The 98,009-nt window shown below is 62.8% G+C and carries 88 protein-coding genes (1 of these 88 only partly in view); 49 read left to right on the forward strand and 39 right to left on the reverse strand.

Going from position 1 to position 98,009, the window contains the following annotated elements:
- On the reverse strand, window positions 1-613 hold the 5' end (the start) of the coding sequence (locus ASD94_RS01265) for an ABC transporter ATP-binding protein (RefSeq protein WP_056637439.1). It extends 1,694 nt beyond the left edge of the window; 613 of the gene's 2,307 nt are visible here — the first part of the coding sequence; the start codon lies at window positions 611-613; its stop codon lies beyond the left edge, outside the window.
- 237 nt (window positions 614-850) lie between these two features.
- On the opposite strand from ASD94_RS01265, the gene cphA (ASD94_RS01270) reads away from it, so the two are divergent.
- The 3 genes from cphA (ASD94_RS01270) to ASD94_RS01280 all read left to right on the forward strand — a co-directional run bounded on the left by cphA (ASD94_RS01270) (window position 851) and on the right by ASD94_RS01280 (window position 6,230).
- Complete coding sequence (gene cphA, locus ASD94_RS01270) at window positions 851-3,058, forward strand: cyanophycin synthetase (protein WP_056637441.1); 2,208 nt, start codon at window positions 851-853, stop codon at window positions 3,056-3,058.
- A 98-nt stretch (window positions 3,059-3,156) separates the two neighbouring features.
- Window positions 3,157-5,736 (forward strand): cyanophycin synthetase, encoded by a 2,580-nt coding sequence (gene cphA / locus ASD94_RS01275; protein ID WP_056637442.1) that lies wholly within the window; start codon window positions 3,157-3,159, stop codon window positions 5,734-5,736.
- The gene (locus ASD94_RS01280) at window positions 5,733-6,230 is read left to right on the forward strand and encodes a CreA family protein (protein ID WP_056637444.1); all 498 of its coding nucleotides are present in this window, start codon (window positions 5,733-5,735) and stop codon (window positions 6,228-6,230) included. The genes cphA (ASD94_RS01275) and ASD94_RS01280 overlap by 4 nt, the downstream gene beginning before the upstream one ends.
- A 124-nt stretch (window positions 6,231-6,354) precedes the next feature.
- Here the strand turns inward: ASD94_RS01280 and ASD94_RS01285 are convergent, their stop codons facing one another.
- From ASD94_RS01285 to ASD94_RS01300, 4 genes are all read right to left on the reverse strand, one after another.
- A complete protein-coding gene (locus ASD94_RS01285; RefSeq protein WP_056637446.1) occupies window positions 6,355-7,002 on the reverse strand; it encodes a DsbA family oxidoreductase in 648 nt (215 codons plus the stop codon).
- Between the two features lie 124 nt (window positions 7,003-7,126).
- A complete protein-coding gene (locus ASD94_RS01290) occupies window positions 7,127-7,462 on the reverse strand; it encodes a hypothetical protein (protein WP_156391307.1) in 336 nt (111 codons plus the stop codon).
- Between the two features lie 91 nt (window positions 7,463-7,553).
- Complete coding sequence (locus ASD94_RS01295; RefSeq protein WP_056637448.1) at window positions 7,554-9,062, reverse strand: AMP-binding protein; 1,509 nt, start codon at window positions 9,060-9,062, stop codon at window positions 7,554-7,556.
- Complete coding sequence (locus ASD94_RS01300) at window positions 9,059-10,225, reverse strand: acetyl-CoA acetyltransferase (protein ID WP_056637668.1); 1,167 nt, start codon at window positions 10,223-10,225, stop codon at window positions 9,059-9,061. The genes ASD94_RS01295 and ASD94_RS01300 overlap by 4 nt, the downstream gene beginning before the upstream one ends.
- Before the next feature lie 233 nt (window positions 10,226-10,458).
- Here ASD94_RS01300 and ASD94_RS01305 point away from each other — a divergent pair, with 233 nt between their 5' ends.
- The 3 genes from ASD94_RS01305 to ASD94_RS01315 all read left to right on the forward strand — a co-directional run bounded on the left by ASD94_RS01305 (window position 10,459) and on the right by ASD94_RS01315 (window position 13,833).
- Window positions 10,459-11,439 (forward strand): YcjF family protein, encoded by a 981-nt coding sequence (locus tag ASD94_RS01305; protein ID WP_056637449.1) that lies wholly within the window; start codon window positions 10,459-10,461, stop codon window positions 11,437-11,439.
- Window positions 11,440-11,642: 203 nt separating this feature from the next.
- Window positions 11,643-12,965: an SPOR domain-containing protein gene (locus ASD94_RS01310; protein ID WP_056637450.1), complete on the forward strand. Its 1,323-nt coding sequence runs from the start codon at window positions 11,643-11,645 to the stop codon at window positions 12,963-12,965.
- 115 nt (window positions 12,966-13,080) lie between these two features.
- A complete protein-coding gene (locus ASD94_RS01315) occupies window positions 13,081-13,833 on the forward strand; it encodes an SGNH/GDSL hydrolase family protein (RefSeq protein ID WP_056637453.1) in 753 nt (250 codons plus the stop codon).
- A gap of 6 nt (window positions 13,834-13,839) precedes the next feature.
- Here ASD94_RS01315 and ASD94_RS01320 read toward each other — a convergent pair whose 3' ends face one another.
- Window positions 13,840-14,625, reverse strand: a complete 786-nt coding sequence (locus ASD94_RS01320; RefSeq protein ID WP_056637456.1) for an alpha/beta fold hydrolase — start codon at window positions 14,623-14,625, stop codon at window positions 13,840-13,842.
- A 1-nt stretch (window position 14,626) separates the two neighbouring features.
- The gene (locus ASD94_RS01325; protein WP_056637462.1) at window positions 14,627-15,631 is read right to left on the reverse strand and encodes a M14 family zinc carboxypeptidase; all 1,005 of its coding nucleotides are present in this window, start codon (window positions 15,629-15,631) and stop codon (window positions 14,627-14,629) included.
- Window positions 15,632-15,816: 185 nt separating this feature from the next.
- Between ASD94_RS01325 and ASD94_RS24165 the strand changes: the two genes are divergently transcribed.
- The 4 genes from ASD94_RS24165 to ASD94_RS01335 all read left to right on the forward strand — a co-directional run bounded on the left by ASD94_RS24165 (window position 15,817) and on the right by ASD94_RS01335 (window position 17,415).
- Window positions 15,817-15,948, forward strand: coding sequence for a hypothetical protein (locus ASD94_RS24165; protein WP_255357408.1), 132 nt, complete (start codon window positions 15,817-15,819; stop codon window positions 15,946-15,948).
- On the forward strand, window positions 15,923-16,081 hold the full coding sequence (locus tag ASD94_RS23815) for a hypothetical protein (protein ID WP_200954170.1): 159 nt from the start codon (window positions 15,923-15,925) through the stop codon (window positions 16,079-16,081). Before ASD94_RS24165 ends, ASD94_RS23815 begins: the two co-directional genes overlap by 26 nt.
- A 10-nt stretch (window positions 16,082-16,091) precedes the next feature.
- Complete coding sequence (locus ASD94_RS01330) at window positions 16,092-16,733, forward strand: hemolysin III family protein (RefSeq protein ID WP_056637465.1); 642 nt, start codon at window positions 16,092-16,094, stop codon at window positions 16,731-16,733.
- Window positions 16,734-16,938: 205 nt separating this feature from the next.
- Window positions 16,939-17,415 carry an HU family DNA-binding protein gene (locus ASD94_RS01335; protein WP_056637466.1) on the forward strand — a complete coding sequence of 159 codons (477 nt, stop codon included), beginning with the start codon at window positions 16,939-16,941 and terminating at the stop codon, window positions 17,413-17,415.
- Window positions 17,416-17,536: 121 nt separating this feature from the next.
- Here the strand turns inward: ASD94_RS01335 and ASD94_RS01340 are convergent, their stop codons facing one another.
- Genes ASD94_RS01340 through ASD94_RS01350 form a run of 3 tightly spaced genes read right to left on the reverse strand, consistent with a single transcriptional unit; the run spans window position 17,537 to window position 21,353 of the window.
- Window positions 17,537-19,336, reverse strand: a complete 1,800-nt coding sequence (locus ASD94_RS01340) for a feruloyl-CoA synthase (RefSeq protein ID WP_056637467.1) — start codon at window positions 19,334-19,336, stop codon at window positions 17,537-17,539.
- 48 nt (window positions 19,337-19,384) lie between these two features.
- Entirely contained in the window at window positions 19,385-20,350 is a 966-nt protein-coding gene (locus ASD94_RS01345; protein WP_056637468.1) for a 3-hydroxyacyl-CoA dehydrogenase NAD-binding domain-containing protein, read from the reverse strand.
- A 10-nt stretch (window positions 20,351-20,360) separates the two neighbouring features.
- A complete protein-coding gene (locus ASD94_RS01350) occupies window positions 20,361-21,353 on the reverse strand; it encodes a Bug family tripartite tricarboxylate transporter substrate binding protein (RefSeq protein WP_056637671.1) in 993 nt (330 codons plus the stop codon).
- A gap of 138 nt (window positions 21,354-21,491) precedes the next feature.
- Here ASD94_RS01350 and ASD94_RS01355 point away from each other — a divergent pair, with 138 nt between their 5' ends.
- Window positions 21,492-22,184, forward strand: coding sequence for a Crp/Fnr family transcriptional regulator (locus tag ASD94_RS01355; RefSeq protein WP_056637469.1), 693 nt, complete (start codon window positions 21,492-21,494; stop codon window positions 22,182-22,184).
- Between the two features lie 60 nt (window positions 22,185-22,244).
- On the opposite strand, the gene ASD94_RS01360 is transcribed toward ASD94_RS01355, so the two are convergent.
- The 4 genes from ASD94_RS01360 to ASD94_RS01375 form a co-directional block, all read right to left on the reverse strand.
- Window positions 22,245-22,994 (reverse strand): alpha/beta fold hydrolase, encoded by a 750-nt coding sequence (locus tag ASD94_RS01360; RefSeq protein ID WP_235510541.1) that lies wholly within the window; start codon window positions 22,992-22,994, stop codon window positions 22,245-22,247.
- A gap of 77 nt (window positions 22,995-23,071) precedes the next feature.
- Window positions 23,072-24,625, reverse strand: coding sequence for a benzoate-CoA ligase family protein (locus ASD94_RS01365; RefSeq protein ID WP_056637471.1), 1,554 nt, complete (start codon window positions 24,623-24,625; stop codon window positions 23,072-23,074).
- 47 nt (window positions 24,626-24,672) lie between these two features.
- A complete protein-coding gene (locus tag ASD94_RS01370; protein ID WP_056637473.1) occupies window positions 24,673-26,223 on the reverse strand; it encodes a 3,4-dehydroadipyl-CoA semialdehyde dehydrogenase in 1,551 nt (516 codons plus the stop codon).
- Window positions 26,224-26,278: 55 nt separating this feature from the next.
- Entirely contained in the window at window positions 26,279-26,746 is a 468-nt protein-coding gene (locus tag ASD94_RS01375) for a DUF4863 family protein (protein ID WP_056637476.1), read from the reverse strand.
- A 191-nt stretch (window positions 26,747-26,937) separates the two neighbouring features.
- Here ASD94_RS01375 and ASD94_RS01380 point away from each other — a divergent pair, with 191 nt between their 5' ends.
- The 9 genes from ASD94_RS01380 (at window position 26,938) to ASD94_RS01420 (ending at window position 38,260) form a co-directional block, all read left to right on the forward strand.
- The gene (locus ASD94_RS01380; RefSeq protein ID WP_056637477.1) at window positions 26,938-27,879 is read left to right on the forward strand and encodes a helix-turn-helix transcriptional regulator; all 942 of its coding nucleotides are present in this window, start codon (window positions 26,938-26,940) and stop codon (window positions 27,877-27,879) included.
- Window positions 27,880-28,150: 271 nt separating this feature from the next.
- Window positions 28,151-29,821, forward strand: coding sequence for a 2,3-epoxybenzoyl-CoA dihydrolase (gene boxC, locus ASD94_RS01385; protein WP_056637480.1), 1,671 nt, complete (start codon window positions 28,151-28,153; stop codon window positions 29,819-29,821).
- A gap of 41 nt (window positions 29,822-29,862) precedes the next feature.
- A complete protein-coding gene (gene boxB, locus ASD94_RS01390; RefSeq protein ID WP_056637484.1) occupies window positions 29,863-31,290 on the forward strand; it encodes a benzoyl-CoA 2,3-epoxidase subunit BoxB in 1,428 nt (475 codons plus the stop codon).
- Between the two features lie 148 nt (window positions 31,291-31,438).
- Window positions 31,439-32,716 (forward strand): benzoyl-CoA 2,3-epoxidase subunit BoxA, encoded by a 1,278-nt coding sequence (boxA, locus tag ASD94_RS01395; protein ID WP_056637487.1) that lies wholly within the window; start codon window positions 31,439-31,441, stop codon window positions 32,714-32,716.
- A 258-nt stretch (window positions 32,717-32,974) separates the two neighbouring features.
- Window positions 32,975-33,775 carry a DUF3348 family protein gene (locus ASD94_RS01400; protein ID WP_056637490.1) on the forward strand — a complete coding sequence of 267 codons (801 nt, stop codon included), beginning with the start codon at window positions 32,975-32,977 and terminating at the stop codon, window positions 33,773-33,775.
- The gene (locus ASD94_RS01405) at window positions 33,772-36,441 is read left to right on the forward strand and encodes a DUF802 domain-containing protein (protein WP_056637493.1); all 2,670 of its coding nucleotides are present in this window, start codon (window positions 33,772-33,774) and stop codon (window positions 36,439-36,441) included. Before ASD94_RS01400 ends, ASD94_RS01405 begins: the two co-directional genes overlap by 4 nt.
- Window positions 36,438-37,106, forward strand: coding sequence for an OmpA family protein (locus ASD94_RS01410; RefSeq protein ID WP_056637497.1), 669 nt, complete (start codon window positions 36,438-36,440; stop codon window positions 37,104-37,106). Before ASD94_RS01405 ends, ASD94_RS01410 begins: the two co-directional genes overlap by 4 nt.
- A complete protein-coding gene (locus ASD94_RS01415) occupies window positions 37,103-37,693 on the forward strand; it encodes a DUF2894 domain-containing protein (protein ID WP_056637500.1) in 591 nt (196 codons plus the stop codon). Before ASD94_RS01410 ends, ASD94_RS01415 begins: the two co-directional genes overlap by 4 nt.
- A gap of 270 nt (window positions 37,694-37,963) precedes the next feature.
- Window positions 37,964-38,260: a DUF4148 domain-containing protein gene (locus ASD94_RS01420; protein ID WP_056637503.1), complete on the forward strand. Its 297-nt coding sequence runs from the start codon at window positions 37,964-37,966 to the stop codon at window positions 38,258-38,260.
- Window positions 38,261-38,619: 359 nt separating this feature from the next.
- Here ASD94_RS01420 and ASD94_RS01425 read toward each other — a convergent pair whose 3' ends face one another.
- The 4 genes from ASD94_RS01425 to ASD94_RS01440 form a co-directional block, all read right to left on the reverse strand.
- A complete protein-coding gene (locus tag ASD94_RS01425; RefSeq protein ID WP_056637506.1) occupies window positions 38,620-38,964 on the reverse strand; it encodes a non-heme iron oxygenase ferredoxin subunit in 345 nt (114 codons plus the stop codon).
- 11 nt (window positions 38,965-38,975) lie between these two features.
- On the reverse strand, window positions 38,976-39,467 hold the full coding sequence (locus ASD94_RS01430; RefSeq protein ID WP_056637508.1) for an aromatic-ring-hydroxylating dioxygenase subunit beta: 492 nt from the start codon (window positions 39,465-39,467) through the stop codon (window positions 38,976-38,978).
- A 4-nt stretch (window positions 39,468-39,471) separates the two neighbouring features.
- Window positions 39,472-40,737, reverse strand: a complete 1,266-nt coding sequence (locus ASD94_RS01435) for an aromatic ring-hydroxylating dioxygenase subunit alpha (RefSeq protein WP_056637510.1) — start codon at window positions 40,735-40,737, stop codon at window positions 39,472-39,474.
- Between the two features lie 84 nt (window positions 40,738-40,821).
- Window positions 40,822-41,808: a 2Fe-2S iron-sulfur cluster-binding protein gene (locus ASD94_RS01440; protein WP_056637513.1), complete on the reverse strand. Its 987-nt coding sequence runs from the start codon at window positions 41,806-41,808 to the stop codon at window positions 40,822-40,824.
- 113 nt (window positions 41,809-41,921) lie between these two features.
- On the opposite strand from ASD94_RS01440, the gene ASD94_RS01445 reads away from it, so the two are divergent.
- The 3 genes from ASD94_RS01445 (at window position 41,922) to ASD94_RS01450 (ending at window position 44,002) form a co-directional block, all read left to right on the forward strand.
- The gene (locus ASD94_RS01445) at window positions 41,922-42,830 is read left to right on the forward strand and encodes a LysR family transcriptional regulator (protein WP_056637516.1); all 909 of its coding nucleotides are present in this window, start codon (window positions 41,922-41,924) and stop codon (window positions 42,828-42,830) included.
- A gap of 311 nt (window positions 42,831-43,141) precedes the next feature.
- On the forward strand, window positions 43,142-43,465 hold the full coding sequence (locus ASD94_RS24235) for a heavy-metal-associated domain-containing protein (protein ID WP_082576700.1): 324 nt from the start codon (window positions 43,142-43,144) through the stop codon (window positions 43,463-43,465).
- Window positions 43,466-43,483: 18 nt separating this feature from the next.
- Complete coding sequence (locus tag ASD94_RS01450; RefSeq protein ID WP_056637520.1) at window positions 43,484-44,002, forward strand: hypothetical protein; 519 nt, start codon at window positions 43,484-43,486, stop codon at window positions 44,000-44,002.
- Window positions 44,003-44,548: 546 nt separating this feature from the next.
- Here the strand turns inward: ASD94_RS01450 and ASD94_RS01455 are convergent.
- From ASD94_RS01455 to ASD94_RS01465, 3 genes are all read right to left on the reverse strand, one after another.
- On the reverse strand, window positions 44,549-45,301 hold the full coding sequence (locus ASD94_RS01455; RefSeq protein ID WP_056637523.1) for a S9 family peptidase: 753 nt from the start codon (window positions 45,299-45,301) through the stop codon (window positions 44,549-44,551).
- Entirely contained in the window at window positions 45,298-46,452 is a 1,155-nt protein-coding gene (locus ASD94_RS01460; RefSeq protein ID WP_056637526.1) for a DUF3182 family protein, read from the reverse strand. Before ASD94_RS01460 ends, ASD94_RS01455 begins: the two co-directional genes overlap by 4 nt.
- Window positions 46,453-46,646: 194 nt before the next feature.
- Window positions 46,647-47,186: a DUF1003 domain-containing protein gene (locus ASD94_RS01465; RefSeq protein ID WP_056637529.1), complete on the reverse strand. Its 540-nt coding sequence runs from the start codon at window positions 47,184-47,186 to the stop codon at window positions 46,647-46,649.
- 559 nt (window positions 47,187-47,745) lie between these two features.
- Here ASD94_RS01465 and ASD94_RS01470 point away from each other — a divergent pair.
- Window positions 47,746-48,042 carry a hypothetical protein gene (locus ASD94_RS01470; protein WP_235510532.1) on the forward strand — a complete coding sequence of 99 codons (297 nt, stop codon included), beginning with the start codon at window positions 47,746-47,748 and terminating at the stop codon, window positions 48,040-48,042.
- A 722-nt stretch (window positions 48,043-48,764) separates the two neighbouring features.
- Here the strand turns inward: ASD94_RS01470 and ASD94_RS01475 are convergent.
- The 4 genes from ASD94_RS01475 to ASD94_RS24240 all read right to left on the reverse strand — a co-directional run bounded on the left by ASD94_RS01475 (window position 48,765) and on the right by ASD94_RS24240 (window position 53,726).
- Window positions 48,765-50,030 carry a hypothetical protein gene (locus ASD94_RS01475; protein ID WP_147455637.1) on the reverse strand — a complete coding sequence of 422 codons (1,266 nt, stop codon included), beginning with the start codon at window positions 50,028-50,030 and terminating at the stop codon, window positions 48,765-48,767.
- A 104-nt stretch (window positions 50,031-50,134) separates the two neighbouring features.
- On the reverse strand, window positions 50,135-52,258 hold the full coding sequence (locus ASD94_RS01480; protein ID WP_147455636.1) for a hypothetical protein: 2,124 nt from the start codon (window positions 52,256-52,258) through the stop codon (window positions 50,135-50,137).
- Window positions 52,255-52,983 (reverse strand): hypothetical protein, encoded by a 729-nt coding sequence (locus tag ASD94_RS01485; RefSeq protein ID WP_147455635.1) that lies wholly within the window; start codon window positions 52,981-52,983, stop codon window positions 52,255-52,257. Before ASD94_RS01485 ends, ASD94_RS01480 begins: the two co-directional genes overlap by 4 nt.
- A 476-nt stretch (window positions 52,984-53,459) precedes the next feature.
- Entirely contained in the window at window positions 53,460-53,726 is a 267-nt protein-coding gene (locus ASD94_RS24240) for a DNA-binding protein (protein WP_082576702.1), read from the reverse strand.
- A 111-nt stretch (window positions 53,727-53,837) separates the two neighbouring features.
- Between ASD94_RS24240 and ASD94_RS01490 the strand changes: the two genes are divergently transcribed.
- Together ASD94_RS01490 and ASD94_RS01500 are read left to right on the forward strand one after the other, a co-directional pair.
- A complete protein-coding gene (locus tag ASD94_RS01490; RefSeq protein ID WP_056637541.1) occupies window positions 53,838-54,233 on the forward strand; it encodes a helix-turn-helix domain-containing protein in 396 nt (131 codons plus the stop codon).
- 647 nt (window positions 54,234-54,880) lie between these two features.
- Window positions 54,881-56,584, forward strand: a complete 1,704-nt coding sequence (locus ASD94_RS01500) for a TnsD family Tn7-like transposition protein (RefSeq protein WP_082576703.1) — start codon at window positions 54,881-54,883, stop codon at window positions 56,582-56,584.
- Between the two features lie 307 nt (window positions 56,585-56,891).
- On the opposite strand, the gene ASD94_RS24245 is transcribed toward ASD94_RS01500, so the two are convergent.
- Window positions 56,892-57,893, reverse strand: a complete 1,002-nt coding sequence (locus ASD94_RS24245) for a TniQ family protein (protein WP_369818014.1) — start codon at window positions 57,891-57,893, stop codon at window positions 56,892-56,894.
- A 362-nt stretch (window positions 57,894-58,255) separates the two neighbouring features.
- Between ASD94_RS24245 and ASD94_RS23435 the strand changes: the two genes are divergently transcribed.
- Both ASD94_RS23435 and ASD94_RS01505 read left to right on the forward strand, forming a co-directional pair.
- On the forward strand, window positions 58,256-58,588 hold the full coding sequence (locus ASD94_RS23435; RefSeq protein WP_156391309.1) for a hypothetical protein: 333 nt from the start codon (window positions 58,256-58,258) through the stop codon (window positions 58,586-58,588).
- 64 nt (window positions 58,589-58,652) lie between these two features.
- Complete coding sequence (locus ASD94_RS01505; protein ID WP_056637549.1) at window positions 58,653-59,708, forward strand: DMT family transporter; 1,056 nt, start codon at window positions 58,653-58,655, stop codon at window positions 59,706-59,708.
- 11 nt (window positions 59,709-59,719) lie between these two features.
- On the opposite strand, the gene ASD94_RS01510 is transcribed toward ASD94_RS01505, so the two are convergent.
- Entirely contained in the window at window positions 59,720-62,041 is a 2,322-nt protein-coding gene (locus ASD94_RS01510; RefSeq protein WP_235510533.1) for a cation-translocating P-type ATPase, read from the reverse strand.
- Window positions 62,042-62,119: 78 nt separating this feature from the next.
- Between ASD94_RS01510 and ASD94_RS01515 the strand changes: the two genes are divergently transcribed.
- Together ASD94_RS01515 and ASD94_RS01520 are read left to right on the forward strand one after the other, a co-directional pair.
- The gene (locus tag ASD94_RS01515) at window positions 62,120-62,554 is read left to right on the forward strand and encodes a Cd(II)/Pb(II)-responsive transcriptional regulator (RefSeq protein ID WP_056637555.1); all 435 of its coding nucleotides are present in this window, start codon (window positions 62,120-62,122) and stop codon (window positions 62,552-62,554) included.
- Between the two features lie 60 nt (window positions 62,555-62,614).
- The gene (locus ASD94_RS01520; RefSeq protein ID WP_056637557.1) at window positions 62,615-62,806 is read left to right on the forward strand and encodes a heavy-metal-associated domain-containing protein; all 192 of its coding nucleotides are present in this window, start codon (window positions 62,615-62,617) and stop codon (window positions 62,804-62,806) included.
- A gap of 157 nt (window positions 62,807-62,963) precedes the next feature.
- Here the strand turns inward: ASD94_RS01520 and ASD94_RS01525 are convergent, their stop codons facing one another.
- The 6 genes from ASD94_RS01525 to ASD94_RS01550 all read right to left on the reverse strand — a co-directional run bounded on the left by ASD94_RS01525 (window position 62,964) and on the right by ASD94_RS01550 (window position 67,349).
- Complete coding sequence (locus tag ASD94_RS01525) at window positions 62,964-63,257, reverse strand: hypothetical protein (RefSeq protein ID WP_131798401.1); 294 nt, start codon at window positions 63,255-63,257, stop codon at window positions 62,964-62,966.
- A gap of 78 nt (window positions 63,258-63,335) precedes the next feature.
- A complete protein-coding gene (locus tag ASD94_RS01530) occupies window positions 63,336-63,677 on the reverse strand; it encodes a copper-binding protein (RefSeq protein WP_056419633.1) in 342 nt (113 codons plus the stop codon).
- A 38-nt stretch (window positions 63,678-63,715) separates the two neighbouring features.
- Window positions 63,716-64,201: a plastocyanin/azurin family copper-binding protein gene (locus tag ASD94_RS01535; RefSeq protein ID WP_056419630.1), complete on the reverse strand. Its 486-nt coding sequence runs from the start codon at window positions 64,199-64,201 to the stop codon at window positions 63,716-63,718.
- 35 nt (window positions 64,202-64,236) lie between these two features.
- Window positions 64,237-65,649: a multicopper oxidase family protein gene (locus tag ASD94_RS01540; protein WP_056637559.1), complete on the reverse strand. Its 1,413-nt coding sequence runs from the start codon at window positions 65,647-65,649 to the stop codon at window positions 64,237-64,239.
- An 18-nt stretch (window positions 65,650-65,667) separates the two neighbouring features.
- Complete coding sequence (locus tag ASD94_RS01545) at window positions 65,668-67,104, reverse strand: TolC family protein (RefSeq protein ID WP_056637563.1); 1,437 nt, start codon at window positions 67,102-67,104, stop codon at window positions 65,668-65,670.
- On the reverse strand, window positions 67,101-67,349 hold the full coding sequence (locus ASD94_RS01550; protein ID WP_235510534.1) for a hypothetical protein: 249 nt from the start codon (window positions 67,347-67,349) through the stop codon (window positions 67,101-67,103). Before ASD94_RS01550 ends, ASD94_RS01545 begins: the two co-directional genes overlap by 4 nt.
- A 215-nt stretch (window positions 67,350-67,564) precedes the next feature.
- Between ASD94_RS01550 and ASD94_RS01555 the strand changes: the two genes are divergently transcribed.
- The 4 genes from ASD94_RS01555 to fliE all read left to right on the forward strand — a co-directional run bounded on the left by ASD94_RS01555 (window position 67,565) and on the right by fliE (window position 71,459).
- On the forward strand, window positions 67,565-68,251 hold the full coding sequence (locus tag ASD94_RS01555) for a heavy metal response regulator transcription factor (protein ID WP_056637568.1): 687 nt from the start codon (window positions 67,565-67,567) through the stop codon (window positions 68,249-68,251).
- Window positions 68,248-69,654, forward strand: coding sequence for a heavy metal sensor histidine kinase (locus ASD94_RS01560; RefSeq protein WP_056637569.1), 1,407 nt, complete (start codon window positions 68,248-68,250; stop codon window positions 69,652-69,654). The genes ASD94_RS01555 and ASD94_RS01560 overlap by 4 nt, the downstream gene beginning before the upstream one ends.
- Window positions 69,647-70,909, forward strand: a complete 1,263-nt coding sequence (locus ASD94_RS01565; RefSeq protein WP_056637572.1) for a hypothetical protein — start codon at window positions 69,647-69,649, stop codon at window positions 70,907-70,909. The genes ASD94_RS01560 and ASD94_RS01565 overlap by 8 nt, the downstream gene beginning before the upstream one ends.
- 241 nt (window positions 70,910-71,150) lie before the next feature.
- Window positions 71,151-71,459, forward strand: a complete 309-nt coding sequence (gene fliE, locus ASD94_RS01570; RefSeq protein WP_015012923.1) for a flagellar hook-basal body complex protein FliE — start codon at window positions 71,151-71,153, stop codon at window positions 71,457-71,459.
- Window positions 71,460-71,601: 142 nt separating this feature from the next.
- Here the strand turns inward: fliE and ASD94_RS01575 are convergent, their stop codons facing one another.
- Window positions 71,602-72,126 carry a DUF4148 domain-containing protein gene (locus ASD94_RS01575; RefSeq protein ID WP_056637575.1) on the reverse strand — a complete coding sequence of 175 codons (525 nt, stop codon included), beginning with the start codon at window positions 72,124-72,126 and terminating at the stop codon, window positions 71,602-71,604.
- Window positions 72,127-72,221: 95 nt separating this feature from the next.
- Window positions 72,222-72,593 carry a hypothetical protein gene (locus ASD94_RS01580; RefSeq protein WP_082493285.1) on the reverse strand — a complete coding sequence of 124 codons (372 nt, stop codon included), beginning with the start codon at window positions 72,591-72,593 and terminating at the stop codon, window positions 72,222-72,224.
- Between the two features lie 1,007 nt (window positions 72,594-73,600).
- Here ASD94_RS01580 and ASD94_RS01585 point away from each other — a divergent pair.
- The 6 genes from ASD94_RS01585 to ASD94_RS01610 all read left to right on the forward strand — a co-directional run bounded on the left by ASD94_RS01585 (window position 73,601) and on the right by ASD94_RS01610 (window position 82,841).
- Window positions 73,601-73,840 carry a DUF2933 domain-containing protein gene (locus tag ASD94_RS01585; RefSeq protein ID WP_056637577.1) on the forward strand — a complete coding sequence of 80 codons (240 nt, stop codon included), beginning with the start codon at window positions 73,601-73,603 and terminating at the stop codon, window positions 73,838-73,840.
- 119 nt (window positions 73,841-73,959) lie between these two features.
- A complete protein-coding gene (locus tag ASD94_RS01590; RefSeq protein ID WP_082576705.1) occupies window positions 73,960-76,248 on the forward strand; it encodes a heavy metal translocating P-type ATPase in 2,289 nt (762 codons plus the stop codon).
- Window positions 76,249-76,317: 69 nt separating this feature from the next.
- Complete coding sequence (locus ASD94_RS01595; RefSeq protein ID WP_056637579.1) at window positions 76,318-76,773, forward strand: hypothetical protein; 456 nt, start codon at window positions 76,318-76,320, stop codon at window positions 76,771-76,773.
- Window positions 76,774-76,848: 75 nt separating this feature from the next.
- A complete protein-coding gene (locus tag ASD94_RS01600) occupies window positions 76,849-78,174 on the forward strand; it encodes a TolC family protein (protein ID WP_056637581.1) in 1,326 nt (441 codons plus the stop codon).
- Between the two features lie 12 nt (window positions 78,175-78,186).
- Complete coding sequence (locus ASD94_RS01605) at window positions 78,187-79,704, forward strand: efflux RND transporter periplasmic adaptor subunit (RefSeq protein ID WP_056419591.1); 1,518 nt, start codon at window positions 78,187-78,189, stop codon at window positions 79,702-79,704.
- Complete coding sequence (locus ASD94_RS01610; protein WP_056637585.1) at window positions 79,701-82,841, forward strand: efflux RND transporter permease subunit; 3,141 nt, start codon at window positions 79,701-79,703, stop codon at window positions 82,839-82,841. Before ASD94_RS01605 ends, ASD94_RS01610 begins: the two co-directional genes overlap by 4 nt.
- 394 nt (window positions 82,842-83,235) lie before the next feature.
- Here the strand turns inward: ASD94_RS01610 and ASD94_RS01615 are convergent, their stop codons facing one another.
- The 3 genes from ASD94_RS01615 to ASD94_RS23440 are packed head-to-tail and all read right to left on the reverse strand — an operon-like array spanning window position 83,236 to window position 84,242.
- Window positions 83,236-83,742: a hypothetical protein gene (locus ASD94_RS01615; protein WP_056637589.1), complete on the reverse strand. Its 507-nt coding sequence runs from the start codon at window positions 83,740-83,742 to the stop codon at window positions 83,236-83,238.
- 18 nt (window positions 83,743-83,760) lie between these two features.
- Window positions 83,761-84,108 (reverse strand): heavy metal-associated domain-containing protein, encoded by a 348-nt coding sequence (locus tag ASD94_RS22980; RefSeq protein WP_310219107.1) that lies wholly within the window; start codon window positions 84,106-84,108, stop codon window positions 83,761-83,763.
- Window positions 84,105-84,242 (reverse strand): hypothetical protein, encoded by a 138-nt coding sequence (locus tag ASD94_RS23440; protein WP_156391310.1) that lies wholly within the window; start codon window positions 84,240-84,242, stop codon window positions 84,105-84,107. The genes ASD94_RS22980 and ASD94_RS23440 overlap by 4 nt, the downstream gene beginning before the upstream one ends.
- Window positions 84,243-84,893: 651 nt before the next feature.
- Here ASD94_RS23440 and ASD94_RS01620 point away from each other — a divergent pair.
- From ASD94_RS01620 to ASD94_RS01645, 7 genes are all read left to right on the forward strand, one after another.
- A complete protein-coding gene (locus ASD94_RS01620; RefSeq protein ID WP_056637592.1) occupies window positions 84,894-85,265 on the forward strand; it encodes a hypothetical protein in 372 nt (123 codons plus the stop codon).
- Window positions 85,266-85,310: 45 nt separating this feature from the next.
- Window positions 85,311-85,841 carry a DUF4148 domain-containing protein gene (locus ASD94_RS01625; protein WP_056637596.1) on the forward strand — a complete coding sequence of 177 codons (531 nt, stop codon included), beginning with the start codon at window positions 85,311-85,313 and terminating at the stop codon, window positions 85,839-85,841.
- Between the two features lie 64 nt (window positions 85,842-85,905).
- Entirely contained in the window at window positions 85,906-86,271 is a 366-nt protein-coding gene (gene czcI / locus ASD94_RS24250; RefSeq protein ID WP_343736098.1) for a cation efflux protein, CzcI family, read from the forward strand.
- A gap of 154 nt (window positions 86,272-86,425) precedes the next feature.
- Complete coding sequence (locus tag ASD94_RS01630; protein ID WP_056637599.1) at window positions 86,426-87,784, forward strand: TolC family protein; 1,359 nt, start codon at window positions 86,426-86,428, stop codon at window positions 87,782-87,784.
- 8 nt (window positions 87,785-87,792) lie between these two features.
- On the forward strand, window positions 87,793-89,394 hold the full coding sequence (locus tag ASD94_RS01635) for an efflux RND transporter periplasmic adaptor subunit (protein WP_056637601.1): 1,602 nt from the start codon (window positions 87,793-87,795) through the stop codon (window positions 89,392-89,394).
- A gap of 16 nt (window positions 89,395-89,410) precedes the next feature.
- The gene (locus tag ASD94_RS01640) at window positions 89,411-92,593 is read left to right on the forward strand and encodes a CusA/CzcA family heavy metal efflux RND transporter (protein ID WP_056637604.1); all 3,183 of its coding nucleotides are present in this window, start codon (window positions 89,411-89,413) and stop codon (window positions 92,591-92,593) included.
- Window positions 92,594-92,656: 63 nt separating this feature from the next.
- Window positions 92,657-93,031, forward strand: coding sequence for a hypothetical protein (locus tag ASD94_RS01645; RefSeq protein ID WP_056637607.1), 375 nt, complete (start codon window positions 92,657-92,659; stop codon window positions 93,029-93,031).
- A 348-nt stretch (window positions 93,032-93,379) separates the two neighbouring features.
- Here ASD94_RS01645 and ASD94_RS01650 read toward each other — a convergent pair whose 3' ends face one another.
- A complete protein-coding gene (locus ASD94_RS01650) occupies window positions 93,380-94,963 on the reverse strand; it encodes a phosphoethanolamine transferase (RefSeq protein WP_235510538.1) in 1,584 nt (527 codons plus the stop codon).
- 543 nt (window positions 94,964-95,506) lie between these two features.
- Here ASD94_RS01650 and istA point away from each other — a divergent pair.
- Together istA and istB are read left to right on the forward strand one after the other, a co-directional pair.
- Window positions 95,507-97,033, forward strand: coding sequence for an IS21 family transposase (istA, locus tag ASD94_RS01655; protein WP_056637686.1), 1,527 nt, complete (start codon window positions 95,507-95,509; stop codon window positions 97,031-97,033).
- Window positions 97,026-97,811 (forward strand): IS21-like element helper ATPase IstB, encoded by a 786-nt coding sequence (gene istB / locus ASD94_RS01660; RefSeq protein WP_024815605.1) that lies wholly within the window; start codon window positions 97,026-97,028, stop codon window positions 97,809-97,811. Before istA ends, istB begins: the two co-directional genes overlap by 8 nt.
- The last annotated feature ends 198 nt before the right edge of the window (window positions 97,812-98,009 follow it).

Below are 98,009 nucleotides of genomic sequence, written 5' to 3' on the forward strand. Positions count from 1 at the left end.
GGATGGTGAGGTAGGGTGGCACCAGCGTGGCGGCGGTGGAGGCCAGCGTCAGCGCAAAACCGGCCGCCAGCTGTTTGCGGTAGGGCCGCGCAAAACGCCACAGACGCAGCAGCACCCAGGTGGACGTCTGGGGGGGCTGGGCGCGGGCACAGGCGGGGCACTCCTCGGTGTCCGGCGGCAGCGGCGTGTGGCAGGTGGGGCAGACAGGCTCTTCTGCCTCGTCCTCGGCACCGCTGTCGCCCCGGGCGCTTTGCTGCTCAAACCGCTGCACCAAGCGCAGCGCCTGCGCATGGTGCGCCAGGGTAAAGCGCCACTGGGCCAGGCGCTCGTCGGGGTTGTGCAACTCCAGCGAGCCCACTCCGCCGTGGTCATGCAGCTTGAGAGCCAACCCCTCACCCAGAGGCCAGCTGCGCCAGACCGTGGTGCCGGGCTCGCAGGCCAGCAGCCGCTCGGACGTCACCACCACCCAACCCGCCGCAAAGCGCAGCGTGGCGCTCAGGTCAACCGGCAAAGCCGCCAACACGTTCTCTTTGGAAGCGAGCATGGCCCGCAAATCGGCTCCCACGGGGCCAGAAAAGACACCTGAGGCGTCCACAGAATGGTGATGTTGCATTTTTGGTTGGGTTTTCCGCCACCGGCTGCCTGCGGTGGCTGCTCTCGCGAAAGCAGGAATTCTCACCGATACTGCACGCCACGGTGCGACGGCATCCTCCTGTAACGTCTGTGGCAGCTATTTGGCTGACACTGCGCACAGGCCCCGGACTGGCGCACAATCATCGTCCACAAAATTCCCTTTCGTCCCCCTACCGCACAGCCCTCACCAAGGCCGGAACCACAACCGCTGCAATCCATGGCGAAACTCAACGACATCCAACTGCTTCGCATCAACTATCTGCGGGGCCCCAATATCTGGACCTACCGGCCGGTCCTGGAAGTCTGGCTGGACCTGGGCGAACTGGAGGACTATCCCTCCAACACCATCCCAGGCTTCAATGACCGCCTAACGGCCTGGCTGCCCGCGCTGATCGAACACCACTGCGGCGTGGGCGAGCGCGGTGGCTTCCTGCAGCGCCTGCAAGAGGGCACCTGGTGCGGCCATGTGCTGGAGCACATCGTGATCGAGCTGCTCAACCTGTCGGGCATGCCCACGGGTTTCGGCCAGACGCGCAGCACCAGCCAGCGCGGCGTGTACCGCATGGTGTTTCGCGCCCGTGACGAAAGCGTGGCGCGCGTGGCGCTGGCCCAGGGCCACGCGCTCATCATGGCGGCCGTCAACGACGAGCCCTTTGACGTACAGGCCGCCGTGGCGCGCGTGCGCACCGAGGTGGACGACCAGTACCTCGGCCCCAGCACCGCCTGCATCGTCACCGCCGCCACCGACCGGGGCATCCCGCACATCCGCCTGAACGACGGCAATCTGGTGCAGCTGGGCTATGGCGCCCGCCAGCGCCGCATCTGGACGGCCGAGACCGAATACACCAGCGCGATTGCCGAAGGCATCGCCAGCGACAAGGACCTGACCAAGGGCCTGCTCAAGTCCTGCGGCGTGCCCATCCCCGAAGGTCAGGTGGTCAACAGCCCGGCAGAAGCCTGGGAAGCAGCACAGGACATCGGCCTGCCCGTGGTCGTCAAGCCCTCGGACGGCAACCATGGCCGGGGCGTGACGCTGGACCTGCGCAAGCAGGAAGACATCGAGGCGGCCTACCACGTGGCCTACCCCGAGGGCAGCGACGTGATGGTCGAGCGATTCATCCCCGGCGACGAACACCGCGTGCTGGTGGTGGGCGGCAAGGTGGTGGCTGCCGCACGCGGCGAGCTGGTCACCATCACCGGCAACGGCCGCTCCACCGTCAAGGAACTCATCGACGCCCAGCTCAACTCCGACCCCCGCCGGGGCTACGAAGAAGAGTACCCGCTCGAAATCATCGACCTGGCCACAGACACCAAGGTGCAGCTGGAGCTCAAGCGACAGGACCTCGAAGCCGACTCGGTGCCCGCAGCCGGTCGGCAGGTGGTGGTGCAGCGCAACGGCAACGTGGCCGTGGACTGCACCGACGATGTGCACCCCGAAGTGGCCTACATCGCCCAGCTCGCCGCCAAGGTGGTCGGCCTGGACATCGCCGGCATCGACATGGTGGCGCGCGACATCTCCAAGCCCCTGCATGCACAGGGCGGCGCCATTGTCGAAGTCAACGCAGGGCCTGGCCTCTTGATGCACCTGAAGCCCGCCGTGGGCGCGCCGCGCCCTGTGGGCCAGGCGATTGCAGAGCACCTGTTCCCCTCTGACGCCGACGACGAAGGCCCCGCAGGCCGCATCCCCCTGGTGGGCGTGGCAGGCACGCGTAACACCGCCACCATCTCGCGCGTGGTGGCCTGGCTGCTGCACCTGAGCGGCCACCACACCGGACTGGCCTGCCGTGATGGACTCTTTTTGGACCGCCGCCTTGTGGAAGCCACCGACTGCGCCCACTGGGAAGCCGCACACCGCCTGCTGATGAACAAGATGGTGCAGGCCGCCGTGATCGAAAGCGACGCCCGCACCATCCTGCGCGATGGTCTGGCCTACGACCGCTGCCAGGTGGGCGTGGTCACCGACATGGATGGCGTGGAAACGCTGGCCGAGTTTGACGTGCACGAGCAGGACCAGATGACCAAGGTGATGCGCACCCAGGTGGATGTGGTGCTGGCCGAAGGCGCTGCCGTGCTCAACGCCGCCATCCCGCAGGTGGCCGACCTCGCCCCGCTGTCTGATGGCGATGTAGTGCTGTATGCGCAGGACGGCACGCTGCCCGTGATCGTCGAGCACCGCGCCAAGGACAACGGCCGCGCTGTCTTCATCAAGAACGGCCGCGTGGTGCTGGCCACGGGGAGTGCCGAGCACGTGCTGGGTGCCCTGTCCGACCTGACCTTTGGCCGCAATGCCGTGGTGCCCGACACCGACGCCCTGCTGGCCGCCATCGGCACGGCCTGGGCGTTGGACATCGCGCCCGACCTGATCGGCGCGGGCATCAAGACCTTCGAGCCCGAGCTGGTCCCCACCGCCGCCTTGCGGTCGTGATGGCTCCTCGCGCATCTGCCCTTGTTTGTTGTTTCACCCCACATCCCACGACCTGAACAGGGCCCCTGTGCCCTGATGGACCACTGAAAGAGACTTCCATGGATGTATCCCGCACCCGGGCCCTGCGCGGCCCCAACCTCTGGAGCCGCCACATGGCCATCGAGGCCGTGGTGACCTGCGCCGAGAACGAACGCGCTGTGGGCCAGATGGCCGGATTCGAAGCCCGCCTGCGGGCGTTGTTCCCCGCCATCGGCGCGCTGCACCCCGAAACCGGTGGCGGCGATGTGTCGCTGGCCCACGTGCTGCAGACCGCAGCGCTGGCCCTGCAGGCGCAGGCAGGCTGCCCCGTGACCTTTGCGCGCACCACCGCCACCACCGATGCAGGCGTTTACCAGGTGGTCGTCGAGTACAGCGAAGAAGCCGTGGGCCGCAAGGCGTTTGAAGACGCGCAGCAGCTCATCCAGGCCGCGCTGGGCAACGGCACGTTCGATGCCGAGAAGGCCGTCGCCGACCTGCGCGAGCTGGACGAAGACGAGCGCCTGGGCCCCAGCACCGGCTCCATCGTCGAAGCCGCCGTGGCCCGTGGCATTCCTTACCGCCGCCTCACACGCGGCAGCCTCGTGCAGTTTGGCTGGGGTTCCAAGCAACGTCGCATTCAGGCGGCCGAGGTCGATTCGACCAGCGCCGTGGCCGAATCCATCGGCCAGGACAAGGACCTGACCAAGCGCCTGCTGCACGCCGCTGGCGTGCCCGTGCCACTGGGCAAGCCGGTGGATACCGTGGACGAAGCCTGGGAAGTCGCCCTCAAGGTCGGCCTGCCCGTGGTGGTCAAGCCCCAGGACGGCAACCAGGGCAAGGGCGTCACCGTCAACATCACCGATCGCGCCCAGCTTGAAGAGGCCTACAAGAACGCTGCCGACTACGGCACCGTGATGGTCGAGCGCTTCTTGCCTGGCCACGACTTCCGCCTGCTGGTGGTGGGCGACCAGCTGGTGGCCGCCGCGCGCCGCGAGCCGCCCCAGGTGCTGGGCGATGGCGAACACACCGTGCGCCAGCTGGTGGACGTGGTCAACCAGGACCCGCGCCGCGGCGAAGGCCACGCCACCTCGCTGACCAAGATTCGCCTGGATGACATCGCGGTGGCCCGTCTGACCATGCAGGGCCTGACGCCCGACTCGGTGCCCGAGAAAGGCCAGCGCGTCATCCTGCGCAACAACGCCAACCTGTCCACCGGCGGCACCGCCACCGACGTGACCGACGACGTGCACCCCGAGGTCGCCGCCCGTGCCGTGGCAGCCGCCCAGATGGTGGGTCTGCACATCTGCGGCGTGGACATGGTGGCCGAAACCGTGTTGCGCCCGCTCGAAGAACAAGGCGGCGGCTTTGTCGAAGTGAACGCCGCCCCCGGCCTGCGCATGCACCTGGCCCCCAGCTACGGCAAGCCCCGCAACGTGGGCCAGGCCATGGTGGACAAGCTGTTCGCCTACGGCGATGACGGCCGCATCCCCACCGTGGCCGTCACCGGCACCAACGGCAAGACCACCACCGCCCGCCTGATTGCGCACCTGTTCACCGCGCAGGGCCTGCGCGTGGGCATGACCAACACCGACGGCGTGTACGTGAATGGCCGCCAGATCGACAGCGGCGACTGCAGCGGCCCCAAGAGCGCCCGCAATGTGCTGCTGCACCCCGAGGTGGACGCCGCCGTGTTCGAGACCGCGCGGGGCGGCATCCTGCGCGAAGGCCTGGGCTTTGACCGCTGCCAGGTAGCCGTGGTCACCAACATCGGCGCGGGCGACCACCTGGGCTTGAACTACATCACCACGGTGGAAGACTTGGCCGTACTTAAACGCGTGATCGTGCAGAACGTGGCGCCCACGGGCTACGCCGTGCTCAACGCCGCCGACCCCATCGTGGCGGCCATGGCATCTTCGTGCCCCGGCAAGGTGATCTACTTTGCCAGTGACCGCCACCACCCCGTGATGGTCACGCACCGCGCCCAGGGCCACCGCACCGTGTATGTGGATGGCGACTCCATCGTGGCCTCCGAAGGCTCGTGGCGCGAGACCATCCACCTGCGCGACGTGCCCATCACGCGCAACGGCAAGATCGGCTTCCAGGTCGAAAACGTCATGGCCTCTGTGGCCGCCGCCTGGGGCGTGGGCATGCCCTGGCAGACCATCCGCCGGGGCCTGTCGGGCTTTGTGAACGACAGCGACAACGCCCCTGGCCGCTTCAACATCATGGACTACCGCGGTGCCACTGTGATCGCCGACTACGGCCACAACCCCGACGCCATGCGCGCCCTCGTGCAGGCCGTGGACGCCCTGCCCGGCAAGCGCCGCAGCGTGGTCATCAGCGGTGCGGGCGACCGACGCGACGAAGACATCCGCGAGCAGACCGTCATCCTGGGCGCCGCGTTTGACGACGTGATCCTGTACCAGGACGCCGCCCAGCGTGGCCGCGCTGACGGCGAAGTGATGACCCTGCTGCGCGAAGGCCTGGCCGGTGCGCCGCGCACCACGCATGTGGAAGAGATCCGTGGCGAGTTCATCGCCATCGACGCCGCGCTGGCGCGCCTGCAACCCGGCGACCTGTGCCTGGTGCTGGTGGACCAGGTCGAAGAAGCCCTGGCCCACCTGGCTCAGCGCTGCACCGAAGGCGAGACCACGGCATGACCGCCGCGCGCACGCTGGCCGCTACAGCTGTGGTGATGCTTGCCGCCCTCACGGGTGGCGCAGCGCAGGCCGCATCGGGCGAAAAGATCGGCACGGTGGACACGGCCTTCCAGTGGATCGGCCGCGACCACGACATCATCGTCGAGGCCTACGACGACCCCGGCGTGCAGGGTGTGACCTGCTACGTATCGCGCGCCCGGGTGGGCGGCATCAAGGGCACGCTGGGCCTGGCCGAAGACCGCGCCGAGGCCTCCATTGCCTGCCGCCAGGTCGGCCCCATCAGCTTTCCCGAGCCGCTGAAGAAGCAGGAGGAAGTGTTCAGCGAACGCATGTCCATCCTGTTCAAGCGCCTGCGCATCGTGCGCATGGTGGACCCAACCCGCAACACGCTGGTGTACCTGACCTACTCAGAGAAGCTCATCGACGGCTCCCCCCAGAACAGCGTGACCGCTGTTCCCGTGGACCGCGCCATCGCCATTCCGCTGCGCAAGTGACGGTAGCCCGGTGTGGCCGGGGCATCGGTCAGACATCAAAAAAGGGGCCTCAGGCCCCTTTTTTGATCGTAGATGCCAGTAGCGCTAGTGCAATATGCCTGATCAGCTATCAAATAGATAGCATTTAGCCCTGCGCGGCAATCTGCCGCAGCGCCTGCTCAAACACCTCCACCGGCTGCCCGCCTTGTATCAGATGGCGCTCGTTGACGATGATCGCGGGCACCGAATGGATGCCGTTTTGCAGATAGAACTGCTCGCGCTCGCGCACCTCGTCGGTGTAGCGGTCTGAAGCCAGCAGCGCACGCGCCTCGGCCCCATCCAGCCCCACTTCGCCCGCCACGCGCACCAGCACTTCGTGGTTGCTCGGGTCTTGCCCGTCGGTGAAATAGGCCTTGAACAGCGCCTTCTTCAGCGCAGACTGCACGCCCTTCTCTTCGGCCCAGTGCAGCAGGCGGTGTGCATCAAAGGTGTTGTAGATGCGGCTGCGCTTGTCCATGCTGAAGGTGAACCCCAGCGCCGCCCCGCGCGCCGCAATGGCCTCACGGTTCTTCTGGCTCTGCTCGGGCGTGGCGCCGTATTTTTCTTGCAGATGCTCGCCAATGTCCTGGCCCTCGGGCGCCATCTGCGGGTTCAGCTCGAACGGCTGAAAGTGCAGGTCCAGCGCGACCTCACCCTGCAGCCGGTCCGCCGCCTGCTCCAGCGCCTTGAGGCCGATGATGCACCAGGGGCAGGAAACATCGGAGACGAAATCGATTTTGAGGGTGGTTGACATAGGAGCTACGGATAAAAGAGGGAGTCGGGAATGGTAGGCGGGGTTTGAAAACCGAGAGGGTGACGGGTGTACTGGTAGATGAAGCCGGTATTGAGCCCTCACCTGCCCCGCTTTTCTGCGAGCACTACGGCTTTTTGCGCACGAATTGAAAAGGCAGCCCAGGCGTTTCAAAGAAGATCGTTCTATGCGTTCCCTCCATGGTCAACGTCTTGATAACGTGGAGAGCGCGATCATCCGCCAGATATTGAAAACCGCGCACCGTGATGGTGTCTTGCGGGTAGCGCTGTTCAACCCAGGCAGTCACGGACCGGGACAGATCCTCTTCAGATTCCGCTGAAAGAACTTTCACTGCGGATGCGGGTGAAAGTCCACTGCCTTCCGAAAGTTCAGCTGCTTGCCCCGAGTTGCAGAAGACCACCATGGTTGCAGCGACAAGACAATTCAAGATGAGGTGTTTCATACGCGCAGTGACCTATTTATCCTGCAGCCCATGTGTTGCATCGACCGGTTCAATCACCGCCGCAGGGGCCAGCCAAAGAAGACTCACGAGCTTACATCCCCCGCAACTCCGTCTTCAACACCTTCCCATAACTGTTCTTCGGCAGCGCCTCCACCCACCGGTATTCCTTGGGCCGCTTGAACCGCGCAATGTGCTCCAGGCACAGCGCATCCAGCTCCGCACCGGGGACTGCACCGCCCTCTCCTGCGACCAGGAAGGCCACCACCACCTCGCCCCATTCCGCATCGCGCTGGCCCACCACGGCCACCTCGCACACCTGGGGGTGGAGCAGCAGCACCTCTTCCACTTCGCGCGGGTAGATGTTGCTGCCGCCGGAGATGATCACGTCCTTGGACCGGTCCTTGAGCGTGAGGAAGCCATCGGCATCCAGCGCGCCCATATCGCCGGTGTAGAGCCAGCCGTCGCGCAGCGTCTGCGCCGTGGCAGTGGGGTTGTTCCAGTAGCCGGGCATCACGGTATCGCCGCGCACCACCACCTCGCCGGTCTCGCCGGTGGGCACGGGGTGGCCTGTGGCATCGACCACGCGCACTTCCACCAGCGACTGCGCAACGCCGACGGACACCATGCGCTCGGCCCAGTGCGGGTGGTCGCGGTCGGCCAGCTGGGCGCGCGACAGGGCGGTGATGGTCATGGGGCTTTCGCCCTGGCCGTAGATCTGTGCAAAGCGGTTGCCTATCACGGCCAGGGCGTTGCGCAGGTCGTCGGCGTACATGGGGCCGCCGCCGTAGACGATGGTCTTGAAGCCCGACACGTCGGCACCCGTAGCGCGCACATGGTCCACCAGGCGGTGCACCATGGTGGGTGCGGCAAACAGCGTGAGCTGGCCCACGCTGGCCGCCAACTGCACCAGCTCGGCGGGCTCGAACCCGCCCGACAGCGGCACCACATGCCGTTCGCCGCGCAGCACCTGGGCGTAGTTGTAGAGCCCCGCGCCGTGCGACATGGGCGCGGCGTAGACCATGGCGTCGCCGGGCAGGATGTCGTCCACATCGGTGAAGTAGCAGGTCGTCATGGCCAGCAGATTGCGGTGGGTCTGCATCACACCCTTGGGGCGGCCAGTGGTGCCCGAGGTGTAGAACAGCGAGGCCACGTCGTGCGGCGCGCAGTCGCACACGTCCATGGGCGTGTGGGCGACTGCAGCGCGGTATGCGTCGGAGCCAAAGACCAGCACCGCGTCCTGCGGCGCCCCGGCCTCGCGCACGGCGGGGGCCAGCGCTTCCGAGGTCAGCACCATGCGCGCGCCCGAGTCGGCCAGCACGTAGGCGAGTTCTTTGGCATGCAGCTTGTAGTTGACCGGCACCGACACGGCCCCAGCCCACAGGATGGCGTGCAATGCCTCCAGGTATTCGGGCGCATTGGCGGCGTAGATGGCCACGCGGTCGCCGGGGGCCACGCCACAGCGCGTGCGCAGATGGGCGGCCAGCGCAGCGGTGCGGGCGGCCAGCGTGCCGTAGCTCCACAGCACCTGGTCGCCATGCAGCAGCGCGGGCCGGTGGGCGTGCAGCAGGGCGCTGCGGCGCAGCAGGTGGGCAATATTCATCGGGCGCGCTCCAGAATGCTCACGTAGTTGGCCACGGCAGAGCCGCCCATGTTGAACACGCCCGCCAGCGTGGCACCGGGCACCTGCAGGTCGCCGGCCTCGCCCATGAGCTGCATGGCCGACACCACATGCATCGACACGCCCGTGGCGCCAATCGGGTGGCCTTTGGCCTTGAGCCCGCCCGAGGCGTTGACGGGCAGGCGGCCACTGCGCAGCACGGTGCCGTCTTCGAGCAGGCGGTGGCCCTGGCCTGCGGGCGCCAGGCCCATGGCCTCGTACGTGAGCAGCTCGGCGATGGTGAAGCAGTCGTGCACCTCGGCCAGCGACAGGTCATGCACCGCACACCCGGCCTGTTGCAGCGCCTGCTGCCAGGCGCGCCGGGGGCCTTCAAAGTCCACCACGCGGCGGCGCGCCATGGGCAGGTAGTCGTTCACCTGCACCCGCGCCCGCAGGCGCACGGCGCGGGGGAAGTCGGCCAACGCATCATCGGCCGCCAGGATGAGCGCCGCCCCACCGTCAGACACCAGCGAGCAGTCCGTCTTGCGCAGGGGCGCAGCAATCATCGGATTGCGGTCGGACACGGTGTTGCAGAACTCAAAGCCCAGGTCCTTGCGCATGTGGGCCCAGGGGTTGAGCGCGCCGTTGGCGTGGTTCTTGGCGGCGATGCGCGCCAGGGTGGCCGAATGGTCGCCATGCGCGGCAAAGTAGTCCTGCGCGATGGACGCAAAAATGCCCGGAAAGCCACCGGGCGGATGGCCCGCCTCGCCGGAGTAGCCGCAGTCGCCCAGGATGCGCGTGGTCTCGGCGCCAGAAACAGCAGTCATCTTTTCGGCGCCGATGACGAGGGCGACGCGGGCGCGGCCGGCTTCGATGGCGTCACACGCGGCATACAGGGCGGCTGAGCCCGACGCGCAGGCGTTCTCCAGCCGCGTGGCGGGCTTCCAGCGCAGGGCGTCGTCGCACTGCAGGGCCAGCGACGAGGCAAACACATCGGGCGTGAAGCCGCCATTGAGGTTGCCCAGCCACACGCCGTCCACCACTGTGCCGTCAATGCCCGCGTGCTGCAGGGCCTCGCGGCCCGCGCGGGTGATGAGGTCTTCCAGGCCCATGCCGTCCAGCCGTCCAAACGGCAAATGTGCCCAACCCACCATCGCTGCACCCATGTTCATCCTCCATTGATGTGCGCCACGACGGCGCGATGGCAGCACTGTAGGCAAGCCCCGGCCGTCCGCACAGTCGCCGAACTACCCAAGGGAAAACCCGAAGTGCTGGCGCCATGTGGGGCCACGCCGTCAATCCCCCACACGCTGTGGCGTTGAAACCGCATTGCCTAGACTGCACCTGACCCAGACACCACAGCGCGCCGCGCGCTGCCTTCTTTGCCCACACCAACACCATGACCCTGGACCAGCAAAAATCCATCCTCACCATCGCCCTTCTGGCCGCGTTTGCCGATGGCAACAAGGACGATGCCGAACGCGAAGAGATCCGCCGTATTGCCCAGTCGCTCGCGGGCGACGGGGGCGTGGCCGACCTGCCGCGCATCTACCAGGACGTGCTGCTGCAGCGCACCAGCGTGCAGGCCGCCGTGCAAGGCCTGAGCGAGCCCATGCACCGCCAGCTGGCCTACGAAATGGCCGTGTGCGTGTGCGATGTGGATGGCCGCCAGACCGCAGCGGAGCGCGAGTTTCTGACCCGCCTCAAGGCGGCCCTGCAGCTGGGCGACCCGCAGACGGCGGCATTTGACCAGCAAGCCGACGCGCTGGTGGACGTGGCCGAAAAGGCCGTGCCGATGGCGGTTCCCGTGGGCAGCGCTGCGGCAGCGCCCCTGGCGGCAGCCGCCACTGTCCACTCCAATGCCTCGGATGCAGAGCTGGACCAATCCATCCTGAACTACGCGCTGCTCAACGGCGCGCTGGAGCTGCTGCCGCAGTCGTGGGCGTCGATGGCTATCATCCCGCTACAGGTGAAGATGGTCTACGGCATTGGCAAGGCGCATGGGGTGGAGCTGGACCAGGGCCACATCAAGGAGTTCATCGCCGCCGCTGGCGTGGGCATGACGTCGCAGTACCTGGAGCAGTTTGGCCGCAAGCTGATGGGCGGCCTGCTGGGCAAGGTGGCGGGCCGCACCATCGGCGGGCTGGGCGGCGCTGCCACAGGCATGGCGTTTTCGTTTGCCACCACCTACTCACTGGGGCAGGTAGCCAAGCGCTATTACGCCGGTGGCCGGGTCATGAGCACGGCCATGCTGCGCGAGACCTTTCAGGGCCTGCTCACGCCCGCCAAGCAGCTGCAAACGCAGTACTTGCCACAAATTCAGCAGAAGGCAGCGACGCTGGACGCGGGCCAGATCATGGCCCTGGTACGGGGCAAATAGCGAACGCTATTTAATTGATAGCTGCTTGCGAATATTCGACTAGCGCTTGCAGCCGATTTGACTCAAAACCCGTCCCACAGGCACGTAGTGGCCTGCTCGGACGCCCCGCAGCGCACCACCACGCTGCGCGCACCCGTTGCCGCCGCGCAGCACCTTGCGATTGGGCAGGTAACACACCGCCCGGTGCATGACAGAATCCGACCATGCTCGACCACACGGATCCTGTCGCCTCCATCATCCCGGCCATGTCGCTCGATTCGCCGTCCGACAACGCCATGGCCGCCATGTCGCGCCTGGCCCTGGGGCCCGTGAACACGGACTACTACCTGAAGGTGTTCGAGCGCTTTGACGACACGGGCCGCACGACCACCACCTGGAACTGGGCCGCCTGCCTGTGCACCCTGAACTGGATGCTGTTTCGCCAGCTGTGGGGCGCTGCGCTGGTCTATGTGGCGGCGGCCGAGGGTCTGGCTCTGATCGTGTTTGGCGTGGGCCGCTCGTTCCTGCACTGGCCCGTGGGCATCGAACTGGGCGTGCTGGGCGCCTTTGCGGTGCTGGCCTTTGCCGTGCCGGGGCTGTACGGCAACGCCATCCTGTACGCCGACATCCGCAAGCGCATTGCGCGCGCGCTGGCCGCATCGCGCACCGTGCCCGAAGCCTGTGCGCTGCTCGAAAAGCAGGCCAGCTCGCGCAAGCGGTTGCAGGTGCTGGTGCTGGCGAATGTGGTGCTGGGCCTGGCCGCACTGATCGCCTACCTGGCACTGTCTCCGTCGGACGTGAAACCGCTGGCATTGGAGCCCGCCGTCACGGTGGCGCAGGCCACGGCAGCGGCCCAGGCGGCATCAGCCACCAAGCCCGTAGGGGTCTTGCCAGCGCCCGAGGCCGAAGACGCGCCCACAACGCCACCGGCGCCCGCCGCCAAGGTAACCCCAGAGTCAGCTGCTCCCGCCACCCCTGCTGCCGCTGCAACCCCCGCGCCTGTGGCACCAGCGCCTGCGGCAGTCACACCACCACCCGTTGCCGCTGCCGCTGCCACTGCCACTGCCGTCCAAAAATCGGCCGAGCCTCCAGCGCCTGCACAGCCCACATCGCCCACGGCATCCACCCCGGCCGCCAAAGCGTCCACACCCAAGCCAGCCACGCCAGCAGCATCGACCCGCGCACCCGCGCCTGCGGCCAGTGTCACCGCCCCCGCACGCCGCGATGCTGCCAGCCGCGCCGCAGCCACTACAAAGCCCAAGGCGCCAGCTGCAGCAGCGCCCACCGCCGATACCGCGCTGCCCACGGTGGGCACTGCCCCGGGCTATTACATCAACGTGGGCCTGTTTGCCGAGGAAGCCAACGCACGCAAGACCCAGGCGCGCCTGCTCAACGAAGGCCTGCCCGCGTTTCGTCAGGAGCTGAACAACACCAAGAGCCGCCGTATCCGCGTCCGCGTGGGCCCGTACGCCACACGCGCCGAGGCCGACACTGCGGCCGAAGCCATCCGTGCCATGGCGCTGGAAGCCGTCGTTTTCAAACAGTGACGGCCCATGGCCGCCCGGCGTAGCGCAGTCCTACGCCCGCCCATGCCCGGCGCCGACGCTGGTTCGCCTTGTCTGTCGGTACGCTGAGCCCAAAGCAACTTTGAGCGACCGCACGATGACGCGACAGACTCCCCCACGCCAAAGCGCCACCCGCCAATGGACCACCCTGGCTGCGGTGGCTGCGGGCGCACTGCTGCTGACCGGCTGCGCCCCCTGGCGCATGTGGACGGCCGCCGACCTGGCCCGCGACGCTCGCCCCTACACCGCGCAGCCCCCGCAACCCACGCGGCGCGTGCTGGTGGTGGGCGACAGTACCGCTGTGGGCACCGGGGCCAGCACTGCAGCAGACAGCCTGCCCGGGCGCATGGACCAGGACCATCCTCAATGGCGCATCGACAACCTGGCGGCCAACGGCGCCAAGTTTGGCGACGTGGTGCAGCAGCTGGAGCGCGCAGACGGCGGCTATGACCTGGTGCTGGTGCTGGCGGGCGGCAATGACGTTATCCGCTTCACCCCCGCGGACACACTGCGCGATCAGGTGCAGCAGGCGGTGACGCTGGCACGCCAGAAGGGGCAGCAGGTGGTGCTGATGCCTTGTGGCAACGTGGGCCACGCGCCCTTTTTTGTGCCGCCCCTGTCATGGGCCATGTCACGCCGGTCGGAGGCGCTACACGCGCTGGCGCGCGAGGTGACCAGCGCGCAGCAGGTGCACTACGTGCGCTTGCTCAAGCCGCGTGACCGGGACCCGTTCGTGACCCGCAGCCAGGAATTGAACGCCGCCGACGGCCTGCACCCCAGCAGCGCGGGCTATGCAGAGTGGTACCGCGAGCTGGTGGCACAAGGCGGGTTGAACGGCCTCGCGCAGTAGCCTCCACTACCCGTTCGTTTCCTCGTTACGGGACAGCCACTGCAGCACGGCATCGACGACCCACTGCGGGTCATCCAGCGGCAGATCGTGCCCCGCCCACGGATGCGACTGCAGCGGCAACCCCCAAGCCTGCGCAATGGCCTGCGAGCATTGGCGGGACACCAGCTGGTCTTCCTGACTGCCCAGCAGCAACACGCGGTCCACGGGCGCCGCTGCAGACGCGCGGTACCGCGCGGCCGCCACCAGCTGGCGCATGGCATTGCGGGCCGACACCGGCCGCTGCCTGCGCAGCGCGGCCCACTGCGCCACCACACCAGCGGCAGCGGATGGTGCGCTGCGGCTGGTGATCTGCCACACCACCTGTTCGGCGGCCTCCGCAGAGCGCCACCGCCACGCCAGCCGCAGCAGCGGCGCGATGTTGTGCAGCTGCAGGCGGTGCCAGAACGGGCTGAACGGCCGCAAGCTGGTGTTGATGAGCACGCAGCCTGCCACCTCGTGCGGCGCCACGCGTGCCCATTCGGTGGCCACCATCGCACCCAGCGACATGGCCAGCAGGTGGTAGGGTGGCGCCACGGCGCGCCGCGCCAGCTCTGCGCGGCAGGCCTGCACCATGCCTTGTACAGACCAAGGTGACGCCAGATGGTGGAACTCGCCGTTGCCCGGCAGGTCCAGCGCCAGCACGTCATCGCCCGGCACCGCTTGCGCAAAGCTATCGGCAAACGCGCCCCAGTGCGCGGCCTCACGCGTCAGCCCGCGCAGCAAGATCCATTGGCGTGGCGGGCGCACTGGCATCTCAGTACCACGCCGCCAGGGCATCGGCACGGCGCTGTGCACGCTGATCGGGTGCTGGCACCCAACGCGCATGGCTGCAGGCCGCGCGCGACAGAAAGTCGAGCAGAGACAGGTGCCGCCGCAACACCCGCTGCTGGCGGTGGTTGATGAGCGGGTTGAAGATGCCGTTGCGCGAGAACAGCTGGCGCGGGTTCTTCTTGATCCACAGCCAAGAGCCCATCTCCAGCGTGAGCGGCAAGAAGGTGTGCGCGGGCACATCGCGACAGGCCTGCAGGTACAGGTGGTCCCACAGGTCGCCATGGGCGAGGTACTGCGCGCTCTGCGGCTCGATGATGTACTGGTGGTTGCTGTGCGCCTGCAGAAAGATGTCCTGCAGCGCATGCAGCTCGGCCAGGTGCGGAATGGGTCGGCGGGTGTGGGCAAAAGGGAACCACAGCCGGTCCTTCACGCCAAAGCCCGAGTGGCAGTCCAGCGCAATGCTGAACGGCCGCGCCAGCAGCTGCTGCGCCACCACGTCACACAACGCCTGGCTTTCTGCCTCCATGGACTCACCAGCCCGCCCCCGGTACCAGGGCAGCCCCGCGCTCACGCGCTGCCCGCCAATACCCCAGGGCACCGGGTCCACCGCATCGACGGGCGCGTTGCGCATCAGGTCCACCCCGCGCGGGTTGGCGCGCGTGGCAGACCACATGCCACCGGGGTTGACGATGGGCATGAAGACCAGGCGCACCCGCTCCAGCTGCTGGTGCAAGGTGGTGTCCCACTGCAGCCGCATGACCACGTTTTGTAAGTAGGCAATCACCACCTCGGCACCAATGCGCTCCAGCCCATGCACGCCGCCAAAAAACCCGACGGCAGGCACGTCCAGCGCCGGGTTGCCCAGCCCGATGGCATAGATGGGAAATTGCGGGCCCGATGCCACAGACACCTGTTGGACGACCTGCACCTGCAGATGGGGCGCCCCCAGCTCCAGGATTTTTTCCAGCGCCGCAAGCTCGGGCAGCATGTTGAATGGGGAAGGATTCGGTGGGTGGAGCACGCCAGGGCGCGTGCCAAGCGGCGAGGATAGCGCCCGCCGGACGGCTCGGATAGCTGCATGCCCCGCCTGTGGCGTTTGTGCGAACCGACGCGAAACCGTCACACAAGGGCGCTAACTTGCCTGCAGTTACCACCCTTTGAAAGAGGCGCACCATGCTCTGGAAACTGTTCGGACTGCAGCGGCTGCTCGATGAGCTGTTCGATGAACGCGGGTGGCTGAGCCTGGACCTGCCCCGCACTGCTGGCTGGGACCACGACGATGTACCCGCCACCGCGCAAGACTGAGGCCCACCGCTGGGCCATGGGCTGGGCGATGCTGTGCTGCGCGCTGGCCTGGGGCGCTGTGGAGCTGCTGGCCCTGCAACGCGCGCGCTGGCAGTTGTGGCGCGAGCGGCTGCACATGCCTGCCCACCATTAGCGAGACTGCCGTGAGCGACCGGCCGCAGGACCTGCACGAAGAGGTGGCCAACAGTGCGCTGCACGGCGCTGCGCTGGTGGGCGCCTGCCTCGCCGTGCCGCAGCTGCTGCAATCAGCCCCCGCCGCGCATCCTGCCGCCATCTGGGGGGTGCTGGTGTTCGGGGCCACCATGGCGCTGCTGTATGGCGCGTCCACCCTGTACCACGCACTTCCGCCGGGGCGGTCCAAGCAATGGGCGCTGCGGCTGGACCATGCGGCGATCCACCTGTTCATTGCGGGCAGCTTCACCCCGTTTGCGTTGAGTGCTCCGGGCCACAGGCACCACATCACGGCCCTGGTGCTGATGTGGCTTGCGGCGCTGGCGGGCTGCTGGCTGCAGTTGCGCATGCGGCGCGCAGCACCTTGGCTCTCCACCGTCTTGTATGTGGCGATGGGCTGGGTGGCGCTGCTGGCGGCCTTGCCCCTGATGGCCCATGTGCCCGCCGTGAGTGCGGCCTGGCTCGTGATCGGCGGGGCTGCGTATACAGCTGGCGTGGTGTTTTTTGCGATGGACGCCGTGGTGCGCTATGCCCACGCTGTGTGGCACGGCTGCGTCATCGCAGGCACGGGCTGCCACGTGATCGCGGTGCTGGGCCTGCAGACGGCGACCTAGCAGCGCGGACAAAACGGTCGCAGTGCACGCGCCTGCGACCGCCTCGCGGGCCCTGCACCAGCAGGCAATGCCGCTTCGATGCAACGGCTGCAAACACCTGCAGCATGCAGGCCCTATCGCGCCCGGCGTTATCGCACCTAAAATCACGCAGGTCCTCGCTCGCAGAGGCAGGGCCCATCGTCATTCCAATCAACGAAAAAACATCATGGCAACTGCAAAGAAAACTCCCGCTCCCGCAAAGAAAGTGGCCGTCAAGGCCGCAGCACCCGCCGCCAAGAAGGCAGCCCCTGCAGCCAAAAAAGCTGCGCCAGCCGCCAAGAAAGCTGCGGCCCCCGCTGCCAAGCCCGTGGCCGCTGCTGCCGCCCTGAAGCCCATCAAGACCGCGTTCAACAAGACCACGCTGGTCGCCCACCTGGCTGAACAGTCGGGCGTGGAACCCAAGGCCACCAAGGCCGTGCTGGCTGCGCTGGAAGCCGCCATCCTGGGCTCGGTGCACAAGAAGGGCTCTGGCGAGTTCACGCTGCCTGGCGTGCTCAAGATCGGCCTGCAGCAAGTACCCGCCAAGAAGAAGCGCTTTGGCAAGGACCCTTTCACGGGTGAAGAGCGCTGGTTCCCCGCCAAGCCTGCTTCGGTCAAGATCAAGACCCGCGCACTGAAGAAGCTGAAGGACGCAACTGTCTGATGCACCCGGCGCCGCAAGGCGCTTGCGTTAGCACCAGGGGCCGCAAGGCCCCTTTTTCGCTAGTGGAGCTTGCACAACGGCTGCGCGACGAAGCACCCATGCAGGCCATGGGCCCACGCAATCAGACCCTGATGACCCCTGGCGCTGCAGGATGGGCATACAACGCCTGCACCGCCGCAGCGCGGCGCGAGAGCACCGCCCCCTGGTTGATGTAGCCCTTGTCGGTGATCTCCCCGGTATCTGCATCGGGCGCGGTGTCCATCACCATGGCCCGCGTGGGGCACTGCGAAGACCCCGCACCGGCATCGCGGCGCGCACGCATCACGGCCTGCAACGCTTGCTCCAGCCGCGCAGCATCGGCAGCACCAGCCGCAGACGGGAACACCAGCATGCCCACCTCGTCGCGGTCATGCCCGGTGAGCACGATGTCCTGCACCAGTGGCGCCAGTTGCGACACCAGGTCCACCCGCAAGGTGCCCACCGACACCCAGCTGCCGCTGGACAGCTTGAAATCCTCGGCCACACGGCCGTTGAAAACCACGCCTTTGTCTGGCTGCTCCGCGTCCACCAGATAGCCCGCATCTCCGATGCGGTAGAACCCTTCGTGATCGAACGCAGCGGCTGTCTCGCGCGGCGCATTGCGGTAGCCCGCAAACACCGACACGCCCCGCACGCGCATCTCCAGCTTGCTGCCGTTGGGCACCAGCTTCAGCTCCAGCCCCGGCAAGGGTGCGCCAATGCAGCCCGCCCCCTCCAGGTGCCAGTGCGCGGTGGTGACAGCGGGCGCGGTCTCTGTGGAACCCCACGAAGTGGTGAGCCACAGCGGCTGCGCGGGGCGCACGCGCCGGGCAACGGCCTGCAGGCGCTGCCAGGTCGATGGAGCCAGCGCCGCCGCCGCATAGAAGGCCAGCCGCATGCGCGCCAGCACATCGGCGGCCAGACCGTCGTCGGCCTCCAGGAACGGCAGCAGCATGTCAAAGCCCCGGGGCACATTGAACAGCATGGTGGGCTGCACCTCGCGCAGGTTGCGCACCGTCTTGTCGATGAGCCCCGGCATGGGCCGCCCCTCGTCGATGTAGAGCGTACCGCCGTGGCACAGCACCATGTTGAGGTTGTGGTTGCCGCCAAAGGTATGGCTCCAGGGCAGCCAGTCCACCAACACCGGCTTCTCATGCTGCAGGAAGCGCCATGCCTGGGCCATCATCTGCTGGTTGGCGCAGAGCATGCGGTGGGTGTTGATGACCACCTTGGGCCGCCCGGTAGAGCCGGAGGTGAGCAGGTATTTGGCATGGTCATCGGGCAGCAACGCCTGCATGGCCTGCTGCACCTGGGGTGTCTCTTGCCCGGCAAGCAGATTCTCCCAAGGCAACGCCCCCGGACACGCGGACGCGTTGCGGCTGAACACCCGCACGGCGGCGCTGTCCCAGCCTTGCAGGGCTGGCGCATAGATGCTGGCATCGGACGCATAGACCAGGCTGGGCTCCAGCACCGACAGCATGCTGTGCAGGCGGCTGTAGTCCTGGGATCGTGCGTATGCGCTCGACAGTGAACAGGGGGTGATGCCCACGTGCATGGCCGCCAGCATCAGCACCGCATGGTCCACCGCGTTGTCGGACAGGATGGCGATGGGCCTCCCGGCGGGCAATCGCAGGTCCAGCAGCGACTGCGCCACGGCGCCCACCTGGCGGCGCAGCTGGGCATAGGTCAGGCTGCGCCAGCCCTCTGTGCTGTCGCTCCGCTCGGCCAGTGCCAGAGCATCTGGAGTCTCTTTTGCCCAGCGCTCCAGCCATTCCCCTACGCAGCGGGCGTAGGGTTGCAGCGCCATGGGAGAGCGCAGCGTGAAAGAACCGTCGTCAAACTGGGTGCGCACAGCGCGCGCCGGGGCAATCTGGCGCTCGTCATCAAGAAAGGCTGGGTACATGGTGGGTTCTCGGGAGCGATGGAGGTTCAAAAACTGAGGGGCTATGCCTCAGGCGTCGAGATCAGGGTCTGGTTGACTCAGCAGCCCAGACGCCTGCTTGGCGCGCAGCAGCTCGATGAGCAAGGCATCTCGCGCACGGGCCAGATCGCTGGCCGGCCTGTCACCCAGCGCCTGTGCCACACCTTCGGTCACCTGGTGCTGCAAGGCTTCGGTCATGGACGGGGTGCCCAGGTCCTGCCACCAGCTCTCGATGGGGCCACCCAGGTGGGCCAGCAGGTGGGCAATGCCACCGTTGCCGCCCGACAGGTGCAGGTTCATGAACGGCCCCATCAGCGCCCACCGCAAGCCAGGGCCCTGCGAGATGGCGGTGTCGATGTCTTCCACGGTGGCCACGCCCTGGTCCACCAGGTGGAAGGCCTCGCGCCACAGAGCGGCCTGCAAGCGGTTGGCAATGTGCCCTTTGATCTCGCGCCGCACCTGAATGGGACGCTTGCCGATGTGGGCATAGAACGCCATCGCATCAGCCATCGACTGGGGCGCGGTGCGCTCGCCGCCGCCCACTTCGACCAGCGGGATCATGTGCGGCGGGTTGAACGGGTGGCCCAGCACCACGCGCCCGGGGTGCGTGCAATCCTTCTGCATGTCGGTCACCGCCAGCCCCGAGGAACTGGAGGCCAGCACCACATGCGCCGGGGTCGCTGCATCCATGCGGCGGAACAGGTCTACCTTGAAGTCGAGCCGCTCGGGTCCGTTCTCTTGCACAAAGTCGGCCTGTGCCAGAGCGTCTTCCAGCCGTGTGTGAAAGCGCAAGCGCTGCGGGCTGGCGCCGGGCGCCAGCCCTTGCTGCGCCAGCGCCACCCAATGCGCAGCGACGGCGTCCCGCAGTCGCTGCTCGGCCCCGGGCGATGGGTCGGTGGCATCCACGTCCAGGCCCCGCGCCAGAAAGTACGCAGCCCAGCTTGCGCCAATGGTGCCGGTTGCCACTACGGCCACGCGCTTCACAGTGTGTGCCATGCGAGACCTTTCAGGACTCGGCCGTGAAGCCGACCTTCCTCACCAACGGACCCCAACGCTCGTACTCGGCCTGTTGCGAGGCCAACATCTCTGCGGGCGTAGAGCCTTTGGCGATGAGCCCCACCACGGCCAGGCTGTCCACGACGGCCTTGTCCTTGATCGCGGTGTTGATGGCAGCGTTGGCGGCGGCCACCACGGCCGCTGGCGTGCGCGCCGGTGCGTAAAAGCCAAACCATTCCTCGGTCGTGAGTTCTGGAAAGCCCTGCTCTGCAAACGTGGCGCCCTCGGGCGAAAACGGCGACCGTGCCTGGCCCGAGGTGGCGATCAGCCGCAGCTTTCCCGCCTTGTGGTTGGGGATGAAGTCTCCGCTGGGCGTGACCATCGACGCGATCTGCCCGCCCACCACATCGGTCACCCCCGGGATGGAACCGCGGTACGGCACATGCTTGAGGTCCACGCCGTTGTTCAAGCCCAGCAGCGCACCGATGAAGTGCGGCGTGGAGCCCGCTGCGGGTGAGCCGTAGTTCGCCTGCCCGGGGTTGGCCTTGGCCCAGGCCAGAAAGTCCTTCACCGTCTTGACGGAGGCGGGCACCAGCGGCCCCACAGCTAGACCGTGGTGCATGACGGCACCGATGGACACCGGCACAAAGTCCTTGGCCGGGTCGTAGCTCAGGCGGCTGTAAATGTGCGGGTAGATGGACGTGCACGAGAACGGCGACAGCGTGAGCACGGTGCCATCGGCAGGCGCGCCCTTGAGCGACTCCAGCGCAATGCGGCCTCCCGCGCCGGGCTTGTTTTCCACCACAGCGGGGTTGCGGGTGTAGGGCGATGCGGCTAGCTTCTCGCCCACCCTGCGCGCCACGCTGTCGCCCGCGCTGCCTGCAGGAAAGCCGTAGAAGATCTTGACCTGGTCGATGGTCTGCGCCCAAGCGGCCAGCGGCGACAAGGCCCCCAGCGCAGAGGCGCAACCGACGTGGTGCATGAACTGGCGGCGCGTGTGCATCATCATGTGTCTCCTGTGGATGGAGCGGTCATTATTTTTTGTAGCCCCGCGCCACTCAGTCATCGCGATGACATTTGGACTCAGGGAATACGCGCACGCGCCTGTACAGCCCCCGGGGGCGCAGGAGACACTCTCACCATGTTGGTCAAACTGGCTCCCCCTACCCTCACCGATCTGCTGCGGCACTCCGCCTGGTTCCCGGCCCTGAACAGCGCCGCGCAGCAGCGGGTGATGGACGATGCGCGAGAGGTCGAAGTGCCCCAGGGCGGCGCGCTGTGCAGGCGCGGCCACACCCCGGTGCATTGGTATGGCGCCATCGAGGGGCTGCTGAAGTGGACGGTGACCTCCGGCGATGGCCGCTCGGTCACGCTGGGTGGGCTGTCGGCAGGGAGCTGGTTTGGCGAGGGCACCCTGCTGCGCGGCACGCCGCGCACGGCCGACGTGATCGCACTGCGCCCCAGCCGCGTGGCGCTAGTGCCGATGGAGACCTTTGAATGGCTGCACGCCACGCAGCGCAGCTTTGACCACTTTCTGCTGCAGCAGATCAACGAGCGCATGCACTGGTTTCTGGGCAACTTCACGGCCCACCATCTGCTCGATACCGACAGCCAGGTGGCCCGTGCGCTCGCCGGCCTGTTCCACCCCTGGTTGCACCCGGGCAGCGACACGCACCTGCAGGTGTCACAGGAAGAAATAGCCAACCTCTCGGGCGTGTCGCGCCAACGCTGCAACGCGGCGCTGAAGCGGCTGCAGGCTGCGGGCCTGCTGGAGATTGAATACGGCGGCATCACCGTCACCGACCTGGAAGGGCTTCGGCGCCAGGTGGAATAGCGCTTTCTCTTGGACTCACTGGGGGCACGGGCCATTGCCCTGCCACCGCCCCATCGGCCGCTATGCCGGGGAGTTGTGCGCTTGGATGAAGGCAACCGCAGCAGCCACCACCGCGTCAGGCTGGTCGCGGTGTGGAGAGTGCGCACAGTCCGGCAGCTCCAGCAGCCTGGTGCCCGGCACCCGCTGGGCAATGCCCCGGATCTGTGCCAGGGTGCCGTACTCGTCGTCGCAGCCCTGGATAGCCAGTACGGGTGCGCGGATCTGGACCACCTCGGGCTCGATGTTCCACGCGCGAAAGGCAGGGTCCAGCCAGATACGGTTCCAGCCCCAGAAGGCGGAATCCACATCGTCGTGGTAGCGCCCCAGCTTGTGGCGCAGGTCGGTCTGTTCGTAGGCGTCCCGCGCGCGTTCGATGTCCTGCACCGTCACGTCTTCCACAAAGAGATGTGGCGCCATCACCACCAGCCCTTGCACGCGCTGCGGCCAGCGCGCAGCCATCAACAGGGCAATCGATGCGCCATCGCTGTGGCCAAAGAGCCAGGCAGCCTCCTGCACTCCCAGTGCATCGAGGAACGCGGGCACCACCTCGTGTGCCTGCTGGTGCATGAAGTCCACGCCCCATACCTCGTCCGCGCCCCGGGGGGTGGAGCGGCCATAGGCGGGACGGGAGAACACCAGCCCCCGCAACCCGCCCGCATCGCACAGCTGGCGCGGGAAATCTTTCCACATCGCCACTGAACCCAGGCCTTCGTGCAGGAACACCACCAAGGGGGCGTCGCTGCGCTCGGGGGCTATCCACTGGTACTCCATTTGGACTGTGCGGTTGCGCCAGACCACGGGCACGCGCTCTGTGGCCCCCACGGGGCCGGGTGCAGCGACGTTGGTATTCACGCCCACTGCTCCCGTTCGCGCAGCCGAAAGCGCTGGATCTTGCCGGTGGCTGTCTTGGGCAGCTCGGGCAGGAACTCGATCAGACGCGGGTACTTGTAGGGTGCCAGGCGTTCCTTCACAAAGGCCTTGAGTTCATCCGGTGTGACCGCCTGCCCATCTTTGAGCACCACAAACGCCTTGGTCTTGGTCAGGCCGTCGGCATCCTGCGTGCCGATCACGGCCGCCTCCAGCACGGAGGTGTGCTGCATCAGTGTGGCCTCCACCTCGAAGGGGGACACATAAATGCCGCTGACCTTGAGCATGTCGTCGCTGCGCCCGGCGTAGGTGTAGTAGCCCTCGGCATCGCGCACGTACTTGTCGCCGCTTTTGGTCCACGCGCCCTGGAAGGTCTCACGGGTCTTGGCGCGGTTGTTCCAGTACATCAGCGCAGCGCTGGGGCCCTGGATGTACAGGTCACCGATCTCGCCCTGCGGCACCTCGCTGCCGTCTTCGCCGCGCAGGGATATCTCGTAGCCTGGCACCGGTTTGCCAGTAGTGCCGTAGCGCACGTCGCCCGGGCGGTTGGACAGGAAGATGTGCAGCATCTCGGTCGAGCCAATGCCATCAATGATGTCGCAACCGAAATGGTCTTTGAAGCGCTGCGCGATCTCGGCCGGCAGCGCCTCGCCGGCCGACGAGCACATGCGCAGCGCCACCGCACTGCGGGCAGGCAGGCGGGGCGAGGCGAGCATGCCGGCGAACCCGGTGGGCGCTCCAAAGAACACCGTGGGCTGGTGGCGCGTCCAGCGCTCGAACGTGGCGTCTGGCGTGGGGCGCTCGGCCATCAGCACCACTGTGGCGCCCACCGACAACGGGAAGGTCAGGCTGTTGCCCAGCCCATAGGCAAAGTAGAGCTTGGCGGCCGAAAAGCACACGTCTTTGTCGGTCAGGCCCAGCACCGCCTTGCCATACAGCTCGGCCGTCCACCACAGGCTGCCCTGGGTGTGCACCGTGCCCTTGGGCTTGCCCGTGGAGCCGGAAGAATAGAGCCAGAACCCTGGCTCGTTAGGCCCCGTGCGCGCGGGTGCAGTCAGCGCGGGGGTGCTGGCAATGGCGGCCTGCATATCCACCGCCCCTGCAGCCAACGAGCCCTGCGGCTGCGACACCACACACGCACGCACTTCGTGGTGGGGCGCCAGGGCCAGAGCCTCGTTCAGCACCGGCAGCAATGCGCCAGAGACCAGCGCCGCCTGTGCGCGGCAGTGCGTCAGCATGTAGGCATAGTCATCGGGCTTGAGCAGGGTGTTGACCGCCACCGGCACCACACCGGCGTAAAGACAACCCAGAAACGCCACCGGCCAGTCGCTGGTGTCCAGCATCAGCAGCAGCACACGTTCCTCGCGCCGCACACCGGCGTTGGCCAGCACCGCCGCCAGCCGCCGTGCACGGTCTTCCAGCGCGCTGTAGCTCAGGCTTCCCTGGTCGTCGATGTAGGCGATGCGGTCACCCCGCGCACGGTTGATGGCAAACAGATGCTCTGCAAAATTGAACTGTTCCGGAAGGCTGTTCATGGCGTGTCTCCGTCGCGATGGCGTTGTTTTTGTGTGTGGGTTCGGGGTCAGCAGCCCAGCGCCGCGAGCACTTCGGGGCTGGCCTGCACCGCACTGCGCTGGTGGTAGAAGTCCAGCGCCCGCAAGCCGCCCAGCTCAGCACCACCTCCAGCCCGGCCGGGCCCGCCATGCAGCGACATGGGCATGACATTGCCGTGGCCGGTGTGCGCAGTGGCCACGGCCGGCGTCACCACATGCACCCGGCCGTTGCTCGCCGCCAGCGCAATGGCGGCCTGTGCCAGGGCCTTGTCGTCGGCGCCGTAGAGCGAGGTCACCAGCGAGCCCTGGCCACGCTGCGCCAGAGCCAGCGCATGGGGCAGGTCGTTGTAGGGCAGCAAGGTGGCCACCGGGCCAAACACCTCCACGTCATGGACGATGGAGGCCCGGCCGGCATCGCGCGCACCGAGCAGCACCGGGCCGACGCAGGCCGCCACGGCGGGGTCGGCATCCACTAGAGGGCGGGTTCGACCGTCGTGCAGGATGTCGGTATGGGAGGCCAGGGCGGCAATGCCTGCCTGCACGCCATCAAACTGCGCGCGGCTCACCAGCGAGCCCATTCGCACTTCCGGGCTACGGGGGTTGCCCACCACCACGCTGGCCAGTTGGGCGCTGACAGCCTCGGCCACCGCAGCGTACAGCGCGGCGGGAACCAGGATGCGGCGGATTGCGGTGCACTTCTGGCCGGCCTTGACGGTCATCTCGCGGACGACTTCGCGCACCAGCAAGTCAAAGGGGGCGCTGCCGGGCGCCGCATCAGGCATCAGCAGCGCGGCATTGAGGCTGTCCGCCTCAATGTTGGCGCGCACCGAACGCTGCGCCACCGCCGGGTGCGCCCGCACAACGCCCGCCGTCTCTGCAGAACCGGTGAACGAGACCACATCAAACGGTTGCAGAGCGTCCATCAAGCCCGCCGAGCTTCCCGCGACGACCGACAGGGCGCCGGCGGGCAGCACCCCGGCGTTCACCACGTCCTGCACCATGCGCTGGGTCAGCCACGCCGTGGATGTGCCGGGCTTGACGATGACCGGTATGCCTGACAGCAAGGCAGGCGCGGCTTTTTCCCACAGCCCCCAGGCGGGAAAGTTGAACGCGTTGATGCACAGCGCCACCCCAGGCCGGGGCACCTGCAGGTGTTGCGACTGAAAGACCGGTTCTTTGCCCAGCCTGATGGCGTCCCCGTCGCGCAGCACGCGCACATCGCCCAGCGCATCACCCCATCTGGCGTATTGGCCGAGGGTGAAGATTCCGCCGTCGATGTCCACCGCGGAGTCCGTCTTGACGGTGCCGGAGTTGGCAGTGGCAATGTCGTAGTAACTGTCGCGGTGCGCCTGCAACACCTTGGCGACCGCGCCGAGCATGGCAGCCCGCTCACGGTAGGTGGCGGCGCGCAGCGCAGCCCCGGCCTGTTCGCGGGCAAATGCAAAGGCCTCGGGCAGGTTCAACCCCGTGGCGTCCACCCGCACCAGGGCGGTGCCCAGCACAGGGTCGCGCAATTCGGTGCCGGGCCCTGTTCCGTGTTGCCAGCGGCCGGCAACGTGGTTGGCGAGCAATTCAGTCATGCAGTCGGTCTTTCAGAGCGAGAAGGTCCATGTGGAAGCAGCGCAGGCGCCAGCACTAGCGGGTGAACTGGATCTGCCCCTCGGGCAGCAGGTACAGCACCAGCGCTCTGCCGTTAGCCACCGTGGGGTGGTGGGCACTGCCGGGCGGGTAAACGCACCATCCGGCAGGGTGGCCGTCAAACACCGCCTCGCCCTCCAGCGGCATGATCAAATCGATTTCGCCCTGCGGATGGGTGTGGTGGGGGCCTGCAATGTTTTGCACGTCCACCACGTCCACAGAAAACCGGTGCAAGGCATCTTCGGGCTTGAACACGCGGCCGTAGCGAATGCCAGCGCCCTCGCGTTCACACAACCACCCCTCGCGCACGCCCTGAAGACACGCCTCCCGCAAGCGCTGGTAGCTCGCACTGGTGGGGCCGTGTGCAGTGTTAAGCCATTGCGCCAGAGCGGCATCCAGCGGTTTGCCAGCGAGCTGGGCGGTCAGATCAGCCAGGGCTTGGTGAAATGCAGTTTTGTCGGACATGGGCAGTGGGTGCAGCTAGAGTCGGGGCCCAATCTGCACCGTTTTTGATCCACCGCCTTGCGCGCATCCAAAACATGCAGTATTTTGCCAATTGATGAACCATAGTTACCTCAAAGATTCATGTCAAGCACTATAGTGCATGCATGGCGTTTTCCCTGAGAAGGCCAGGGTGCTCCATGAAAAGGATGGGTATGAACGAAACAGAAACGGCGGGGCTGCTGGCACCCGCCTCCGCGCAGGAGGGTGCGCCGCCATCGGCCGAGGAGCCCAAGAACCCCCTTCTGGTGGCTCTGGGCGAGCGCGTTCGCAACCTGCGAGCGCAGCGGGGCCTGACCCGCAAGGCGGTGGCCGTGGCCGCCGACGTGTCTGAACGCCACCTGGCCAACCTGGAGTACGGCACCGGCAACGCCTCCATCCTGGTGCTGCAGCAGGTGGCCCATGCACTGCACTGCTCGCTGGCGGAGCTGGTGGGCGACTTCACGACGCAATCGCCCGAATGGCTGCTGATCCGCGAATTGCTGGAACACCGCAGCGAGCCCGAACTGCGCCGCGCCCGCCTGGCGCTGCACGAGCTGCTGAGCGGTGGACACAACGACGTCGCAAGGCACCGCCGCATTGCGCTGGTGGGTCTGCGGGGGGCTGGCAAATCCACGCTGGGGCCGTTGCTGGCGCGCGAGCTGGACGTACCGTTCATTGAACTGAGCCGCGCCATCGAGGCCCTTGCCGGGTGCAGCGTGCGCGAAATCCATGATCTGTACGGCACCACCGCCTACCGCCGCTACGAGCGCAGGGCGCTGGAAGAAACGATACAGATCCACAGCGAGGTGGTCATTGCCACGCCGGGCGGCATTGTGTCGGACCCCGCCACTTTCAACGAGCTGCTGGCCCACTGCACCACGGTGTGGTTACGGGCTGCGCCCGAAGAACACATGGGGCGCGTGGTGGCCCAGGGCGACATGCGCCCGATGGCCGCCAGCAAAGAGGCCATGGACGACCTCAAGCGCATCCTGGACGGACGCGCTGCTTTTTATTCCAAGGCCGAAATCACGGTGGACACCTCCGGCCAGACCCCCGAGCAAAGCCTGCAAGCCCTGAGTGCCAGTGTGCGCAAGGCCATGGCCCGCGCAGCGTAAAACCCTGCACTCCCTCTGAACGGCTGCAGCCCGGACACCGGCGCCGCAGCACTCACTGTCATCCCGGCACGGCACAGAGCCGCCATCACGGCGGCCTGTGCAGTTCGCGCTCACCCCCCTCCCGCCCCGCGCGCAGCTCTCAGCGGCGCTGCACATCAGCGCGACTTCCATCGGCAAAAAAATGCATTGACACACCGCAAAACATGCATGATGATGCACATCAACAGCAGATCACAAGCACTATATTGCATTAATTCTCCACGGAGATCCCATGGCAGACCTTACCCACGCTCCCGAACGCGTTGACTACCGCACTGACCCCACGCAGTACCGCCACTGGACCTTGTCGGTCGAGGGCGCCACTGCGCGGCTGTCCCTCGACATTGCGGAGGACGGCGGGATTCGTCCTGGCTACAAGCTCAAGCTCAACAGCTACGACCTGGGGGTGGACATTGAGCTGCATGACGCGCTCAACCGCATCCGCTTTGAGCACCCCCACGTGCGCAGCGTCGTCGTCACCAGCGGCAAGGACCGCATCTTTTGCTCGGGCGCCAACATCTTCATGCTGGGGGTATCCAGCCACGCCTGGAAGGTCAACTTCTGCAAGTTCACCAACGAAACGCGCAACGGCATTGAAGACTCCTCCAAACACTCAGGCCTCAAGTTCATTGCGGCCGTGAATGGCGCCTGTGCAGGCGGCGGCTACGAGCTGGCACTGGCGTGCGATGAAATCATCCTGGTCGATGACCGGTCGTCTGCCGTATCGCTGCCCGAAGTGCCTTTGCTGGGCGTGTTGCCCGGCACCGGTGGACTGACACGCGTCACGGACAAGCGCCGCGTGCGGCACGACTTGGCCGACATCTTCTGTACCAGCGTGGAGGGCGTGCGTGGCCAGCGCGCGGTGGACTGGCGCCTGGTGGACCGTATCGCCAAGCCCGCGCAATTTGCCGCCACGGTGCAAGAGCGCGCTGCCGCCCATGCACAGACCAGCACCCGCCCCAGCGGCGCACAAGGCATTGCCCTGCCCCGCGTGGAGCGGCAGGACCATGCCGACGGCATGCGCTACCAGCACGTGACGGTGGACATCGACCGCGCACGGCGCACGGCCACGCTGTACATCAAGGCACCCCAAGGGGCGCAACCCGCAGACACGACTGCCATTGAAGCAGCCGGCGCCACCTGGTGGCCGCTGGCAATGGCCCGCGAGCTGGACGACGCCATCCTGAACCTGCGCACCAACGAGCTGGACATTGGCACCTGGCTGCTGAAGACCGAGGGGGACGCACAAGCCGTGCTGGCCAGCGATGCCGTCCTGCTCGCACATCAGGACCATTGGCTGGTGCGCGAGACCATCGGCGCACTGCGGCGCACCTTTGCCCGTCTGGATGTGTCCTCGCGCAGCCTCTTCGCGCTGATCGAGACGGGCTCGGCGTTTGCCGGCTCGCTCGCGGAACTGGCCCTGGCGGCAGACCGCACCTACATGCTGGCCCTGCCCGACGCGCCCGACCAGGCACCAACGCTCACCCTGAACGCATTCAACTTTGGCTTGCTGCCCATGGTGAATGACCAAAGCCGCCTGCAGCGCCGCTTCTATGAAGAGGCAGGCCCGCTGGAAGCCGTCCGCGCAACCGCCGGCCGATCGCTGGATGCAGATGCGGCGCTCGCACTGGGCCTGGTCACGGCCGCCCCCGACGACATCGACTGGGCCGACGAAATCCGCATCGCCATCGAAGAACGCGCCGCCATGTCGCCCGACGCGCTGACCGGCCTGGAGGCCAACCTGCGCTTTGCCAGCAAGGAGAACATGAACACCCGCATCTTCGGGCGCCTGACCGCGTGGCAGAACTGGATCTTCAACCGCCCCAACGCCGTGGGCGAGAAGGGCGCGCTCAAGGTTTACGGCACCGGCCAGAAGGCCGGGTTTGACCAGACGCGCGTCTGACCCCCTGCCCTGCATTCGTTTTCCATCCAGAGGAGCACCCCATGAGCAGCATCAACTACAGCGAGAAGATTCCCAACAACGTGAACCTGGGCGAAGACCGCACGCTGCAGCGCGCGCTCGAAGGCTGGCAGCCCAACTTCATCCACTGGTGGGACGACGTGGGCCCCGAGGGATCGACCAACCATGAGGTTTATCTGCGTACCGCCGTGAGCGTGGACCCGAATGGCTGGGCACAGTTTGGCCACGTGAAGATGCGCGACTACCGCTGGGGCATCTTTCTGAACCCCGGCGATACGAACCGCGAAATCCACTTTGGCGACCACAAGGGCGAAAAGGCCTGGCAAGACGTGCCCGGCGAACACCGCGCCAACCTGCGCCGCATTATCGTGACCCAGGGCGACACCGAACCCGCCTCGGTCGAGCAGCAGCGCCACCTGGGCCTGACGGCGCCCAGCATGTACGACCTGCGCAACCTGTTCCAGATCAACGTGGAAGAGGGCCGCCACCTGTGGGCCATGGTGTACCTGCTGCACAAGCACTTTGGCCGCGACGGCCGCGAAGAGGCCGAAGCGCTGCTGCAACGCCAGTCCGGCGACGAGAACAACCCGCGCATCCTGGGCGCGTTCAATGAAAAGACGCCGGATTGGCTGGCGTTTTTCATGTTCACCTACTTCACCGACCGCGACGGCAAGTTCCAGCTCTCGGCCCTGGCAGAGAGCGCTTTTGACCCGCTGGCGCGCACCACCAAGTTCATGCTGACCGAAGAAGCCCACCACATGTTTGTGGGCGAGAGCGGCATCTCGCGCGTGCTCTCGCGCACTGCGCAGGTGATGAACGACCTCAAGACCGATGACCCTGCCCAGGTGCGTGCAGCGGGCGCCATCGACCTGCCCACCATCCAGCGCTACCTCAACTTCCACTACAGCGTGACCATCGACCTGTTCGGCGCAGACCAGTCGAGCAACGCCGCCACGTTCTACAGTTCGGGCCTCAAGGGCCGCTACGAAGAAGGCAAACGCACCGACGACCACGTTCTCAAGAGTCAGACGTACAAGGTGCTGGAGGTCAAGGACGGCCAGTTGCTGGAAAAAGAAGTGCCCATGCTCAACGCGCTGAACGAAGTGCTGCGCGACGACTTCATCAAGGACTCCATGGCGGGCGTGGGCCGGTGGAACAAGGTGCTGGAGAAGGCGGGGGTCCCCACCCGCCTGGTGGTCCCCCACAAGGCCTTCAATCGCCAGATCGGCGCGCTGGCCGGCATCAAGATGTCGCCCGACGGCCGCGTGGTGAGCGAGGCGGAATGGACCGCACGCAAAGCCGAATGGCTGCCCACGCCCGAAGACTTCGCGTTCGTGGCGTCGTTGATGGGCCGCGTGGTAGATCCGGGCAAATTTGCCGGCTGGATCGCCCCCCCGGTCATGGGCATCAACCGCCAGCCGGTTGATTTCGAGTACGTGCGTTTCAATTGACCCCTGATGAGCCGCCAAGCGCCAGCCTCTCCCAGAGGTATCTCGGCGCCTGCGGCCAGGCACAGCAGTTTTGCTCTGCATCGACTGAAGCCAGCCCACGCATGCAAGGTCACCGCACCCGTCGACAGACATTGCACGAAGAACGACTATGGAAACCCACACGCTGATCGACAACGGCATCCTGAAGCAGCACTTGATCGACCCGGAGATCTGCATACGCTGCAACACCTGCGAGGCCACCTGCCCAGTCAACGCGATCACGCACGACGACAACAACTACGTGGTGCGGGCGGATGTGTGCAATGGCTGCATGGCCTGCATATCGCCCTGCCCCACAGGTTCCATCGACAACTGGCGCGCGGTGCCGGTGGGCAGGGCCTACAGCATTGAAGAGCAGTTCAGCTGGGAAGAACTGCCCGGCGAGCTTGCGCCCCACGAACTGGTTGCAGCAGGCGCAGAACCCGCCACAGCGGCGGCAGCACCACAACAAGCCGTTGAGGCCCCTGCAGAGCCGGGCACGCAGGTGTTTCGGTCTGCCCAGTACGGAGCCACGGTGCCGCCTTGGTCCGCAGCCCATCCGTACACCAATCTTTTCCCGCCCAAAAACCCAACCACGGCCACCGTGGTCGGCAACTTCAATTGCACCGAGGCAGGTTTTGAGAGCGAAACCCACCATGTGGTGCTCGATTTCGGCAGCATGCCGTTCCCTGTGCTGGAAGGGCAATCGATTGGCATCATCCCGCCCGGCACCGATGCGCTGGGCAAACCGCACCACGCGCGCCAATACTCGGTGGCCAGCCCACGCAATGGTGAACGCCCCGGCTACAACAACCTAGCGCTGACCGTGAAGCGCGTGACCGTGGACCACGATGGCAACCCCGTGCGCGGCGTGGCCTCCAACTACGTATGCGACCTGAAGGTGGGCGACAAGGTGCAGGTGGTGGGGCCGTTCGGCAGCAGCTTCCTCATGCCCAACCACCCGCGATCGCACATCGTGATGATCTGCACCGGCACCGGCAGCGCTCCCATGCGCGCTATGACCGAGTGGCGGCGCAGGCTGCGCAACAGCGGCAAGTTTGAAGGCGGCAAGCTTCTGCTGTTCTTCGGTGCACGCACGCAGCAGGAACTGCCCTACTTCGGCCCCCTGCAAAGCCTTCCCAAAGACTTCATCGACATCAACCTGGCCTTTTCCCGCACGCCCGGGCAACCCAAGCGCTACGTGCAAGACCTGATGCGCGAACGCGCCGCCGACCTGCTGGCCCTGCTGCGCGACGACAACAGCCACTTCTACGTCTGCGGCCTCAAGGGCATGGAAGAAGGCGTGGTGATGGCACTGCGTGACATTGCACAAGAGGCAGGGCTGAGCTGGGAGGTCCTGGGCGCGACGCTGCAGCGCGAAGGCCGACTGCACCTGGAAACGTATTGAGGCCGCAAAGGCCTTGGCCTGAGGCCTCTCTCTAATTCAAGCCCTGGAGCCTCCAAAAGGCCCACCGGCCGGGCCTCTGGGCGCTACATCGCGCCCTTTCCCTCATGTAACAGCTGCAACGCCGGACGCTGACCGGCCGATCAGCCTTGCGTTCCTGCGAAAATAGCGGGCTTTGCCTATGGGGACCCGTTCCCCCCTGCACGTGCCGCCGGACCATCCCTCTCGGCCGTGCCCACCCAGTGCACAGCCTTTCGCGGGATGACCCAACACCACCGACTCAACAGCTCACCCCTCGTGGTCCTGCTCCAGCAATGGACGCGGGAAGCCAGCGAGCGGGCCGCGCCTCCGCTACCAGCAGCCAAGCCCCCCGATGTGGCTGAGCAGCTGAGCCAATGGCTCGGAACCGTGGACGCCGTCCAGCTCAGCCGGGCGCTGCACGCGATCGAGACCCTGCCATCGCAGGCAGCCAGTGCACAACGCCCACCCGTGGTGCTGAACATGACGGCACTCACCGGCCTGGTAGCGAAGGTTAAGGCCGACCTCGAAGTGCAGCTGACCACCAGGCCCACTGCACCCAAACCGCTGCGGGCCCGGGCGGACAACACGCCCGTGGAACTGCCGGACCCGATGGTGGAGACGGATTTCGCCACCCATGCGCCACGCTATCTGGACCTGCAAAAGCAGATGGAGCTGCGGCTGCAGCCCCTGCGGGCACAGTTGCGCCAGGCGATCACACAAGGCCCCCCCAGGTTGCGCCAGGTGGCAGCGCTGGACGCTGTCATGGAGCACATGCTGGCGCCGCGCGAGCAACGCCTGTGGGCCTTGCTCCCCGCGCACCTGGAGCGCCGCCTGGCGCACCGCCATCGGCAACACCAGCACCGGCTGACCGCCCAGGGACTGACCGATGAGCCTGCGCGCTGGCGGCAGGCAGGAGGCTGGCTGTGGGCCTTCGAACGCGACATGCAGGCCCTGCTCACCGCAGAGCTGCAAACGCGCATGGAACCGATCACGGGACTGCTGGAAGCGGCCCAGAACGACACAACAGGACAACAGGAATGAACAAGAGTGTGATGACAGCCATCTTTGCCACAGGCCTTGCGGCCGCTGGCTGGGTGGGCTGGGGTTTTATAGGCCACAGCCCGCTGGCACTGGCAATGACGGTGATGATCGCCGCCACCTACCTGCTGGGAGCCTGGGAGCTGATGCGCTATCGGGCGGCCACCGCCTCGCTGACGCGCGCGCTAGAGGCCCATCAAGAGCCCCCAGCGCTGGATACCTGGCTCGAAAGCCTGGACCCAGCACTGCGCCACCCGGTTCGGCAACGCATCGAAGGCGAGCGGGTGGCCTTGCCGGGCCCCGCGCTCACGCCCTATCTGGTGGGACTGCTGGTGATGCTGGGCATGCTGGGCACCTTTGTGGGCATGGTGGTGACGTTCCACGGTGCGGTGTTCGCCCTGGAGGCCTCTGGCAACCTGGAATCCATCCGCAACGCACTGGCTGCGCCCATCAAGGGACTGGGCCTGTCGTTTGGGACGTCCGTCGCGGGGGTGGCTACGTCGGCCGCGCTGGGCCTGTTGTCCGCCCTGAGCCGCCGTGAACGGCTGCAGGCGGTCCGCCAGCTGGATGCGCACATCCCCACGCTGTTCCGCTCCTTCTCTTCCGCTCAACGGCGGGAGGACACACTGCAGGCCCTGCAAGCGCAGGCCCAGGCCCTGCCGCTGATTGCCGACCGCCTGCAAGCCATGATGGAGGGGCTGGAGCGCCGCCACAGCCAGCTCAACGACCAGCTGCGGGCGCAACAGCAGGGGTTTCACAAAGAGGCCTCTGCCGCCTACACCCAATTGGCGCAGGCCGTGGGCGCATCGCTGCAAGACAGCCTGAGCACCAGTGCCCAGCAGGCCACTGCCGCCATGCGCCCGGTGGTGGAACAGGCCATGGCGACGCTGGCACAAGAGTCCCAGCGCACCCACGAGCGGTTGCGAGAACACACCAGTCAGCAGCTGCAAAACCTCAGCGCGCAATGGGAGGGCACCGCACGCAAGGTGGCCGACACCTGGGCCCAGGCGCTCGACCAGCAGACGAGCACGCAGGGCGCGCTGGCAACCCAGTTCGAGAGCGCATTGCAAACACTCACGCGGGCTTTTGACGACCGCTCGAAATCCCTGGTGGATGCCCTGCACGCAACAGCCGCACAGCAACAGGCCGCCCAGGTGGAGTTGGACCACCAGCGACTGCAAGGCTGGGAGCACTCCATGCAGGACATGGCCCGCAATCTGGCCGCTGAATGGCAGCGTGCAGGCACCCACACGCTGACCCAACAGCAGGAGGTGGGCAAGGCCTTGGAGCGCACAGCACAGCAGATGGACCGGCAATTGCAGGCCACCACCCAGGCCTTTGCACAGCAGGCCCAAGCACTGGTCACCACGCTGCAAGCCACAGTGGCCGAAGCCCACGGTGCACAGCGGTCTGCGGATGCGCAGCGGCTTGCCGACTGGACCCAATCTATGCACCAGATGGCCCAGAAAATCAGCGGCGAATGGCAGAGCGCCGGTGCACAGACGGCCGAACAGCACCAGGCCACCAGCACGGCACTCGCCCAAGCAGCCCAGCAGATCGAACACCGCCTGCAGTCCTCCAACAGCGCCTTCGAAAAACGCTCAGAGGCCTTGCTGGCTGCGTTGCAAAGCACCGTCGCCGACGCTCAGCAGGCACAGCGCGACGCCGATGCGCAACGGCTGGCGGACTGGGGTCAGTCCCTGGAGGGCCTGGCGCACACGCTCAGCGCCGAATGGCAGCGCGCTGCCACCCAGGCAGTGGAACAACAGCGCGCCCTGGTGCAGACGCTGGAGGACACCGCCACACAGGTGAGCCAGCGACTGAACACCCAGGTGGAACGCACCTTGGGCAGCACCACTGCGCTGATGGAGCAATCCGACGCGCTGCTGCGCACACGCATCGATACCGAAGCCCAGTGGGTGCAAGCCCAGGGCCAGCGCATGGAGGCACTGACCCAAGTGTGGCGCGATGAACTTGTCGCACTGCGCGATGCCGAAGCGACGCGCGGGCAGGCGGCCGTGGACCGCCTGGAGACCCTGCAAGCCGCCGTGTCAGAGCACCTGGCCACCCTGGGCTCCGCGCTGGAAGCCCCGCTCACGCGCCTGCTGCAAACCGCCTCCGACGTGCCACAGGCGGCAGCCGAAGTCATCACCCAGTTGCGACAGGAAATGACACGCCTGGGCGAACGCGACAACCTCGCACTGGCCGAGCGTACGGCCATGACGCAGCAACTGGGCACCCTGCTGCAATCCGTGAACGAAGCCGCTGTGCAGCAGCGCGCGGCCATTGACGCCCTGGTCGGTTCGGCCGCCCAGGTGCTGGAGCAAGCGGGCCAGCAGTTTGCACAGGCCCTGGGCGCACAGGCGGGCAAGGTGGATGAGGTGGCTGCGCAAGTGGCGGCCAGCGCCATCGAGTTGTCCAGCCTGGGGGAATCCTTCCAGCACGGCGTGGGCCTGTTCAGCGCCAGCAATGACAAGCTCATGCTGAGCCTGCAAGACATGGAGGGCGCCATCCGCGAGTCCATGGGCCGCAGCGACGAGCAACTGGCCTATTACGTGGCACAGGCGCGGGAGGTGATTGACCTGAGCATCAGCGCACAACAAGGCATCGTGGAAGACCTGCGCCGACTCCATGGCCGGGCCACGGCAGAACAAGGGGTGCCTGCGTGACCGGCGTGGACGATACCCTGGACGATGCCACCGACCAGACCGCCCCGGTCTGGGCTGTCTTCGGCGACCTGATGGCCGGACTGCTGGGTGCGTTCGTGCTGATTTTGGTGGGTGTCCTGGTGGTACAGATTGATCTGGTGGCCAGCCTCCAGCAGGAAGTGCAAAAGCGCCAGATGGAAGAGCAGAGGCGCATGGCGCTCGAAAAAGCGTTGGCCATTCCGCTGGCCAGCGGACGTGTGACGGTGAACAATGGACGCATTGGCATCAGTGGCAGCGTGCTGTTTGCCACGGGATCAGACGAACTGCGCCCAGAAGGCCGCCAGTTGCTCAAGACCCTGGTGCAGCCGCTGGGGATTTATCTGCGCGAACGCAACGAAATGCTGATGGTCAGCGGCTTCACAGACAACACCGCGCTGCTGCGCGGCAGCCAGAAACGTTTTGCGGACAACCTGGAGCTGTCGGCCCAGCGTGCGCTCACAGTGACCCGGGCCCTGATTGACGAGGGCATGCCATCGTCTCAGGTGTTCGCGGCCGCCTTTGGCGCTGAACAACCCGTGGCCGACAACAGCGACGAAAAAGGCCGAGCACAGAACCGCCGGGTAGAGATGGCGCCAGTCCCCAAGACAGCCAACACCCAGCCCATCGAGTCACCCCGCGCACCATGAGCGATCCCCGCGTAGAGGCCTTGCGTGCAGTGGGCGCGCACCACAACGACCCCGCGCGCTTTCACTACTTGGAGGTGCTGGCGCGCCGCCTGCCTGGCCAGTCCGGGGCCGTACAACGGCTGTTGGAGCACAAGCTCGATGCCGCGCTGGCGAGCTACCCCCAGAGCCCGCCGCCCACAGTTTCATCACAGAGTCACCCACGCCCCACCCCCGCGGGCTCTGCGCTGGCACAGCTGAACCAAACCTTGACATCCCCCCGGTACAACGCCTCCAAGGACGACCCCTTTGCGGCGGAGAATGCTCCATTGCCCGCCCTCAAAAGCGTGCGCCAGTTCAGCAGGGTCTGGTCTGACATCGCTGCCGAGCAACAGGTGGTCCAGGCCCTGCACCGGGGGCCAGAGAACGCCGGGCCGCTCAATGCGCACAAGCTCGTGCTGCGTTCACTCAACCTGATGCGCAATTTGTCTCCGGGCTATCTGCGCCACTTCATGGCGCAGATGGACACCTTGTTATGGCTGGACCAGGCGAGCCACAGGGCTCCGAGCCCCACCCCTCGTTCGACGCGCAAGACGCGCAGTAGGCCCTAGCGACCCACAGGCCTATCGGTGCGTGGGGGCCCCGAGCCAACGATCACAGCGCCAGGGCAGAGCGCACTTCGAATCATTCCCAATACCAAAACAGTCAATTTGCGACCATATGGTTTTTTGTTAGACAACGTCGGCGTACAGTTCACCCCATCGATGAGCCGAACCCGCAAGGCGACTCACCGAACCCGGTGTGAAGCAGTTTCCAGCCTGTGTTGTGGGCTCTTCGCTCCGGCTTTTTTGAGACGCATTTTTCATTCAAGGATTTTCATCATGAACAAGACCACACGCTTCCTCTCTATCGCCGCTGTTGCCGCTTTCGCCTCGTTTGGCGCACACGCAGATGAAGCCGATGCTTCGCAATTCGCCACCCAGTTTGAAACCCAACGCACCCGCGCCGAAGTGCGTGCTGAGGCGGTAGTGGAAGCCAAAACGCACAATATGGAGCCCGCCGGCTCACGTGTTGCTACCTACCAATCCACCGCCGACCGCTCGGCCATCCGCGCCCAAGCAGCAGAAGCAGTGCGTACGGGCCAGATCTCCCACGGCGAAATCGGCAACGCCATGTAATTCAAGCAGATGCGGACCGGTCCCGCGGTGGCGGCACCTGGCGAGTGCCGCGATCCTGTGGAAGTGTTTTCACTGTGCCGCATCGCCAGCATCCGAGCTCCCCTTCCGGGAGCTTTTTTTTTCCATCCCTGGCAACCTCAGACACGGGAGGTCAGTCGAAATCCAGTGCATCAAGCAACTGGAGCGTGATGGCACGCTTGCACTGTCGCTTTCATGTTGAGCAAGACTCGCAATGCGCCTGAATCCGATGCACAGACCGGACCGCGGAAGCAGCTCACGCGCAGTCGAAACATAGAGGGGGCCGCCTGACGCGACCCAACCCGCCTCAGCGAACTCCGGGGGCGATTCTGCCCAGTGGCTTAGGTAACGCCGCGTGGCGCCGCTTCAAGATTCAAGTACACCTTGCCCTGATCGATCCTGACCGGGTAGGTGCGCAATGCTTGCGTAAGCGGAGCGCACAGCGCACGGCCGTCGCGCACATCAAAACGGCCCTGGTGCAGCGGGCATTCGATCTCGTGCCCTTCCAGGAAGCCGTCGCACAGCCGCGCATTGCCGTGGGTGCAGAGATTGTCGGTGGCAAAAACATCGCCAGCTACGGCGTAGAGGGCCACGTCACGGCCATCCACGGACACACCAATCACGTCATCCTCGGGCAAGTCGCCCAACGCGGTGGCTTCGGTCCAATGCGTATCGAGAGGGGTCATGGAGCGCTTTCTCAGATAGGGTAGATGATGGAGTTCGGAATCATTTCGCTGTCATAGATGCATTCCTTGCGAGCAAAGCGCAGACCCTCAGGCGTGCGCTGCACTACATCCAGATAGCGCCCCACGTTGAACACCGTGGACGGTTCCGAGAGCTTGGTGCGGAAAACCGCGTAGTTGGCCTCGCACGCCCACCGGCCCTCGCCAGCCGCACGCACGATGGGCGCACCGATCACATGGCGCTGGTAATACGGGTCATGGAACAGCGTCTCGCGGATGCCGTAGACGCGGTCCTTGAGCATGCCCTGGCTGTCGAACGACAGCGTGGCCAGCGGCAGGCCGCGCTCGTGGTTCTCGCGCGGCTGCAGGCGGTAGACGCAATCGTCGGTAAAGAAGCCCGGCCAGCGGTCCCACCGTGCGGCATCGAGCGCAGCGGCGTATTCGGCATAGAGCTGCTGCACCGCGAAGTAGTCGGCGAATGCGATGGGGGTGTCGTGGGTATCCATGGCGTCAGTCCTCCTTCTCCATCACGCCGCGCCAGTACTCGTACATGCCACGGATCAGCGTCTCGGTGACCATGTGGTCGGTATCACCCACCTCGTGGCCGCCCAGCTCCACCAGCGCGCGGTGGAAGGGCTTTTGCTCGAAGCCTTGCTGCGAGAACTCGATCACCTCGCCATCGTCGGCCGAGACGAAGCCAGCGGGGCCAAACAGGTTGGCCTGGCGCAGACGGCGCTCGGTCATCTCGTCGGTGTCGCCCTCGTAGCCGAAATGCGTCCACACGAAGTCGAAGGCATCGTGGCCCACGGGCTGGATGTGGCGGGTGGAGACGCTGTTGACCTGCTGCTGCAGGATCACGCTGGGGAACAGCGTGGTCATCACCGCCGTGGGGCCGCCCCACCAGGGCTCGGGCACGATGTCGAGGAAGCGCGGGTCTTCCAGCTGCATGCCGGCCTTGAAGCTGGAGACATTGGATACGTCAGACTGTTTTTTCGCCTCGCCGCGCGTGGAGACCATGGCCGCATGACGATGCCGCGCATCCATCTTCAGCTCGGACTTGTTGTCGGCCCGCCAGAGGCCGAAGGTGACAAACCAGGTGTGCAGCAGGCCAGGGTGGTACGGGTCCTTGATGTTCTCCTGCATCAGCTTCCAGTTGCCCGGGATGCGCTGGCGGTTGTAGCCCAGGATCTTGAGCTGGCGGCCGTTGAACATCCGGTCGAAATAGCCCAGGATCACCGGGCCCATGAAGTCCTCCAGCGACTCGACATCGTGGTCGAACGAGGCAAACACCACACCGCCGCGCGTAGCCACCTTGAGCCGCGTGAGGCTGTGCTCCTCCAGCTGGAAGTCCGCCGGCATGCCGCCGTGCACCTTGCCGTCCTGCTTGACGCCTCGCCGAAAGGGCACGCCCTGCAGTGCGCCGTCCAGTCGGTAGTTCCACTGGTGGTAGGGGCAGACGAACTCCTTGCGGTTGCCATGGCGCTCGCGGCAAAAGCGCATGCCGCGGTGCGCGCACACGTTCTCCACCACATGCAGTTGCATGTCCTCGCCGCGCACCAGGATCACCGAGCGCTCGCCGATCGCCGTGCGCTTGAAGTCGCCGGGATTCGGCACCTCGGCCTCCAGGCCCACATAGCACCAGTGGCTGCGGTAGAAAAACCGCTCGAGCTCGCGGCGGTACAGCTCTTCATTGGTATAAGCCGCGAACGGTACGCGGTGGGTGCCGGGGCCCTCCCAGACGGGGCGCAACGGAAAGATGGGATGGGGTGCACTCATGTCATTGTCTCCTTGGGCTGGTTGTTCGTTGCACGCGTGTGGGCGTCAAGAGGCCGCAGCAATGCCGCTCCACCGCGCAGTCGCTCAGGGGGTGCTCGCATAGAACGCGTCTGCGTACAGGTGCTCCGGCGCGATGCCGCGCTGGCGCGCCAGCAGCGAAGCCGCCTCCACCATGGGCGGGGATCCGCACAGGTAGGCGCGCCAGCCGTCCAGGCGCGGCCAGTCGCGCGCGATGGCATCGGTGACCAAGCCCGTGCGCTGACCGGGGGGCGCGTCGGCCGCAGCCACCACCACATGCACCTGCAGGTGCGGATGGCGCTGCTGCAGCTGTGCCAGCCACTGCAGGCCGTACACGTCGCGCGCCGAGCGCGCGCCAGCATAGACGTGGATGGAGTTGTCCATGCCCGATTCCAGCGCGCCGCGCACGATGGACAGGATGGGCGCCAGGCCCGTTCCTCCCGCCACGCAGAGCATGGGCCCCTCGTACTTGCGGCGCAGGTAGGCCGAGCCCAGCGGGCCGCTCACGCGGACCGCGTCGCCTACGGCCAGCACATGGGCCACATGGCCGGAGACCTGCCCGCCCTCGACCAGGCGCACGTGAAACTCCAGCTCGTCGTCATGTGGCAAGCCAGCCATCGAATAGGGTCGTGCAAGGCCCGGGCCGAACTGTAGTTGTGCGTACTGCCCGGGTGAAAAATCCAGCGGCTTGGCCGAGCGCAAGCGCACACGGCGGATGTCGTGTGTGAGTGCTTCGACCGCCGTGACCGTGGCCTTCAAGGTGCGCGCAGTGTGCACCACCACCTCGTCGGGCTCGGGGATCTCGATGGTGCAGGACCCGCTGAGCACCGTCTGGCAGGCCATCACATACGAATCCTGGCCGCCCAGGGGTCTGCCCAAGGCCGGGCCGGAGTCCAGCACATCGCCCGACAGCACCTTGCAGCGGCAGGTGCCGCAGCGCCCGGCCATGCAGCTGTAGGACACGGGAATCTGGTGCGAGCGCAGCACTTCCAGCAGGTTGGCTCCCGGCGCCACCGGCAGCACGCGGCCCAGCGGCTCGATACGCAGTTCCATCAGGGTTGTCTCGCTCTTGTCGTTGTGATGGCAGCGATCATTCCCGTGATTACAAAATCAGCCAATAGAATGGCGTGAATACAGTCCATCACCCAGATCAATAAAGGTATTGCGTGGAACTCGAGGACATCGACCTCAACCTGCTGGTAGTGTTCCAGCAGCTGCTGGTCACGCGCAAGGTGTCGCAGGCCGCGGAGAACCTGGGCCTCACGCAGCCGGCGGTGAGCAACGCCCTGGCCCGCCTGCGGCGCCTGCTGGGCGACGAGCTCCTTTTGCGCACCGCCCAGGGCATGCAGCCCACGCCCTATGCGGACCAGCTTGCGGAGTCGGTCTCATACGCGCTGGCCATGATCCATGGCGCGCTCAACCACAAGCTGGGGTTCGACCCCGGCACCAGCCGGCGCGTGTTCAAGGTGGCGATGACGGACATCGGCGAGATCTACTTCTTGCCGCGCCTGCTGGAGCGCCTGGCGCTGGTGGCGCCGGGCGTGCGCCTGACCACGGTGCGCAACACCGCCACCGACCTGAAGGACGCCATGGAAGCCGGCAAGGTGGACCTGGCCGTGGGCCTGCTGCCGCAGCTTAAGGCGGGGTTCTTTCAGCGCAGGCTGTTCCGCCAGCCTTACGTTTGCCTGTTCCGCCAGGGGCACCCGCTGCACAAGCGCCGCATCAGCCTGGCGGAGTTCTCACGCGCGGAGCACGTGGTCGTGGTCTCGGAAGGAACGGGCCACGGGAAGGTGGACGAACTGCTGGAGCGCATGGGCGTGGCCCGCGATGTGCGGCTGACGGTGCCACATTTCGTGGCCATCGGCCACATCCTGCAGGCCACGCAGATGGTGGCCACCGTGCCCGAGAAGATGGCGCAGAGCATGGCCGAGCCCTTCGGGCTGGCCTCGGCGCCCCACCCGGCGAAGCTGCCGCAGGTGGCGATCAACCTGTTCTGGCACACGAAGTACCACCGCGACCCGGGCAACCAGTGGCTGCGGAGTCTGCTGGTGGAGATGTTTGCGGAAAGCGAATGACGGGTGAGTCATTGAGAGGATGCATGAGCAACAAGGCGCCTGCACCCGGGCCACTGCGATAGACACTGCTCATGAGCGGTTCGAAACACACGGGCGCGACACCACCGCCCTGCGCCTTTTCTGGCTTCTGATCGATATCGATGTACTGAAGCGAAAGGCCCGACGGACTGTGCGGCCACGGCCTGCACGTTATATGCACTGCGTAAGGCGGCTGCGCAGCCCAGCCACTCCACTGTTTTTCCCAAGGCCGCTTGACTCTCTCATCGTGACAAGGTCAATACTTGAAAGCGAATCAACCGAAGGAGGCTCAAATGGTCGAGTTCAATGTCCCTGATATGACGTGTAGCAGCTGCGCCCAACGCATCCGTCGCGCAATAGCGGAGGCTCGATTGCCGGAGGGCTTCGAAGCAGACATCGATGTGGCTGCACGGCAGATACGCATTGCGGGGCACGTCAAAGACGAGACAGCGGAGCTTGTCCGCTCCGCGATTGAGCGTGCCGGATACAGAGCCGACGCAGCGGTGGCGCCTTCGTCGCGACAAGCAACCAGTGGCTGCTGCTGCGCGTCTCGGTCCGCAACCCCTGCTGACATGAATCAAGACGGTGCGGGACGACCATCGTCATGCTGCAGTTGAAATCACAAGGAGACCATCATGCGTTTGAACATCGTCGCTGGGCTGTTGACAACCCTGCTCGTGGCGGGCTGTGCCGTCGCGCAATCTCCAAAGCCTGCGGACGAACACGCAGGCCACCACCCCGCCGGTAGCACGCAGAGCGCCGGCGCGGTCACCCAGACCGCGCCAGCTGCCACTGCCGCGCCCACTCCAGATGCCTTCGATCATCAAATGAAGGCGATGCAGGACATGCACAGAAAAATGCAGGCGGCCAAGACTCCGGCCGAACGCGCCGCGCTGATGGATGAGCACATGAAGCTCATGCAATCTGGCATGGCCATGATGGGCTCGGGTGACTCGGGGGGCATGGGCATGGGCATGGGCATGGGCATGATGCAACAAGGGGCTCAGGCTAAACCCGCCGTGCCGGCTGCCGCTGGAAGCTCGGGCATGGGCGGCATGATGGGCATGCACGCCCACATGGAACGCCGTATGGCCATGATGGAACAGATGATGCAGATGATGGTGGACCGCCAGGCAGCCATGCCATCCAAGTAGTCCCTCTCGCAAGCGCCCTCGGGGGCGCTTGCCACTCAACCCCATCAGTGTGGGCGGCCCAAGCTTGGGATATTGCGGTGCCAGAGCATCGCGTGGAGCCGTTCAGAGACCTAAGGCTTGCCTCCGGTCTTGACGATTTCCTCGCGCCGCGCGGGTTTGCGGCGCGGTCAAAAATTTGACTGAGCTTCAGCGACCCAAGCAAGGGCCTCGTGGTCCATGGCTTGGCCATTTACCCAGGTCGCAGGGGTGCAATGAGTACCTCTTGAATGTCGCCTCACGCCATCCGTCACAGATAACGCAAAAAGGCCGCAATGAGCCCTGTCAATGTCAGGACAGCAGCCTGAAGCCCTACCAACAGGATCCAAAGGGGCATCTTGCATTCTCCAGTCAAGAGCAACAGAGTAGGCCCGCTCCATCGTGCTTTGTGCAATCGCCATCCGCAAGTTCACGTAGGATCGTTCTGACACTGGCTGCTTTGTTCCATGCGCAGAGTTCATCATGGAAGTACCTATACGGCCGCAGGCACTCCGCCCGCAGCCGCAGACATCAGGAGGCAGCCGCGCCCTCTCTCGCATGACCCAGCATTTCCGACATCCAATTCACCAGCATGGCGGTGTACGCATCGCTCCACTCCGCCTTTGACAGACTATGGTCCGCTTCACGGATCACCCGGTGCGTCATGGAGTGGGCCTTGAGGAACGCGGCTCGGTAGTTCTCGATCACCGTGTGGGGGACTATGTGATCAAGCTCAGACTCCACAAGCAAGATATCGCCTTTGAAAGCCGCGCTGGCCGCAAGAGCCTTGTTGCTGTCGGCTGAAAGTTCTTGCGTGCGGTATCGGGCGATTTCCTGCCGGTCAAGATGCTGCTTTGATGTCAGCCAGTCGTCGTCTTTGTACAGAGCCGGAGCGCGCAAAGCCATCCAACGCACGGGCCGAAGAGCGCTGAGGACGGCCGCCAAGTAGCCGCCGTAACTGCTACCAACGAGCACAACAGATTCTTCATCCACTGCGGGATGGCCCACAAGCATGTCGTACGCCGCCAGCATGTCGTGGAGATTGTCCTCACGCGTCACGGTGTCCCGATGCGCCCTGTCATTTGCATGGCCACGCAAGTCAATGGTCAGGCAAATGCACCCCAGCGTGGCAATGGCATGGGCCCGAGCCAAATACTGCTCCTGGCTGCCGTCCCATCCGTGCACCAGCAAAACGCCAGGAACGATCGTATCCGGCGCCACCAAGGTTCCAGCGATAGTCCGGTCGCCAGTGGGAATCTGGACGGTTCGATGTCGTGTAGTCATCGACTCTCCACTAGTGCATATTTAGTCAACAGTCCAACGTCGGGATCGTCTCCGCGGAAGTACGTCACTGCGCCGTAGGGCAACGGCACCAGTGGGCCAAATATTTCAACGCATTTGGAGTGAACCAGCGTGAGGCTTGGATTCTCATGAAAAGCCTCTAACGCAGCGATCTCGGCGGCGGTCGCGCCCCCCATTCGCCAAGACTGCTCCAGGACGCCAGAGCACCATTGGCCAGCAGCATTCGTTCCTTGCGCGACGTCGTAGTTGATACGCGAGGCAAAGAACGCTGGAAAACAAACCCTCACTGCCTTGTCGTAGGTGAGGGCCTGTTCCACCGCAGTGCGTTCCGCTCCTGGAGCGAGTACACGCAATAGCGCATCGAAGTCCCCGCGAACGACTGTCAAGTCGGACCCGCGATAACTCACGGCACCTTCGTTGTTCTCAGTCAGGTGCTGTCTTCCGTAATAGCTCGCCACTATGCTGGCAACGCGTACTTGCCCGACGCTGAGCGTATCGACTGCAGACAAATTGTGTTCGAGCACCAAACCATGCCTGCGCAACGCTTGATCCGTCAATTTCGAAAGGCAGGCATTCAACTCTTCTACGTTCTTCACCACGACTTGTCCATGGCCGCCGGTTTCTGTCACTGGCTTCACTCGAACCGGCCCCAGCGCCAACAAAGCGAGCACGGCCTGGATCACATCGGAACGACAGAATGCCGTGTAACCGGGCAGGACGGCCTCGCGTACCCGTTGGTGGAAATCGAAGCGCCATCCCTCAGGACGTTCAGAAGTAGCTGAAAACAATGGATGGGTAATTGCCTTGGAGGCGATGAAAGCGTGAGGCACCACCCCGCCAAACAAATCGTCCGCCCCGTGAAGCCCCAAACTAGCGACCCACTCCATTCCCACCAATGTTTCACAGGGAATCAGATAAGGGCGCATCTTCCACTCCGATTGGGGAAGCTCCTCACTGACCGGACATCCTTTTATTCGCGCTATACGACGCGCCACCTCGGCCCGGGTCGCGGTTTCATGAAGACTGGTATGTCCTGTCAACCCACTGGTGAAAGGCATAACGATTTGCTGCGCCTCGTGACTGCTTGGTGCCCGAGCGCTCGAAAAATGAGGTTGGGCAGTTTCGTCGGTCATGGGAAGCCTCCGCAGATGACAGTCAAGAGCGACAAGGGACTGCAAGGAGTTTCGTCGTCACGGTGTCATCTTATTTTTGGAATGAAATCGTCCATGTAGGACGAACGATCAAACCGAGTCCGACAAGCTATCGGCGAGAACGCATGGAATCTGCTGAAACGCCTTGACGTCCAGCGGACAACTGTCGCGCAGTTCTAGCGCCTGCTCTCCCCTGCGACGACCACTCGATGACGATGTTCCGCACGAATGATCTGGTTGAGCACCCCCGAGGGGTCTGTCTCGTGAGCGAAAGCGCGTACTTCCTCCGTTTTTTCATCAGGGACGCCAACCTTCTCTGATATGTCCAGCGCAAGCCGCATGAGTGCGGTGATTTCTCTTTCCGAGAGAAGATTCATTTGCAGGTCCAAATGGTGCCTGCGCTCGCTCTCAGCTGCAGCCATGTTCTGACTGATGAGAATGAACACGGACAGAAAAATGGCTTCGAGCGACACCCAAAACAGAAGCAAGGTGTACGGAAAAGGGTCGAACCTGACGATGAATTCGTTGACTACGATCCAGCCAATGAAGAGGACGGCATTGAGGACCAGAAACCCGACGGTGCCGCATGCCTGCGTGACCTTTGCTATCGCCCCGTAAGGACGCTGAGTTTGCTTCCTTCGATCATCCTCCGCGCAAAGAATGTTCTCGATGTTCTGATGGGTAACTTGCGTGATGTGATCGTTGACGTTGCCCACAAATGCTCCTTGAGGATTGACCGGATCGGAGCGCCAGCACTGTGTAGTCGAGAGTATGTGGAGACTCCATGGATTCCGAGGTGTTGGTCGCACATCCTCGCCAAGCGCCGTTGAACCGGTTGTAGGTGCAAGCCGGTAATCCATGTCTGCATTCCGGGGCGCGGGTATCGCTCGTTCTTCACCTTGCAAAGCAGTCCTCCGGTCTCGGATCTACGGTGTCGAAGCCAACGCGCCGCTAGGGCGCTGCGGCCACGGGCGCAAGCCGCGGGCGTCGAAGAACTTCGCGACAGCGTTTGAATACCCATCGCAGGTGCTCCCAGGTAGACGCCGACCAGAGATATTTGCCCCATCCGGCCACTGGGCGTCCCGACACATCAGCGTCAAGGAGTACGAGACGGCGGACCTGGGCGTAGATTGCCCAATCGGTGAAAAGTCAGCTGTGCAGCGACGAGCACCGGGTGTGCGTTTAACAGAAGTGCCCCATGCGAATTCGTAGTTACGACGAAGACCGAACAGTTCGGTTGGCCATGAGAGCTACAGGGCCAACCAATTAATACATTTGAAAGCAGACAACTCCTTAAAAATCTCACCCTCCGTGACATTTTCTGAGGAGATGCCTGTGCCTTTTGAATACCTGCGGGAGATCGCCCAAGCTTCTCTGCCCATTACGGTGGAAGAAGAAGCGAGCATCGACAAACTGCGCGTATTGCGCGCAGCCGGTCTGGTGGCCGTGATGCTTCCACACCCTCTCTCGGGAATCCTCCACGCACGCGTGCTGGCGATCACGCCGAGGGGGCGCGATCTGCTGACCACCCAATGCGAAGCACCAGGCCCTCAGTCTCGAGCAGAGGCCTGAGTGCAGACTCCTGTCGGTATCTGTGTGCACAGGCCGGGATATGCCTTGTGCGTCTTGCAACCTTACCTGGCTACTGAGATACGCTGAGTGCTATCACCATCACGCTGACCCGACCGGGTGAAGCGAGGCCGCGCTGGCTTTCCTCAGAGACAACATTGAACGCGGCGTTGAACCGCGCGAAGCCGACGCCGGTGCGGCCGGGGACAGGCGAGGGGCGCCGCAAGCGTCCCTATGGCTAAGCCATGTCATGCAAATAGGCTGTCTCAGAGGTGAAACCCACGTTCCAGAGCTTGCGCAACTCACTGTATTCAGCCTCTCTACTCACGTTCACTTTTGGCTCCGCAGAATTGACTCGGACAAATAAAGTGCGTCGAGATCACCGCTCATAAGCTGTTGATTTTTCGACACTTGCGCATTGCGCGAAAGTTCGTCGGAGATTGCCAAACAGAAGGGAGACCTTGCGCCATCGTAAATATAGTCCGTCGGAAGTCCAAGTCAGATCCGAGACGCCGTGCATGCGAAGCGGCTCAGTACAAATTCACGACTGACCGCCGCGCCAAATGTTTCCCGAGCTGAAGAACGCTAACGGTTCCGACGCCGACCCTACACAGAACTGCGCCGTTTCAGTTGCCGCCTACCGACGATACCCACACGAAGCGACTGAGCTGGCCTTTCGAGAAGGGCTCCTAGGCTGCCCAGCAAAGTGCTCAGGAAATGCGAGGCTAGGTCTTTGCAGACGGATCTTTTGCCAGCGATGCCAAGAAATCTTGAGCCGCCTCCTGCATGCCCTCGAGCGTACGAGGTTTACGACTCTTTGGCATCTTGATGACTTGCGCCGGCGATGCTCGCGAGGGCTCGGCGGCTTTTTCAATGTTCTCGATAGCCTCTCGTTCTTGCCGGTTCATAGACGCTTTCACAGTGGCGATTGCCACCTTTTCAGCACGTGCCTCGCGGAGCTTTTCTGAATACGTGCTGATGGCGGCCTGGATCTCGGGACCATCGAATGGGCACCGTAAACCCTTCTTGAGTTTGCCTCCCTGCCCAGCATTTGAGATCAAGGCGTTTATGTCGGCACGCGCAACACTAAAAGATGCAGAGGCGAAAGCTCGGCGTACGTGTGACCAGGAAATCTGCGAGTCTCCCCCATGCCGAGATATGCGGTAGCTGGTCACGAGAAGGCTGACGAGCTCGCGCTTTAGGCCAGCGCTGAGATTCCAGAGTTCAACTTGATAGGTCAACAACTCAAAGTCCAGCACCTCCGCTAACACGACCTGGTACTCAGCCAAAAGATTTACCCAATCTGAGGACTCGGGCGGATCGGGCATCATGATCACAGGGTCATGGATAAGACGTTGCGTCGCCTCGGGATCGCGTTCACACAGCTTCCACCCCAAAGAGTAGTTTCCGATCACGAACCAAGGAACCTGGAGATTCGCGAGACTCAGCAAGGTGCGAGTTATCAGTGTTGCTGCAGAGGCTGACTGCGCCATGAACTGCGTTTCATCCGCACCGAGGAGACACGCACCGCTGAGGCGGATGACACGGGCGCACTCTTCAACCGCCCCTCCCTTACCGTCCATGTCACCGATGCCCAAGACTTCTTCAATCAAGCTCTTCACGACGGCAGAGGGGCCGGTCTTCCTACCGATATTGCCGTCGATGAAATCGATCAGGGGCACAGCAGGATGTGCCGCATCTATCTGAACCATTCTGCGTCCTGAAAGCACCCTTCGGAGCACGATTCGAAGGCTTGACTTGCCGACCCCAGCCAGTCCCGTCAGGAACATCGGTGTAACAAAGTCCTCAATCGTTGTTCCGTGGTACGCAAATTTCAGTACAGCATGTGGATCCTTATAGATATCCACGGCATGAGCCCTTGCTCTTTGGATCAGGGTTGTCGCGATTGCCTCCACCTGAGCAGTTACCAGAACTACCTCTTCCATCCCTTCCCGAATTGCCTTACATGCTGCTTCAACGTCCAACGTCATATGGGACTGCAAAGGCCTGCCTCGGCTCTCGCCTCGAGATTTGATAACTCCAGGCTTGAGGGCGTCTTCGTACCGCCCAGCCCAGATTGATGGATCAATCTTGGTCACGCTACCTTGCGCCCCACAGCGCTATTTTTCGCCTCCTTGGCCTCCCGTTGGGCTACAGCACCGCCACGCTTGGGTCGCCCGACAACGCGACTGCCGGACACCAGTTCTTCTCCGGTCTGCTCCTTGTAGTCTTGTTCGAAAAAGACCCTTGCGCCGCGCTTATGTTCCGTGTGCTCCTTGATGCGGCCTTGCATGTGCGCGTCGAACTCGACGGCTTCGTCGAGCGACATATCCATCACTTCCTTAGAAACGGGCGTCGGATACCGAACGTCTAGCTGAACGAGCCTGCCTTTCCACTCGAACCAAACATGCCGAATGCAGCAGTTCAAGACGTAGACTTTCACATCTATCTGGCGGCCTCCGCCCTTCACGGCGGAAAGAGCTTCCATAAAAGCTTCCGACTTTGAGTAGTACCTGCGTCCTGCTATCTCCAGGTAGCCGTCTTTCAGTTTCGCTGGCACAAGGTCCAGGTAGCCGCGGACTGCAGACTCGAAGTTCACCTGGACGGCGTCATTGCGCCCTACCGAGTCCATCGCGTCCCAGACCCCATTGGGGCTAAGGCGGCTTACGCGATGTTCCAGCTCCGGATCTACCCGGTTAGCGACCTGCGTCAATTCGTTGTAGGCCAGCAGGTTGCCGACCTCACGCCGTGCGAGTGCTACGGTCGTCTGGTTGGATCGGCGAAATGAAGGAGCTTCGTCGTCGGACGGTGTCTTTGGATTGGATGTCTCCACAATGGCCTTTGACTTGCCTGAATAGGACGGCGTGAGCTGCCGAACCACGGGCAGCAGTTCCGCATCGCGCGGGAGCCCTCCAGCCGTCGCACCAGGTCCTCGATCGGTGACCATGTGCGGAGAAACGCCCTTTGCACTGTCTTTGATTTTCAGACCGAGAAGCGCCCCGAAGGCTTCCAGACCAATTGCTGCGCAGAACTGCGCCATGCGGTAAGCAGCAGCGGTTTCGCTGCCCTGGGAGAACCCGATGCCAACCTTTTTTCCGCTGGCGACGTCTCGTATAGTGACTACAACTAACGCCGGAAGGTCGCTGCCTTCAATGTAGCCTTTGGGTAAGTCGAAAACACGATACCCATCTGCTTCGACACGTTGCATCAAATTCCAGGCCGATTCGGTAAAACTACCGAGAGCGGGTTTGAACTTGGACTGCGCCCGTTTCTTTCCTAGCCGCGTTTCACGCACTAGGTGTGGCCTGAAGTGCTGATTGACGTAGTAGAAGTACGCTCCAATCTGCGGAAACGCCTTTCCTTCAGGGTGATACAACTCAAACTGTTTTACATGGCCTCGGCACACGATTCGTGACTTACACCCGAAGTCCTTTGTCATCGCGTCCGTGTAGACCTGATCGTCGCTGACACCAATTCCTGCGCGACGCGGATATGACTCGATGATCATCTGCCGCATTTCCGTTGTGGTGTTGTAGCCGCCTTTGCGGCCCGGAGCGCCACGTTTCTCGTCTTGCGCATGCTCAGGCGCCATTCGGTCCCAGTGCCCAATGCGATGGATCGGATAGTGAAGCGCGTCCCTGTTTCGACCGAAGACTAGGTACACGTAAAACCACAATCTGACGCGCGTCTCATTCTGGACGGGCATCAAGCTGCGCGCATGAGCATTGATGTATTTGTCGAGGTTCTCATGGTCCAAAATCTCGGGCGCCTCAGCCACCAGCTTCGAGATGCAAAAGAGCTTGTCATCGACCCTGTCCCGATGTAGCTTCGCGGCGTCGGTGCGGTGTAGGTCGATTTCCGCCAAGTCCAATCCTTCGAGAGCATCAAGCCAAGGCGGCATTGTCTTGGCCTCTCCAGCGACGACCATCCCCCGTAGCAAGCCACTCTCCCATACGTCGCGGGGCAGATGGATCGGAATTGGCAATGGCAACGGCAACCGAGTGACCGTCCGTCTCCGCCTCTTCTTTCTCATTCCATCTTCTCCGCCCTCATCTTTCTTACTTTCGCCGACAACTACCTTTGCAGGGCGTTCCACAAACTCCAGCAGCGTGACAATCTTCGTTTGCGGACTGCTACGCAGAAAGAAGTAAGTTGCTCCGGTTGCTAGTTCATGGAACCCCTTTGGCGCGTGGATGACAGTTCCAGAAGTGATGCTCATGTCGGCCGCCTGAACCAGTCAGCAAACACTTTTAGTACATCCTGCTGCTCGGGGAGCATCGGCTTGTCTATGAAGAAGTGACATTCAAATAGATCAAGGCGGACCTTTCGAGCCATGACACCGTGCGCTAGAACAATTTTTTGCCGATACAGGTCAATGCCATGGGAGACTTCCACACCGTTCATCACGTCCAACGCCGACTCATACCTATCTAGGCCATCGTTGAGCGCGTCAAGGACGATTTGCTGCTGCGCAGTCGAGAGGCCGTGTTTTCGCCGCTGCCAGCTCTGTGCCCATCGCAGATTGGCAACCAAGATGCTCGGGAGCTCATCGGCAGCCACTTCAACGGTACGAATGCCAACTTCTGCGTAGACCTGCTTCTCTACTTCATGCCTTCCAGTCTCTCTTACCGTAGCGCGCCTCATGTTGGTCTTTACTGTCACACCCACCGCCGGAACGGTGAATTCGCCCCGCGATTGCTTGACATTGAAGTTGACGCAGTAGAGTCCTTGCGCGTCCTTCAGGAACACGAGGAAATCGCCGATCCAGCAGCCGGGTGTCTCGCGCTTTTCCTTGCCCTCGGTGGTCCACGTGACGACGGGATGAAAGTGCATGTGGTGCAGATCGGCGGCTACTGCCAGAGTGCCTCGAAACCGCTTCAGTTCCATAGGGCCAGCAAGTGGGTGCCCTTCCAGCGGGTGGGCAGCCGGAACGTTTGGCAACATGCGCTGCTCCTGCAGGTCCACGAGCCAGGGGCAGTAGAGCAGGACCGCAAGGACGTATCGCTCGGGCTCCGACAATGTGTGTATTTCTCGCTGCAATAGGTCAGACCATACGGTCGCGGGACTGCTCTTAGCGGGCGCCTCTTCACGGCATGCCTTGATCGAGGGTTCATAACCTGGCCCAAAGGTCGGTGTCAGTTGGCGCCTCAGGATCGTTCGATAGCGGGACTCCGTAAGCCTGTGCTTTTCCATCTCCGTCTCCAAGCATCGGCCGCAGCCGAAAGGTCGAGTTCGGGACAAGCAACGCGATGCAATCCGGTTCCTCGAAACGGATTGACAGGAGACGCGATTTGATGGAAAGTCGAACCAAGCCGCTTTGTCAAGAACTGGCTCGCACATTCCAAACACGCCCGGTGACCTTTGGCGAGGTCTCCGGGCGTGGTGCTTTTATCCCACGATTGTTGAGGTTGTGGGTCAGGTCATGAAGGAACTCCTCCGTGATTTAGCTGCGCAGCCTGCGGCTGGGCTGAAGCCAGCGGATGCTCCTCATCGGGTGCCGGTGGCGATCTCAGCCCCAGCGCGATTGCCGCTTGATGCGCTTCCCCCCAGTTACCCTGCGACCGTCCGGCCAAGAGCGAGGCCACGACTGACGGTTTAAACCCATGAACATGGGCCCACTCCGTAATGGTTACACCGTGGCGTAGCAGCCAGGCGCGGGCCTCGGTCGGCGTTCTGAGAGATGGCATGCTGAATCGTCTCTCTTATTCCAACATTTGTCAAAATTTTGTGCATATGATCGAAATTGCGACATGTGCTCAAAATTTTGATAGCATCCGTACATTCAAGGAGTACTCACAATGTTTGGCTCTCGTCTCGCTTCCGAGCGAAAACGATTGAAGCTCAGCCAAGAAGCGGTGGCCACGGTGCTCGGCACCAGCAGATCAGTCGTCGGCATGATCGAAACGGACCAGACCTCTCTCGGCGCAGAGCGACTCTTGAAGCTCGGTGCGGCCGGCTTTGACGTACTCAAGGTTCTTACCGACGAACCAGGTAAGACAGCGGCTGGTCGATTGCTGAACTGGGATTTGGCCATGAAGATTTCAGAATCAGTAGACGACTGGGCAAGAATGCGGGGCGTCAAGCTGCATCCCGAGAAGAAGGCACTGCTCGTCAAGCACTTGTACCTGCAGTTCGCGTCACGAGAGCAGATCGACGCACACCTGCTGAACGAAACTCTGCAGATGGCGGCCTGAGTTGTGAATCGCCCTCCTCCCCCTGATGTTGCGAGCGAAACTGCCATATTGCTGGATGAGGCACTGCAGGATCTGCTGCTGCATCAGCCAGATCCTCGCACTCTAGGGCTGCGTCGCCGTCAGCGTCTTGCCGGTACCACGCTGCTTATCCTTGCTAGCGGGTGCATGGTTGCGATTACAGCGCTATCTCCGCTTTCTACATCGTTACCATTTTGGAGACTAGCGCTCGGCGTCCTGGCCATCGTGCTGATGTTCCTTGGCGCTTGGTTGATAGATCACGCGGGCAAACGGGAGATGAGTGAGCGCCTTGAGGGACTCGCGGGAGAAGTTGGCGAGTCACTGAACGAACCATCTCAGGCCCTCGCCAACAGGCAGCGGCATTTTGGGATCAGTATGCTGGCTCTGGCTGCGTTCTGCGTGTGCGTCTCCGTCGCACCGCTTCCAGGCAAGGACCATCTTGACGTACTGATGTGGTCGGGTTACTCGATCATCCTACTTGCCACCGGCGCTTGGCAGATCAAAAGGGCCTCCAAAGCAGCGCTGCGTGCGCAGGAACTTGTCGCAATCGAACGCCGCAGGAAAACGTCCCAGGCCGGTAGACACCTCCGTAGGATGTCGTAGTCCTGCCAACTGATGGCGCGAGAACGATGCTGGCCACAATCGAGCTAGGGCTACCTCAGTCCTGGTTGCCAGACGAAACGCTATTCAGCCTGTGTAGCCGGTATCACCGCGCCAGTGGACAACGACTGGCATCAACGACATGTCGATTGCTTTTTGGACATCCAAACCAGGGATGCGCCCACGACTTTCCTGCGCGGCTCAATCACTTCCTAGCAGTTTCTGGAAACACACTCGGTAGCGTTGAGCACATCGTAGAGCACCGAACAGTCCTGCCGCTGTACCTTCGGTTCGCCAGCACAAACCAAGTCAATGCAACCCTCAATGCGGCCGCCCTGAATTCTTCAGGCAGGCTGAAGTTCCAACTCGGGCTCCTCACGAGCAGGTTCCGGGCAAACCACCCGCTCAAGGCCTGCCCCTATTGCATGGACGAGGACATGAAGGCGCACAGCACGCCGTACTGGCATCGCGAGCATCAGTTGCCAGGGGTCTGGGTGTGTCTTCGCCACGGGCGCAAGCTAGAGACATCAAACCTCAAGGCCACGGGTGTGTCAAGGTTTCACTGGGTATTGCCTTCGCCCTCCCAGTTCACTGACCCAGCGGAGCCAACCGCTATAGCCGACAGCACCGTGCGGCTTGCGCGGATGGTGGCTGATCTCGTTGGCAGATCCGACGTACGCCTCTCTACACCGATGCTGGGAGCAGCATTTCGGACCGCGCTCGCTCAAAAAGGCTTTCTCACAGGTCCAAAGCAGCGTCTAAAACATGCCGCCGCAGGCGATGCCTACGTAGCATTCCTTGCGCCGCTGCTTAACCTCGAGCAAATGGATGGACTTCCGTCATCCGCAGATGAAGCCTGTGCCGAAATCGCCCGGCAGATCGCCTCAGAGCGATCCGGCGTCCATCCGTTGAGACGTCTTACTCTTGCTGCGTGGCTGTTCGATAACCTCGACCAGTTGCTTGCATGCGTTGATCAGGCGACTGCGCCGAAGGCACTTGAGGTCACTAAAGACGCGAGGGAGGCACCGAGTCCCGTAGATCCGCGACGTGCGCAATTCTTCAAAGTGCTGGCCTCCGGTCTGTCGACCTCGGCAGCCTCAAGAGAGGCCGGTATCGACACGACAACAGGCATGGTCTGGGCTGCATCTGCCGGGTTATCCACGCCTCGACGCCCAAAGACGCTTAAGGGCAATGATCGGACGCAGCTTATCAAGCTGCTGCGCCAGGGATTGCCCAAGGCTGACGCGGCCACCTACAGCAAGGTCTCCATCCAGACCGTCACCACATTGCTCAGAACGGAAGTGGGTCTGCATGAGGCCTGGCGGCTTGCAGGGTTCGAGAACGCACGACTGCGTTATCGACGTACCTGGCAGCGATTCATCGCGATAAACCCGCTCTCTGGTGTCAAGGCTGCACGGATGGCTGAGCCAGCCACTTACGCTTGGCTCTACCGCAACGACCGCGACTGGCTTAGCGAAAGGACTGGCGATATGGCCAAGGAAGCCCGACGCCCTCAGTCTCGCGTCGACTGGGATACCCGAGATCGAGAACTTGCCGATCTGGTCCGCGTGACTGCGCTGAGCTTGGTCGAAGTAGAGCGTGTGCGGCGCATCAAACTCCACCATCTCTATCAGCGAATCCCCGAGTTGAAGGCCAAGCTGAATACGCTGGATCGCCTTCCGCTCACGCGCGCTGTAATCTTCGATGTTGTTGGGCCCAGGACCGGCCTCTGAGAGCATCGTCAGAATCCTTGAACAGGTCGCCCAAGCCAAGCGACTGACACTCGGTCCAACTCTAGATGCAAGGTAAATCACACAGCCAAGCGACACTAGACGAGGCAGTGACGCAAAGAGCCCAACAGTATCAGCCGAGCTAGCAGTTGCTTGCTTTCCAACACGAACACTCTCGTACCAATTCACCTAAACGGTGGGGCGAGGCGTTGCCCTTTTGGGCCGGCGCTACGAGACTTCTTGCTCTCCTTGCAACACAGCGCCTGCCAAGGTCAAGTTGCTTCAAGGTTGCGATTCGCTGCCGCCCAATTCACGCACACCCATGGAACATCCACTCTCCAGAACTACGTCGTTTCTGAGTTTCCATCCCAGAGTTTTCATAATCTCGCTTACGTCGTACAACTGATCTAGAAATCGATCGAGCCACGTCTTCCGCTGAATCGAAGAGCGTCGCAAACGCTATGGCATATGCGAAACCGCTACCTGGCAGGGCATAGGGTCTGGGAAGCCGATCGAAAGTTGAAAAACGCACTCCTGGTTCTTTCTCGCAAAGCTGTGGACAATGGCGACGGAGCCATGCGCGTGGCGTGGAGTTCAAAACATAGTCGCTAAGCAATGGCTTCTTCCCATTGGAGCTCCCCGTCAGCCCAAGCTCATGCAACCTCAAGGCCAACGGACCATCGATCGAAGGCGAGGCAAATGGCCTATCTCTATCGAGAAATAGCTCATAGATTTCATGCAAGCGCGTTTGAAACTGGCGCTCTGCTTGGCTAGCATGGTCGTATTCAACACGCTCGATATCGCCCAGTTTCACCCAGTGCTGTGGAAGACGTGAAAACGGATCTGGATCCGTCACCCAGTTCAAAGCCTCGCCATGTAAGGGGCAGACCTCGACACCCACAAGGTTGTGAGTACGTCGAAACCAGCTATAGCCCCAATGCGAAATATCTTCGTCAACGCACCTGCAGCACAGGTGCACCTTCGCTGTGTGCAGTCGTGCCCCAAAGTTCCTTGTAATACTCGGCCTCTTTGCAGATCCGTGATGAACTGGGTCGGTATCGCTATCTGCAACTCGTATCGTGGGCAAGAGGCTGTGGTGTCTTGCATAGTCGGTAACGCTCATTCCCGCGATCGTGGCCAACTGCTCCAGTAGGGAGAAACCTGCCGCACCTTCACAGTGCTCCTCCGCCACTCTCTGAACTAGCCGCAGCCTTCGATTCATATCGATCAGGCCACAGCAAAAGAGCCCAATTCGCCCTGCATGTGCAAGAACGAACTCATGGGGCATTGGAGCCAATCGCGGCAAAGTCATTTGTCCTCCAACCTCTCCAGTTCAGCGACAACACGACGCGCTTGCACAAGCGCACGTTCATACGGCCGAGGCGTCTCCCCGCTGATCCTCATCGACTTCGCAACGATGTCTAAACACCGACCAATCACCATGGGCGAAGCGCCGAGCTGCTCCCTCTCATAGCGCGAGAGACACGAGCGATCGCAACCTAGCAACTTCGCAAATTCTGCCTGCGTGCGTGTACCGCGCGCGGCTCGAAATAGCTCTCCTTGAGATGTGGGATATACGAACATTGTTCCACTATTACACATTACTAGGTAACGCGCAAATCGACGTGAAGAGCACGCAATACTTCTTCCAGGAAAGGCTGGAGGTGCCCACTTGTGTCGCTGAAGCAACCACTTCAGGAGTGCAGGCCTTGGGTACGTGCCAATGATCGCGTTGTGTTTCCATGGTTGGCTATTGACGACCGCTCATGGCTGTACCGTCCGTTCAATCGCTCATTGTTCCTCGTGGATGGCAAGACAGGTATGACCGCGGCCAATGCCGAGGCGCTGGTTGAACGGCTACGCAGCCTGCAGCACTGCCAAACCGAGATCCGAGGATTGAGGACTGCTCCAGGCTGGTTGCCGTCGCTCAGTCTGACAATGTCGTTGGCCGCTTTCTTCGAAAGCAGACCTTCCACTTCTCGTCGAGTCAGCTATTTCCGTCTTTGAACCCCTTGCCTTGTCCAGTTCTGGGGATTACCAGACTCCGATGTCGTGCTCAAATCCCTCACCTATGAAGCGTGACCCTTTGCATCTTCCCGCCTTGCGCGGTGGCTTTCTCGCCCTGCTGGCGGCGGTACTCTTCGGCATCAGCACGCCCGCGGTACAGAGGCTGGGCGCAGGGCTCGGGGCCTTCACGACCGCAGCGCTGCTGTACTTAGGAGCGGCCCTGATCGGGGCACTGTCGCTGCGGACTGCTGCGCATGAAGCGCGAGTGCAGAGGTCCGACATTCCGCGCCTTCTGGCGATGGCTGGCTTTGGCGCCGCGCTGGGGCCGGTGGCCCTGGCCTGGGGCCTGCAGCACACGAGCGGAGCCAGCGCGTCGCTCATGCTCACTCTGGAAGCGCTGTTCACCGCCACGCTGGCATGGTGGCTGTACAGCGAAACCATGGACCGCCGCGTGTGGGCCGCCATGCTGTTGCTGCTCGCAGGAGGAATGGCGCTCGTTCTGGACCAAGGCCTGCAAGGAGGCGTGCAGTTGCTGGGGCTGCTTGCCGTGCTGCTGGCCACGGTCGCCTGGGGGGTGGACAACACCTTGTCCCGTGGGCTGGCTGAGCGCGACCCCAGCCAGGTGGTGATGGCCAAGGCCACCCTGGGGGCCGCAGCGACGGCTGCATTGGCTGTTTCGACTGGGGAGCCTTTGCCTTCCCTGTCCGCAGCACTGGGACTTCTCGCCGTTGGAGCCACTGGTTACGGCCTGAGTCTGCGCTGTTACCTCCTGGCCCAGCGGGCATTTGGTGCGGCGCGGACGGGCTCGGTGTTCGCCTTCGCGCCCTTCATTGGTGCTGCCGTGGCCTTCGGTTTCGGGGAACGCTCTGCGGGGTGGTTTATGCTCTTGGGTGGAGTGTTCATGTTGGCGGGAGTAATGCTCCATCTGGCGGAAAGCCATGGACACGAGCACACGCACGAAGTGCTGGAGCATGAGCATGCTCACCGGCACGACGATGGGCACCATGCACATGTGCACGTAGTAATGCCAACTGGCAGCCACAGCCACAAGCACACCCATGAGCCTGTGACCCACGCCCATCCCCATGCTCCTGACGTGCACCATCAGCACGTTCACTGAACCCGCTAGATCTAACCAACAGCGCGGACCGCGTGAGCGCGCGTGCCGCGCAGCAGCCTCAGCCCATTGCCAACCACCAGGAGGCTGGCCCCCATGTCCGCAAAAACCGCCATCCACATCGACGCGTTCCCAAAGACCGCAAGCACCAAGAACACCGTCTTGATACCCAGCGCCAGCACGATGTTCTGAAGAAGGATGCCCCGCGTGCGCCTGGAGAGCTGGATGACTTCGGGGATGCGGCGCAGATCGTCATTCATGATGACGATGTCCGCAGCCTCCATGGCCGTGTCGGTTCCTGCTGCACCCATGGCAAGGCCGATGTCGGCGCGTGCCAGCGCAGGTGCGTCATTGATGCCATCCCCCGTCATCGCCGTGACACCGTACTGGGCCTGCATCTGCTCAATGGCCGACAGCTTGTCTTCTGGCAGCAGGTTTCCATGCGCCTGGTCGATGCCCGCCTGTTTGGCGATGGTCTCTGCCGTGGCTTGGTTGTCTCCGGTCAGCATGACCGAGGCGATTCCCAGCGCGTGTAGCTGGGCGATGGCCTCCCGTGAGCTGTCCTTGATGGTGTCGGCCACCGCAAAGATGGCAAGAACCTCCGATTGACTGGCCAGAAGGGTCACCGTGCGGCCCTGCGATTCCTGTGCCCGTAGCAGCGCCTCAATGGCGGGGCTGCAAAGACCCCGTTCCTCGATGAGCCGGTGATTCCCGAGAATCAGGGGTTGGCCATCAAGCTGGGCTTCCACACCACGTCCGGCAAGGGCCGTGAAGCCTGCCACGATGCCCTGGCCAGCAGACAGTCCTTGCGCGATGGCCTTGGACACGGGGTGGTCAGAGTGACCGGCCAGGTCCGCCGCCCAGCCCAGAATCTGGGTTTCGGGATACGTTCTGGCCAGCACGTGCTGGGCCACCAGTTTGGGTTTTCCTTCCGTGATCGTGCCGGTCTTGTCGAGCGCAATGGCCTTGAGTTTGTGCGCGTCTTCCAGGTAAACCCCGCCCTTGATGAGGATGCCACGCCGGGCCGCAGAAGCCAGACCACTGACCACCGTCACCGGCGTTGCGATCACCAGCGCACAGGGGCAGGCGATGACCAGCAGTACCAGAGCCTTGTAGACGGCATCCACCCACGTCAGGTCCATAAAGACCGGAGTGAGCGTCGCCACAAGAACGGCCATGATGAACACAGCCGGGGTGTAAATGGCAGCAAACCGGTCCACGAACTGCTGTGTGGGGGCGCGTGAGCCCTGCGCCTGTTCCACCGAGTGAATGATGCGGGCCAAGGTGGTGTTGCTGGCCTCTGCCGTGACCATCACCTCCAGGGTGCCTGTTTCGTTGATGGTGCCAGCAAACACGGGATCTCCAGGAACCTTGTCCACCGGAATGCTCTCTCCCGTGACCGGCGCCTGGTTGACTGCGCTGGTCCCAACGGCCACCGTGCCGTCCAGCGGCATGCGCTCGCCCGGCCTGACCCGGACGATGGCGTTGACGGGAACCTGTGCAGCGGCCACCGATTTCCAGCTGCCGTCAGGCTGGCGTACTTCGGCCGTCTCGGGCGTGAGATCCAACAGGCTCTTGATGGCATTGCGTGCACGGTCTACCGCGCGGCCTTCGATCAATTCAGCAATGGCATAGAGGGCCATCACCATGGCGGCTTCTGGCCATTGGCCAATGAGAAACGCGCCGGTCACGGCCACCGTCATCAGCGCATTGATGTTCAGCCGTCCCTGCAGCAAGGCGGCAAACCCCTTGCGGTAGGTGGAAAAGCCCGCCAGCCAGATGGCCGCCGCCGCCAGGGCCATGCCAATGCCCTTGAAGGCCAGCGTGTCTGGAGAGAAGAAGGCCACGGCTTCGGCGCAGACGGCCAGGCCCAGCGCCAACCCCATACGCCCGAGTTCGTCGGTGGTGGAGGCCCGCCCAGGGGCTTCGCCCGTTGCCGCAGCGGTTGCCACGGGCTGCGGGTCGAACCCTGCCTTGCGAATGGCCGCCAAGGCTTGAGGAATCACAGCATCAGGGGCGTCAATGGTCAGCGTGCGTGCGCCGAGCTGAAACCCCAGGCCGCGCACCCCGGCAATTGACTTCAGCGCGCGGCGGATCTCACTTTCTTCGGCTGCGCAGTCCATGGCCTCGATGCGGAACATGGCTCCCTGGGGGCCACGCCCATTTGCAAACGAAGGCGCTGCGGTTGCTAGCGAATGTGGGGTACAGCAAGTATCTGGAGAGGCCGCAACCGGGCTGGCGCAACAGGAATCAAGCTGAGTAGAGACGGGAGCGGCTGGAGCGCAGCATGGGTCCTGGGAGGTTGGTTTTTGTGCTTCGTCGCAGCAGGATTTCATAAATTTCTCTCCTTGATGCCTCGATTGGAAACCTTGGAGTAGCTACAGTGTCAAGACCTCCAATATCCAGCTCTCAACATGCAGATCAAGGAACTGGCCGCCGCAACAGGCGTTGACGCCGAAACGATCCGTTTTTACGAAAAGGAAGGCTTGTTGCCCCAGCCCGCGCGGCTGGCCAACGGCTATCGCAACTATGCTCCCGCTCACCTGGAGCGGCTGTCCTTTGTACGGCACTGTAGGGCACTCGACATCCCACTGGCAGATGTGAGGAGCCTGTTGGGTGCGCTAGATGCGCCCCAGGAGGCGTGCGCAGACGTCAACAATCTGATTGACGACCAGCTAAGTCGGCTGCGCGCTCGTCTCATCAGCATGATGGCGTTGGAAAAGCAACTGCTGCAGCTGCGCTCAGCATGCAGTGGAGAGCATGCGCATCAGAGCTGTGGAATTCTTAATGAGCTTGTCGCGGCCGCCCATGGCGAGGCGTGTCTGTGCCATGGAGGAAAAAGTGGTTGACCTTGCCACTGTGGCAAGTCCGAGACTGCACTCCTCTCAACTCTTTGCCACGAGAAGTAAATGCATGAATTCCAGCTTCCCGACATGACCTGCGGGCACTGCGCAGGGATGGTGAACCAGACACTGCAGATGGTGGATCCTGGCTGCAAGGTGCAGGTGGACATGTCCAAGCGCTTGGTTACGGTGCAGAGTGCTGAAGACCGCCTGACGCTTGCGGAAGCGCTCACCGAGGCGGGCTACCCGCCCTCTTGACTACGCGTCCGTACCGCAAAAGATCTGCTCCGGCACACGTTCATCGCGGCGGGCATTGACACCGCCTTGGAGCCGCCGACCATCGCCTTGACGCAGCGATGGTCGGCCTGAGGTCTTTGGGCGGTTGCTACTTTTTTGCCACCTCTCTGTCTCGGAACTACTTGGGCGTGGAGCCCGGAGTGGCTTCCTTGTGCGGCATGGCTTCACGCGCATTGGCCTTTTCCTGACCACGGGCTTCGGCCTTGCTGGTGTCGGCAATGCCAGAGCCTTCACCCCGCGCCGTACTGCCATCCTTGGTCCGCTTCACACCGGTCGCAGGACGGGCCTTTTTGTGTTCCTCGCCATGCGCTTGCGCCTTGGAGTTGGTGTAGGGCGTGGCCTCTTGGGTGTCGCCAGCGGCGAATGCGGACGATGCGGCGGTCATGGCCAGGGCGATAAGGAGAGTTCTCATGATTTTTCCTTGGTAGGTTGACGTGCGAACAGAAGAACGCCCCCTTTTCTTGAGGGCGTATCGAGACACTTTTTGCGCTTACTTGGCAGGCTCGATGGCGGTGACCACCATCTTTCCGCCCTCGTTGATCACCATGAAGCGGATCTTGTCGCCGACCTGCGCCTTGTCGAGCAGGGCCTTGTCCTTGGCAGCAAACACCATGGTCATCCCCGGCATCTCCAAGTGCTTGATGTCGCCATGCTTGATGGTGATTTTTCCGGCGTCCTTGTCGATCTTGCGCACCTCTCCATCGGTCATGGAGGCTGCGGTCGTGGATGCGGCTTTTCCGGCGTCTCCAGCGGCCTGCGCCACGGCCGACAGCGGCATGAGAGTGACCAGCGACAACATAGCGCCGATCAATAAAGTGTTTGCGTTTTTCATACGAGCTCCTTGTTCAATTGCGTGCAGGGATTCCCCGATTACTTCTTGACCACCGTGACCTGGCCCTTCATGCCTGCGTCGTAGTGGCCTGGGTACAGGCAGGCGAACTTCACTTCGCCAGCCTTGGTGAACTGCCAGATGATTTCGCCTTGCTTGCCGGGGGCCAGCGACACCTTGCTGGGCTCGTCATGCTCCATGTCCGGGAACTTCTTCATCGTCTCGTAGTGCTCCTTGAGTTCGGCATCGGTGCCCAGGCTGAACTCATGCTTGACCTGGCCACTGTTCTTGATCACGAACTTGACCGTTTCGCCCTGCTTGACGGAGATCGCGGCGGGCGTGAAGCGCATGGTGTCAGCCATGTCCACGTTGATTGTGCGACTGACTTTGGAGGCTTTGCCTGGTTCGCCGATGGCTGACTCCTCGCTTCCATGGCCGTGACCGCCGCTGTGGGTACCGCCCGCAAAGCTGTTGAAGGACAGGGCCACCAGGGCGGAGGCGGCGATCAGGGAAAGAGTGCGTTTCATAGTTACCTTGGGTTGTGGATGAGGAAAGGAGGCGATCAGTGGCCGCTGTGCGAAGACGGCTTTTTGACCTTGACGACAGTGTCCGAACTGGACTTCTCTTTGCGGGGCATGGACTGGCCGCCCTCGGCTTTGAAGCGGGCAGGCTCCGCCATCGGACCGGTGTACTCATACGCCACCGTGCCCTCCGGGTTTTTGTACCAACCCGGGTTCTTGTAGTCGCCTGGCTTCTGGTCGCGGCGCACCTTCAGGACACTGAACATGCCACCCATCTCCACCGAGCCGAAGGGGCCTTCCCCGGTCATCATGGGGACGGTGTTGTCCGGAATAGGCATCTCCATCTCGGTCATGTCCGCCATGCCCCGTTCGCCCATGACCATGTAGTCGGGAATCAGGTTGTTGATCTTCTTGGCCACGCCCCGGTGGTCTACGCCAATCATGGTGGGAATGTCGTGACCCATTGCGTTCATGGTGTGGTGGCTCTTGTGGCAGTGGAATGCCCAGTCACCTTCTTCGTCCGCGAGGAACTCGATCTGGCGCATCTGGCCCACGGCCACGTCGGTGGTCACTTCATAGAGACGGGTGCTCTTGGGTGTAGGACCACCATCCGTGCCCGTCACCAAAAACTCGTGACCGTGCAAGTGCATCGGGTGGTTGGTCATGGTGAGGTTGCCGATGCGAATACGCACCTTGTCGTTGAGCCGGACGTTCAAGGAGTCGATGCCAGGAAAGATGCGGCTGTTCCATGTCCACAGATTGAAGTTCGTCATCTCTGCAACCTTGGGCGTCGCGGCCCCGGGCTCAATGTCATACGCACTGAGCAGGAAGCAAAAGTCTCGATTCACTTCATCAATCAGCGGATGCTTGGTCTTCGGATGCGTGATCCAGAAGCCCATCATGCCCATGGCCATCTGGGTCATTTCATCGGCATGCGGGTGGTACATGAAGGTGCCCGGGCGGCGTGCCACGAACTCGTAGACGAAGGTCTTGCCCGACTGGATTGCGGGCTGGTTCAATCCAGCCACACCGTCCATGCCATTGGGCAAACGCTGTCCATGCCAGTGGATGCTGGTGTGCTCGGGCAGCTTGTTGGTCACAAAAATGCGAACGCGGTCGCCTTCCACCACTTCAATGGTGGGACCAGGACTCTGGCCGTTGTATCCCCACAGGTGGGCCTTGAAGCCAGGGGCCATTTCGCGCACAACGGGTTCTGCCACCAGGTGGAACTCCTTGACCCCCTGGTTCATGCGCCAGGGCAGCGTCCAGCCGTTGAGCGTGACCACCGGGTTGTAGGGGCGCCCGGAGTTGGGCACCAAGGGGGCCATGGTGTCGGCGCTGCCCTGGAAAATGGGCTCTGGCAGTGCGGCCATCGCCACGCGGCTCACACTCGCTGCGGCCACTGCCCCTCCGGCAATGCCAGCAAACCGGAAAAAATCTCGTCTTGAATTCATGTTGGTTTCCTTGGGGGATCAGTGGCCGGCACCAGCTTCTGCAGCAGCGGCGCCGCCGCTACCCGCGACGCCAGCGCTCGTGGGTTTTCCGATGAGAGAGGCTTGTAGCGCCGCGTCCGCCAGCCAAAACTGTTGTTCTGCATTCAGAGCAGCCATCACCGAGCTGACCTGATCGCGGGAGTCCGCCAGCAATTCGAAAACGCTGATCAGCATCCCGTTGTAGCGAAGCTGGTTTTCTTCGGAGATGACTTTTCGCAGTGGGATCACCTCATCGCGGTAGTGGCGGGCGATGTCGTAGGCAGTGCGGTAGGCCGAGTAGCTTTCGCGCAGATTCGACCCCGCAGCGCGGGCGGTGGCCTCCAGGCGGCTGGCTGCCGCCAGCGTCTGTGCATTCATGGCGTCGCGCCGCAAACCGCCCCAGTCGAAGATCGGAAGCTGCAGGCTGATCTCAAAACCACGACGTGTCGAGTGGGTGCCCTCTGTCCCATCGAACACAGAGTCTCGCCGCACTCCCAGTTCGATGTCCGTGTATGTCGTGACCGTGTTCCAGCCTTGCGCGCGCGCAGCTGCGTCATAGTCGGCCCTGGCGATCTGTAGGTCGAGCCGTCCCTTGGACGCCTGGCGGCCTGCATCCAACGAAGACAGCGGCTCCTTTGGCAGCGCAGGCAAGCGCTCCGGCAGCTTGAGTTCTTTCGCCTGGCTATCGTCCAGGCCCAGCAGCCGGACCAATTCCTCGCGTGCTGCGGTGACCTGGTGCTGGGCGCTGGCCAACTGGGTTGCCGTGTCGGCATAGAACGCTTGCTGGCGGGCACGCTCAAGCTTGTTGAAGTTACCCACCGCCTGCATGCGCTTGGACAGCTCTGCACTGGCCTGGGCGCTGGCAACGACCTGCTGGGTATAGGTGAGCGTCTGTTGTGCCGCAACGGCGCGCACCCACGACTGCCGGACCTGCGTGACTTGGTCCACCACGTCGCTGCTCAGGCGCAACTGGGCTTGTTTGATGCGCTGATCAGCGATGCCTTTGCGCATGGGCAGCGTCAGCAGGTCCAGCAGGCCGAACGACAACAGGCGTCCGATCTCAGTTTCGCTGCCCAGGCGAACGCGCTCCAAGGTCAAAATCGGGTTGGCAATGCGGCCCGATTGCGCTGCGTTAGAGGCATCTGCCCAGTTTTGCGCGACGATCGCTTGCAGCGACGGGCTGTTGACCAACGCGAGCTGCACGGCATCTTTTTGGCTGAGCGGCTTGGCCAGCAGATCGGAGGCGCGCTGGCGCAAGGCATCTCGTTCGTTCTGACCCCGTGCCAAAGTGAGCTGACCGTCCGTGAAGCCGCCTGTAGCTGCGTTGGCGCTGGAGAGGTTTTGCTCCAGATTCACACTGGCGCAGCCAGACAAAACGGTGACGGCGGCCACAACGACCATTAATTTGGCGCGGGGCATGCGCAAGGGGCGGCTCATTGCTTGCCTCCATGGTGTGCGTCATGCCCTTGTGCGGGCTGCTCCTGGCCAGATGCGGAAGGTGCCTGGCGCATTTCCTTGGCGTAGGTGCGCCATCCACCGATTTCGCCGACCTTGTCGTTGGCTGCCTTCCAGGGCTGTACGGGTTGGTCTTTGTACGCGTCAAAGCCAGCCAGGGCTGATCGGTACGACAGCTGATACTCCACCTTGGCGGAGTCTGCCTCGGGCATTTGGGCAAATGCCATGGACGGCGCCACCAGCGCTGCGGCCAGCCAGCGGCTTGAGATAGGTCGTGAAAGCCAGGAATTTTTCATAGGTTCACCATGAGTTCTTGATGCAACGCATTGTGTGAGCCCACGGCTTCCGTGGACATAACGGCTTCATTACATCTTTGTCATGTGCACGAAAGCCTGTGATCTGGAGGCACACTTGCGGCCATTCGCAGTGCCAGGGGGACCCCGTGAAGATTTTGGTCGTTGAAGATGAAGTCAAAACCGGCGAGTACCTGCGCCAGGGGTTGCGCGAAGCTGGCTTCAATGCCGATCTGGTCCATAACGGGGTGGATGGTCTGCACCTTGCCCAGGAAGGTGACTACGACCTGGTGATCTTGGATGTCATGCTCCCTGGGATGGACGGCTGGCAGGTGCTCACGAATCTGCGCCGCCACGGCCAGGAGATGCCGGTGCTATTCCTCACCGCCAAGGATCAGGTACAGGACCGGATCAAAGGTCTGGAGCTGGGTGCGGATGATTACCTGGTCAAGCCGTTTTCCTTTGCGGAATTGCTGGCACGGGTGCGGACCATCTTGCGGCGCGGACGAAACGGCACCGAGGTGACTTTGCTGCAGGTGGCTGATCTGGAACTCGACCTCCTGCGCCGGCGGGTCATCCGCTCAGGCAAGCGTATCGACCTGACTGCCAAGGAGTTTGGACTGCTGGAGCTGTTGATGCGCCGCCAAGGGGAAGTGCTGCCCCGTTCCTTGATCGCATCACAGGTCTGGGACATGAATTTCGACAGCGACTCCAATGTGATCGAGGTGGCGATGCGACGGCTGCGCGCCAAAGTGGATGATGCCTACGAAGTCAAGCTGATCCAGACGGTCCGAGGCATGGGGTATGTGCTTGAGGCTCCCGAGGAGAGTGCGTGAAGGCAAGGTACTCGCTCACCACGCGGCTGACGGCCTTTTTCACTTTGGCGTCCGCCCTGGTGCTGATCGGCCTGGGGACTCTCGTGGCAATTTCCATCGACCGACATTTTGTGGAGCTTGACCGCGATGCATTGCGTGACAAGGTTCACCTGACGCGTGAAGTCATCGGCAAATCGAAGTCGCCGCAGGATCTGAAGACGCGGCTGGATGACGTTTTGCACAGCCATGAGGGCCTCTTCGTCACCGTGCTTCGCAATGGTCAATCGCTGTACTCGACGGAGGACTTTGAGTTTCCTGCGGAATTGAGCGCGCGGACCCAGCATTCCCGCTTGGGGGTTGCCTCGTGGCGAATCAAGGAGCGTGAGTACCGGGGGATGACCGAAGCCGTGACGCTGCCAGGTTCCGCAGAGCCTCCGCTGCAGGTCTGGGTGGCGGTGGACATTGCCCACCACAAGCACTTCATGTACGAATTGATTTGGGTGCTTGTGGGCTACGTGGCATTGGCAACACTGGTGGCTGGGGTCCTGGGCTGGTGGGCCGCAAAGAATGGATTGGCCCCCCTTCGCGCCATGCGGTCCCGCGCTATGGCCATCACGGCACAGCGACTGGATGAGCGGATGCCAACCCAGGAGTTTCCGGTGGAGATGGCCGACCTGGCGACCACCCTCAACGAGATGCTCCGGCGCCTGAAGGAGGAGTTCGACCGCCTGTCCGAGTTTTCTTCGGACCTGGCTCACGAGCTGCGTACGCCGATCAACAATCTGATGACACAGACGCAGGTCACGCTCAGCCAGGCTCGTTCTTCCGAGGAGTACCAGGACATATTGGCCTCCAACGCCGAGGAGTACCAGCGCTTGGCCCGCATGGTGGCTGACATGTTGTTCCTGGCCAAGGCTGACCACGGGCTCATTCTTCCCAGCACGGAGAGAATTGCGGTCCATGACGAAGCACAGGCTTTGTTTGACTTCTACGAGGCCCTTGCCGAAGAAAAGCAGGTCCGACTGCAATTGGTCGGGGCGGCGGAGATCGTTGGCGACCGGTTGATGCTGCGCCGGGCGCTCAGCAACCTCCTGTCCAACGCCATTCGCTACACCCCACCTGGCGAGCAGGTGGTCGTGGACATTCAAGGGGACCTGCACGGAACCACCGTGGATGTCGTCAACACCGGACCTTCCATCGATGCTCAGATGATCCCCCGCCTGTTCGACCGCTTCTTTCGGGCGGACAAGTCGCGCAAGCAGCTGGACTCGGACGGCGCGGGCCTGGGCTTGTCCATTTCCCAGGCGATTGTTCATGCGCACCGGGGGCGGATTTCCGTGAGTTCGGCCGATGGCAGGACTTGTTTTTCGATGTATTTCCCCAGTGCACAGAGCATTGGCAAGCACCTCACGACAGATGCATGACCCCCTGGCAACCCTCATAGACTGCTGGAAGGCACATCCAAGCAGCACCTACAACACCTGGTTCCTGTGGGATCAGCGGATCAAGAACTTCCGCTCCATTCGCCGAGGCATCGCGCAGGTGGTGGAGGACATCCGGGGCGGAACGTTTGGCAACGCCTACCGAGGCTCCTCGCTGGAGACGATCGTGGGTTCCGTGGCAGAGCAGCGCCAGATTTTCAAGGGAGCGGACCACGCGTTCCTCTGGAAGCCCAAGCTGCGGATTCCGGACATCTACGAGAACACGAGCAACCAGCGCGCCTTTGCGGACCTCCTGCACACCTGCGATCACTGTGACTGCGCAGAAGACGTAGTGGCCGCCATACAGCGCATTGATGCGATTGGCATCAAAGGCTTGGGCCCAGCGGTCGCCAACTTGCTGTATTTCATCCACCCAACGCTGGTCTCTCCCTTCAACACGGCCATCGTCAATGGTTTCAACGCGGTGACCGGGGGGCGCGTGAAGCTTGGGCGCTGGGACCACTATCTCTCCATGCGGGAGGGCTTGCTGCGCTTGAACGCGCGGTACCGGCTAAAACTGTCGAACGATCTGGGCGCGATTGCAGGACTCATGTTTGACATTGGCAGTGGCCGATATGAAGCGCCGCCACAAGCAATGGATGTAGCGGCGACAGCTCTCTGGCAAGAAGACCTTGAACGTGTGCGGCAGGAATCCACCGCATTGCAACGAGAACTGTCCCAAGCGACCGAGAGCGATGCGACCCACACGGGTGTCCAGGCTTCGCTGCGCGACCTGGGCAATGCGCTCGGATTTGAGGTCTGGATAGCGTCCAACGACCGGGGCCGCGCCTATGGCGGGGGGCTGCTGGGAGATGGATGCATGGCGCAGTTGCCCGCCAGCCTGGACCGAGGACTGGAGTCCGTGCGACTGATCGATGTCGTATGGGTTGATCCCCAGACCTCGCAATTCGCCGCCGCATTCGAAGTCGAACACACCACGTCCATCTATTCGGGCATCGTACGCATGCTCGATCTGGCCCTGGGAACGCCGGTTGCGGGCAACTGCGCCCTGTTTCTGGTGGCTCCAGACAATCGCAGAGACAAGGTCGCTGAGCAACTTCAAAGGCCCGCCTTCTCCAGGGTGTCAGAGCTGGGAATCCGGTATTTGCCCTACAGCGAACTGGAGCAGAACCATGCCTCCATGAGCCGCTTTGGGTCCAGCATCAAGCCAATGCTGGAGATTTCGCAGCGGCTGTGAGCCACGGCTGTTTCGTGCGGCGCGCTTCGCTTGGGCTCGGCTCTTTGGGCCCCAGGGATGCGGCGACCCACGGCGATGTCGGCAAGATGAAGTTTCTGTTATCCCGAACGGCGGGATTGACGGGTGACGCCTTGCGTTGCGAAAGCTACAGATCGAACTCCAATCTCTACGATTGGGCATCGCCTCGGTACAGATTTCGAGGCAGAACTTCGCAAACTCTTCGCCACCAGAAAGCCTCGGCATGAACGTCACGACAAAGCCATTGGATGCACTATTGCCTGTCAGTTCGCTGGGAAACTCTGTGCCCAAAGCACCGAGCATCCAGGGAGGCGGTTTTCTGGACGCGATGAAGCAGGCGCTTTCAACCACAAGCCAGTTGCAGAGTGAGTCTGGTCGCCTGAGCCGCGAGGTCACATTCGGTAATCCCACGGTCAGTCTGGAAGAAACGATGCTCGCTGGCGTCAAGTCGAACATCGCGTTTCAGGCCACGCTTCAGAGTCGCAACCGCATTGTTCAGGCCTACACCGATGTGATGAACATGCAAGTCTGATGCGCGGTGGGCATAGCGATACAAAAGCAGATGTCGCACGCACTTGCTGCTGGCGATGCAGACATGCACGGTGCGCCAACTGGAGAAGGGCCTGTTTCGAAAGGCCCCTCCAGATCAGCAGCCGACTGCCCGGAGAACCTGTTTAGAAACGAGGGGCCTTGGTGGATTCGTCCGAGGTGGCGGCCACGGCAGCATGTTGCGCAGCATGGTAGCGGTCAGGATAGATTTCGTTGAGCTTGCGACCGTCTTCGCCCACAGCGACGATTTCTCCTTCGCGGATGGCGCGTGCCAACTCACTTTTGACTTGTTCCCGCGTCTTCAACGACTTGCCTGCCACGATCGGATAACGACCAGACATCAACTCATTGCGTTTGACCCCGAATTCACCCGCCACCATGATGTCACCCGTACGGATAGCCTGCTCCAATTCTTCCCGCACTTGCTCGCGGGATTTGCGAGCCTGAGTCGAAGTAGCCGAGCGATAGGCTCCGGGGTTGATTTGCTTGAGAGTCATCCCCGAATCGCCAGGAGCAAGCATCTCGCCGTTTTGCTGAGCCTGCGCCAATTCAGCCAGCACTTGTTCGCGCGTCTTGCTGACCGTTTGGTCTGATGCGAACGCGGGAGCTGCGATGAGGGAAAGGATGATGAGCGTGGACTTGAGTTTCATGATGGGGTTTCCTTTTTGGATAAATGGTGATGGTTGAAGTGCAACCGCAGGCCGGTTTTGGAGCGAACGCGGGTGCCGGTGATCGTTGAGAGGGTTCAGGGCAGTTGGCGGGCGTTGACCCAACCTGCCTCGCCGCCGATGTCACGCAGGCCATCACTGGTCACGGGATTGCGCTTGGAGGTTTGCAGCTCATCCAGAACTTGCTGGCGGGTCTTGGTCAGCTTGGGGCCCGGAACGAGCGGATAAGTGGCTGGATAGCCACGGCTGATCCAGTACAGCGAACCGTCCTTCTGAGCGGCCAGTACGGTGTTTTCAACCGCTTGACGACTGACTGCGTTGCCCAAATGGTCTGCGGCCAGGCTGACGCCTTCTTCCTGGCTAGGGCTTGCGTGATAAACGGATGTCGCAAACGACGCTGTAGCGGATGCAGCAAGGCTGGCGACGAGGATTGCGGTACGAACTTTCATGATGGTCTCCTGTGACGCCGGATGCCCGGTATGGTCCATCCAGGTGGCGTTTTGTGCACCACGGAAAGAAGTCTAGAAACCGCACGCCGACTTAGAGGTGACGGACGGATTACGCTTTTGACAGCAACTGGCAATGCATGCGCATCCGAGCACATGGCAGCATCGCTCTCGTATCAACCCGGAGTGCTCTCACAGCGGTGGTTCTTTGCATTACAAAAATGTCATCCACCCATCATCTTCCGGTGATTGACCAAGATCGAAACTGCCCCTCAACACGACGCGCACGGATTTCTTCAGGCTGCGTGACGTGAGGTCGTCAGCCAGGCTGACGTTTCAATGACCTATGCGAGGGCCAAAATCATGTCCAACAATCTATTTGCGTCTGTCTTTGCAGTTGCTCTGTCCCTGGCTTCCGCAGCCTCTTTCGCGACGCCCACTGGCGTTGACGTGCGAGATCAAGTGCTGCCAGTCAAAGCGCAGGCTGAAGAAGGAAGGACGCGCTACTGGAGTCATCCTAGGCTGGGCATGGTCAAGGTTGACGCTGCGGGCCACATGCTCACGCCTCGCTCAACCACGGCTGACGTTGGGCGCCCCGCCGTTCCTTCTGGACAACCATCGACCCGCACACCTTGAAGAGCTTGGCTGAGGCAATAAAACATTCGTTCGACACCTGGACTGTGCAGGTGTTCGGAGGGCCGTTGACACGACAGAAGGCCAGTAGCAGCTATTCGCGCTGGTAGGCATGACGTTTGTGTATTCGCGGGTGCAATCCAGAAGCACGCCACGTGCTTGGCCGCTCGTTCATGTTTTAGGCCTGTTTCCCGTCCTCCTTGACGAACTCTGAAAGGCCCCTTTTGCCAATGAACTGCACAGTGCGAAACCAGGATGCGTAAGGGTGCCGCCAGCTAGAGCATTTCTATTTTCAGGCTTGACATTGCCACCGTGTTAAGCCCTATTGTTTTCACCGGGACCATCATTGTCTCGATGGCCACTTCTTGGAGATCGCCATGAACCACGACCACACCACAGGGCATGCAGAAGCTGCCAACGCCAGCGGAGGCAGCCGCAAATTGATTGGCGCAGTGATCATGCTTGCACTCATCGGGGCATTCTTCTTGCTCAGGGAACACTGGTCGCACATTGCGGGTTATTGGCCCTATCTGCTCTTGCTGGCTTGCCCGTTGATGCACCTCTTCCATGGGCACGGGGGGGACGGCTCTCACGAAGGCGATTCGAGCAAAAAGTAATCTTGCAGGCACACAACACATTTGCAGGGAGGTCATTCATGTCCAACGCGGAACCGCACGATCACACCCACCATGGCCAACAGCATCATGAGGGGGTCCACGGGGATACACCGCCGCCCATGACGAAACTGAAAGATCCAGTCTGCGGTATGGACGTGACGGAACAATCGCATCACTCGGCGGAGCATGAGGGGCTGCACTACTACTTCTGTAGCGCCAAGTGCCAAACGAAGTTTGTTGAGGACCCGGACAAGTACGCTGTCACGCCTCCCGGTACCGACAAGGTTGCGCGTGAGCCAGAAACAGCTCAGCCCGGCACCATCTACACCTGCCCCATGCACCCAGAGGTGCGGCAAGACCATCCCGGAAACTGCCCTAAATGCGGCATGACACTGGAACCCATGCTCCCCACGCTGGATGAGGGAGAAAACGCGGAACTTGTGGATTTCCGGCATCGCTTCTGGTGGACGCTGCCACTGACCGTGGTGGTCACCATCCTGGCCATGGTGGGACACCGGCTGCAGTGGTTCGAGATGGCCACACAGAGCTGGATTGAGCTCGTGCTGACGGTTCCTATCGTGCTGTGGGCTGGCTGGCCCTTCTTTGTGCGCGGCGCTCAGTCCATTGCCAACCGTAGTCCCAACATGTGGACGCTGATCAGCTTGGGCACGGGCGCCGCATTTGTCTACAGCGTGGTGGCCACCGTGGCGCCCGGCGTGTTTCCTGCTTCGTTCCAGGCCATGGGGCGTGTGGCGGTGTACTTTGAGGCCGCCGCTGTCATCATCTCGCTCACGCTGCTGGGCCAGATGCTGGAGCTGAAAGCACGCTCGCAGACTTCTGCCGCCATCAAATCGCTGCTGGGCCTGGCCCCCAAGACAGCGCGGCGTATCGACGCTAACGGTCAGGAGAGTGATGTTCCCTTGTCCCATGTCCATGTGGGAGACCTCTTGCGCGTGCGCCCCGGTGAGAAGGTGCCGGTGGATGGCGTGGTGGTCGAGGGGAGCAGCGCGGTGGACGAAGCCATGCTCACTGGCGAGCCTGTGCCCATCGTCAAAGGACCTGGGGACGCCGTCATCGGAGCCACGCTCAATACCAACGGCGCTCTGGTGATCCGGTCCGAGCGGGTGGGCTCGGCCACCATGCTGTCGCAGATCGTTCAAATGGTGGCCCAGGCGCAGCGCTCACGGGCCCCCATGCAGCGCATGGCGGACCAGGTGGCGGGGTACTTTGTCATGGCCGTGGTGGGCATCGCGTTGCTCACGCTGTTCGCGTGGGGCCTGTTCGGCCCGGAGCCACGTTGGGTCTATGGCCTGGTCAACGCCGTGGCCGTGCTGATCATCGCGTGTCCTTGTGCGTTGGGCCTCGCGACTCCTATGTCGATCATGGTGGCCACAGGCCGGGGGGCGACCAGCGGCGTGCTGTTCAGGGACGCAGCAGCCATCGAGAACCTGCGCAAGGTGGATACGCTGATCGTGGACAAGACTGGCACGCTCACAGAGGGCAAGCCTTCCTTCGAGCGGGTTGTTGCCATGCCCGGTCTGTCCGAGGATGAGGTTCTGCGCCTGGCAGCCAGTCTGGATCAAGGCAGCGAGCATCCGCTGGCCGATGCCATTGTCCAAGCGGCCCGCGCCAAGGGGCTGGCCCTGGACAAGCCCGAGGACTTTGAGTCCGGGTCTGGCATCGGGGTGCGCGGACGGGTCGCTGGGCGCCAACTCGCCTTGGGAAACACGGTCCTCATGGAGCAGGTCGGGGTTTCTGCGAACCCGCTGCTTGCGCAGGCAGAGGCCTTGCGCGCCACAGGCGCCAGCGTGATGTACCTGGCGGCCGATGGCCAGCTTCAAGGCCTGCTTGCGGTCTCGGATGCCATCAAGGCCAGCACGCCGGAAGCGCTGGCGACCTTGCATGCGGCGGGGCTGCGCATTGTCATGGCCACGGGCGACGGCATGACCACCGCCAAGGCGGTGGGGGCAAAGCTGGGGATTGATGAGGTTCATGGCGAGGTCAAGCCTGCGGACAAGCTGGCCCTGGTGTCCCGGCTGCAGGCCGAAGGCCGTGTTGTTGCCATGGCGGGTGACGGGATCAATGACGCGCCCGCCCTTGCCAAGGCAGACGTGGGGATCGCGATGGGTACTGGCACCGATGTGGCGATGAACAGCGCACAGGTCACCTTGGTCAAGGGCGATCTGCGAGGGATTTCCACGGCGCGGGAACTGTCGGAGGCAACGGTGGGCAACATGAAACAGAACCTCATGTTCGCCTTCCTCTACAACGCGCTGGGCATACCGATTGCTGCAGGGCTGCTGTATCCCTTCACCGGCTGGCTGTTGTCGCCAATGATCGCGGCCTTGGCAATGAGCCTGAGTTCGGCGTCCGTGATCGCCAATGCCCTGCGACTTCGCAAGGGCTGAGATGGCTCGGCAGGCCCGGATTTGATCTAGGTTAAGTCCGTGGCCATCGCTGGGGATACCATTCGCACCATGATCTTCGCCAGAAGCACCGTATCGCGCCAAGGACGCTGGATAACCAGCTTCCTGGTCGCGGCGTTGCTTCTGATGCAGTTCGCGTTGGCCGCCTATGCCTGTCCCAAGCTGGACTCCGCAGCCCATGCGGCATCGATGCAAAAAGCGGGCATGGCCATGGGAGATGCCGTCGGCATGCCCTCCATGCCCGATTGCCACGCGATGGCGGGCACCATGGATGAGCAGGATCCTCAGCTGTGCCGAGCCCATTGTGACGGCGACAGCTTGTCCTCCCCCTCGCTCCAAGGTCTCGATCTGCAGGCGCTAGCGGCGCACGCCATTTGGGTTGCCTATGTGCTGCCTGTGGTCCTGGATTCCGAGCGCCAAATCGATCCGCGTGCTGTGTACGCGGAGCTGGACAGTCGAGCGGGCTCTCCCCCCATCTATCTAACCCATCAGGTCTTTCGGAATTGATCGTGCACGCCTTGCGCGCTGCCTTGCAGCGTTTGCGCAAGTCTGACTTCGTGCCCCTTCATTTCGAGGACCACCATGCCCATCATCTCCATCGGCGCTCCCTGCGAGCGCCTGTCTGCGCACCAGCGCATTCACCCCATCTCGCAGCGCATACAGGTGCGCAACCTCCGCCAACTGCGCCTGGGCGCTCTCGGGGTCCTGTTGACCAGCATCGGCTTGGCTGGCAACCAGGCCCACGCCCTGGGCTTTGCAGAGGCCTTGGATCTGGCGGAGCAGCACAGCCCTCGCATCACGGCCCAGCGGCTGCAGATTGACGCAGCCACCAGCACCCGGCAGGCGGCGGGAACGCTGCCGGATCCCAAGCTCTCGGTCGGTATCGAGAACTTTCCCATCAGCGGCATGGACCGCTTCAGCCTCACGCGTGAGTCCATGACCATGCAGCGCCTGGCGCTGATGCAGGAGGTGCCCAACCGGGCCAAGCGCGATGCCCAGATCGCCGGTGCCGAGGCCAAGGTGGAACGCGAACGCGCCACCCTGGCGGTCCAGCGCCTGCAGATCCGCCAGGAACTGAGTCAAGCGTGGATCCTGGCCCAGGCTATCGAGCAACGTGACCAGGTACTCACCGGTCTACTGAGTGAGAACCAGCGCCTGCAGGACAGCCTGCCCGCCCGCATCGCCGGAGGCACGGCCCAGGCCGCAGACCTGCTGATGGCCAGGCAGGAGGCGCTTGCGCTGTCGGATCGCAGGGACGATCTGCAGCGGGACCGATCCAAGGCCAGGGCGATGTTGCGGCGCTGGGTTGGCGCTCGCGCCGACGAGGCGCTACAGGGAACTCCTGGGCCGCTGAGCCGCCCCTTGGATCAACTGCGGTCTGAGGTACACCGCCACGCGGAACTTGCGCAGTACCCCGCCATGCAGGCCATGGCCTTGGCGGAAACGCGCGAAGCCCAAGCAGAAACCAAGGGTGATTGGTCCTGGGAAGTCGCCTACAGCCGCCGCGACCGACGCTGGGGCGACATGGTGTCCTTCCAGGTGACCTTTGACCTTCCCTGGCAACAGGAGCGGCGCCAGGGACCCCAGATCAAGGCCAAGCAGCTGGAGCTGCAGCGCCTGGACGCCGAGCAGGAAGACGTGACCCGCAGGCACCTGCAGGAGCTGGAGGACAGCGCCTCAGAGCTGGCGGCACTGAACAGTCAGATCGAGCGGCTGCAATCGGCGGGCATGGGCTTGGCACAGGGGCGTGCCGAACTCGCGTTGGCCAATTACCAGTCTGCCAAAGGCGACTTGAGCGCCGTGCTGGCGGCCAGGGCCCAAGTGCGGGAGACGCACTGGCGGCTCATTGATCTGCAGGCGCAGCGGGACACCGTGATTGCCCGTCTGAACAGCCTGATCGCGGACTGAAGGGAGAACCACATGACCAATACCGTTTTCAAGAAGACCACTGTGGCCGTGGCACTGGTGGCTGCTGGCATTGCCCTCGGTTGGGGCGTCTCCCAATGGCGCATTGCGAGCAGTCATCCATCTGGCGCTACCCCTCCATCGGCAGAAGCGGCGAAGGCCGACCGCAAGGTGCTGTACTGGTACGACCCCATGGTGCCAACGCAGAAGTTCGACAAGCCAGGCAAGTCGCCCTACATGGACATGGCGCTGGTTCCCAAGTACGCCGATGAGGACGCACAACAAAGCACCGGTTTGAATGTCTCGGCACAAGCGGTGCAAGCCCTCGGCCTGCGCACCGCCACGGTGGAGCAGCGCGACATTGGATCCGATGTGGACGTGCTGGGCACGGTCCAGCTCAATGACCGGGATGTGAGTATCGTCCAGGCGCGTTCTGCAGGATTTGTGGAGCGTGTCTATGCCCGGGCCCCGGGTGACGTGGTGGCCGCAGGCGCGCCATTGGCCGATTTACTGCTGCCTGAGTGGGTGGCTGCGCAGCGCGAGTTCCTCGCTGTCCGGGCGCTCAAGGAAGAGTCGCTGACGGCCGCTTCGCGTCATCGGTTGTCACTGCTGGGCATGCCTGCCTCGCTCGTGGCCCAGGTGGAGCGCACGGGCGAACCTCAGGGCCGCTACACGGTGACCTTCCCACAAGCAGGGATGGTGGCCGAACTGATGGTGCGCCAGGGCATGACGGTCTCTGCGGGGGCCAGCCTGGTGCGCGTGAACGGTCTGGCCAGCGTCTGGATCGAAGCGGCCGTTCCCGAAGCGCAAAGCGGTCCCTTGCAACTGGGGCAGGACGCCCAGGTGCGCCTGGCCGCGTTTCCGGGCGAAACCCTCAAAGCCCGTGTCGTGAGCATCCTCCCAGAGGCCAACCGGGACACCCGCACGGTGCGCGTGCGCCTGGAGCTTCCCAACCCCACCCAGCGCCTGAAGGCGGGCATGTCCGGGCAGATTGTCCTGGCGGGACGCACCCAACCGGCGCTGCTGGTACCCAGTGAAGCGGTGATCCGAACCGGTAAGCGGGCACTGGTTTACGTGGTGGACGGCCCCGGCAAGTACCACCCCGTCCAGGTACAACTTGGCGCGGAAATCGATGACCGACTCGTCATTCAAAGCGGACTCACCGCAGGGCAGCAGGTGGTCGCCTCGGCGCAGTTCCTGATCGACTCGGAAGCCAGCCTGCGAGGCATCATGCCCGCTCAACCTCCCGGCAGCAGCGCACAACCCATCGCTGAACAGGGTTCCTCGGCCTCTGCGGCTCCGGCGTCCAAGAGCTTTACGGTGCGAGGGGTGGTCGATGAGGTCACGCCAACCGAGCTGACCCTTACCCACGAGGCCGTGCCTGAACTGAAGTGGCCCGGCATGACCATGCCATTCAAGCTGGCAAACCCAGAGCTGGCCAAGGCCCTGAAACCGGAGCAGCAGGTCAAGTTCACCTTCCAGCAGCAAGGCAAGGACTTCGTGATCACTGCCGTGGAAAGGATCAAGCCATGATCGCACGTCTGATCCGCTGGTCGGTGGCGAACCGACTCCTGGTTCTGCTGGCGACCGTGATGCTCACGGCCTGGGGCGTGTGGGGCGTGCGCAGCACCCCCGTGGACGCGCTCCCCGATTTGTCGGATGTCCAGGTCATCATCCGCACCTCCTACCCCGGCCAGGCGCCGCAGATCGTGGAAAACCAGGTGACCTACCCGCTGGCCACCACCATGCTGTCCGTCCCGGGCGCCAAGACGGTGCGCGGCTTCTCGTTCTTTGGCGACTCGTTTGTCTACATCCTGTTCGAGGACGGCACGGACCTGTACTGGGCACGTTCCCGGGTGCTGGAGTACATGAACCAGGTGCAGGGGCGACTACCCGCCACGGCCAAATCGTCGCTCGGCCCCGACGCCACCGGGGTCGGCTGGATCTACCAATATGCGCTGGTGGACCGCACCGGCAAGAACGATCTCGCCCAGCTGCGGGCCCTGCAGGACTGGTTCCTGAAATTCGAACTCAAGAGCCTGCCCAATGTCGCGGAAGTGGCGTCGGTGGGCGGCATGGTCAAGCAGTACCAGGTGGTGCTCGATCCGATCAAGCTCGCAGCCCAAGGGCTGACCCAGGGGCAGGTGCGTGATGCCATCCTGGGAGCGAACCAGGAAACGGGAGGGTCGGTGCTGGAGTTGTCCGGGGCCGAGTACATGGTGCGCGCCAGCGGCTACCTCAAGACGCTGGACGACTTCAGGGCCACCCCGCTGGTGTCGCGCGCCGGGATTCCCGTGCGCCTGGGCGATGTCGCAACGCTGCAGATCGGACCGGAGATGCGGCGCGGCATCGCCGAACTCGACGGCGAGGGGGAAGTGGCCGGTGGCGTGGTGGTCCTGCGCTCGGGCAAGAATGCCCAGGAAACCATCCAAGCCGTCAAGGCCAAGCTCAGCGAGCTGCAAAGCAGCCTGCCCCAGGGCGTGGAGATCGTCACAACCTACGACCGCAGTGCGCTCATTGAGCGGGCGATCCAGAACCTCACCACCAAACTCGTGGAGGAGTTCATCGTGGTGGCTGTGGTCTGTGTCTTGTTCCTCTGGCACCTGCGCTCGGCACTGGTCGCCATCATTTCTCTGCCGCTGGGGATCATGGCGGCGTTTCTGGTGATGCGCTACCAGGGCATCAACGCCAACATCATGTCTCTGGGTGGCATTGCGATCGCAGTGGGCGCCATGGTTGATGCGGCCGTGGTGATGATCGAGAACGCCCACAAGAAGCTGGAGGCCTGGCAGCACAAGCATCCCGACCGCCAACTGGTGGGGGAAGAGCGCTGGAAGGTAATCACCGAAGCCGCCGAGGAGGTAGGCCCCGCGCTGTTCTTCTCGCTGCTCATCATCACCTTGTCCTTCGTGCCCGTCTTTACGCTGGAAGCACAGGAAGGTCGCCTGTTTGGACCGCTGGCGTTCACTAAGACCTACGCGATGGCCGCAGCTGCGGCCCTCTCGGTCACGCTGATCCCGGTCCTGATGGGCTACTGGATCCGGGGCCGCATCCCAGATGAGCAAAAGAACCCGATCACGCGCGCGCTGATTGCCGTGTACCGGCCTTGCCTGGAATGGGTTCTGCACCGCCCCAAATCCACACTGGTCATCGCCGTGCTGGCGCTGACGACCACGATCTGGCCCCTCTCGCGGCTGGGGGGCGAGTTCCTGCCCAGGCTCGATGAAGGCGATCTGCTGTACATGCCTTCGGCGCTCCCGGGCCTGTCGGCACAGCGGGCGACGGAGCTTCTGCAACTGAGCAACCGGATGATCAAGACGGTTCCCGAGGTCGAGCGCGTCTTCGGCAAGGCGGGCCGCGCGGAGACCGCAACCGATCCGGCACCGCTGGAAATGTTCGAGACCACGGTGAAGCTCAAGCCCAGAGACCAATGGCGTCCAGGAATGACGCCCGAGGGTCTGATCGAGGAGCTGGACAAGGCCGTCAAGATTCCTGGCCTGTCCAACATCTGGATTCCACCCATCCGCAACCGGATTGACATGCTGGCCACCGGCATCAAGAGTCCCATCGGGGTCAAGGTGACCGGCAACGACCTGAAGGTGATCGACGGGATCGCTGCCCAAGTCGAGCAGGTCGCCAAGGGCATTCCGGGAGTGACTTCGTCGTTGGCAGAGCGCCTGACGGGGGGGCGCTACGTCGATGTCCGCATCGACCGCACGGCCGCAGGGCGCTACGGGCTGAACGTGTCCGAAATCCAGGCCGTGGTCTCCGGGGCCATCGGTGGTGAAAACGTGTCTGAAACGGTCGAGGGCTTGGCCCGCTTCCCGATCAACCTGCGCTATCCGCGTGAGTGGCGCGACTCCCCGGAACGCCTGGCCCAGTTGCCCATCTCCACGCCCATGGGGCAGCAGATCACGCTGGGCACGGTGGCCAGCATCTCCATCACCGATGGCCCCCCCATGCTCAAGAGCGAGAACGCCCGCCCATCGGGCTGGGTGTATGTCGATGTGCGGGGGCGCGATCTGGCATCGGTGGCCAATGACCTGCGCGATGCGGTGGGCCGCCAGATCAAGCTGGAGCCCGGGGTCAGCATCACGTACTCAGGTCAGTTCGAGTACCTGGAGCGGGCCAATGCCCGCCTGAAAGTCGTGGTGCCTGCCACCTTGCTGATCATCTTCGTGCTGTTGTACTTGACCTTCTCGCGCATGGGCGAGGCGGGACTGATCATGGCGACGCTGCCATTCGCGCTCACTGGGGGCATCTGGTTCCTGTACCTGATGAACTACCACCTGTCCATCGCCACCGGTGTGGGCTTCATCGCTCTGGCGGGGGTCGCGGCAGAGTTCGGGGTGGTCATGCTCATCTACCTCAAGCACGCACTCGCAGAGAGATGTCCAGACGGCAGGCAGCCCACGCTGGAAGAGCTGCTGGACGCGATCCGGGAAGGTGCAGTGCTGCGCGTGCGCCCCAAGGCCATGACCGTAGCCGTCATCCTGGCGGGCCTGGTACCCATCGTGTGGAGCAGCGGGACAGGCTCGGAGGTCATGAGCCGCATCGCGGCTCCCATGCTGGGCGGTATGGTGACCGCACCGCTGCTTTCTTTGTTCGTGATTCCTGCAGCCTATGTGCTGATGAGAAAGCCGAGAAAACGCGACCAGCTGGACACTTAGGCTTCGTGAGGCAGGCTTAGGGGCGTCGAGTTTGCTGATCGAGAGGCTGCGTGGCGACGTCAGGCAATGCAGCTTCAATCGGACTGGCTCCATGGCCTGGGTGCCGATCAAAGCGGCGCTACCAGGTCAGCGGCGCCCCCCCTGTCGCTATCGCTGAAAACTGAAGACCCGATAAGAACACCGTCGCCGCCATCAATGGCACCCAATTGAGCTATCGATCAAGCATGGATGCAAAGGAGCCGACCACATCCCCACTTCTGAAATGCGTAGTGCTTGCGGGCGGCAGTAACGGGCTCAGGGGAAACACGCCTTGCGCTGGTCGATTCAGGAAGGTGGTTTACAGAATCTCAATGAGATTTTGTGGCGAGCGCCCCTCAGGACGCTCGCGGGGGGGCTATTTGGATGGCATGACCGCTTGGCGGTCCACCATCATTTGCATCATCTGTTCCATCATGGCCATGCGGCGCTCCATTTGAGCGTGCATGCCCATCATGCCGCCTCCCATGCCCGAGTTTCCAGAGGCTGCAGGTGCGGCAGGTTTGGCCTGCGCCCCTTGCTGCATCATCCCCATACCCATGCCACCAGAATTACCAGCACCCATCATGGCCATGCCGGACTGCATGAGCTTCATGTGCTCGTCCATCAGAGCAGAACGTTCGGCGGGAGTCTTGGCCGCCTGCATTTTTTTGTGCATTTCCTGCATCGCCTTCATCTGACGATCAAAGGCGTCCGGTGCTGGCGGGGTAGTAGCTGTCGGGGCAGACTGGGTGGCTACGCCACCGCTCTGCGCATCACCGGGGTGGTGGCCTGCGTGTTCGTCCGTAGGTTTTGGAGATTGCGCGATGGCACATCCCGCCACGAAAAGGGTTGTCAACAGCCCAGCGAGGATATTCAGACGCATGATGGTCTCCTTGTAGGTTCAATTGCAGCATGACGACGTACGGTTCGCAGCGCCTTGATTCACATCAACAGAGGTTGTGGACCGAGACGCACAGCAGCAGCCACCGGTTGTTCGGCCCGATGAAGTCCCCACCACGGCGTCTGCTTTGTATCCGGCACGCTCAATTGCGGAGCGAACAAGCTCCACAGTGTCGTCTTCGGCTTGCCCAGGAACGCGGACCTGCCGCGCGGCCACATCGATTTCTACTTCGACACCCGCCGGCATTGGGGCCTGAGCTATTGCTCGACGAATGCGCTGGGCGCAACCACCGCACGTCATGTCAGGAACATTGAAACGGACCATGTGAGCCTCCTTCAGTTGATTCATGTTTTGACTATGAACCTTGTCACGACGAGAAGGTCAAGCCCATTCGCAAAAATCAACCGGGCGTCAAGATCGAGAGCGGCAGTCGCCAAGGCATGTAAGGCTATGCCGATGCGATCATGCTTGGCGAGTTGCATGCTAAGAGGCTCTTAACGTTTTATCGAGCCGCCTATGGACCTCGCGGACCTGCTTAAGCTGGCTTGAAAGCGCAAGCCATGTGAGGAGCTAATAGATTGGTGTTCTCTATCTCCATCCAAAAATATGGCCCACTACTCCGAACGACCGATGAGAGATCGTCAGCGGACTTCCATAGCGGCAGGACGAGCGACGGCAACCGCTGCTAAACCGACTTTCAGCGTGGCAGCTCCAGGTCGGCAGAGACCATTCTGATCTTGCGTCGGCAATGGGGGCTTTCGCATTTAACGCGACATCAACTGCAAGAAAAGTAACGAGTTTGCCCCTCCGAAATTACCTGATTGCTTGCCATCCACCTACTCGGCCTGCTCGCCGACAGGCGCACGGAGGCCTGGCCCCGTGATCGGCGCGACCGCTTCGATCTTGTATGTTCTTTGGGGACTGAGCGACTTTGCTATCAGGAGCCCTCCCGCCAGCCCCAAGGTTTCAGGTTCGAAGAGTATCCAACTCAGCAGTGGAGATCCAAGCTGTCAAAAGCGTAATCCGGCAGTCACTGCCTTGATAGGGCGAGATTTTTAGACTTCTCTTCGTGATGCAAAGCGTGTCACCCCGGTAGCCAAAAAAAGAGGCGTCCGGTGCAACTGGAGAACATCATGAAAGTTCGCAACGCACTCATCATCGTTGGCCTGGCCACCGTCGCTACGACTTCGTTCGCCGCGTCGGCCTATCACGCCAGCCCAGTGCAGGAGCAGGGAGCTGTGTTTACTCCCGACCACCTGGGTAACACCGTGAGCCGGGACTCCGTTCGCAATACCGTGCTTGTAGCCCAGCAAGACGGCTCGCTCCAATGGATCAGCCGTGGCTATCCCGCCACCTACCCGCTCGTCAAAGCGCCGACCCTCACCAAGAGCCGGGACCAGGTGCTGCAGGAGCTCGAATATGCCAAGCGCAACCCGATCACAGCAGATGGCATGCGCGACATGGGCGGCGAAGCTGGGTGGGTCAACGCCCAACAGCTGCCGTAATCCGCCCTTCATTTATTCAATCACATTAACTCAAAGGACCACACCATGAAATTCAAGACCGCACTCCTTCTCGCCGCTCTGGGCGCCGCACCTCTGCTCGCCTCTGCGCAATCGGCTCCACTCACCCGTGAACAGGTTCGCGCTGAACTGTTCCAAGCCATTCGCAGCGGCGACATCATGGGCAGCGGTGAGTCGAGCATGACGCTACGCCAAATGAACCCCCGCGCCTATCCTGCGCAAGCAGCAACCGCGCCCAAGAAGACGCGTGAGCAAGTGCAGCAGGAACTGGGCCAAGCGATCAAGTCAGGAGAGATGATGGCCGCTGGCGAATCTGGTGCTAAGTTGAATGAGATCGCTCCAGGGAGCTATCCTTCGCAGGCAGTGGCGGCTGTTTCGCCGAAGTCGCGCGACGAAGTCAAACATGAACTGGCCGAGGCAATTCTTCACGGAGAGATCGTCGCCAATGGTGAAGACGGGCGCATGCTCAAGGACGTATTTCCAGGCATGTACCGTGGCAGTCACACTGCGGACGTGGCAGCGGAACGCGGCTACACGGGGAGCGTCCGAGGCATGTGAAGCTGCGGCGCTGTTCTTCGATACCTAGTGCTCAGAATTCAACTTGCCATGCTAGACTGAAAAAATGAGTCGCTGGGTCGTCGCTTTGATGCTCGTACTGCTACCGCTCCAGTTCAGCTGGGCTGCGGTAGCTTCGTACTGCCAGCATGAGCGCGCTACGTCCGCCTCTACTGTGCAGCACGTGGGTCATCACGAACACCAGCATGAATCGGATACGACCGTTGGCAACGCCAAAGTGGGCGAGAAGAATCTCGACAAGTTCGACCCCGATTGCCGCTCATGCCATGGCCTTGGACTCGGTGCAGTCTACGTGCCAGATTCCAAAATGCCTGCAGATCGCGGTAACGGAATGAACGCCCCGGTCTTGTCACCGCTAGCAGGCGTCAGCCCCATCCCCCCAGACCGCCCTCAGTGGCCCTCCCTCGCCTAATCGGCGGGGCTTCTTCCTCGATCCATTCTTTATCCGCCTTCGATAGGGCGGAGTCGCCGCGCGCGCCGCAGCCGAAATGGACTTGAGCAGCTAGGTGACGTTGTTGTTGCCATCCCGCCGATTTCCCCGTGTTTCAAGGTCACTGGAGAATCGGATGTTCAAGGGAATTCATGTTTCAAATCGCCTGGTCGCTGTACCCGGCCGAAAGAGTTTTGCGGTCACAGCAGTTGTTGCCGCCACGATTTTTGCGAGCGGATCGGTCGCGCTCGCCCAGGGCGTGCCCGCAGGCACCCAAGGAAGCCAATCGATAATTGCTCACAGCGCGTTGGCGTCGTCCGCAGCCCCGTTGTCGTTGGCCAGGGCCATCGACTTGGCACTGGAAGGGAATGCAGACGTTGCCGCGGCCATGCGCCAGGTCGAGGCATCAGAAGGGCAAGTCATTCAGGGACGCGCGCGCCCAAATCCGGAGTTTGCGTACTCGCTCGAAGACACCCGGTCCAAAACGCGCACGCAAAGCTGGCAGCTCAACCTTCCGATTGAACTCGGCGGTAAGCGCACGGCACGGACCAAGGCCGCGGAAAGGGCCCGGGAGCAGGCACAGGCTCAGCTCGCTGAGGTGAAATCCACGGTGCGTGCCAATGTGGTTGCCGCCTACTTCGAAGCACTGACGGCCCAAGAGCGGTTGGCCTTGGCAAAGGACAGTGCAGCGCTTGCCAAGTCATCCACTGACACCGTTGCGAAGCGTGTGGCTGCGGGCAAGGTCTCCCCCGTCGAGGAGACGAAGGCACGCGTTGCGGAAGCCGGCATACGCGTGGAGTTGGCGCAGGCGGCGGGCGAAGAGCGCAATGCACTGACCCGCCTCTATGCACTGTTGGGCCGAACCACCGGGATGACCCTCCTGCTGGAAGGCGAGGCCGAGAGCCTTCCTGCCGTTCCTGATATCGCGGCGCTGCAATCCCTGGTTGCGTCATCCCCTGCCGTTGTTGTCGCCAAGGTCGAAGTGGATCGGCGCATCGCCTTGACCGAGGTGGAGCAGAGCAAGCGGGTGCCGGACGTCACTGTGAGCGCAGGTATGCAGCGCAGCAATGAGACACAGCGCAACATGCTCCTGCTCGGAGTGTCTGTGCCTCTACAACTGTTCGACCGCAACCAGGGCAACCTGCTGGAGGCCCTGAAGCTTGAGGACAAAGCAAGGGACGAATTGCAAGCCACCACCGTGCGGCTGCACAGCGAGGTGACCCAAGCCCACGATCGACTGGCAACGATCACTACCGAAGTGCAGGCGTTGCGAGGTGACGTGCTCCCTGGTTCCAAGTCGGCCTACGACGCAGCAACCGTGGGGTTCGAGAACGGCAAATTTAACTTCCTCGAAGTTCTCGACGCACAGCGCACGTACTTCACAGCCAAGTCGCAGTACCTCAAGGCGTTGGCCGAAGCCCATCGAGCAGCCGCGGAGATCGACCGACTCCTGGGCAGCCAGACGCCCAATGCACCGACCAACAAGCAAAACTGAGATCGACCATGAACTCCATCAAATCAAGCATCAGCAAGAAGCACCTGATCGCCATCGCCGTCGTCATCGCGATGGGCGTTGGTGCTGGCGCCCTCATTCTGCAGGGAGGCAAGACGAAGGCTGCGGCCGGTGAGGGAGATGGCCACGGCCACGGCACCCACACTGAAGCCAAGGGGCACGGAGACGGCGAGCACCATGGCAAAGCGGATGGCAAGGGCCATGATGACGACAAAGGCCATGCCGACGGGGAGCATCACGAGAAGAGTGAGTCCAAGGGGACGAACGGTGGCAGCCTCTTCAAGGAAGGCGACTTCGGCCTGGAAGCTCTGCTTGCGGAAGACGGCGGCGAGCCGCGCCTTCGCGTCTGGATGTTCGACAAGGACACGCCACTGCCGCAGAGCGCCGCCACGGTCGCCGCAACAATTACCCGGCCGACGGGTGAAAAACAGACGCTCTCGTTCATCCAGGAAAAGGACGGGTGGGTGAGCCGCGAGAGCGTGGCAGAACCACACGCGTTTGACATCGAGATCATTGCGCAAAAGGGCAATGAGCCTTTCATGTTCGTGATGAGCAAGGAAGAAGGCAAGGTCGAGCTGACCGATGCCCAGATCAAGGCGGCAGCCATCGGCGTTGACTCGGCATCTGCTGCGAGCATCAAGTCTGCGCTGCTGCTGCCCGGCGAGATCCGCCTCAACGAAGATCGCACCTCGCACGTGGTTCCACGCCTTGCTGGCGTGGTGGAAAGCGTTAACGCCAGCTTGGGCCAGGTCGTCAAGAAGGGGCAGGTGCTGGCCGCTATCGCGAGTCCCACAGCATCGGAGCAGCGCAGCGAGCTGCAGACGGCCCAAAAGCGCATGGCCTTGGCAAAGACGACCTACGAGCGGGAGAAGAAGCTTTGGGAGCAGAAGGTCTCGGCGGAGCAGGACTACCTGCAGGCCAAGCAGGCACTCAACGAAGCCGAAGTTGCTGTCGCCAACGCCAACCAGAAGTTGGGGGCATTGGGTCTGTCGTCCTCTTCCGCCTCGGGCCTGAACCGGCTTGAGCTGCGTGCGCCCTTTGATGGGATCGTCATCGAGAAGCATCTGAGCCTCGGCGAAGCCGTCAAGGAAGACGCCGCCGTGTTCACGATTTCTGATCTGAGCCAGGTGTGGGCGGAAATCAACGTTCCAGCCAAGGATCTCCCTCTCGTGCGGGTCGGTGAGAAAGTCACCATCAAGGCCACCGCGTTCGACGCTTCAGCGACGGGCACTGTGGCCTTCGTGGGCGCGCTCATCGGTGAGCAAACCCGAACCGCCAAGGCGCGGGTGGTGTTGGATAACCCCAAGGGAGCATGGCGGCCAGGCCTGTTCGTGAACGTCGAGGTCGTGGCTGATGAGGCAACTGTGCCCGTGACGATCGCTGCAGACGCAGTCCAGACGGTTGGGGACAAGCCTGTTGTCTTCCTCAAGGTCAATGGAGGCTTCATTGCCCAGCCCGTGCAGTTGGGACGCAGCGATGGCAAGCGTATCGAGGTTCTTCAGGGCATCAAGCCCGGAACGCCCTACGCAGCGTCCGGCAGCTTCGTCGTGAAGTCCGAACTGGGCAAGGCGTCCGCCGAGCACACGCACTGATCACGGAGCCTCACACATGTTTGAAAAACTGATTCGATTTTCGATCGAGCAGCGATGGCTGGTGCTGCTCGCTGCCATTGCAATGGGTGCCCTGGGCGTCTTCAACTACCAGAAGCTTCCCATCGACGCTGTTCCGGACATCACCAACGTCCAGGTGCAGATCAACACGCAAGCCGCCGGTTACTCACCACTGGAGACAGAGCAGCGCGTGACCTACCCCATCGAGACGGTCATGGCCGGTCTCCCCAATCTGGAGCAGACCCGGTCGTTGTCACGCTACGGCCTTTCCCAGGTCACGGTGATCTTCAAGGACGGCACCGACATCTACTTCGCGCGCCAGTTGGTGAACGAACGCATCCAGGAGGCCCGGGATAAGTTGCCGGCAGGCATCACCCCTGCGCTGGGACCTATCTCGACCGGCCTGGGCGAAATCTACCTGTGGACGGTTGAAACCAAGGATGGAGCCAAGAAGCCAGACGGCAACCCCTACACCCCGACAGACCTGCGTGAAATCCAGGATTGGATCATCAAGCCGCAGCTGCGCAATGTTCCAGGCGTCACCGAAATCAACTCCATCGGCGGTTTTGCGAAGGAATACCAGATTGCGCCAATCCCCGAGCGCCTGGCATCCCTCGGCGTGACGCTGCAAGACATCGTCACTGCTCTGGACCGCAACAACGGCAACGTTGGCGCGGGCTACATCGAGAAGCGCGGCGAACAGTACCTGGTTCGCGCCCCTGGCCAGGTCAAGTCGATGGAAGATATCGGCAACGTGATCTTGAGCAGTGCCAACGGTGTCCCTGTGCGTGTGCGGGATGTCGCCGACGTATCGATCGGCCGGGAACTGCGCACTGGCGCTGCCACGGACAACGGCCGTGAGGTCGTGCTCGGTACGGTCTTCATGCTCATCGGCGAGAACAGCCGTACCGTGTCGCAAGCCGTGGACAAGAAGATGGTGGAGATCAACCGCAACTTGCCAGAAGGCGTGCACGCGGTCACCGTCTACGACCGCACTGTCCTGGTGGACAAGGCCATCAGCACGGTGAAGAAGAACCTCATGGAAGGCGCGATCCTGGTGATCGTGATCCTCTTCCTTTTCCTGGGCAATATCCGGGCTGCGGTGATCACGGCAACGGTGATTCCGCTGTCGATGCTTTTCACGTTCACCGGCATGGTGAACTACAAGGTCAGTGCCAACCTGATGAGCCTTGGAGCGCTGGACTTCGGCATCATCATTGACGGCGCGGTTGTGATCGTGGAGAACTGCGTTCGCCGCCTGGCGCACGCCCAAGCCCACCATGGTCGACCACTGACACGGGCCGAGCGCTTCCATGAAGTGTTTCTGGCATCGAAAGAGTCTCGCCGCGCCCTTCTGTTTGGTCAGCTCATCATCATGGTGGTGTACCTGCCGATCTTCGCCCTCACTGGCGTCGAAGGAAAGATGTTCCACCCGATGGCGTTTACCGTGGTCGCGGCACTTGTCGGCGCAATGATCCTGTCGGTGACTTTCATCCCCGCCGCAGTCGCACTGTTCATAGGCAACCGGGTCAGCGAGAAGGAAAACTTCCTGCTCGGCCATGCGAAGCGAATCTATGCGCCGCTCCTGGATCGCGTCATGTCCGCCAAGGCAGTAGTGCTCTCCATTGCCGCAGTGGCCGTGGTGCTCTGCGGATTGATCGCGACCCGAATGGGCAGCGAGTTCGTTCCCCAACTCAATGAGGGTGACCTTGCCATCCAGGCGCTGCGAATCCCCGGTACCAGCCTCTCGCAATCTATCGCCATGCAGCGCCAGATCGAAGGGACGCTGAAAGAGAAGTTCCCTGAAATCGACCGGGTATTTGCCAGAACCGGCACTGCAGAAATTGCCTCGGACCCCATGCCGCCGAACATCTCGGACGGGTACATCATGCTCAAGCCCATGGACCAATGGCCCGAGCCACGCAAGACTCGTGACGAACTGCTTACCGCCATCCAAGAGGTGGTCGGCAAGATTCCCGGCAACAACTACGAGTTCTCGCAGCCGATCCAGTTGCGCTTCAACGAACTTATCTCCGGCGTGCGCAGCGACGTCGCGGTCAAGATCTTCGGGGACGACATGGACGTCCTGAACAAGTCGGCAGAAGAGATCTCTTCGATGCTGCAGAAGATCCAAGGGGCATCGGAGGTGAAGGTCGAGCAGACAACCGGGCTGCCGATGCTCACGGTGAATATCGACCGCCAGAAGGCGGCTCGCTATGGCCTGAACGTGGCCGACATCCAGGACACGGTGGCCACAGCCATCGGTGGACGTGAAGCCGGAACGATGTTCGAGGGTGATCGGCGATTTGACATCCTGGTGCGCCTGCCCGAAGCGATCCGCAATGACATGGAAGGCATGAAGCGACTGCCCATCCCGCTGCCTCGCTCAGCGGGCACTGCGGAAGCGCGGACCAACTTCATCCCACTTGCCGAAGTCGCTTCCTTTGAGCTCGCCCCCGGCCCTAACCAGGTCAGCCGCGAGAACGGCAAGCGGCGCATCGTGGTGAGCGCCAACGTGCGCGGCCGCGATGTGGGCTCCTTCGTTGCAGAAGCCGAACAAGGCCTGGCGCAGATCAAGATCCCGACGGGCTACTGGACAAGCTGGGGCGGCACGTTTGAGAACCTGCAGTCTGCCTCCAAGCGCCTGCAGATTGTGGTGCCCGTCTCACTGTTGCTCGTATTCGTGCTGCTGTTCGCAATGTTCGGAAATGCCAAGGACGGCCTGCTGGTGTTCACGGGCATTCCTTTCGCGCTGACGGGGGGCATCCTTGCGCTTTGGCTTCGCGACATCCCCATGTCGATCTCCGCGGCAGTTGGCTTCATCGCACTCTCAGGGGTCGCGGTGCTCAACGGCCTGGTGATGATCTCCTACATCCGCACGTTGAGAGAGGAAGGCGTTGCACTGGACGATGCGATCCGTGAAGGCGCGCTGACACGTCTGCGTCCCGTGCTCATGACGGCACTCGTTGCTTCTCTGGGCTTCATCCCAATGGCCATCGCTACGGGAACCGGGGCCGAGGTGCAGCGCCCGTTGGCCACCGTTGTGATCGGCGGCATTCTTTCCTCGACGCTCCTGACGCTCTTGGTCCTGCCCATCCTTTATCGCCTGGCCCACAAGCCTGACGAGCAGGTTGAGGACGTGACCGCAGAACCTGTACACCCAGTTCCCTCCGCCCAGTAATGGGCCTTCGGGCCCCGCAGTTTGCGGGGCCCATTTTTTATTCTGTTCAGCAAAGGAAATCCAATGAAAGCAACCAAGCTTCTCCTCGCACTCACCGTATTCATTTCCGGCGCAGCAATCGCCGCAGACAACCACGACACAAAGCCGCTGCATGGCGGTGTAGTGGCCCAGGCAAAAGACGTGGACTATGAGCTTGTGTCCGGCACCGACAAGCTGCAGCTCTACGTCCGCGACCATGGCAAGCCTGCAGACGTTGCTGGAATGGCGGCAAAGGTCACGCTGTTGACCGGTACTGAGAAGCAGGACGTCCAGCTGTTGCCAGTCGATGGAAAGCTGGAAGCTTCGGGCAGCTTCAAGGTGGCAGCAGGAACGAAAGCCGTTGCGGCAGTCACCAAAGGCGGCAAATCCGTCGCCTCGGTTCGATTCACCCTCAAGTAATCCAAGGTGCGGCGGGGCGCTTGAATGTGATTGCACTACGGCAGGCGCCCCGTTTCATGCAGGCAACAACACAGTTCAGAAACGTCTTAGGCCATGGGTCACGGACTAGCGGCTAAGCTGATTTGGATATGGATCAGCCTGATCGCCACGGTGCTGACGTTCTGGCGGGTCCGCCGCATTTGGCTGAAACGCCATCCGGAGCGAACCAAAGGCATAAAGTACAGCCAGCGTCTGGCCAATCGCATGCGAGACCGAAGGTTGACCCAACTGCGAGCCCGAAGACGAACGGGTTCTGATCAACGCACTCGCCATTGAGGCGGGGCGCCCAAGCGCGCCAGCCTGGATCTTTCAGTCAATCGGCCTGCACGCCGCCGAAATGTCCAGGTCCATTTCATAGACCTGGGTCGAGACACCTAGCAGCCCGAGCACAGAGTGGAAGAGGTTGTCATGCGACAAGGCGGCCGACGCCTTCTCCTTCAAGCAGGCGCTGTTGATCCCACGGCTCTCCTTGAAGCCTTCCGACAGCCACCAGACCATAGGCACCTTGGTCTGTTCGTCTGGTGCAATTGCTCTGGGCAGGCCGTGAAGAAACAGCCCTTTCTCGCCCAGCGACTCGCCGTGGTCGGACACGTAGAGCATCGCCGTATCGAAGCGGCTCTCCTGGCGCTTGAGAAAAGCTATGGCCTGGCCCAGAACATGGTCGGTGTAGAGCACCGCATTGTCATAGGCATTCACGATGCTCTGGCGATCACACTTGCGCAACTCGCCCGTATCACAGGTAGGTTCGAAACGCCTGAAGGCTGCAGGGTAGCGCTTGAAATAGGCGGGCCCGTGGTTGCCGAGCATGTGCAGGACCACAACCGTCGTAGTGTCAGAAGTCTCAGTGACGGACTCCAACCCCTGAAGAAGCACTTCGTCGAGACATCTCCCCTCAGAACAAAGTGCTGCAGCGGCAAGCGGGTCCACCGGGATGTTGCTGAGGCCATCGCAGACGCCCTTGCAGCCCGACTGATTGTCCTTCCAGTGCACCGTGATGCCGGCCCGTGCCAGAACATGGAGTAGCGACTCGGATGAGCGAATTCGAGCTTCATCGTAGTCTCGCCGTCCAATCGCCGAGAACATACAAGGAAGTGACGTTTCCGTGTCTGTTCCGCAGGCGGTGACGTCGCCAAAGTTGACTGCGTTCAACGCTTGAAGGTTCGGTGAAGTCTGGCGCTCATAGCCATTGAGTCCCCAATTTCCAGCACGCACCGTCTCTCCTACTACAAGGAACAGCAGCTTCGGCTTTTGGGTCTTTGTTGGTGCTGCCATGCGAGCATCCAGGCCGACGGATTGCCGGGACTTGGGTGTATCGACATCGGCCGACAAGACCCGAGCTGTCGAGTAGATCACGTTGGCGGGAGTGATGAGGTACCGCAGCTCCTTTTGGTTTCTCATCAACGCAGAAAAGTCCTGGAAGATGAGGAGCACGGCGGCCACCAGCGCCATGGCGCACGCAGCGCTGAAAACGAGGCGCCGCAGGACGGCACGCCACAAGGAAGTCTGGGTAAAGCGAATGCGCCATATCGCCCACAATGGCACCACCGAGTACAGCGAGGCATGGGCGATCAAGCTCCAGGTGATCAGCTCGCTGGCTTCAGCGGTGTCTGTCCGCAGCACATTGCGCAGCATGCTGGGATCGTAATAGACGCCATAGCGTTGCATGTAGAAGGTTGCAAAGGCTGCAACCAGCACTGATGCAGTGAGCAAAGGCCGAACGCTCCAACAGACCACAGCGGCGCTGAAGATCAGCCCGTGCAGCGCAATCAAGGCAACCACCAGTGCGCTGGCATACACCCATGTGTCCAGTGCCAACCAGTCACGGCCAGCCGTGCTCGCCTTCAAAAAAGAACCGTTGTAGGCCAGCGCCACGTACACACTGATCCATAGCACCAGTCTCTCTGCTGGCATGGCAGGGCGTCGCGGGAGCCACTGCCCCCAACGGGTAGGCCGTCGCCCGGGCTCCGTGAAGCCGCGCAGTCTGAAACTCATCTGACGTCGAGAGCATTGAACAGTACGCTGAATCGACCCACAATCGGCCTGCATGTACTGAAGAAAGAATTAGCAATCGCACCATGTCTTCTGCGACGCGATGGAACTAGCCCGGGGGCGATCAGTTGCTCTCACCCCCTATTTTGCTGCGTACGCCCGTTTAGCGGCCTCCACGCTCCCGTAGTAGCCGTATCCTCTCTTCGGGAGTCATATTGAGAAACTCTGCGCGTGTTGACGCCGACCGAAAACTGAGCCACTTTTTGGTGTGATGCCGACCTAAAACTGAGCCAGGTGTTTTACCTACCCTGCTGTTTTGTGCAGCAAGGGTGTTGACGCCGACCGAAAACTGAGCCACTTTTTGGTGTGATGCCGACCTAAAACTGAGCCAGGTGTTTTACCTACCCTGCTGTTTTGTGCAGCAAGGGAATGAAGAGGGTGATCACCATGGACATGATTGGCAAGATACGGCGGATGCACCGCCGGGACAAGAAGACGAAGCGGGAGATATCGAGGGCCACGGGCCTGTCGCGCAACACGGTGGCCAAGTGGCTGGACGAGGCGCAGCCGGTCGAGCCCAAGTACCGCCGGGAGGCGGCGAAGGCGACCAAGCTGTCGGCGCACGAGGCGGAGCTCAAGCAAGCCTTGAAGGCCGATGCCAAGCGGCCCAAGAAGGAGCGGCGCACGGCCAAGGCCTTGTTCACGCAGATCAAGGCAGCGGGCTACGAAGGTGGCTACACGCGGGTGACGGACTTCATCCGCAAGTGGCGCCAAGGTGAAGGCCAACAGGCGGCCTGCAAGGCCTTCGTGCCATTGACTTTCGAGCTTGGCGAGGCCTTCCAGTTCGACTGGAGCGAAGACGGCTTGCTGGTGGGCGGGGTGTACTACCGCATGCAGGTCTCGCACATGAAGCTGTGTGCCAGTGGGGCCTTCTGGCTGGTGGCCTACCCCAGCCAAGGCCACGAGATGCTGTTCGATGCGCACACCCGCAGCTTTGCAGCGCTGGGTGGCGTGGCACGCCGTGGCATCTACGACAACATGAAGACGGCGGTCGACAAAGTCAAGAAGGGCAAAGGCCGCGTGGTCAATGCGCGCTTTGCAGCCATGTGCGCGCACTATCTGTTCGACCCTGATTTTTGCAACCGTGCCAGCGGCTGGGAGAAGGGGCGCGTGGAGAAGGATGTGCAAGACAGCCGCCGTCGCATCTGGGTGGAGGCGGGGCAACGGCGCTTTGGCAGCTTTACCGAGCTCAATGCGTGGCTGGGCGAGCGCTGCCGGGCTCTGTGGCGAGAGCTGCGCCACCCGCAGCACAAAGCGTTCAGCATCGCCGAGATGCTGGAGCTGGAGCAAAGCCACCTGATGCCGATGCCGGTGGCCTTTGATGGCTATGTTGAGAACCCGGCCAAGGTGAGCAGCACCTGCCTGGTGACGGTGGCGCGCAACCGCTACTCGGTGCCCTGCGAATGGGCGGGGCAAATGGTCAGCACACACCTGTACCCGGCGCAGATCGTGGTGGTGGCCGGCGATGCTATGGTGGCCACGCACGAGCGCCTGAGCGATCGCAACCAGACCCGCTACGACTGGCAGCATTACGTGCCGCTGATCGAGCGCAAGCCGGGCGCGCTGCGCAACGGCGCGCCCTTTGCAGACCTGCCCGAGCCATTGCAGCGCATGCGCAAAGGCTTGCTGCACCAGGAGGGGGGCGACAGGGTGATGGCGCAGGTACTGGCCGAGGTGCCCAAGCAAGGGCTGGACGCCGTGCTGGTGGCGGTGGAGTTGGCCCTGGAGAGTGCGCCGCCATCGGGGCGGGTGAGCACCGAGCACGTCATCAACGTGCTCGGCCGCCTGCAAGCGCAGCCCCTGCCCGAGACGGTTGCGACCAACCTGCAAGTGAGCCAGACACCCCTGGCCGACACGGCGCGCTATGACAGCCTGCGCGCTGGCAGCGACATGCAGGAGGCCGATCATGCGTGAGCTGGACAAGGAGTTCAAAGAGCTGCGCCTGTACGGCATGGCCGGGGCCTGGGAGGACCTGGTCAAGCAAGGCGGCCACGCCACGCTGGAGAGCTCGCGCTGGCTGCTGGAGCACCTGCTGCAAGCGGAAGTCACGGACAGAGCCATGCGCTCAGTGAGCTACCAGATGCACACGGCGAAGTTCCCCGTGCACCGCGACCTGGCGGGCTTCGACTTCGAATGCTCGCCCGTGGACAAAAAGCTCATCGAGCAGTTGGCCAGCATGGCGTTCACCGAGCAGGCGCACAACGTGGTGCTGGTGGGTGGCCCCGGCACGGGCAAGACGCATCTGGCCACGGCCATCGGCGTGGCGGGCATCACGCGCCATGGCTCACGCGTGCGGTTTTACTCCACGGTGGACCTGGTCAACGCACTGGAGCAGGAGAAGGCCCAAGGCAAGGCAGGCCGCATCGCAGCGAGCTTGCAGCGCATGGACCTGGTCATCCTTGATGAGCTGGGCTACCTGCCCTTCAGCCAGGCAGGCGGCGCCTTGCTGTTCCACCTGCTGAGCAAGCTCTACGAGCAGACCAGCGTGATGATCACCACCAACCTGGACTTCAAGGAATGGTCCAGCGTGTTCGGCGATGCCAAGATGACCACGGCACTGCTGGATCGACTCACGCACCACTGCCACATCGTCGAGACGGGCAACGAGTCCCACAGGTTCATGCACAGCACAGCCGTGGCCAAGAAACGCATCAAGGCACGCGAACAGGCCAAGAAGGCTGAGCCGTTCTGAGCGGCTCAAGGGCAAGCCGCTACGGGCTTCGCCCTGCGCGGCTTACCCTCAACGGACGACCACCGAGCTCGATCACCAAGGAGACCAAAACCGACCCAAGGCACTACACTTATCCACAGCCGACCTTCACAGGTTGGCCATTAGCCCTGGCTCAAAATTCAATCGGCACGGTGGCTCAATTTTGAATCGGCGCCAACA

Source organism: Acidovorax sp. Root70 (genome assembly GCF_001428225.1).
Taxonomy (GTDB): Bacteria; Pseudomonadota; Gammaproteobacteria; order Burkholderiales; family Burkholderiaceae_C; genus Acidovorax.

Bases quoted from the DNA above. Each gene is read 5' to 3' on its own strand.
- cphA (WP_056637441.1), top strand. From the start codon at position 851: ATGGCGAAACTCAACGACATCCAACTGCTTCGCATCAACTATCTGCGG.
- cphA (WP_056637442.1), top strand. From the start codon at position 3,157: ATGGATGTATCCCGCACCCGGGCCCTGCGCGGCCCCAACCTCTGGAGC.
- ASD94_RS01280 (WP_056637444.1), top strand. From the start codon at position 5,733: ATGACCGCCGCGCGCACGCTGGCCGCTACAGCTGTGGTGATGCTTGCC.
- ASD94_RS01285 (WP_056637446.1), bottom strand. From the start codon at position 7,002: ATGTCAACCACCCTCAAAATCGATTTCGTCTCCGATGTTTCCTGCCCC.
- ASD94_RS01290 (WP_156391307.1), bottom strand. From the start codon at position 7,462: ATGAAACACCTCATCTTGAATTGTCTTGTCGCTGCAACCATGGTGGTC.
- ASD94_RS01295 (WP_056637448.1), bottom strand. From the start codon at position 9,062: ATGAATATTGCCCACCTGCTGCGCCGCAGCGCCCTGCTGCACGCCCAC.
- ASD94_RS01300 (WP_056637668.1), bottom strand. From the start codon at position 10,225: ATGGGTGCAGCGATGGTGGGTTGGGCACATTTGCCGTTTGGACGGCTG.
- ASD94_RS01305 (WP_056637449.1), top strand. From the start codon at position 10,459: ATGACCCTGGACCAGCAAAAATCCATCCTCACCATCGCCCTTCTGGCC.
- ASD94_RS01310 (WP_056637450.1), top strand. From the start codon at position 11,643: ATGCTCGACCACACGGATCCTGTCGCCTCCATCATCCCGGCCATGTCG.
- ASD94_RS01315 (WP_056637453.1), top strand. From the start codon at position 13,081: ATGACGCGACAGACTCCCCCACGCCAAAGCGCCACCCGCCAATGGACC.
- ASD94_RS01320 (WP_056637456.1), bottom strand. From the start codon at position 14,625: ATGCCAGTGCGCCCGCCACGCCAATGGATCTTGCTGCGCGGGCTGACG.
- ASD94_RS01325 (WP_056637462.1), bottom strand. From the start codon at position 15,631: ATGCTGCCCGAGCTTGCGGCGCTGGAAAAAATCCTGGAGCTGGGGGCG.
- ASD94_RS24165 (WP_255357408.1), top strand. From the start codon at position 15,817: ATGCTCTGGAAACTGTTCGGACTGCAGCGGCTGCTCGATGAGCTGTTC.
- ASD94_RS23815 (WP_200954170.1), top strand. From the start codon at position 15,923: ATGTACCCGCCACCGCGCAAGACTGAGGCCCACCGCTGGGCCATGGGC.
- ASD94_RS01335 (WP_056637466.1), top strand. From the start codon at position 16,939: ATGGCAACTGCAAAGAAAACTCCCGCTCCCGCAAAGAAAGTGGCCGTC.
- ASD94_RS01340 (WP_056637467.1), bottom strand. From the start codon at position 19,336: ATGTACCCAGCCTTTCTTGATGACGAGCGCCAGATTGCCCCGGCGCGC.
- ASD94_RS01345 (WP_056637468.1), bottom strand. From the start codon at position 20,350: ATGGCACACACTGTGAAGCGCGTGGCCGTAGTGGCAACCGGCACCATT.
- ASD94_RS01350 (WP_056637671.1), bottom strand. From the start codon at position 21,353: ATGCACACGCGCCGCCAGTTCATGCACCACGTCGGTTGCGCCTCTGCG.
- ASD94_RS01355 (WP_056637469.1), top strand. From the start codon at position 21,492: ATGTTGGTCAAACTGGCTCCCCCTACCCTCACCGATCTGCTGCGGCAC.
- ASD94_RS01360 (WP_235510541.1), bottom strand. From the start codon at position 22,994: ATGGAGTACCAGTGGATAGCCCCCGAGCGCAGCGACGCCCCCTTGGTG.
- ASD94_RS01365 (WP_056637471.1), bottom strand. From the start codon at position 24,625: ATGAACAGCCTTCCGGAACAGTTCAATTTTGCAGAGCATCTGTTTGCC.
- ASD94_RS01370 (WP_056637473.1), bottom strand. From the start codon at position 26,223: ATGACTGAATTGCTCGCCAACCACGTTGCCGGCCGCTGGCAACACGGA.
- ASD94_RS01375 (WP_056637476.1), bottom strand. From the start codon at position 26,746: ATGTCCGACAAAACTGCATTTCACCAAGCCCTGGCTGATCTGACCGCC.
- ASD94_RS01380 (WP_056637477.1), top strand. From the start codon at position 26,938: ATGAACGAAACAGAAACGGCGGGGCTGCTGGCACCCGCCTCCGCGCAG.
- boxC (WP_056637480.1), top strand. From the start codon at position 28,151: ATGGCAGACCTTACCCACGCTCCCGAACGCGTTGACTACCGCACTGAC.
- boxB (WP_056637484.1), top strand. From the start codon at position 29,863: ATGAGCAGCATCAACTACAGCGAGAAGATTCCCAACAACGTGAACCTG.
- boxA (WP_056637487.1), top strand. From the start codon at position 31,439: ATGGAAACCCACACGCTGATCGACAACGGCATCCTGAAGCAGCACTTG.
- ASD94_RS01400 (WP_056637490.1), top strand. From the start codon at position 32,975: ATGACCCAACACCACCGACTCAACAGCTCACCCCTCGTGGTCCTGCTC.
- ASD94_RS01405 (WP_056637493.1), top strand. From the start codon at position 33,772: ATGAACAAGAGTGTGATGACAGCCATCTTTGCCACAGGCCTTGCGGCC.
- ASD94_RS01415 (WP_056637500.1), top strand. From the start codon at position 37,103: ATGAGCGATCCCCGCGTAGAGGCCTTGCGTGCAGTGGGCGCGCACCAC.
- ASD94_RS01420 (WP_056637503.1), top strand. From the start codon at position 37,964: ATGAACAAGACCACACGCTTCCTCTCTATCGCCGCTGTTGCCGCTTTC.
- ASD94_RS01425 (WP_056637506.1), bottom strand. From the start codon at position 38,964: ATGACCCCTCTCGATACGCATTGGACCGAAGCCACCGCGTTGGGCGAC.
- ASD94_RS01430 (WP_056637508.1), bottom strand. From the start codon at position 39,467: ATGGATACCCACGACACCCCCATCGCATTCGCCGACTACTTCGCGGTG.
- ASD94_RS01435 (WP_056637510.1), bottom strand. From the start codon at position 40,737: ATGAGTGCACCCCATCCCATCTTTCCGTTGCGCCCCGTCTGGGAGGGC.
- ASD94_RS01440 (WP_056637513.1), bottom strand. From the start codon at position 41,808: ATGGAACTGCGTATCGAGCCGCTGGGCCGCGTGCTGCCGGTGGCGCCG.
- ASD94_RS24235 (WP_082576700.1), top strand. From the start codon at position 43,142: ATGGTCGAGTTCAATGTCCCTGATATGACGTGTAGCAGCTGCGCCCAA.
- ASD94_RS01450 (WP_056637520.1), top strand. From the start codon at position 43,484: ATGCGTTTGAACATCGTCGCTGGGCTGTTGACAACCCTGCTCGTGGCG.
- ASD94_RS01455 (WP_056637523.1), bottom strand. From the start codon at position 45,301: ATGACTACACGACATCGAACCGTCCAGATTCCCACTGGCGACCGGACT.
- ASD94_RS01460 (WP_056637526.1), bottom strand. From the start codon at position 46,452: ATGACCGACGAAACTGCCCAACCTCATTTTTCGAGCGCTCGGGCACCA.
- ASD94_RS01475 (WP_147455637.1), bottom strand. From the start codon at position 50,030: ATGACGTTGGACGTTGAAGCAGCATGTAAGGCAATTCGGGAAGGGATG.
- ASD94_RS01480 (WP_147455636.1), bottom strand. From the start codon at position 52,258: ATGAGCATCACTTCTGGAACTGTCATCCACGCGCCAAAGGGGTTCCAT.
- ASD94_RS01485 (WP_147455635.1), bottom strand. From the start codon at position 52,983: ATGTTGCCAAACGTTCCGGCTGCCCACCCGCTGGAAGGGCACCCACTT.
- ASD94_RS24240 (WP_082576702.1), bottom strand. From the start codon at position 53,726: ATGCCATCTCTCAGAACGCCGACCGAGGCCCGCGCCTGGCTGCTACGC.
- ASD94_RS01490 (WP_056637541.1), top strand. From the start codon at position 53,838: ATGTTTGGCTCTCGTCTCGCTTCCGAGCGAAAACGATTGAAGCTCAGC.
- ASD94_RS01500 (WP_082576703.1), top strand. From the start codon at position 54,881: ATGCTGGCCACAATCGAGCTAGGGCTACCTCAGTCCTGGTTGCCAGAC.
- ASD94_RS24245 (WP_369818014.1), bottom strand. From the start codon at position 57,893: ATGACTTTGCCGCGATTGGCTCCAATGCCCCATGAGTTCGTTCTTGCA.
- ASD94_RS01505 (WP_056637549.1), top strand. From the start codon at position 58,653: ATGAAGCGTGACCCTTTGCATCTTCCCGCCTTGCGCGGTGGCTTTCTC.
- ASD94_RS01510 (WP_235510533.1), bottom strand. From the start codon at position 62,041: ATGAAATCCTGCTGCGACGAAGCACAAAAACCAACCTCCCAGGACCCA.
- ASD94_RS01515 (WP_056637555.1), top strand. From the start codon at position 62,120: ATGCAGATCAAGGAACTGGCCGCCGCAACAGGCGTTGACGCCGAAACG.
- ASD94_RS01520 (WP_056637557.1), top strand. From the start codon at position 62,615: ATGCATGAATTCCAGCTTCCCGACATGACCTGCGGGCACTGCGCAGGG.
- ASD94_RS01525 (WP_131798401.1), bottom strand. From the start codon at position 63,257: ATGAGAACTCTCCTTATCGCCCTGGCCATGACCGCCGCATCGTCCGCA.
- ASD94_RS01530 (WP_056419633.1), bottom strand. From the start codon at position 63,677: ATGAAAAACGCAAACACTTTATTGATCGGCGCTATGTTGTCGCTGGTC.
- ASD94_RS01535 (WP_056419630.1), bottom strand. From the start codon at position 64,201: ATGAAACGCACTCTTTCCCTGATCGCCGCCTCCGCCCTGGTGGCCCTG.
- ASD94_RS01540 (WP_056637559.1), bottom strand. From the start codon at position 65,649: ATGAATTCAAGACGAGATTTTTTCCGGTTTGCTGGCATTGCCGGAGGG.
- ASD94_RS01545 (WP_056637563.1), bottom strand. From the start codon at position 67,104: ATGAGCCGCCCCTTGCGCATGCCCCGCGCCAAATTAATGGTCGTTGTG.
- ASD94_RS01550 (WP_235510534.1), bottom strand. From the start codon at position 67,349: ATGGCATTTGCCCAAATGCCCGAGGCAGACTCCGCCAAGGTGGAGTAT.
- ASD94_RS01565 (WP_056637572.1), top strand. From the start codon at position 69,647: ATGCATGACCCCCTGGCAACCCTCATAGACTGCTGGAAGGCACATCCA.
- fliE (WP_015012923.1), top strand. From the start codon at position 71,151: ATGAACGTCACGACAAAGCCATTGGATGCACTATTGCCTGTCAGTTCG.
- ASD94_RS01575 (WP_056637575.1), bottom strand. From the start codon at position 72,126: ATGAAACTCAAGTCCACGCTCATCATCCTTTCCCTCATCGCAGCTCCC.
- ASD94_RS01580 (WP_082493285.1), bottom strand. From the start codon at position 72,593: ATGAAAGTTCGTACCGCAATCCTCGTCGCCAGCCTTGCTGCATCCGCT.
- ASD94_RS01585 (WP_056637577.1), top strand. From the start codon at position 73,601: ATGAACCACGACCACACCACAGGGCATGCAGAAGCTGCCAACGCCAGC.
- ASD94_RS01590 (WP_082576705.1), top strand. From the start codon at position 73,960: ATGACGAAACTGAAAGATCCAGTCTGCGGTATGGACGTGACGGAACAA.
- ASD94_RS01595 (WP_056637579.1), top strand. From the start codon at position 76,318: ATGATCTTCGCCAGAAGCACCGTATCGCGCCAAGGACGCTGGATAACC.
- ASD94_RS01600 (WP_056637581.1), top strand. From the start codon at position 76,849: ATGCCCATCATCTCCATCGGCGCTCCCTGCGAGCGCCTGTCTGCGCAC.
- ASD94_RS01605 (WP_056419591.1), top strand. From the start codon at position 78,187: ATGACCAATACCGTTTTCAAGAAGACCACTGTGGCCGTGGCACTGGTG.
- ASD94_RS01610 (WP_056637585.1), top strand. From the start codon at position 79,701: ATGATCGCACGTCTGATCCGCTGGTCGGTGGCGAACCGACTCCTGGTT.
- ASD94_RS01615 (WP_056637589.1), bottom strand. From the start codon at position 83,742: ATGCGTCTGAATATCCTCGCTGGGCTGTTGACAACCCTTTTCGTGGCG.
- ASD94_RS22980 (WP_310219107.1), bottom strand. From the start codon at position 84,108: ATGAATCAACTGAAGGAGGCTCACATGGTCCGTTTCAATGTTCCTGAC.
- ASD94_RS23440 (WP_156391310.1), bottom strand. From the start codon at position 84,242: ATGCAACTCGCCAAGCATGATCGCATCGGCATAGCCTTACATGCCTTG.
- ASD94_RS01620 (WP_056637592.1), top strand. From the start codon at position 84,894: ATGAAAGTTCGCAACGCACTCATCATCGTTGGCCTGGCCACCGTCGCT.
- ASD94_RS01625 (WP_056637596.1), top strand. From the start codon at position 85,311: ATGAAATTCAAGACCGCACTCCTTCTCGCCGCTCTGGGCGCCGCACCT.
- czcI (WP_343736098.1), top strand. From the start codon at position 85,906: ATGAGTCGCTGGGTCGTCGCTTTGATGCTCGTACTGCTACCGCTCCAG.
- ASD94_RS01630 (WP_056637599.1), top strand. From the start codon at position 86,426: ATGTTCAAGGGAATTCATGTTTCAAATCGCCTGGTCGCTGTACCCGGC.
- ASD94_RS01635 (WP_056637601.1), top strand. From the start codon at position 87,793: ATGAACTCCATCAAATCAAGCATCAGCAAGAAGCACCTGATCGCCATC.
- ASD94_RS01640 (WP_056637604.1), top strand. From the start codon at position 89,411: ATGTTTGAAAAACTGATTCGATTTTCGATCGAGCAGCGATGGCTGGTG.
- ASD94_RS01645 (WP_056637607.1), top strand. From the start codon at position 92,657: ATGAAAGCAACCAAGCTTCTCCTCGCACTCACCGTATTCATTTCCGGC.
- istA (WP_056637686.1), top strand. From the start codon at position 95,507: ATGGACATGATTGGCAAGATACGGCGGATGCACCGCCGGGACAAGAAG.
- istB (WP_024815605.1), top strand. From the start codon at position 97,026: ATGCGTGAGCTGGACAAGGAGTTCAAAGAGCTGCGCCTGTACGGCATG.